We start from the raw sequence: 102478 nt of genomic DNA on the forward strand, positions 1-102478 counted from the left end.
CAGGAAATTGCGTGGCTCAATTTTGATTTGGTGAGAAAGGCGGGTTCTGCCATTGGGATGTGGTTCGAGGGTGACGACACTCATGAACCACTTGAAAGGCCCCGAGTCGAATTCGCGAAGAATGCCCATTCGTTGTCCTTCGATCCATTCGAACGGGTGCTCCTCCCATGAAACCTTGACGCCACTGAGCGAGAAGGAACCGAACTTTCGCAGTCCGAGTTTGGGGTCCTTCTCGGTTCGGTAGTCGACTGCCGGCAATCCGATGGCTTCATTAAGACGCTCGGTGTTTGATACGAGCGGCCACAAAGAGGGGGCGTCACTTTCAAGTTGCCAGGACGCGGTCTTCTCCCAAAGCTTCTTTTCAGTGTGGTCAGCGGGTAGACGAGGGTGAGCTTGCACGTCGGCGGGATCGCCTCGCAGCAATCGCTGGAGGTCCGTCAGCAGTTGGGATGCATCGCCGTAACGCTGAGTCGGGTCCTTTGCCAATGCTCGTTGAACAATTCGGTTGGCTGATTCGCTGATCGTCGCGTTGCGTTTCTGAACGGATGGAATCGGATCGAAGCAGTGCATTGCGGCAAGCTTCATGAATTCATCGGCTTGATAGGGAACGCTCCCGGTCAGCAGCTCGAACAAGGTGATGCCGATCGAGTAAACGTCGGTGGTGGGATCCAATTCGTCAGACGACTTGCACTGTTCGGGTGACATGTACTTGGGCGTGCCAAGGACCGAACCCGCCTGAGTCACTTCCATGGATTGGGATTGATGGACGTGTCTCGCAATCCCAAAGTCCGTCAATTTGAGAGTGAAGTCACTGAATGGGCGTTGTACCAGGGTGACATCGCTTGGTTGCGATGTCACCTCTGGCCTTCGCTTCAGCAGGATGTTCTCTGGTTTGATGTCACGATGGATGACTTCTTGCGAGTGAGCGTCCACCAAGGCTCGCGACAAATCCGCTGCGATTTGAAGGGCTTCTGATTCAGTCAATCCGGGCCGCTCCTCGAGCCATGTCTTCAGGTCGATTCCATCGACGAACTCCATCGCAAAGTAGTGCAGGCCGGCGTCCTCACCCACATCGATGAACTGAGTGATGTGGTCATTTTGGACGTTGCCGAGCAAACGGGCTTCTTTGCGAAACCGCCGGATCGCATGCGCAACGTCCTTTCCGGCGTTTCGCAGGACTTTGATCGCGATTGTTTCATTGTTGGAAAGATCAATGGCTCGGTACACCGAACCCATGCCACCTTCGCCAATCAACTCTTGAATTTGAAAGCGTCCCAATTGCTGGGGAACCTCCGTGACTCGAATGCCGCCAGCAGCATCCTTGGTCCACCGACTGGTGCTGCCTGTTCCGATGGGCATGAATGGGGCTTGGATCACCCCGGTGGTGTCGACCGACGCATCGTTCTCTACCTCGATTGCGAAGGGGGCAAAGACGGACTTCCATTGGCCGAGCGAAGGCGCAGGTTGGTCGTCCGACTTGTGTAGCCACTGCTTGAGGATGGCTCGTTGTCGACCGCGGAGATACTTGGAAACTTCACCCGGGAGTTCGGTGTCGGAGATATCATCCAGCAACCACGCCAACAAATCTCGCAGGCCGTTCAGATCACCTTCGATGGAGTGATCTGTGTTTCGATCTTCATCCGTGCAATCGGTCGCAGTGAAATCGATGTGGATGGATGCGTCGGATTTTTCGTTGGCAACGGACACCAGAATCGTGGAAGCATGAAATCCACCTTGATACAAACCGACGCGATGGGCCTCGGCGCAAGCGTCCACCAGTTGGGTCGAGATGCGAAGTCTCGCCAGAAGTCCTAGTTCACTCGCTCGGTTGGAAAGCCGATCCTTGATCGGGTCCAGTCCATCAGGGATGGTGAGCTTGAGTTCCAAGACGCCGTTGTCAGCGTGCGACGGAATCACCGACCGAATGCACGGGTGATTGACCAGTGGGAACAGGCTGGACTGCAGCGTGATCTGTTGGACGCGTTCGGGGCTGGCTTGGTTAAGAATGCGCCATTCGAATCCACCATCATCGACGAGGATCTCCCCATCTGCCCCAGCGGAAATCATCCGAAGCGGGGTGGAAGCGATCTGGACGTCGAGAGTGGCATCGCTAAGCATGAGTCACATCGCAAAAGGAATGTGACGCCCGATGGATGAGTGGACCGCGCACGCGAGAGTCCGGGGTTTCCGAGTATCACCAACAAATGTGGCTCGGCATGGGCGGCGTGGTGTCAAAATCGGATCAAACGATTGTCGAACACGGCAAGGACCGGTTGCCTGAGGCAAGAACGGATGGTTATGCCGGTAAAATCGGATCGCCTTACCGTACCAAGTCAACCGAGAAGCTGGTCGGTGCCGCAACCGGTAGCAGCGGAGCGAATTGGGCTCGTTGAGATGTTTTCGCGTTGCCGAACGGGTACCAAACCAGTCCCAGAAAGGCGTCCACGGTTCCTGTGTCGGCAGGAGTTGTCAGGTTGGTTTCGCCGTGCATTGCCAAGGAATCGTTCAGTGGTGCCAAGAAGTCAGCGACGAAAACAACCGCATCGTCATGAGCAGGTGCAGCTCGAAAGGCGGCGCTGGCTTCGCCGTAATCGTCCACCAGTCCCAGCCAGATGGTGCCCTGGACCCCGGTTTCAAAGAGACGTCGTCGGAAGATTGATCCTTGATTGGTCGTTCTCGAAGTGACTGGATTCCCAATGAAAGTCGCTTCGTCATCAAACACGCGCGAACGTCCTGTGAATCCGATTTGGTGGATTGAGCGGAGGACGTTGCCATGCGACTCGTGCAATCTCATTAGGTTGCCAAGGTCTTCAACCAAGTGACTTTGATCCGGATGACATCGAGGTTCCCGCGATCAGACGTGCACCAGTGAGGGCTGCGAAATCGTCCAAGTATCGATTGGGCATCTCCGAACGGCATCTCGGGAACACACGGGGCGGTTAATACTGCTCCGATGCCGAGACCAGTCCGGTCGCATCTCGGACTCCGCTCAATAGCGGAAAACGGCGGCCAGCGGGTGAGTGGAAGAATTGTCCTGCAGCCGACGGACCGTTCCGCCTGACTTCAGGGTATGACGAACGGCAGTGTTGAGCAGATCGTTCCCTTCCTCATCGAGAGTGACCTGGTGGCTGGTTGCATCGCATCGTCCAAGGATTGGTTGGTCTTGTCCGAGCAGCAAGGTGTCCACTCGGCCCTCCGTGGCAGCCAGCACCACCTCCTTCAAGTCATCGGAACCTTGGTCGTCCGCCATCGCCGAGCCCAATCGATTCACAATCACGTCGTCGTTGTGTTGATTGTGCTCTTTCGCAAAAGCGGTGATGCGTGCGTCCAGTTGGGAGTCCGTCAATCCATCTGGACTGACATGAATGCACTGGGCCAGTTCAAGCGATTCGGTTGCTGCATCAAAGTGGCCAGCCACCTCTTCCGTTGCGATCACAACGAGTTGTTGGTCGGTGTTGTAGAGACGTTTCGAGACGTGCTCACCGACACGAGAGAGGTACGCACGGCGATCCGCCTTGATTTTGTCTTCCCCGTTGCCATGCCCGTGGTACATCACGGTTTCGGAACCGCCACCTCCGAAGGATTCGTGCGACGAATACTGAAGTTGCTTTTCAGGGTCGCGAGCGGTCACCAACTCGTCCATCGTCAGCGGGAAGATTTCGTCTTCGATCTCCATCGTCGTGTGACCATTGGAACGGAACAAACGAGCACGCTCCCAGGAGAGAGCCAGTGTCATCAGGTTTGTTTCGCCGCATGCGACGCTGGCGATCGGGCGCACGTTGAACTCCGGGCCGATCGAGACGGACTCCCCGGGGTCATGGCTCAACAAGACTCGCTCTTCGAAATTCTCGCTGACGTAGATCGCCAACCCAGCGGCTTGATGTTGCCAGAACGTTGAGCTGCGAGAAAGATTTGCCAGTTCTTCCAGTTTGGGAAGCAGCGGGCTGTTCTGCTTTCGCGCTTCATCGGATGCCTGTCGGACCAAGTTTTTGAACCGAATGGAGTTCTGGTTGGTGTCGCGACCTGACTGGTAGGTGCCCATCAAAATGGAAACGCATTCCCCCTGTTCGTGCTCCAAGAGTTCAATCAGTTGCGGTTTGGTTGGAAAAGCGATCACAGTCGACGTCCTTTCTTTCTGGCAGTGAAGTGGTTCAATCGTCTAGCGAAGCAAGCCGCAAATTCAATGCCGGCTGACGAGCTCGAGAGCGACTGCCCAGCGAGCGACCAGCCATCACGTTCCCTTCGCCTTGCATTTTCCGCTGATGGCAAGTTGGATTGCAGTTCCCGAGTCTCTTTCTTCCCGCGGATTTGGTCCCAGCCGATCAATCTGGCATGCCGGAACCAGTGTGCATGTGCTGTGAACAGGCAACATGGATGATTCGCGGTCGTTTGGTGGATTGGAGCGAGTGGTTGGGCTGGCCGATGGGCACCGTCCGTGTCGACGAAGTCGCGTGTTTGGGGCGTTGAGTGACAACTGCGGTTTCCTGGCACGATTCCTGCATATCCGTCACTCGCTCGTTTTGAGCTTCCTCCCCAAACCACTGACCGTTTGGCTTACGATGCAATGGAGCCCAACAGGCACTTTGTTATCTCAGCTGCCGCAGTGGGCGAACGAAGGGTGAAGCCAAACTCGAGTCTCGTCTCCCCGCTCGATCTAGCCAAACAAAGGACTTTTCCATGTCTCGTTCACGCAAATTGCAACCTCATGCTGATGGCAGCCTGCTGAAAAATGCTCGTGGCCTTGTCGTTTCATCTTCGCCAACGCAATCATCGCGAAGTTGGCGGCGATCCACTCTGGCGGCGTTCCTGGTGGCAGGCATGGCAACCGCTGGGCTCGATAACGTTTCCGCGCAAGATTCGCGTGCCGTCGAGCGAGTCGATACGCAACGGAACCTCTCGGGGCTCGAAAAGAGCGAGACCAATCGTATCAGCGACTGGGGATTGGCCGGCGTGATTTGGAGTGACGCGAGCTTGGTTCGCAAGCTTGCCTCCGAATCCGTTCAACGCACGAAGGACCCGCAACAGGTTGCTGAGTTTGAGCAATTGGTGCGGCAGTCGACCGAGGTGATTCAGTCCTTGGAATCGTTTGGCTGGAAATTGCGTGGGCAACAGGCTGAGCAATCGGGCAATCCTGTGACGGAATCGTCGCAAGTCAATTCCGAACGCCATCAAGCGGGATCGCAACAGCAATCCCCCGAGCGTCACTCGGAGGAGCCGTTGCCGGATCCAAAGGAAGTCGGGGAACAGCTCGCCGAAGAGTTGCGACGGACACGTCCACCCAAGGCGTCAGCGACCGAAAGTGTCGATCGATCAGAAGACCAACAAACCGTTCAATCCAATGGATTGGAACGATTCGATACCGAGACTCCCGCCGGCGTGGATGATCCCGGCAGCGATGATGAATGGACTGCCGCCCGTCCCCCGATCGATGTCGATAATTACCGGGTGGATGACTACGTCGATGAGACGCCTGCGGAAGAGGCCAACATGGCCGATGCCGTGGAAGACGGAGTGGAGGGTGCCATTGCTTCGGCTGCGGGCCGACTCGGCACCGGACGCGACTTGGGTGCCCGAATCAGTGAACGTGAAATCCAAACGCTTTCGGCAACGCTGCCCTATTCCGATGACTCCATCTATGACGCGGACGATTACGACCCAGACCGAGACTACCGGGTCGACAATCCATTGGCTGCTAACCCAGACGCCGAAACCGGTGCGGACCTGGGGGATCGCGACGATGACATCAGTCGACGTGCCGATCCGAAGGTGATCGACGGGGAAGACGAAATGATCGCTGAGTTGGCAAATCCAGAACTGCAGCGGAAGACACCCGCAATGCAGCGTCGTTCGAACTACCAAAGGTTCACCACAGAAGAAACCGTTCAGGAACGTGACGCCCAATGGGTGCAGTTCCAGTTGGATTCAAATGAGTTGGTGCTGACGCGTCACACCACCTTGGGAAATCTGCAGCAGAGAACCAGGGATGCGGTCATGAAGCTGAAGTCCAACGCGAGTGTCGCATGGGACACCACCGAGAACGAGCAACTCAAATCCGTTCTCAAAGTCATCAGCAAGTTCTGATCGAGTTCGGAGTGATCCACCTGGATTGTCCTCCTCCTCAACCGAATTCTTGGCGAATCCGGCTACGGGTGGGGGCGGAGGCAATTCCAGCCGCGCATAAAAAAAGCCCAGCTGAAACAGCTGGGCTTTTTTTGAAGCGACGCGGACGGGAATCGAACCCGCAACCTCCGGATCGACAGTCCGGGGCTCTAACCAATTGAGCTACCGCGCCTCGCAGAGGGAGATCAAAGCGTTCAAAAAACGACTTTCAATCTTCTTCCAAGGCTCACAGTGAAAGGAAGAAACTCTCATCTCCGCTGTGATGGGGTGGAGTATATCTATGCTCGGTTTGCTTGCAAGGCCGGTCTGAGGGGTCGCCGAAAATTTTGTTCGGTACCCTCTCTTCGGTGTCGTTTTGTGCCGGTTTTAGCGATCGAGCCTTGCGGGAATCTCGCATCTGAGGGTTTCTGCTTCGCAGTCCAGGGAACTGTCCGACGACTCAAGCTCCTCGAACTAGGTTTGGTAACACGTCTCCCGTGAAACACATGCAATCGAGAGTTCCGCCATGGACGCTTTCCTGCTCGCCTTTTCAATCGTCGATTACTTCTGGGACTGTTGGTGGGAGTTCAAACTTTACTTCCTTCACCTGACAAAATTCCAGTGGATGCTGCTTTCCACCGCATCCGTTTTGAGTGGATTCCTCTGCTTACGCGGTGACAAATTCCGAATTTAAACGGATTGTCTCATCCAACGATCGACTTCGAAAAGCGACCACCCATTTGAATCAGCGAAGCCGCCGACCTGTTCGACGAGCTTCGTTTTTTCGTAGACTCAGAGCATTGCTCGGGAAACAAGTGTTGCGTGCCATTGGTGCACCGCACCCGAGGGGCCTTCCTGGCAAAGGTGCCAGGGGCTGACTTCCCGAATGCTCCCTACGCGAGTAATTCGCGAACGACGCGAGCTTCTTCCACGCCCGTCAAACGCTGGTCCAGCCCTTGGAACGGGTAGGTGAATCGTTCGTGATCGATTCCCATCTGATTCAGAATCGTGGCGTTCAGATCGCGGATGTGAACTCCGTCGCGAACAATGTTGTAGCTGAACTCGTCCGTCTCACCGTGCACCACGCCTTGCTTGATTCCGGCGCCGGCCATCCAGATCGAGAAACACTTCGGGTGGTGGTCTCGGCCATAGTTGGTTTTGGTCAACGCACCTTGGCAATAAATGGTGCGGCCAAATTCGCCGCCCCAGACCACCAATGTGTCATCGAGCAGTCCGCGTTGTTTCAGGTCGGTGAGCAGGCCCGCGGAAGGTTGGTCGGTGTCGCGGCATTGGTTGGGCAGATCCTTCGGCAAGGCCCCGTGTTGGTCCCAGCCGCGATGGAAAATTTGAGTGAAGCGAACACCCCGCTCGGCCATCCGGCGTGCCATCAAGCAACAGTTCGCAAAGGTGCCGGGGTTGGTGACGTCGGGACCGTAGAGATCGAGCACGTGTTGCGGTTCATCGCTCAAGTCGGTGAGTTCAGGAACGCTGGTTTGCATCTTGAACGCCATTTCGTACTGTGCGATCCGGGCTTCGGTTTCAGGATCATGCCAGCGGTCGAGCGTGTTGCGATTGAGTTCTTCCAGTGTGTCGAGCATCCGACGTCTGACACCGGGATCGATGCCGGCGGGGTTGGAAAGATAGAGCACGGGATCACCTGCACTTCGCAGTGCGACGCCTTGGTACTTGCTGGGCAGGTACCCGCTTCCCCAGAGGCGGTTGTAAAGCGCTTGGGCTTGTTTGCGCCCGGTCCATGACGCGGTCATCACCAGGAACGCAGGCAGGTCTTCGTTTTCGGTCCCCAGCCCGTAGCTCAGCCACGATCCCAAGGACGCTTTGCCGGGCAACTGATTGCCGGTGCAGATGTAAGTGATCGCGGGATCGTGATTGATCGCCTCGGTGTACATCGATTTGACCAGGGCGATCTCGTCGACCTTCTTGGCCATGTGCGGGATCAGTTCGCTGGCCATCGTGCCGTTGGCACCGTGCGGGCTGAATTGATAAATGCTCGGTGCGATCGGAAAGCGGGACTGGCCGCTCGTCATCGTCGTCAAGCGTTGTCCCTGCCGAATGGATTCGGGCAAGTCTTTGTCAAACCAATCGGCCATCTGTGGTTTGTGATCCCACATGTCCATTTGGCTGGGGGCACCCGACATGAACAAGTAGATGGCTCGTTTGGCGGCCGGTTCGTGGTGTGGCAATCCAGGTTGCCCGGGGACGCCGGTGCCTGAGGGGCCGGCGGGAGGAGCGTCCAGCGAAACTGGTTGGCTGTCGACGGCGCGAGCCATCCCTGGCATCGAGGCCAGGGCGGCGGCACCGAGTCCCGCCGCGGCGCTTGAAAACAACGACCGGCGGGTCAGGTGTTGCATGCGTTGCTGCAGGACGGACGACATCAATGGTGATTGCGTCAGCGAGTTCCAGTCTTCGCAGGGAAATTCAGAGCGACTCATTTGCAAACCACCTCGTCCAGGTTCAAAAGGGTGTTCATCACGACGGTCCATGCGGCCAATTCAGGATCGGGGGCTCCGACCAACAGCCGGGCTTCCTCGAGTTGGACCGAATAGTGTTCGGTTAAATCTGCCAACAAGCGTTCGAGCGACCGCAGTTCGTTGGTTTCGATCGGCCGGAGGGTCACGCGTTGGAAAGCCGACTGGAGTCGCTTGCGTGAGATCGCTTCCCAGTCCGATGGATCGGGAGTCGGCGAGGCGGTGATCTCGTCCGCCATGGCTCGAGCTGCCTCTACCGCTTGCGTTTCATTGAGCAACAGCAAGGCTTGCATGGGCGTGTTGGTTCGTTCGCGACGCGCGGTGCAGGATTCGCGACTGGGGGCGTCGAAGGTCGACATCACGGCCGGGGCGCTGGTCCGTTTCCAAAACGTGTAGACGCTCCGGCGAACCGTTTTTTCGCCTTCGTCGGGCACAAAGTTGGCTGTGTCACTGTCTGTGTAACCCACCGCTTCCCAAAGCCCAGCGGGCTGAGGTGGTTTGACGCTCGGTCCACCTCGCGTGGTGACCAGCAACCCGGAAACAGAAAGCATTTGATCGCGGAGCGTTTCCGCATCCAGTCGAAATCTCGGGCCACGTGCGAAGTAGCGATTGCTGGGGTCCACCGCCAGCATTTGGCTGGTCGCTGTCGCGTCACGGCGATAAGTCTCGGTCATCACCAATCGCTTCATCATCTCCTTCACGTCCCATCCGCTCTCGCGAAAATCGATTGCCAATTCATCTAGCAATTCAGGGTGCGAAGGCAGGTGCCCTTGGCTACCGAAGTCTTCACTGCTTTTGACCAAACCATGCCCAAACAGTTGTTGCCAAAATCGATTGACGGCAACGCGTGCGGTCAGCGGATGGTCCTTGCGAAGCAACCACTGGGATAGTCCCAAACGGTCGTTGGGAGCACCTTCGGGGAATTCAGGCAGGAAGCCAGGCACAGCTCGCTCCACCTTTTCACCGGGAGAATCATACAGCCCACGTTCCAAGATGAACGCGTCACGCGGGGTGGCCGTTTCTTTCCAAACCAACGTCGTGGGGATTTGGCCTTTGATCTTGTCTTGCATCGCCCGCATGCCGTCACGCATGTCATTGAGCGCGATCCAGCGGGGGTGATCACAAACCACTTCGCGGTAGAACGCTCGCGCGGCTCGCCAATCCAAACTCGGCGACTCTTCGTTGTCAGTTGGGGCGGGCAGAGCGGCCAATCGTTCCGTCAACGGTTCGGCAAACTGCACGCTGGGCGAGTCGATTGCAAACGTCAATGTCGCAGGCCCGCTGCGGTTGACGTGTCGGATGAACAAGTGATTGTCACCCTTTTTCAACGCCAGGGTGTGACGGTTGCTCAGAGGTTGGAACTCGTTGTCTTTGCGTTTGCCGAGTTTTTGTTTGGCGATTTCTTTGCCGTTGAGGAACAGGACGCTGCCCTCGTCCGTGCCCAGCATCAACTCAACCGATTGATCCGATGGCGAACGGATGAGTTGATGAACCACCGACACGCTCGGTGAGTCATCCAGGGTGGGCAATTCGTTGGGAAGAATCGAAACGATGTCCGCACGAGGTTGCCATTGGTGTTCGCTGTCTTCGAGCGTGATTGCTTGGGTGGGATCCAATTTGTTTTGGTCCTCGCCTGCGAAAGTTTCGTTCAGGCCCTTGCCAACGTTCTCGATGGGAAGCGGGCCGATCAAATGCGATTCACCCAAGACGATTCGCTGGTCCGCTGGCACTTGATTCGCGGAAGAATGCAGTGAGAGAGCAACCTTGCGAAGCATGTGAGAAACGTGCACGGACTCGTAGTGCAGCGAAACTCGGATTTGGCCGCTCTCGTTTTCTGAGACGGGGACTTCGGTAGCGGGGATCACGAACCAAGCCGTCCGGTCGCCCGTCGCTTCGTGACCGCCGACAGCCCAACCGGTGGTGGCATCGATCTTTCCGTCGATCGCTTTGTCCACTGTGAAACTGTCGCTGTCTTGCGCTCGCGTGGCGGTTGCCGATCGGATTGGGATTTCGACCCAGTCCGATTGATCGTCGGGGCGAGTTTCAATTTTGATCTCGCTGAGCACTGCGTTTTGGTTGGACGCCGTGCCGACGCGTGGATGTTCTTCATCGGTGATCGCGTGCAATTGCAGCATTTGCCATGTGCCCGCTGGCAGAGGCGAGACAAGTTGCATCACTTCTTTGGCCGGCGGCGTGCCGTCCCATTCGACGGTGCCATCCTCGTTCTGTTTGAATTTGCCACTGTTCTTCGTGGTGACTTCCACGGGCATCAGATTCGCGTGAACCGATTCTTCGGTCGAAGCCAGCGATTGTTGCCATTGAAGTTGAGCGGCATCCACTTCCAGGAGTGGACCTGCCATTTCTCGATCCAGGTCGGCGATGTCGGATGCGATTTGCGACAGTTCAGCCGATTGTTCTTCGGAGGGAACACGGATCACAGGGGCATGATCTTTCTTGTTGCCGTCCATCGCTCGCCCGTCCAGCGAATTGAAGAATGCCGACAGCGCGAAGTAATCTTTTTGGGAGATCGGGTCGAATTTGTGGTCGTGACAGACGGAGCATCCAGTGGTCAATCCAAGGAAAATCGTGCCGAACGAATCGGTGCGATCGATGACGTTGCGAGCGAAGACTTCGTCGTAGATGGAACCACCTTCGTTGGTCGTCACATTCAGCCGATTGAAACCGCTGGCGATCTTGTTGCTCAGTGATTCCGCTTCGTCGGTTTCGGGCAACAAATCGCCCGCGAGTTGCCGTGTGATGAATTGATCAAACGACAGGTTTTGATTGAAGGCATCGATCACCCAGTCGCGATACGGCCACATTTCGCGGTAGTTGTCCAGGTGCAAGCCGTGGGTGTCGCCATAACGGACCAGGTCCAACCAAAACCGAGCCATGTGTTCGCCGTAGTCAGGCGAAGCGAGCAGTTCCTCGATGTAATTTTCGTAGGCTTCCGGGGATGGATCAGCGACAAAAGCCTCGACTCGTTCCAGGGTCGGAGGCAATCCGGTCAGGTCGAGCGAAGCGCGGCGGGCAAGGGTTCTGCGATCGGCGGTTCCTGCCGAGGACAGTCCCATGGATTGCAGTTCGACATCGATCCATTGGTCAATTCGATCTCTGCCAGCTGCTTCGTCGTCTTGGTCGATGTTCGAGGGCAGTTCGTGACGGCGAGGTGGCGTGAACGCCCAGTGCGAGGCGTAAACGGCTCCTTCGGAAACCCATTGCTTGAGCAGTTTGATTTGCTCGGGCGACAACGGTTTGTGGAAATCCGTTGGCGGCATGATCATGTCGGAATCGTCGGTTGAGACCCGCTCGATCAGCAAGCTTTCCTGCCAGTCATCTTGATCGATGATATCCGCGATTCCTTCGGCCGAATCCAATCGCACCCCGGCTTTTCGGTCGTGCTCGTCCGGTCCATGGCAGGCGAAGCAATTGTCCGAGAGAATTGGACGAATGTCGCGGCCGAAATCGATCTTGGCGGGTTGGGTTGGTTCGTCGGCCAACACGGAGCTTGCGAGGAACAGCGTGGCAGCGATCCATCCAAAGGTGCGACAGGACGCGAAGACGTTCCAGATCATCGAGGAACCCAGGCAGGAGGAAGGTTGGGTGGGCGGGATGATCTATCTTACTACCAACGCCACCATGCTCCAAACCAATAGACTTGGAGCATGATGGAATGGTTTTCGTGATGATTCACCTCGACGAGTCGGGCAGCACGCAAGGAAACGCCCTCGTGGACCTCCAAGGGCTTCATTCGAAGCGGTCCCGAGTCCGTGTGTATCTCGGACCACCCATTCGACCGATCGTGAAAATTCTTTCCGGATCTGGCAATCCATTCGTTCCTGTCACGGAATCTGCGACGTAGAAAGAAACGATGCGACCGACAACCAAGTTGGCACCTCCCCGCCCGGGCCCCAATTGCATGGAGGTCAACATTTCACATTCCATCGCGGCGACAACATCGGCCACACGAGGCACATCGACTTTGACTGAAGGTGCCTTTTGCAAACCGGTCAAGACGAATTCGTCTTCATCGGGCCGCACGTCCGCCGCCGTTTCTTTCATGGATTCCGCAAATTCCTCCGTGACCACGTTCACCACGAACTGGCCGTTCGCGCGAACATTGGCGAGCGTGTCCTTGGCGGTTCCGTCCAACCGATTGACCGGACAGAACATCACCGTCGGCGGGTTGGCACCCACACCGCCAAAGAAACTGTACGGAGCAAGGTTCGCGACACCGTCCGGTGAAAGAGTCGAAACCCAGGCAATCGGCCGAGGTGTGATCAGCGCGACCATGGATTCATAGACCGAGCTGATCGATACGTCATTGGGGTCGATGATCATGTGTCGCTCAATTGTTGGGTCAGAAGCGACTGCAGTTCCGGTGTGGCCGACACGCAGAACTTGGGGTTCCAATCATCAAATTCCGCGCCGCCATAGCCTTCCAAGACGGCACCTGATTCACGAGCGATGACGGTTCCGGCAGCGGAATCCCAGGCCGCGACGTTGGTGGCCCAGTACCCATCGAGTCGTCCATCAGCGACGTAGCACATGTTGAGGGCGCACGAACCCAAGCGTCGCAACGAACGACACTTTTCGAGCACCTTCACGAACCGAGTGACCTCGGGGGAATCCGCGGTCACGCCCGCTCGAAAGCTGCAGGCAACCAGGCTTTCGTCCATCGCCGTGCATCCGCTGGCGGACATTTTTTGCCCGTTGCAATGGGCGCCTTGTCCATCGATTGCGGTGAACATTTCATCTCGCGTGGGATCGTAGATGACACCCAGTCGCATTTTGCCAGCGGCGTACAGTCCGATGGAAACCGCAAAGCTCTGCAGTCGATGAACGAAGTTGATCGTTCCATCCAGCGGGTCCACGACCCAGCACGGGGGAGCGTCTGGATCCCCAGCACGGACGTTGGCGGGCGGATCGTTTTCACCCTCTTCTTCGCCAACAAATGCGTATTCCGGGTAGGCCTGGGTCAGCATTTCGCGGATCGCTTTTTGCGATGCGAGGTCAGCGTCGGTGACAAGGTCTTTGGGAGCTTTCTCGCTCACGACGCGATCGATGCGTCGTGACATCAATTCAGCGGCTCCGGCGCGCGCCGCGTCAACGGCCAGCCTCAAATGGGCATTGTCCATGAAGTCTGTCTTGGGGTTGGTTGGAGGCGGTCCGAAAGGTCGGAAGCCGTCAGTCGTTTTCCAACCGGCGAAGCTCTTCCAACCACAAACGAATGTCATTGTCGTATTCTGTCGACATATTGCCAATGATGAGCTGGCGATGGAATGCCGCTGCACCCTGTTCCACGTGTTCTGCTGCTTCAGCGCTAATGAATCGCAGGGTTGGATCGGGGGCAATCAGTCCGCGTAAAAAATTCATCAACAACGCGTTCCGCAGAACTTCCTCGGGCAGAATCCGTTCCAGATTCATTGGCAGTTCGCGTTTGGCTTGCAGCAATTCGCCCAGGTTCTTGGTGTTGTTGAAAGGGTTGAACCCCGACAACAGTTCCACCAACACGTAGCCGACGCTGGCCAAGTCGCTGCGGGGCGTTGCATCGAGGTTGTCGAGCACTTCCGGAGCAGCATACAACGGCGTGCATTCGCGATCCTTGGGTGGGTTGCGATAATCGATTGACGATCCCATGTCGATCAGTTTCGCGTGCCCACTGCGTTTCAGCATGATGTTGGCGGGTTTGACATCCCCGTGAACGATGCCGTCGCGGTGCAGCGCCGCCAAAGCAGCCAAGCATTCGCGAACGATGGCGACGGCGACGCCGGGTTTGAAACGAGATTGCTCGGGGCCTTCGGTGATGATCACATCGTTGATGTATTTCCACCGCTTGGGCGTGATGTGATCACGCAGCAATTCCAGGCACTTCGGCATGACCAGTTGCCGGAGATCGTATCCGTCGACCCATTCCATCAGCATCACGCGGATGCGATCGCGTTCAAAAAAGTTCTGAACGTCGAGCAGATTGTCGTGCTGGATCAGAGCGATCCGAGCGGCGATCGAGGCGATTCGTTGCATCGCTTCGTCGTACGACCGAGCATCCGGGAATCGCTCGGGCGAGAAGATCTTCATGGCAACGGGAACGGTGAATCCGTCGGTGCCTCGGTGCTCGGTCAAGTAGACCTCGCCTTGTCCGCCACGGCCCAACATCCGGCGAAGGTTGTAGTGGCCGGTCCAGTTCATCTTACGACGACGCGTCAGTTCATCGTAACGCGATACCAATTTAGGATCGCATTGGCTGGATTGCTCTCCGAGATAAGTGATCGTCGGAACAGGTTCGTAGCGTGTGGTTGCAGGCATACCATTCTTAACCGTCGCGGCGGCTTCCATGTCACCAAACGTAAACCAGCAACTGACAGGTGGGTTGCTGGGACGCTTTACATTAAGCGTCAAAGTCTATCTTGACTCAGGATTGCAGTTTCGTCGAACGCTAAAAAATAACAGGGGGGGTGAATGTACCGATCATGGTGATCGTAGGGTCTACTTTCCCAACAGAATCATGGCTGCACCCACTAGGATGCCCGCCACACAAAATGCTTTTCGACGAAGATTCACCTCACCCAATCGTGATGCGCCCAATACTAACGCGACAACGACGCTGCATCTCCGCAGCGTCGAAATGACAGAAACCAAGGCTTCGGGGTTCGCCATCGCGGTGAAATAGACCATGTCCGCCGCCAATAGCAGAGGGCTGATGCACCAAACCGCCGTTCGGAACTCGAATTGAGACGCAGCCCGTGTGTGGATGGTTCCCTTTGAGAAAGGGGCCCCGGGGGAGTGTTTTGTCTCCTCCTTTTCAGAATTTTTTAGGGAATTCAATTCCGCCGAGAGATTGCCGGCATTTGAGCCCACCGGGGCGGTCGGAGAAATTTCTTCTGAGGGTGTTGCCTTCCCACGCTGGAAGATCCACCAATGCAGAGCCAGGGGTGTCATCACAGGAAGCATGTAAATCGTGAACCAGGCCTGAACCGTCGCGGGACTGTAACGGCCTCCTTGAAGCAGGTATTTGTCGTAAATCGAGCTGAAGGAGCCCAGCAGCGTGGCCAACAACATGCAGCCGACCCAGCGATTGGTCGCAAAGCCGATGCCTTCGGATTTGCCCAGCGTGGAGAACAGCCAAAACGAAGCGATCACGATTGCGATGCCGGTCCACTGCAGGTGGGTCGGCCGTTCGCCCAGAACACCAATTGCGATGGCAATCGTCCACACCGGACTGGTCGACCGGATCGGCGCGGCAATGGACAGCGGCAAATGTTTGAGCGCGAACAATGCCAGAGTCCACGAGGCTCCGACCAACACGCTTTTGGCCAGGAGTTTGCCATGGTCGGTCCAGGTCAGAGGCTGAACTTTGAGAAACTCAATTGGAAAGGCGTCGCCCGCAAATTGTTGGACGATCAACAACGGGCCCCAAATGGACGTGGCGACACAGGCGCTGGCGAACAGAACCATCGGCACAGCGTTGTCGCGGGCCGCCAGCTTTTTTGCCAGGTCATAGACCCCGAGCAAAGCAGCGGACACCAAGGACATCAGCATCCATTCCATGGGTGGATGTTTGCCTAGCGGGTTTGTTGGCCGGCGTAGCGAATGCCTCGCACGATCGCATCTCGAACATCGGACGTGCTGGCTCGCCGAGCCACTTCCATGTTGACACTCCATTCTGGACGCAAGCGGCGATCGAACACGGTCATGCCACGCGTCAGGTCGCCGTTGACTTCCACGTCGCCAGCCATCTCATCCCACTGGAACATCTCGGGTTCGATGACGGAGATCAACGTGGTGGCGTCTTGCAATGGAATGACTTCGCGACCCAGTTTTTGGTGCGAGACACGGAATTTGTAGGGCAAGATTTTGTGGAGCAAGGCTCCTGCACGCGTGCTGATGGGCGGCAGCTTTTCGAGCAAGTCCACCCCAAAGGTGACCGCGTCGGTCACATCCAATGGAACCAAACTCTTGGTCGTCGCCGAAGCCAGGACTTGTTTGGCGCTGGAGGGATCAAAGAAGAAGTTCATCTCGGACACCGCGGTCGCGTTGCCGCAATGCGAGACCGCTCCCCCGCTGATGATGACCTTGTCGATCAAGGGCAGGACGGCCGGGTCCATTCTGCAAAGACGTGCCAGGTTGGTCAGCGGTCCCAGGCAGACGATCGTGATTTCGTCCGGATGCCGGCGAATCAAGTCGGCCATCAACTTGTCACTGGAATGATCGTTTTGACGAGTTGCGGAAGGAAAGTTGAAACCCCCTAAACCATCTGGCCCGTTCAGATGACTGTCGTCCTGCATCGGTGGATCACTGGGCGCGATCGCTGTTCCCAGTTGCGGGTACCGGGCAGGGTCCAACAGGGTGACGATTCCCATTGCATTGATGTTCGCCTGAGCGGCGTCGACAGTTCCCGCGGTCGGTGTGATCGCGACAACGTCGAGTCGAGGATCAAACAGAGCCATCGTCAAAGCAATGGCGTCGTCGATTCCGGGGTCGCAGTCGATGATGATCTTTCTAGCCATAACAATCAGTCTAGGATCTTCCAGGTGGCCGGGCGAGACCCTGGTCGGATTCTCTCTGCAAATCGCGTCGGAGCGGAGTGGGAATGGGTACGATGAGGCAACGTGGGAAAAATCTTTTCCACTGCCGAGTCTCACTCACCAGATTGGTACCGGAGTTCTCACGTGTTTCCGGCGGAGACGCGCCCAATCAATCGTGAAGAAATCCAGCGTCGTGTGCAAAGGCTCAGGGAGTGACGCCGGTTTCTCTGGAATCAGGCTGGCTCGCTTCGAATCGTGGCGGCAGACTACACTTGGGCATTCCCTCCCAAGTCGCGTTGCGAAAGCACGCTTTGATGCTCTTGTTTTGCCAGGCTGATGACTGATTTTTCGACTGATCCTTCGCTCACCTTTACGGATGCCATTGACCACGCTCGCGGTGGCAATGATTTGTCGGCGGAGCAAACCGGTGCCTTGATCGATGCGATGCTGCAAGGTGCGGCAAACGAAGATGCGGTCGGCCAACTTTTGCTGGCGCTGCGTGACAAGGGCGAGGCGGTCAGCGAACTGGTCGGGGCGGCCCGAGCGATGCGGAAGCACATGACTCGAATTGATCATGACCACGACGTGTTGCTGGACACGTGTGGCACCGGCGGCAGCGGATCGGGGACCTTCAATATTTCCACTGCGGTTGCGATCTTGGCTTCCGCATGTGGAGTCGCGGTGGCCAAACATGGCAATCGCCGCGCGACCAGCAAGACGGGCTCGGCGGATGTGCTGGAATGCTTGGGTGTCAAAATTGAATCCGAACCCGATCAGGTATCGCGCCGCCTCAACGATGTCGGCATCTGTTTTTGTTTCGCGGCCAAGTTGCACCCGGCGATGCGGCACGTGGTGTCGGTTCGTCGCCAGCTTGCTGTGCCGACACTGTTCAACTTGCTCGGACCGCTTTGCAATCCCGCTGGTGCGACGCATCAATTGCTCGGAACCGCGGCTCCTGAGACTCAAGCCAAGATTGCAGCGGCGCTCGCGGAACTGGACACGCAGCGGAGCTATGTCTTGCACGCCGAAGATGGGCAAGACGAAGTGTCGCTCGACGGTGCAACCTCGTGCATCGAAGTGGCCTCCGGCACTCAGCAGAACCACACTTGGACGCCGGCTGATTTTGGTTTGACCCCCGTGCATCAAAACGCTCTGGCCGCTGCCGACCCGTCGGAATCAGCCGAGATCATTCGCAGCCTCTTCACTGGCAGTCCCGGGCCGCAACGCGACACGGTGCTGGCAGGTTGTGCCGCGGCTCTGTGTCTCGTTGGGCGAGCCTCGTCTCTCGCGGAAGGCGTGCAATTGGCAGCGGACGCGATCGATTCCGGTGCGGCCCAAGACAAGCTGCGCCAACTCGCTGAGTGAAACGGCGGTTGGCTCGCTGGGCCAATGCTATTCCGGATAGCCGTCTTCGCGAATCGTTTGAAGCAGTGATTTCATTCGCTCGACCACTTCGGGATGTTCACCGGCGACGTTGTCACGTTGGCCGATGTCGACCGACAAGTCGTACAGTTCATGCGGTTGCTTGTCGTCCGCGGGGATCTGGCGGCGAGATTCCCAGCCCTTGTTTCGCCCACTGACGTAGCCGCTTTTGGCATCGATCAACAACCACTTGCCGTCTCGCAACGCGTATTCATCAACGCGAGTGTTTTGCACCAGCGATTGACGATGAGTTTGCCGGGAGTCTTTCAAGAGCGGCATCAAACTGCGTGAGTCTTTGGCTTGTCCATCTGGGATTGAATGACCGAGCATTTCCGCCATGGTCGCGAACACGTCGACCTGTGATACCAATGCGTCGCAAGTTGCTCCCGTGGCGGTGAGGCCTGGCCAATGAACGACAAATGGGACGTGGTGGCCGCCTTCGTAGAGATCGCGTTTCAATCCACGGAAAGGGTGCGACGACCAGTGGTCGAATTTTTCGTCGCGAACGTAAGCGTATTTCTCGGGCCCGTTGTCGGCCGAGAAAATCACGATCGTGTTCTCGCTTTGGCCCGATTCTTTCAACGCACGAAGCAGTTTGCCGCAGGCATCATCGGTTTCGCAGACGTAGTCGCCGTAGGGGCCCGCGCCGGATCGTCCATCGAACTCGTCGTTGGGGATGATCGGAGCGTGGGGCGCTGGGAACGCAAAGTACAGAAAGAATGGTTGGTCGGTTGCACTCTGTGAGCGGATGAACTGCACACCACGTTCGGTGGTGGACGGGATGTTTTGATACGGATCCCAGTCCGATGTCATGGGACCGGGACGGCATTCCCAGTTGCCTTCTTTGATCGGTTTCCACTTCGAGGTGTCCATGATCGTGTCGGGAGCTTTCACGACCTTGTCGTCTTCGATCCAGCAGTACGGAGGGAAGTTGATCACGGTGTCGCCGAAGTACGAATCGAATCCGTGAGCCAGGGGGCCGTCCGGAATTGATTGGGACCAATCAAACGCTTCGGGGCCCCAGCCCTTTTTTCGGCCGTTGCCAAACGGTTTGGCGTCGGGTTTTTTGATCGCGTCCCAGTCCCATCCCAGGTGCCACTTTCCAATCGCAGCGGTTTGGTAACCGTGTTGTTGAAACATCTCGGCCAGCGTCAGTTGTTCGGGTTCAAAAACGGATTGGCCAAACGCATTGACGATGCCATGGAAGTCACGCCAGTGATGGCGGCCGGTCAGCAACGCGTATCGGCTGGGCGTGCAGATTCCCGAGGACGAATGACCGTCGGTGAAACGCATGCCCTGGCGAGCCAATTGATCCAGATGAGGCGTGGGTATTTTTGAGTCGGCGTTCTGCACATTCAGGTCGCCGTAACCGAGGTCGTCGGCATACAGAATCAGGACGTTCGGATGCGGTTTTGTCTCCGCCAGCGACAAGGAAACACCCAGGACCGAGCCCAGGAAAACGAGAAACAGGCGGGCCAATGGGAATCGCAAAGTGGACTGGAGACGCATGGAAGTTATCGCCGCAAAAGTGCAGTTTTGTTGTGAAAAGCTGCTACTCTATCTGGGCCGACCACAGCTGTGGTCTTCACCCACCAAGAAAACTCCCTCCTGTTTGAAACATCATGATTGCAAGTTGGTTCCGAAAGGTTTGGTTCCGCCTCGTTTCGCCAGCGTTTTGCCTGAGCGTTTTTGCCGCTTTATTCGTTGGAAGCCAGGCCTTCGCTGCTGAAAATGCCCCGGATGCTTCCGCGAAAGCCACGGTTGCGTCCGGAAATGCCTCGGATTCCCCGATGAACGTGGTCGTTCTGTACGCCGATGATTGGCGTCACGACACGCTGGGGGTCGCTGGCAATCCGGTGGTGCAGACGCCGACGCTGGATGCGTTGGCGGGTGAGGGAATGCGATTCACTCAGAACTGTGTGACGACGTCGATCTGTGGAGTCAGTCGAGCTTGTTTGTTCACCGGGCAATGGATGTCGTCGCATGGTTGCGATGGCTTCAAACCTTTCGAAACACCTTGGCAACAAACCTATCCTGGTGTCTTGCGAGACAGCGGGTACTACGTCGGGCACGTTGGCAAATGGCACAACGGAAAATTCCCTGGTGAGAAATTCGATTTTGGCCGTTCTTATTACGGCAGGCACTGGTTCAAGATGCCCGATGGATCAAAGGTTCATGTCACGCAGCGAAATGAAAACGATGCCCTGGAGTTCCTCGGCAATCGCCCCAAGGATCAGCCCTTTTGTTTGACCGTCGCCTTCTTTGCGACGCACGCCGAGGATGGACATCCGCAGCAGTTCTTGCCGCAACCTGAAAGCATGCAGCTCTATCAGGACGTTGAGATTCCTGTGCCGGCCAATGCGACGGACGAGTCCTTTCATCGCTTGCCGAAATTCGTCGCCAATGAAGGCAACGAGGGACGCAATCGCTATCACTGGCGTTTCGACACGCCGGAGAAGTATCAGATCATGATGAAGAACTACTACCGACTGGCGACGGAAGTCGACTCGACCTGTGGCCGGATTTTGAAGGAGTTGGAAGAGCAGGGCGTGCTCGACAACACGTTGGTCATCTTCACCACCGACAACGGTTATTACCACGCGGAGCATGGGTTGGCGGACAAATGGTACCCCCACCAAGAAAGCATTCGCGTGCCGTTGATCATTCGCGACCCGCGGATGTCAGCGGACAAACATGGTTCGACCAATGATGATTTCACGTTGAGTGTTGATTTGGCTCCGACGATTCTGAATGCCGTTGGTGCGGACGTGCCCGATTCCATGCAGGGCCGCGATATGTCGGTTTTGTATGGTGCCAGCGACGCCGAGCAAGGCGATTGGCGTGACGAGTTCTTTTACGAGCACCCCACGATTCGCGACAAGAATTTCATTCCGACCTCGGAAGCCTTGGTGCAAAAAGACTGGAAGTATTTCTACTGGCCTGAATTCGATCGCGAGCAGTTGTTCCACATTGCGGAAGACCCGCATGAGGAAAATGATTTGGTCAACGATCCCGCTCATGCCGATCGGCTGGCGGCCATGCGGGCTCGGTTCCAAGAACTGAAACGCGAAGCGGCGTCCAAGTCGAACGGCTGACGCTGATTTCCGAACGAAGAAGTCCCAAAGAAAATCGATTCTGATTCGTTGTGCTGTTGGCGTTTCGCTGCTTGCCTCGGTTTAGAATCGAGGTCGGGTGTGTTGGCGCTCGCCGACGCGGTCCGGGCTTCTCTACGACTCTTCTGGAAATCAGTCATGTATGGCTTCTTTGGGAAGCGAGCCCTGTTGGGTTCGTGGATGTGTCTTGTTGCGTTTCCGCTGTCGGCTCAAGAGTTGAATGAGCGACCTCCCAAACGATCGGTCGAAAGACCGGCCGAGCAAGAGATTCCAAAGCTCGAATTGTCGCTTCGGTCGGTCACGCTGCATGCCGCCGGGAAAGGCTGGTTCGAATATCGCGGCACGATCACTGGACCAGGCGTCTTCCGTGTGGAGGTCGGCGAATTTGAACTGAACGAAGCGGTTCGGGTGTCGCGCATTCTGGACCCCTCGGCGGCGAGTGAGATTCGAATGGTGTCGCCGCCGGACCCGGTGCAACCCACCAAGACACTGCCGAATACACGGACGCTGGGTGATCTGTTGGTGTCGATGAAAGGCCAACGCATCGTCGCGACGGAGCATTCGGGCAAGAAGGTCGAAGGCACGCTGGTCGCAGTGGAGCAACGCACTGAGATCGTCGATGAGCAACGACTCGAGCGTGAAGTCATGACGGTGTTGACCGGAACGGGCCTGAGTTCGATGTGGGTGGATGACTTCGCTTCGATTGAAGCCTTGGACCAGGGCTTTCAGTCACGACTGCGGGAGGCGTTGGAGCAGGAGTCCCGCCCGGCGGAATTGGCCACCCATGCGGTCGAGTTTCGGTTCGGGGATGGCCCAGAACGAGAGGTCAGGGTTGGGCTGATGCGTTCGGTCCCGATGTGGAAAGTCAGCTACCGGATCGAAGGCGATCAGCTGATTCATCGCAGCATCGTTGAAAACACTTCGGGGATTGATTGGGAAGGCGTCGAGTTGAGCTTGATCGACGGCAGCCCTGTCCTGTTCACGATGGATTTACGCTCGGTCCTGCGAGCCAGATTGGAATCACTGCAACGCCCATCAAGACAAGTTGCAATGGCGCCACGGTTCAGCGAATCGTTGGGACGAGCCTATGACGACCTCGATTTCGCAGGACCAGGGATCCCCGAAGAGACGATCGGTATGGATGGTGGCATGGACATGATGGGAATGGACATGGGAGGTGACATGGGAGGTGACATGGGAGGTGACATGGGAGGTGGCATGGGAGGTGGCATGGGAGGTGGCATGGGAGGTGGCATGGGAGGTGGCATGGGAGGTGGCATGGGAGGTGGCATGGGAGGTGGCGCGTTTGGAGCAATGCCGGGTCGTGCCAGCGGCAACGCATCGGTGGATTTGTTCGCAAGCGACTCCGGTTACGGGGATTCGCTGAATCAGGTGTTGAACGATACCACGGACGCCCCCGCCGGCAGCACCTTGGAGTTGCAGTTTGAATCGGTTGGTTTGGAGAACGGCAAGACGGCTTTGTTGGACACGCTGATCGATCCGGTGTCGGTCAACGACGTGTCCGTTTATCGCCAGTCCTATCATCCAACGGCAACGCTGTTGTGCCTCGAGATCGTAAACAACACTCCCGCACTGCTACCGTCGGGCCCCGGCAGTGTTTTGGCTGGCGAGCAAATGCGATCGATCCTCGGCGAGTTTGTGCTTCCCGACTTGGCACCGTCTGTCAAACGATTGGTGGGTTATGCGATGGACGGTGGCGTTCGCGTCACGACGCATCCAGTCGAAACCACCTCCGAGCAGCAATCGATTCAGATTGACCCGAAGTTGCATCTGATCACGATCCAGAGCCGGCATCAACGCGAGACGCAGTACGACATTTTGAACCGTTCAGGAGATGATCGAACCGTGATCTTGGAGATCTCTTTGCCACCGGCACCGTACGAGTGGCAGGCGTTGGAAGACCAGGACATCGAGATTGAGAAAACGGACGCGTGGCACCGACTGAGAGTCAATCTGCCGGATGGTGCATCTCGCGAAATCGTGACCACGGAACAGCATACAGCGGACGACCCCAATCGCTGGGGTGAGATCTCCTTGGGCACCCTGGAACGGTGGGTCGCCGAAGCCAAGTGGGAGAAAGGGCAACTCGAAATGCTGCAACGCATTTTGGGAAATCGACGCGAACTCAACGACACCGACCGCACGTTGGAAGGGTTGCTGAATCTGCGAAAACACTTGGTGGCGGAATTGGAACGGGTGTCGAATCAGTTGACTCGCCAACGCGGCAGCAGTGCGTTCCCACGGGAAGTGATCCAGCGTTATCAAACGGAGTTGCTCAAACTTGAAAACCGGATGGCTCAGTGTGAGCAACGCATGCAAGAGCTTGCGAAGCAGCGGCGAGAGTTGGTCGATGAGCTTGGCATGGACCGCGACCTGCCATCCTCGCTGTCTGAATTAACGGGGTTGGTTGTCGACACCGAGTTAATCCCTGATGGCATGTCAAACGTGTTGCCATCCGAGTCGACCACGCCTGCCACGGGCGGGAGCGACGACCCATTTGGCAGGTAGGCAGGAACGATTGGGTTCATCCCGTGAGCCGTTGGGGCGTTCGCCCCGGTTGTGCGTGGGAACCTTGGCGAACGCCAAGCGGCTCACATACCCGATGACACCTGCCTGCTTAGCGGTGCTGCGCAAGTCGGCCGGTGAGGAACCGGAGGGCTCGCGCCCTTCCGCTACGTCACTTGTTGTTCACGCGGTTTTTCGAAGCACCCATTTGGGAGTGGAGCAAAACCGCCACCTGTTTCAGTTGTTGCTGAAGTGCATTTTGAGATTGCGTTCGCGGCCCAGCGGGTTGCTGCGGTAGCGACGGTAGCACGATTCGCACAAGTCGAACGTTTGCGTGACAACTTCGCCGGTTGAAATGGGAGCGTCGTGCAGTTCGATGGTCGCGTCCGCAAAGCACCCCGGGTCGCTTTCGTTGCGAGGCAACGCAGGATCGTGGTCGATCATTTCGACCAGTTCATCTTCTGCTTCATCTGCCTCGATCGCTTGGTGCAGAGCGTCCAAGTGATCCACGGCTTCGTCGTCGTTCCATTCCTCTTCCAACTTTTGTACCTCGATCGCAATGGTGTATCGAGAGCTTTGTGTGGGGTCAATTTCTTGTCGACATCGATCACATGTGTAGTGAATCATCTCGAAGTGACTCGCCAGAATAAATGAAAGGCAATTGCCAAAAGATAAGTGGCGGCAGACTCACATCGCATTCGCGATTGTTTCTCCGCCTGCTGTCCATGTTACTTCTCGGCGCAGGGTGCTCGCAAGCGTTTTCTTTTCGCGTCAGTCATGATCACGTGCGACGGGCTGCGAATCTCTCGCACCCTGCCCAGCGACGGGCGATCCAGTATCATCGTCGCTCGTGGGCACTGCGGTGTCATTTCATCCTGTTCAACCATTGAGATTCCTCTCCCCTTTTCTTCACGGACCCCATCATGAGCTTGCTCCGTTTCGACGCTTCCGGATCGATCAACGACGACTACGGGATCACACAGTCGCAAATCGATTCTTTGAAGGGCCAGATGGAAACCCTTCGCACTGAGATGGTCGAAACCGATCAAAAGCAATACGAATCGGGCGACATCCCCGCTGACAAGCAGCCACTGGATGCACGCTTCTTTTGGTTGCCGGAAGAAATGTTGGAGGCCTACTCGAAAGAACGCGAAGCCTCGGAGCTGGGACGGATTTTCAAGGTCGCCAACGGGCTGCATGATCAAATTGACGCAGCCGTGGTTTTGGGCATTGGCGGGTCCTACATGGGCGCTCGCGCGATGATGGAAGCCTGTTGCGATCCGTATCACAACGAAATGAGCCGCGCCGCTCGAGGCAGCAAACCTCGGATGTATTTCGAGGGCAACAACGTCGACAACGACGCTTCGGACTCGCTGCTGCAACGCGTGCAAGCAGGCGGTTACGGGGACAGCGACGCCGAAAAACGGCATGCGATCATTGTGATCAGCAAGAGTGGTGGAACGATGGAAACCGCCGTCGCGTTCCGTCAGTTCCTGGCCAATTTGGAATCGGAACTGGGGGCTGAGTCCGAGGAATGGTTGTCGCGTTTGGTCGTTCCGGTGACCGGCGAAAGCGGCAAACTGCACGATTTGGCAACCGCCATTGGTTGCGATGAAATCTTCACCGTGCCCGATGGAGTCGGCGGCCGCTTCAGCGTCCTGTCGCCCGTTGGATTGGTCCCTGCTGCGTTCCTCGGTTTGGACTGCATGAAGTTGCTCGAAGGTGCTGTGGCAATGAACGAGCACTTCAAGACCGCGGACTATGCTGACAACGTGGTGATGCAATACGTGGCCGTGAACCACCTGCTGTCACAACACCGCGACAAATCGATTCGCGTGATGAGCGTTTGGAGCAAGGCGCTGGAGTCGGTGGGAATGTGGTACGACCAGTTGCTGGCCGAATCCAATGGCAAAGATGGCAAGGGGGTCACGCCGCTGACAACACTGAACACGCGCGATTTGCACAGCCGTCACCAGCAGCACCAACAAGGTCGCAACGACAAAGTCTTCAACAATGTGATCGTGGAATCGCAGCGGACGGATTCGTTGGCCGTCGGTCACTCGGAACGCAATCAAGACACGCTGAACGACATCGCTGAAAAAACGTTGCCAGAAATCATGGCGGCGGCGATCAAGGGAACCAACGATGCATTGCACGCTGATGGGCGTCCCACGACCGACATCATCTTGCCTCAGATCGACACGCACGTGCTGGGGCAGTTGTTCCAAATGCTGATGATCGCAACTGTGATCGAAGGTCGCTTGCTGGGCATCAATCCCTACGGGCAACCCGGTGTGGAACAGTACAAGACCAACATGAACAAGAACCTTGGTCGCTGAGTTCCCGAGGAGGTGAACCGTAGTGGACGAGGCAACGAGTCCTTCCCCACGCAAGGGACTCATTGCTTCGTCCACTACGTTGTCTCGTCCCCTACAGGGTGGATTCCAGGCCGGTGATGCCGGCCGCGGTGCTGGATCCAAAGGTGTCGATCTCGACGCCCATGCGTTGAGCGAGGTCGACGTACAGGTTGCACAGCGGCGTGTTGTCGGCCGCGTCATGGGCCACGTACTCACCGTGTCGGTAACCGCCGCCGGCGAGCAAGATGGGAAGGTTTCGCCAGTCGTGGGCGCTGGCGTTGCCCAGGTTGGATCCAAACATCACGGCGGTGTGATCGAGCAGCGGTTGACCGTTTTCTTGGATGGATTTCAGTTGGTCGAGGAACTCACCAAAGGCCTCCCATTCCGCCGCTTCGATTCGCTTCAATTCGGCGATCTTCTCGGGATCTTTTCCATGATGCGACAACCCGTGCCAGTCACTTTGGACCCCCGGGATTTGAGGGACCGAATTCAGACCGGCCAATTGGAAGGTGATGGTTCGAGTGGAATCGGTCTGCAGTGCCAGTGCAATCGTCCGGTACATCAATTTCTGCCGCTCAATCGCGAGGGCTTTGTCGTTGATGTCGGACAGTGGTTGTTCGTCGACAGCCGGTTTGGGACGCCGGACCCAGCCCTCGGACTGCTGCAGGCGTGATTCTAGGTCACGGACGGAGAGCAAGTATTCGTCCAGTTTCTGTTGGTCGCGAATTCCGAGTTCGCGTTTGAGCGAATCGGCCCGTGCGCCGACCGTGTCGAGCACGCTGCGTCCACGACGAAGGCGATCGAGGTCCGACTCGACTTCGTGCGGTTTGCCATCGACGAACATCGCTGCAAAAAGTTTGGCAGGCGAATGCTGAGCGGGAATCTCGACGCCGCTGGATGTCCACGACAGCGATTGGCCACCTGTCGTCAGTGCCAAAAACGGAAAGCGTGTCTTCAGCCCAATTTGATTCGCAATCAGTTGATCGAGCGAGATCGTGTTGCGGAAACCTGCCAATCCAGGACGCCGTGCCGCTGTCAACCAAGTCAGTTCTGAAGCGTGCCCGTTGTTGCCATTTTGTTCGGGGTGAGAGAGTCCGGAGAACAGGCTGAAGTCTTCCCGGTGCTGCTGGACCTTTTCCAAGTACGGCGTGGTTGCATAGTCCCGGCCGGTGGAATCAGGAAACAAGTGCCCGCCGTGAAAACCCAAGGAGGCGCAGATGGCGACGAACCGTTTGGGCGTCGATTCCACACCCGAGGCTGGATCATTGCCCAAGACTCGTTGGCCGAGCGAGGGTCCCATCGCTTCCAGAAACGGCAATGCCAACGCAGCACCACCCGCGGATCGCAGCAAGCGTCGTCGAGACATCGGCCGAGACGGAATCAACATGGTGTTTTCTTGGGGAATGACGTGGGCGGCGTTGGGATTGGCGAGAATGCGATGGTCACTTGGTTCGAAAGATTTCGCTGGCGACGACCAAGGCCAACAGGGTGCGAAGGCGATGTCCCCGCTGAGCAGATTGACGTGTCAGGGATTCAATCTCGGCGCGATCCGAGAACCCCATTTCGCGACCGGTCGCAAACGTCAACCACTTGGTGATCAATGATCTCGCGAGCTGATCGGGATCTTTCAGCAGGCATTCTCGAAACGCTTCAAAACCGTCGAAGGACTCACCCGAAGGAAGCGCTCCGCTGGAATCAACCGGCAGCCCCAACCGATATTGTACCCGTCGGTTGTTGATGTGCAGGTCGACTCGTTCGCCTTCGCCGAGGCTGCGGTAACGTTCTCGCCAGCCGCCAATGGGATTGAAACTCTCGAGTGCGAACCCGGGCGGGTCAATCAACGCGTGGCAGGCGCGACAAGAGTCTTCGTTGCGGTGTTGATCGAGAAGCTGACGAAGTGTTGCGGCCCCACGAATATCGGGTTCGACACCGGAAATGCCTGGCGGAGGCGGGGCGGGGTGCACGCCGAGCAAGCGTTCGGTCACCCACACGCCGCGAACGACTGGCGAGGTGTTGGTGCCGTTGGCGGTCACCTTCAGCACGCTGGCTTGGCTGAGCAATCCGCCGCGGACGGAATCCTCTGGCAGTGGCACACGGCGGATCTCGGCATGGTCGACTCCTGCGATTCCGTAGTGATCGGCCAGACGCTGGTTCAGCATGGCGAAATCGGACTTCACCAAATTCGTCACCGGCAAATTTTCGCGAATCAAGGTCGCAAAGAATCGACGCGTTTCTTCCAGCGTGCTATCACGCAGGTACGTGTCGTACTCGGGGAACAGTTGTTGATCGGGGCTGGTTTGGTCAATGTCTCGCAGGTTCAGCCAAGCGTCGGTGAAGTCGACCACGAATCGTTCGAACCGGGGATCGTCGACCAATCGCTTCGCGTGCTGCAGCAATGATTCCGTCGAGCGGGTCAGTTCGTGCTGTTCCGCGGCTCGCAACAAGTCTGCGTCCGGTGTGGTGCGATGGAAAAGATATGACAACCGAGTCGCAAGTGCATGGTCGTCCAGTTCGCCGGCGGGTTCACGCAAGTACAGGAAGTCTGGCGAGCAAAGGATTGCCGCGACGGCAGTTCGCAAGGCTTCTTCGGTGGACGCGTCGCGTTCCTGCTCCACATGGAACAGATCGATGTACGGCAGCAACTCCTGGTCGGTGACCGGACGCCTCATGGCGGTTGAGGCAACTCGTTGCAACGTGCCTCGCAAGGACTCGGCGATGTTGTCGCTGGTCAGTTCGAACTCGGGTTTGTACCACGACTTTTCTCGCTTCGATGGCGGGTTGGGCATGATCTCGTTGCGTTGCCAGCCGTCGAAGATCAAACGATGCCCACGCGAAGGAAATTCCTCGTGCAGGGGACCTTCGACACGCACCTTCGCGATCGCCAGACCAGGCCCGGTGTACCCGTCCACGCCTTCATTGCGAATGTGGTAATCGCGAACCACCAAGCCATACGGAATGATGTTCAGCATGTAGCGATATTCCAGATGCGCGGTCAATTCGATGGTGGTCATCTCGCCGTTTGGACCGAGCGGCGGCATGTCGAAGTAACCCAGCGTCGGCCGTTCGCTCCCGCGTGCGAAGCTTTTTGCACCAACATAAAACGGAATCTTCTCGTCCGTTTGGTGAGCGTACCCGGTGATCGAAATTCGGTAGCGTCCGGATTCTGGGATACTGGTGGTGCGAAGCATGCCATCGGGATAGCCGAAGTCTTGGTAGAACACGACCGAACCATCGTCGAGTTGTTTCCACACCTTGCCCAGATGTGTTTCGGCTTCGCGTGTTTCGGCGTAGTGGGTGTCGATGGTGTGCGTTTCAGGCGATTCGGCTGTCTTCGCAATCGCGGTGTCCAGCACCAGGTCAGCGGCATCGAGGTAGCGTTCCAGGTGGACCATCGAGATCCCCAGTGTTTCTCCCACGTTGTCGAATTCATGGCTGCGTCCGTCGGCGGGCAGCAGTGATTCGAGTTCGAGGGCGGTGCCGAACAAATCGTTGAGCGTGTTCTCGTATTCGCGGCGATTGAGTCGTCGTAGGACCGTGCCTTTTTCGGCGGCGTGATATTGCGTCAGCGGCGCAGCCAACGCGGTTGTGAAATCGGAGCGGTCGGACGCGTTGAGTGTGGTGGCATCTGGCGGCGGCATTTCGCCCGATTGGACGCGATCGTGAATGCGGACCCAGGCGGACAAATCAGCCGCTCCCGTGATTGTTTGACCGAGTGTGTCCAGGTCGAGACCACCTTCGGATGCTCCGTCGGCGTGGCAGTCCCAACAATGAGCTTGCAAGAACGTCTGGATTCTGGGGGCGGAAACCGGAGTGGGGTCAGCAGCATCGGATTTCGTCGATCGCCCGGTCGAGATCGCAACCACCACCGCCGCCAACACAGCAATCGGCCGCACCCACGACGCCGAGGACGACCATCGAGAGGGGCAGTCAGTTGGGGCCGAACGGGTCGCAGGTGGCTTGCTCATGTCAGGATTTTAGTCCATCGACTTCTTGGGCGTGCGAGTCACGGTCATTCGTCCCGCCGCGGAGCGGTTGAGACAGGCGACTTGGCCGCTGCGGCGAGCGGAGTTGGGAGTCCGTTTGCGAAAAATTTGGTAACACAATTTGGCAAAATTCGCTTGGGAGGGTAGCTTGTCCCCCTGAGAGAGATTCCTGGCGGGGTTCCCGGACCGATGTTTCCAGGCAAAACGATTTGAATTCCAAGTGGGTGCCCGCGGCAATGGGCGTGGCTTGCTTTCCGGTGCCCTCCTGACGAGGCAGTTGATATGTGTTTGCAACCGTTCCCAACCGCTTGTTTGGCCGTTCTTTCAGCGTTGATGACGCTGGGCTGGTCTTCGGTGGGGCAATCTCAAGGAACCGTGACGTGGCACAGCACGGCGGGATCGAGCGTGAATGCCGAGTTGCTCCGAATCGATGATTCGAAGCTCTATCTGCAGATGGAAGGCAATCGATCGCCGGTGGAGGTTCCTCTGGACAGCCTCACCGCTGAGTCGCGATTGCAGGCGATGCAGATTTGGTACAACGAACGTGATGCGAAGCAGTTTCAGATGATTCGCCAACATCTGCCCGGCATGTATGAACGTCCGGGGGCCGTCAGTCGACTGTTGCTGGAAATTCACAAGGCGATCCCCGAAAGCCCCTACGCAGGAATTTGGGCGGGCGTTGGTCTTTCCGAGGGTGAGAACAACTTGGAGCTCTCCAAGCGGTTGTTGTTGCAAGCGATCAAACGCATCGAAGCTCAACAAGAAGTCATGGCGGGGCGCCACTCAATGACCTTGGCATCGGCTCGGAACAACTTGGGTGTGGTGGCGCTCAAGCAGCAAGAAGCCAATCCAGCGGCATCGTCGTTCATCGCGGGGGTCCAATCCTCCAACGTGGTGTCGGCGGTGCTGGAACACAACATGCAATTGCTGGCTCAAACTGATTCTCAGCGGTCAGGTTTGATCGAGTTGGCACCGCGACTTCGCAGCGAATTGCTGGTCACGTTGGCGTCCGCTGACGTCAGCACGTCCAAACCGAATCTGAAGGAAAGTCTGTATTACACACTGGATTTTGATCTTCCGATTGAGGCTGGCGCAGGAAACCGCAAGATCGAGGGACTGGACAGTCCCAGCGTGTTCATGGAGTTGGTGGCAATCGGGACGGGCTTTGTCGTGTCTCCCGGGATGGTGCTGACATCCACCGACGTGATCACCAACACAGAATCCGATGGCCCCAAGATGCTGACCGTGGGTTCGTATCAACACGGCATCTTCAAGACACTGACCTGCAAGAATTGCTTGATGACCGCCCCGAAGATTTCGGCGCGGAATGGGATCGTGATCCGCACCAACACGACCGTCGGATCGGTCACGCGGTTTCGGATCACACCTCATCGCGCCGGTTCATCGGATGCCGAGTTGGCTGCGCTGCACGTTCCGGGTTTGGACCTGACGCCGCTTTGCATCGCCGATGACACGCCCGGTGTGGCCTCTGAGTTGAAACTCTACGGCTATGACCCGGGGCAAAATCTAGTCAAAGAAGGTGTGCAGGAATTTCTGGGGAGCGTGTCGACCGAACCGAATCGTCAGGGTGTCCAAAACGTTTCCAACGAAACCACGGGCGGTAACCGAGGCGGACCATTGATGGGCGACGACAAAGCCGTCCACGGGATTGTCTTTGCCATGTCAAAGAACGAATTGGAAACCGGTGGGCGAGCCTTTGGTGCGCGGATGATTCGGTCCTGGTTCAATCGCAATGTGCGGACGACCTCGTTGACCAGTGTCGAGGATCTGCCGTTGGAGAAACGATTCGATCCAAAAGCGTCTGTGGTGCCGGTGTTTGTCTGGGGCGTGAAGTCAGGAAATGGATTGTTCAGCGACGTCGCTGATGGCACTGGGCCGAGCGAATCACTGATGATCGAAAACACCTGGTGCGTGGCTTGCATGGGCACTGCCTACCAAGATTGTCCGAACTGTGTGAACGGAGCCCAGAGCTATCGCAAGCGGGAGGTCGTCTCCTCATCCCGGATCTCCGGCGACGTGTACGCCCCCGTTGTCAAAAAGAAACGCTGCCCAACCTGCAAAGGGGCTGGCAAATTGCGATGCCCGCACTGTGACCATGGACGCCTCGACACGCGACGTCGTTGAGCGTTCGGGCCGATGGCTGAAACGGGACGACGTTTGAAATGGATGACCGTCGAAGTGGTCAGGCGTTGATGCGAACGTCCACCCAGTCCATGCCGGCTCGTTGAGCCGCTTCGAAACCCAGTGGGCTGTCTTCAAAGACGAGGCAGCGTTTGGGATCGATGCCCATTCGTTCCGCAGCACACAAGAACACATCAGGTTCCGGTTTGTGCAGTTCCGTGTCTTCACTGCCGACCAACACGGGGAACCAATCTGCGACGCCGATGGTTCGCAGTTGATCCGCGACGATGTCTCGCATGCCGCCGCTGGCCACGGACATGGCGATGCGGTGGAGGTGGCGTTCGGCGATTTCGATGACGTGGGCGAGACGCTCGACTTCGGGGATGCGAGCGATGAAAGCTGCTTCCTTTTCCTCGGTCGCCAAGTCGACGTCGATCGTCACCCCTTGTTCCGAGCTCAGCACCTCGATGATCTTTTCGCTGGGCATCCCCCCCATGGCGTAGAACCGTGGTTCAGGAAATTCGATCCCGTGACGCGTCATCGTTTCGTGCCACGCCAGGTAGTGCAGCGGCATCGAATTGGTGAGCGTTCCGTCGCAGTCGAAGATCAAGCCTTCGTAGCGACCCGCCAAATCATGGGCGATCACGGACTCCAGCGGCAATTGGCCGGAATCATCGGGGCGAAGGAGCGAGGCAGTGTCAGTTTCAGATGGAGGCATTAAGTCGACATGGGTTTGGTGTCAGCCATGGAATCCGATTTGGACATGGCGTTGGCCCGGGCCATTTCGATGGAACGATCGAGGGCTGGGAACATTTTGCCTGCATCTTCGTGGAAGACCCGCCCAATCAGCAAGTCCGTCACATTGCCGCGGTATTCGGGATGTTCTTTCATGAATCGACCGATGCTGAAATCTTTGTTGTAAAAAGCGTGCACGAGTTCGCGAATCCTTGACGCACCTTCTTTGAAATCCTCGGTCCAGTTTCCAAGTTGCTCGGCGGACAGGTCGTCTTTTTTCAAACCGTCCACGATTGCGTCACCGGCCCGCACGCCCATTTCCAGTGCGAAATACACTCCGGAAGAGTAGACCGGGTCGATGAAACCCAGTGCGTCACCGATCAGCACCCAGCCGGGGCCGGCGTGGCGGCGGGTCATGTAGCTGAATTCTTTGGCCGTGGTGATCTTGGCCACGCGAGTGGCATTGGCCAGTCGTGGCTGCAGGCCGGGGCACAGGGCCAGTTCTTCCTCGAAAACTTGTTCGGGCGTCCCACGGCCCTTGAGCAGGAAGTCGTTGTCACCGACGCATCCGACACTGGTGACTCCCCGGGATTGTGGGATGAACCAGAACCATGAGTCTCGCGACTTTGTGTACAGAATGATGGTGGCGCCGTCGTTGTCGCCTTCTCCCCGCACCGCATCGCGGTAATACGTCCAGATCGCAGCCTTCTTCAGATCCGGATTGATCTCTCGAAGCCCCAGTTTTCCGGCCATGAACGACTGTTGGCCCGTCGCATCGACGACGACTTGGCAGCGAATCGTGCGTTCGGTGCCATCGGCGGTTCGGACGACCACGGCACGGGCCACCGGTTGATCGGGGCTTTCGCCGGGTTCGGTGTGGACGTCGACCAATCGGGTCTGGTCGAGGCAGTCGGCACCCAGTTCGGAGGCTCGGTCAAACAGCATTTTGTCAAATTCGCTGCGTTCGACTTGCCAGGTTGTGCTGCACTCCCGTTCATCATGTTCGCGAAAAAAGAAGGGGGCAGATTCTTTGCCCGTGTGAGTGACAAATTGGACGCTTTTCTTCGTCTGCCATCCCGATCGTTTGACTTGATCGATCAAACCGAGTCGTTCCAGTGGCCAGTAGCACTCTGGCATCAGCGATTCGCCGACGTGGAACCGGGGCACCGGATCTCGTTCGATCAACAGGGTGCTGGCACCGGATTCAGCGACAATCGAAGCAGCAGTACAGCCGGCGGGGCCTCCACCAATCACCACGCAATCGTAGGAATCCTTCATGTTTGGCAAACTCATCTGCAAAGGGAAAGTTGGATCGGAAAAAGGCGAGCAGGCGGTGTCTGGTGTAGCGGAAAGGTCGCTTAGCAGACAACGTGGTTGTTTTTCGCCAATGTCAGGTGGCGTTGAACACCTCGAATACGCCATCATAGCGGGGTAGCAACTCGATCTTGAGATGCCGTGCGGACTGACATCCAAACTGAGAAACTCAGTGAATTTGGCCCCCTCTCATGGATGGCCCGGAGCGTCTGTGTGGGGTCACCCTTGGCCGATCAGCCCCGTTGGTGCATCATTGCGGCAATGACTGATTGCCTCCCCGCACCGAATGACTGTTCATGGAGCGTCCAAGAGTGCGGTCAAGAGAGAACGAGATTGTTCTGCGACGGCATCATTGCAACAGGTTGAATTTGGTGGACCTCCAACAGTATTTCAAAAACGAAACGCCTCCTCGCGACCATTTTGTCTCGGTTTTGCGGCACTGGGTGCAGGTGCGCCCGAATGCGCCCGCCTTCACGTTCACCGACGGGGAAGGCTCGGACCAGACGCTGTCCTACGCTGAATTGTGGGAAGAGGTCCGCGGACTGGCTGGGTACCTGCAAGGTCGTTGTGGCATCCGTGCGGGTGACCGGGTGTTGCTGCTTTACCCGCCGGGGCTGGATTTCGTCATCGGATTGTTCGCGACCCACGCGGCCGGTGCGATTGCCGTTCCGGCGTATCCGCCGCGTCGAAACCGCAAGGCTTCTCGGATTCGTTCGATTGTCGTCGACGCTGATGCGCGTTGGGCTCTGTCCACTCGGTCGGTGGTGGATCAGTTGTCGGGCAACGAACTGCACGAAGACTTGGTTGGCGTGCAGTTGCTGGGAACCGACGTCCCCAGCAAACGTGACGCAACCCATTGGCGGTGCCCCAAACTTCGCAACGAAGCGCTGGGTGTGTTGCAATACACATCCGGTTCGACGGGATCGCCCAAGGGGGTGATGCTGACGCAGGCCAATCTGATCGCCAACAGCGAGTTGATTCTGCACGGTTTCGAACCGCAATCGACGATCATTGGTGCGTCTTGGTTACCGACTTACCACGACATGGGATTGGTCGGCGGCGTGTTGATGCCGATGTTTGTCGGACGCCACAACATTTTGATGAGCCCGATGGCGTTCCTGCAGCGACCGAGTCGCTGGCTGCAAACGATCTCGCGGCATCAGGTCACGATCAGCGGCGGCCCCAACTTTGCTTATCAGTTGTGTGTCGACAAAATTCGCGACGAAGAACTCGAAGGCATCGACCTGTCGTCTTGGGAAATCGCCTTCAATGGGGCTGAGCCGGTTCGTTCCTCGACGCTGGATGCATTCACACAACGTTTTGGAAAATACGGATTCCGGCACAGTTCCCACCTGCCGTGTTACGGCATGGCGGAAACGACGTTGATCGTCACTGGTGGTCCGATTGCCCCGCGTCCCATTCTGCAGCAATTTGACGGGCCTGCACTCGATGAAAAGGCGGTTCGTCCCGCCGTGGAGGTGTCCCCAGCCAAGGATGAGCAACCTGGCACCGACGCGGAGACGGTGATCGGATCGTCGAAACGGGCAACGCGAGAACTGGTTGGTTGCGGCCGAGTCTTGCCCAGCGAGCGTGTGCTGATTGTGGACCCTGACACGCGGCAAACGCTGCCGCCCGATGCGATCGGCGAGATCTGGGTTCAGAGTCCTTCGGTCGGTCGTGGTTATTGGCAGCGTCGCGAGCAATCGACCAAAACTTTTGCCGCCATGACTTCGGAAGGTGAAGGCCCGTTCCTGCGAACGGGCGACCTTGGATTCTTGTACGGCGGGCAGTTGTATGTGTCCGGCCGCCTGAAAGACATGATCATCGTCCGTGGCGTCAATCGTTATCCACAGGACATCGAAGCGACCGTGGAACACGCCAGCGACGTCGTGCAGGCGGGGTCCGTCGCCGCGTTCGCGATGAACGCGGACAGTGACGAAACGGAGACGGGACGCGAAAAGCTGATCATTGTGGCCGAAACGGTTCGCAAGCGAGACTTGGATTGGGACGACCATTTGCAGTCGATCCGCCGAGCGGTGACCGAAGATCACGATCTACCGCCTGACGCGATTTATTTGGTTCGAAACAGTTCGGTGCCCAAAACCAGCAGCGGGAAAATCCAACGTCACGCCTGCTTGCATGCGGTTCGCGACAAAGAATTGAAGGTCATCGCCCAGTGGATTCGGGGCGAAGAGTCTTCGCTTCAGAACGCCGGTTTGGCTGGCGAAACCATGATGAAGGCCGCTGCCGCATCGGACGCAGGCGGTTTGGATTCGGTCGCTGATCCCGTGGTTGCGGAAGCGATTGTGTCGCACGTCCGAGCGATCGCTGGTGAACGGGCAGGATCGATTCATCCCGACACCAACATCGTCCTGGACTTGGGGCTCGATAGTTTGGAACGACTCGAGATTGCCAGGAACTTGGAACGCACTTTCGGGGGCCGGTTCCCCGAACAGGTGCTGGACGAAATCGAAACGATCGGCCAAATCGCGACGGCGGTGGAACGTTACTTGCCCGCCGGTGCACTCGGACGCGCCGAGCAGTTTTTGGCGGGGCGAGGCGACACGCAGCGAGATGGTGACGATGACCTCGTCAACACAAATGCCAACGGCGAAGCCAGCACGGACGGCGAAGGTCCGCTCGCTCGTGTCATGCAAACGCCTCAGGTCGAACCGGAAGACGACGTCACGCAGTTTGCTGAGTACCGTCGTTTGAAATCGACGATGCGGCAAATGCAATTGACGGGTGTGCCCAACCCGTACTTCACCGTTCATGACTGCGTGGTCGGCGACAAAACGATTGTCGATGGCAAAACGTTGATCAGTTTTGCCAGTTACAACTACTTGGGCCTGAGCGGTCATCCCGAGGTTTCCAAAGCCGCCTCGGATGCGATCGCAAAGTATGGGACCAGCGTCTCAGCCAGTCGTTTGGTCAGCGGTGAGAAACCGATTCACGGCGAACTCGAACGCAAAATTGCGAAATGGGTCGGGGTCGACAGTTCGATCACGATGGTCGGCGGTCACTCCACCAACGAAACCACGATCGGGCACCTGGTTGGTCCCGGCGATTTGATTCTGCACGATGCACTTTCGCACAACAGCATCGTGCAAGGCGCATTGTTGTCGGGTGCCAAACGACGTCCGTTCCCGCACAACGATTACGAAGCGCTCGACAAAATGCTGACCGCTTTGCGTGGTCAGTACCGTCGAACGCTGATCATCATCGAAGGCGTCTACAGCATGGACGGCGATTTCGCCGATGTGCCGAAGTTCGTCGAGGTGAAAAAGCGTCACCGGGCAATGCTGATGGTCGATGAAGCTCACAGCTTCGGAACCATGGGCGAGACCGGTCATGGGATCGCGGAGCACTTCGATTTCGACGCTCGCGATGTCGACATCTGGATGGGCACACTCAGTAAATCAGCCTCCTCGTGCGGTGGATACATCGCGGGCAGTGAAGCGTTGGTGGAATTGCTGCGTTACACGGCCCCTGGGTTTGTGTTCAGCGTTGGCATGCCTCCTGGGCAAGTTGCCGCCGCGATTGCTTCCTTGGAAGTGCTGGAACGCGAGCCCCAGCGAGTTCATCGGCTGCGTCAAAATAGCGAACTGTTCTTGAATCTATGCCGTGAGGCAGGCTTGGACACCGGCGACAGTGGCGGGACCCCGGTGGTTCCTGTGATCACGGGGAACAGCCTCGTCGCACTGCGATTGAGCAATCGATTGAAGAAGGATGGGATCAACGTTCAGCCGATCTTGTACCCGGCGGTGGATGAGTCCGCGGCACGTCTGCGGTTCTTCATCACCAGCGAACACAGCGAAGAGCAAATTCGCTTCACGGTCGAACGCACTGCTCACCACTACAACGATCTGAGCGACTCGCCTGCGGCACCGCTACGCGGCACGGGGTGAACGTCCCGGCATCGTTGACGTCGCCACAACCAGCCCGGAAGGACCGATAATGTGCTCCGCCCGGATTTCCCCCGGCGACGAATGGACCATTCGTGTTTAGACTGGGCGGAATGAACAAACGACTCACGCGAATCAGCAAGTACCTGACCTTCATTCTGCGGCACGAACCGCAATCCATCGGTTTGACGTTGGACGCAGACGGTTTCGCGCCCGTCGAAGAACTGGTCTCAAAAGCCAACGAGTCCGGGAAATCGATCACCGTCGAACAAGTGCACCAGGTTGTCGCGGGGCACGAACCCCCGATGTTTGCGCTGAGTGATGACGGTCAACGCATCCGAGTTCTTTGAACGCCACCGAGTTTGCAACAGGAGCGATGCGATGGCGTGGCAGGAAATTGAGATTCCGGATTCGATCAAAAAACTCCCGTATCATGATTCAGCGGAGCACTTGATCGACTCCGCCAACGACGCCATCGAAGCGTTCATGTTGGCAGACGAAACCGTGATTGAAAACTTCGTCACTTGCGATTTTCATTTGCTCGATCAAGCGATGACTTGGATCGATCAAAATCACCTGTTGGCGGGCAATCGTTTTTGCGAACTCGGTGCCGGGTTCGCCGTTGGCGCGATGCTGGCGTCCTTGCGAGGGATGGAAGCCGTCGGGATCGAGATCGAACCCCGATTGGTGGCGGAGGCTCAGAAGGTCGCTGATTCGCTTCGCAACGACGCTCAGATCCATTGCGGTAGCTTTGTGCCACGCGGTGTCGATGAGTTGTCCGAGATCGCTCGCGAGGTACGCAACGTCGACACCGAAGAGGGTGACATCTACGACGAGATCGGATTGGAGATCGAAGACTTTGACCTCTTTTTCGCGTTCCCGTGGCCCGGCGAAAACGAGTTCTTCGAAACCGTCGTCGACGCTCGCGGATCGGTCGGCGCGTTGCTGTTGACCTATCGCGGTCGCGAGGGAATGCACCTGCTTCGCAAGGTTTAGGTGAGAGGGCGTTTGGGGAGCGTGGGGATTGAAAAAGTCAAATTGACAATTGTAAAGATGAAATTGGTTTGGTGATTGAGTTCGCGAATCAAAAGCTTCGATATCAGAACCCTTCGCCACTCGATATTGTGTTGTTAGGCGGGCAGTGCGTTTCGAAGGCGGTGTCAATTCACCGCGCTACCGAAATCGATTGTTCAGCTCAGAAGTTTACAATTTACAATTGTCAATTTAGCTTGTTCAATGAGTCGTCCCTGGATCGCCACAGTGAGACTTACGTCGAATAACCGGGCCTAACAGCCGTCGGCTGACACCGACGATCAATACACATCGCGGACGTATCGTTTCTCGGACGTCATGGTTTTCAAGTAGGCCTTGCCTTCGTCTTCTGACATGCCGCCTTCTTGAGTGATGATCTGCAGCAAGGCTCGGTCGACATCGGCGGCCATCCGGGTGGCGTCGCCGCAAACGTAAAAGTGGGCACCACGGTTCAACCATGCCCAAAGTTCCGCCGCGTTCTCTCGCATTTTGTCTTGGACATAAACCTTCGTGTCGCCGTCGCGGCTGAATGCGGTGTCCAGTCGTGAGAGCACGCCCGAGTGCACGTGCTCGGTCAGTTCGGATTCATACAGGAAGTCGTACGCTTCGTGTTGATCACCAAAGAACAACCAGTTGTCACCGGAAGCTTTGCGAGCGGCCCGTTCTTGGATGAAGGCCACAAAGGGAGCGATCCCGGTTCCGGGGCCAACCATGATCATGGGGGTGGCATCTTTTTCCGGAACGGTGAAACCACCGTGGTTGGGCTGCACGAAGACTCGCATGCTTTCGCCGCAGTTGACTCGGTCGGCCAACATGGTGCTGGCGACACCTTTTCGCACACGCCCTTCGCGTTCGTAGACGACCTTGCCAACCGTCAGATGAACTTGATCACCGACCGCCTTCATGCTGCTGGCGATGGAATACAGGCGAGGGTTCAGAGGATCGAGGCATTCCAGGAATTCCGTCGCGGTGATGGTTGATTCCCCGGCGACCTCCAAGACGTCCAGGACATCAAAACCGTCGGGAACCCCTTCGGCGAGCAAGTGGTTGAGAGTTGCTTGAGCGTCTGCGTTGGGGGTGCGTCCGACCAGTAGTTCCAGCAGTTCGTCGGTTGGATCTTTCAAGCAGCAATCCTCGTGCAGTGCTTCCAGCAGAGTTTTCGTGTTGCCTTGTGGCGTCGCCACTTTGACGTGCGAGTCCGTTGCCAAACGATCCACAATTTGCATGCACAAGTCACTGCAGTTGGTTGGGTAGACTCCCAGGGCGTCTCCGACTTCGTACTTGATTCCTGACCCGACCAAGTCAATTGCGACGTGCCGGGTGTCTTTTGCGGAGCCTTCTTGGTTGAGTGGTCGGGACTCGATCAAGTTGGCGGAATAAGGATTCTTGCGAGACCATGCGGCGGCTCCGTTGGCGGCGGCACCATTCAGCTCGGAGCCATTCGAACCGTTGCCATTGCTGGATGGTTGGACGCTGTCACCCGCTTCCGCCAAGAGCTTTTTGATCATCTGTTTCGTTTCTTTGCCGCCAGGACTGCAGAGAGAAACATTTTTTTCGTCGCCCGACGCGATCGCTTCGCTGTACGTTTGGCAGAGGTAACCGCAGGAACCGCAATTCAGCTGAGCCATTGCAGCCATCAGCTTTCGGTCCAGTGGTTTGCCATCGGCGAGTTCCATTCGGTCGACAATGGGCAGTGAGTCATCATGCCAGGGGAAGTCTTCTTCCTCTTCGACATTCGTGTCAGCGGAGGGCAGTCCGGCAGCCATCGCGGTGGCTGCGTTCCCATCAACGGACTCTGTGATCCCGGTCCAGCCCGCCAAGAAACCGTTTAGCCAGGCTCGTTGTTGTTCGTTGAAGGGGGCGGTCTCTGGGATGAAGCTGGTCATCGGGATCAATCCTGGGAATGAATCGAAAGGTGGTTGGAAGCTGGATGAGGTCGGTGCCGTGTTAGCGAAAAACGGTTTTCGCGTGGCGTGAATTCACGAATTAGCAGACGACGGACGATTCGGTGGGCAGTTCCACCAAGCCCTTCAGTTCTTCATCACTCAGCCGGGTTGCGAATTGATTGAAGGACTCGTTGGCGTCGAGTCGGTGTTGTTGGTAGCTCGACAGAATGCCGGTGACCAAGGCGGGGACATTTGTGAATGGGATCGACGAATAGATTTCGCGAGCGATGCCTTGGCGTGATCCCCAACCCCCACCGAGGCAGACGTGATAGCCATCGACCATGTCCTCGCCGACTTCGACTTGGCAGGCGATCAGTCCGATGTCGCCGATGTAGTGCTGAGCACAGCTGTGGTGACAGCCGGTCAAGTGAATGTTGATGGGTTGGTCCAGTGTCAACATGCTTTCCACGTGTTCGGCGATCTCCATCGCGTTGGCCTTGGTCGGTGCTCCCGCGAATTTGCAGCCCGCGCTACCGGTGCAGGCGACCAATCCGGCGCGAATCGAGTTGGCTTCGTAGTCGAGTCCACACTCGCGAATTCCGGCTTGGACGGCTGGTAAATCATCGTCGGCGATGTTGGTCAGGATCAGGTTTTGCCAGACGGTCAGACGAATGTCGCCGTTGGAATAGCGGAGTGACAAATCCGCGAGAGCACGAGCTTGGTCGGTTGTCATGCGGCCAACGGGAAAGACGACCCCAATGGAATTCAAACCGGGTTGTTTCTGAGGGAACACACCGACATGAGCACTGCGATCCTCGATGTCTTGGACGGTCAACCGATTCACGTCGACCTTGGTCAACGTCTGGCCCATTTGTGCCTCGACCTCCGCGATGAATTTCTCAAATCCCATCTCGTCGAGCACGTACTTCAGGCGAGCTTTTTTGCGGTCGGTCCGGTCACCCGTGCGAATGAAGACTCGAACGATCGCGGCAGCGACGGCAACACATTCACTTTCACGAAGCAACACGCCGGTGTAGCGAGCAAAGTCTTTGTGACCGGTGATGCCACCCAGACAAAGCTGGAAATAGACGCCCGCGGGCAAGTCATCCGACGCGTTTTCATCGAGCACGCGAACGGCTTTGAAGCCGATGTCGTTGGTGTCTTCCAGGGACGCGATTCGTCCACCGCCTTCGAAAGCGATGTTGAATTTTCGAGGCAACCCGTACATCTCACGATGGTTGAGGATGTAGTGGTGCATGCGTTTGGCGAGCGGCAGAGTCTCGATCAGTTCATCGGCATCCAAGCCGGACATGGCGCTGCTGGTGCAGTTGCGAATGTTGTCGCCGCCGCTGCCCAGCGGCACGATGTTCAGTTCACGAGTCCCGAACAGAATGTTCATGGCTTGATCGGCGGGGATCTCCCGCAACTGCACGTTGCCGCGTGTGGTCAGGTCCAGGTACGGACCCGCCGATTGGTCCGCCAGATCGGCCAGTCCCCGCAATTGCCAGGCTTGGATTTGACCGCCGGGAAGTCGCAACCGGCACATGAAGCTGTCTTGCGCCGGGGCGACAAAGAACAGCCCGTGGAACTTTTGCAGGAACACATCGGTGCCCTTGGGGAACTCACCCGCCTCACAGCGAGCTTGCATTTCGTCCCAGAGATCCAGTGGGTTTTTCTCGCGTTTGGCTTGTTCCTCTTTCGACAGCTTTTTGCCGGATGCAAGGACCGCCGATTGAGCTTCGAAAGCAAATCGGTCGGGACCCGAGGGCATTGCCTCGCCATCAACCGTCGTTGGTTTTCCGCCGATCGCCAGTGTCGTGCCTTTTCCGCCGGAGCCTGAGACAACGGGCAGTCCTTGGACGGCGCGAGCCACATCGGCACCGAAGGTGAAGCCAGCGAGGTATTGCTGTTGTTCGTCCGAAAACGGTTTGGAGTCCTGTTGATCAGTCATGGTCGCTCGTCAAAACGGGATCGATTCGGACCGCACAATCCTTGTAGCTGGGTTGGCCACTGTGTGGGTCAAAGTGAGAAAGGGTGAGCCGGTTGGTGCACTCGTAATGCATCGGCATGAAGGCTTGTCCAGGCTGGACCGAGTGGGTCAAGCACGCGGTCACATCGGCATGGCCGCGTCGAGATCGAACACGAACGAGATCGCCGTGTTCGACGTCCAGTTCCGCCGCGTCGCGGGGGTGCATCTCGACGTACGGTTGGTTGGGATACAGCGACCGAAGCAGTGGGCTTTGCCGTGTTCGGGTTTGCGTGTGCCACTGACTGACCGTGCCTCGACCGGTGAGCAACACGACGGGGTAATGGGCGTCGGCCGGCTCAGGCATCGGTGTGATTTCATCGACAATCAGGCGAGCTCGGTTGTCGTCGTGGAAGAACTGGCCATCGGCAAACAGGCGGCGCTGCTGTTCCGGTTCAAAACCGCCGCTGGCGTGATCGGCTGACCATGGCCACTGAATGCCGCCGCAACGATCGAGTTGTTCGTATCCCTGGATGCCTGAAATGTCACAGGGTTGATCTCGACTGGCTCGCTGCATGATCTGAAACACCGCTTCCGGCGAAGACCAGTCGGCGAACATCTCGCCAAGTCCCCAGCGGTGTGCGATCCCTCGAAAGATCTGAAAGTCGGCGAGGGCTTGACCGGGAGCGTGGCGAACTTTTTTGAGCAATCCGTAGCGACGTTCACTGTTAATGAACGTGCCTTCTTTTTCTCCCCAACCCGCCGACGGCAAAATCAAATCCGCATGGGAGCAAGTCTCGGTCGTTTCGTACATGTCTTGGACGACCAGGAAGTCCAGTTTCGCAAACAGTTCGCGAACGTCCTCTTGGTCGATCCAACTGTGCGCTGGATTGGTGGCGACGACCCACAGGCCTTTGATTTCGCCGTTGCGGATTCCTTCGATGATGCGGTCGTATTTCCAACTGGATGTTGTTGGAATCTGTTCGACGGGGATCTGGAGTGCTTCGGCGACCTTGTTGCGATCGGCTTCGTCAGAGAAGGAATGGTGTCCGAACAGGTTGGTTGTGTTGCTCCACAATCGCGATCCCATCGCGTTGCATTGCCCAGTGATGCTGTTGGCACCCGTTCCTGGGCGTCCGATGTTTCCGGTGATCAGAGCGATGTTGATGATCGCTTGGGCGGTCCGCGTCCCTTGGTAGCTTTGGTTGACCCCCATGGTCCACCAAAGTGAAACGGCGCGGCCACGTCCGATCGCTTCCACCGCATGTGACACGTCTTCCACGGCCAGACCCGCTTGTTCGCAAACGGTTGCCAGATCGAATTGGGCGACGTGTTGTTGAAGTGCTTCGAACCCCTGGGTGTGGTTTTGGACAAAGTCATGATCGACAAAGTCTCTCGCGATCAACTCGTTCGTGATCGCGTACAGCAGAGCCAAGTCATTTTTAGGCCGCACTTGCAAGTGCTGAGTGGCGGCAGCAGCCGTTTCGGTCCGACGCGGGTCAATGACGATGATTTCGGGATTGTTGGGATTGCGAAGCACTCGTTCCCACATGATTGGATGGCCAATGCAGGGGTTGGCTCCGATGAAAACCAAACAATCGCTTTGTTCGAAATCGTCGTAGGTGTAAGGCGGGGCATCAAACCCGAAGGACTCTTTGTAAGCCGTGACCGCGGTGGCCATGCACTGACGCGTGTTCCCATCGCAGTGACGCATGCCCATGCCAAAGCGTGCCAGGGCACCGAGGAAGGCCATTTCTTCGCTGGCAATTTGTCCGGTGGACAAAAAGGCGACGGATTCGGTCCCGTGTTCGGCTTGGACCTTTTTCATGCGATCGCAAAAGGTGGTGAACGCATCGTCCCACGGGATCGATGACAGTTTGCCATTTGGGTCACGAAGCAACGGTTGCGTGGCACGCTCGGGAGAATCCAAGACACGCAGGGCTTCCCAACCTTTGGGGCAAGCCATTCCCAGATTGACCGGGTAGGTTGTTTCGGGAGTCAGGCCGACGGCCTCCCCGTCTTTCAAATGCAATCGCAACCCGCAGCCGGTGGCGCAGTAGCCACAGGTGGCGGTCGTGGTCGTGTCCGCGGTCATCGAGTCATGCGTCATCCCCAAGCCGTGATCGCCTGGGCGCAAGATCAACTCGCGAGTCATCGGGCCCGTCCGCCGTTGCAACAGCGTGGGGAGTTGGAGACCTTTTGAGTTGCCTCGCGGGAGGTCTTTGGCTGAGATGCTCATCGGAGGGTCCCCGGCATGCGATCGGTAACAACACTTGAAAAGTAAATCAATCGTTCGATGAACTCGCCGGTGACGAGCAGCAACGTGGCGGCCAGTGTGCAGGCCACAACCAATGTCATGGAGCCCGCGAGTGACAAGGCGGCTGAAAGGACCAGCAGCGTCACACTGGTCCAACCCAGCGCGAGTCGTCCCAGACTCCACTTGGCCAGGTGATGGCGGACCAGTCGTTGGCTCCGTCGATCCCAAGGATCGTCGGTGTTGCCCGGCTGGCGGCGGAGCAAGATGCTTTGTTCCCAAGCCAGCTTCACGCTCAGCCCCAACGTCGTCAGGCCGAGCAAGAGAGTGACGGAGGTTCGTTGTTGCGTGGTCGCGGCGATCACCAACGCGCTGGTGGACATGCCTCCGATCGCTGCGGTACCCAGGAACCGGATCATCGTGCGATCAAAACGCCAAAGGATGCGTTTCGTGGCGATGTAGATCATGCCGCTGCTCAACAAACCGGCGATGCCAAAGACAATGGCTCCCAGCAACATCGTGCCGGGGACCCAGGCGGGAATGGAAACCCAGGTCGGCAGGTATTGAGCGACCGCAGGCAACCACATCGTGACGACGGCCAAGGTCAGGATCCCCACGAATTTGCCCAGCAACACGGCTTCGCGGCTGAGCCACGATGTTCGGAGTCCCAGGAAGATGCGCCAGGATCGCAGCGGTTGTCCGAGGTGCAGTGGAGCCAAGTTCATCCCCACCATGGAGATCACCAAGGCAACTGTGGCTGTCCAGCGAGTCGTCTCCGTTGGCATGGCGGAACCGGCCAACCATCCGATCGCCGCCAGCACGCGTTCGGTCAACAGCATGCCCACGCCGACTTGAGTGGCAATCAACAGGGCAGCCAGCGGCCAGTGATCTTCAGCGGGGCGATCAATCCCATGGTCTTGGGCGTGGCCCTGCCATCGTTTGCTTGGGTCTTTGCTGCGGAACACGGTGGTGGGACGTGTGATCGATGAAAGGGGGGCGCCGCTGATCAAGCGATCTTCAGGGTTTGTACCTGGAATCTGTTGATCAACGACTCGAATCGCGATCGCTTCGTTCGGGCAGGATTGCACGCACGCGGGAGCTTCGCCGGTCGCGAGCCTTTGCTGGCACATGTCACACTTGCGAACGATGCCCAGACGTTTGCTGTACTTGGGGACTTCGTAGGGACACATCATCGTGCAGTACTTGCACCCAATGCATTGATCGTCGAGGTGTCGAACGATTCCTGTTTCGGGGTCTTTGTCGTAGGCCTTGACTGGGCAACCGTTGAGGCAACCTGGGTCCTCGCAGTGGTGACAGGCCGTGGTGATGTGTTGCACACCAATCGCGGCCGGGATCGTCGCTGTTTCAGTGGCGGAGTCGTCATCGGTTTCACCGATGACCAGCGTGCCAACCCGACGCCAACTTTCGGTTTCGTCCAAACCGTTCATCGTGTGACAGGCCACCACGCAGGCCTTGCAGCCGCTGCAGGTGTCAAGGTTGACGTCAAAGGCGAGTTGTTGTCCTGGACCCGGTGGGCTGGCGGGCATCAGCTTGGAATAGTAACGAGCCTGAGCGGGCTGACCCGCCGGTGGGGCCACCATCTGTTCTTCGGCAAGGCCGGATTCATGTGCCGCCGCGAAGTCCTCCACGGCGGTCAACGTTTGCTGTTCGTTCAGCAGCATGCTGACCAAATCAAACGAGTCGCCTTGTCCGTCCAGGGGCAATCCCGTCGTGGGCACGGCGCCGACGGGTGGAGCGAAGTTCGATTCGGTGGGGAGAAGACTGGACATAAGAATCAGAACATCAAAACGGTGATGGAGCTGAGGTCGGAGCCCTCAAAAAATGGGATGGCGAGTCCAGCGGTTGGGCATGGCAACGCGCGATCAGCAGGACGAGTGAGCAGCAACGCTTCCATGTCCTCGAGCAACACAACCCGTTGATGCTCGGCCACCAATCCGAGGATTCCGGTCATCAATGGAATTCGTGTGGCAGGCGGGAGTCGAAAGGCTTGTTCGACTTCCCCATACGCTTGGCTGGTCAATTCACATTCGTTGCCGTCGACGTTCCAAACTTCGATCGCACGAGCCATCGGGGAGCGTTTGGATTGAATCAGGACGGCGGTGGAAAGGTATTGGTCGGCGAAGACGGGCAGCCCAACTGCCGAGTTGAGCAAATCCGCGGACGCGCCCGCCGCCCGCAGGAAACCCATGTGGTTGGCGAGGTCGTCTTGCGCGAGTGCTCGGCTCTGTTCCCAAACGACGCCGGGAAGTCCGTTGCCCTTTTCAAAACGCACAAAGGAACTGACGTTTTGGAATCGCTCGAGTTTGCCGTAGTAGCCTTCTCGCAGTGCGACTTCATCGTATTTACCGACGGGACGCCAGACTTCGAACACGCCGACTGGATCGGGAAGGGACTCCGTCGGCAATTTCGCGAACAAGACAACGACGGACTGAATGACGCCTCCGCAATGAACGGGAATCGCCATCGCTGCGGCTGCCTCCGAGGGTAACAACGATGGTTCTTGCACCACCACCGCGTCAGCCTCTTCAAGGCATCGCTTTGCGATCGGCAACGCATTGGCATCGCAATCGGAAGAAAAGTCGCCCGGGGCAATGACATCGCAGACATGAACGCCTTGCAGATAGCACGGATCGGAAACGGCAAGCGGTGGCAATGAGTGACGCAAAGTGATGGTGGCGTTGGATGGTTCTGAGATCGAGATTGAAGTCATGTTGGCAACCCTTTAGGTGGCATCGGCGGTTGCGAGTTCTGCTGCTTGGGCCGTCGCACGTTTCTCCGCGTCCGCTTTGAGCTTCTTGTGGTCCTGGTCTTCCAGGAACTGAATCATCTTGCCGCGAAAGTCGTAGTACTCGGGATGATCGAGCACATCGGCGCGAACCCGAGGGCGGTCGAACGGCAAGCTGAAGATCGCACCAACTTTGGCCCGAGGGCCGTTGGTCATCATCACCACGCGATCGCTCATGAAGAGCGCTTCGTCGACATCGTGGGTGACCATCACCGTGGTGACTTTGTCGCGGATCAAGATCTCGAGAAGGATCTCTTGGAGTTCCATCCGCGTGAGCGAATCCAGCATGCCAAACGGCTCATCGAGCAGCAGCATTTTGGGACGCAGTGCAAACGCTCTGGCAATCCCAACACGTTGCTGCATGCCTTGGCTGAGGTCCTTGGCTCGCTTGTGAAGGTTGCTGCCCAGCCCGACCAGGTTGAGATAGTACGATGCCAAGTCACGACGGTCCTTTTTGCTGGCTTGCAGATAGACCTGGTTCACCCCGAGCATCACGTTTTCGAGAGCTGTCATCCAGGGCATCAAACATGGCGACTGGAACACGACGCCGCGATCGGGACCCGGGCCGTCGATTTCGCGTCCGTCAATGGCAACGCCACCGCTGGTGATGGGGTTGAGTCCGGCGACCATGGTGAGCACGGTGCTCTTGCCACAACCAGAGTGGCCAAGCAGCGAGACGTACTCTCCTTTTTCAAGGTTGAGATCAAATTCCTCGACAATCACGACGGGCCCATTGTGGGTGTCGTAAGTTTTGCCGAGACGGAACATTTCAACGTAGCCACGCATGTTCGGTGCACTGTGTTGGAAGGTGGAAGGTGTTGGGGATTCACGCGTCTGAAAGACGGGCTGTCAAAACGCGAGGCAGGTTTGCCATCGCGTTCGAAATGGGGACGCCTATTGAGGACCTGTGTTGAAGACCGCCCGCGAGGGACGCGACAAATCAGAGGGCTCAATGTCAGGCAAGTGGAAGGCTTGGGTCGGGTTGGCCGCCAACTCATCGCGACGGGCCTTTTGACGTACTGCGACCAAGTAGTTCGTGACGGCGTTCCGCAATCCTTTGAACTCATCGTTGTCGTTGAGTTCGGTTTTGTTCCGAGGTCGATCGATGCCCACGGTGAACACGGGACCAAGCGAAGCGTTCGGGCCAGGGTTCAACGGCACGATTCGGTCGGCGACCATGATCGCTTCGTCCACATCGTTGGTGATCATCACGCACGTCTGTTTTTCCTCGCCCCAGATCTTCAGGATCTCGTCACCGAGTTGACCGCGTGTCAGTGCGTCCAATGCGGAGAGCGGTTCGTCGAGCAGCAGAACTTTCGGTTTCAATGCCAAGGTCCTTGCCAGACTGGTTCGTTGGCGCATCCCGCCGGACAACTCGTGAGGCCTTCGATGCGCCGCGTGGCTGAGTCCCACCATGTCGATGAATTTTTCGACGTGTTCGCGTCGTTGTTCTCGCGACCATCCTTTGAAAACGGCGTTGACCGACAAGGCGATGTTCCCTCGGACAGTCAGCCATGGCAGCAGCGAATAATTCTGGAACACCATGCCGCGGTCGGGGGATGGGCCCTTGATCGGCTCGTCATCCATCGTGATCGTGCCTTGGTCAGGAGCGATCAATCCGGCCAACAACTGCGTGAACGTCGTTTTGCCACTGCCGCTGAAGCCCACCACTGCCAAAAACTCGCCTTCGCGAATGTTGAGGTTGATGTTCTGCAGGACTTCGTTTCGTGTCACACCACTGCCGTACCCCTTGCAAACGCCACGCATTTGCACGATTGGCTTGGGAGCGGACGAGACGACTCGTCGGTTGGACTTGGGCGTCGTTTCGAGAACTGTGCTCATGGTTGCACCGCTGGATGAGGAAGGAAGAGAAGCCGTGACATCCACGATCAAACGGGGGAAGGGTTGCCGAAGCTGACCAGGTTGCGGAAGAAGATCATGATGCGATCCAAGACCAATCCGATCATTCCGATCACGATCACACTGAAGGCGATTCGTGCGTAGGTCAGCTCACTGCCGTTTTGGAATTCATCCCAGACGAACTTTCCGAGGCCAGGGTTTTGAGCGAGCATGTCGGCGGCAATCAAAACCATCCAACCCACCCCCAAGCTGATTCGCATGCCAGCGAACATCAGTGGCAAACTGGCGGGCAAGATGATCTTGGTCAGACGTTGCCACCATGAAAGACGAAGCACGTCAGCGACATTGATGAAATCCTTGTCGACACTGGCAACGCCAAGCGTGGTGTTCACCAACGTGGGCCACAGCGAGCACAGGCAGACGGTTGACGCTGAGATCAGAAACGCTTTGTTGAAAAACGTTTCGCCGCTGGAGTAACCAGCGTAGTACCACATGATGACGATGAACGCCAAAGGCAACCAAGCCAGTGGGCTGACCGGTTTGAAGATTTGAATGAACGGGGTCACCGCCGCATTGAACCAAGGACTCATCCCGCAAAGAACGCCGACCGGCACGGCAACGATCGTGGCCAAGAAAAAACCGAAGAAGACGGTTTTGACACTGGTCCAGATCTGGTCGATGAAAGTCGGGGCGCTAGATGGGGTGAAGTTGGCTGCGGCGAGGGCGCGTTTCTTCAACGCGGTTGATTTGTCTTCGAGCAATGTTTGCGTCTCACCCGATGCGGTGGCTGCTGCAGCGGTGTATGCGTTGGCTTCGGCAACGAGCTGAACGGCTTCGGTCAACTTCTCTTGCTTGGCAGTTTTGTCAGCGGCACGTTGGTCGTAGTGCATCGCGATCAGTTGTTTGCCCGCCGACCAAGTCGCTTGGGGGCTGGGAAGTTTGGCGCTGTCGGTCACCACCGTGGAGGCAGCCCCCGCCCACAACATCAAGAACACGCAAACTGCAGCGATGGGTAGCAGAATGAACTTTGCGATCCCGATGCACTGTTCGCGTTTGTCCTCACCTGCTGCCAAGCGAACAAACGGTTCGAGAATTGGAAGTCCGGCCACATCGCAAAAACGGAGAAGATTGCCACGCCAGTTCATCAGGGGATACGTCCAGAAAAGGTGGGAGATAGAAGACAAGAAGGAACAGGATCCAGGGGCAAACGACCCCGGTGGTCGCGGCTATTTCTTGGCCAGGGACTCGTCGTCCTTGTTGCCAATGTCGAAACTGTTGATGTAGCCAATCGGGTCTTTGGCGTCGTACTGGTTGCCATCGATGAATTCGGTGGTGACCGCGCGGTAGCCGTCGTAGTCAGGAGCCGGGATCTCGTTCGGATCCAGCTTGCCCTCGCTGATCAACAAATCAGCGGCTTGGCGGTAGATTTCGGGGCGGTAGACCTGTTTGGCCACCTCGGCATACCAGCTGGCCGGTTTCGATTCGGTGATTTGTCCCCAGCGTCGCATTTGAGTCAGGAACCAAATCGCGTCGCTGTAGTGCGGGTAGCTGGCTTCGTGTTTGAAGAACACGTTGAAGTCGGGCATTTCGCGAACGTCGGTGGATTGAAAGACGAACGTGCCCATCATCGAGTTGCTGATCACTTCCTTTTCCGCGCCGACGTAATCCTTGCGGCTGAGGATGTCGACGGCTTCTTCTCGGTTGATCAGTTTGCCTGTGGCGTCGGTGGCATCCAGCCATTTGCCGGCTCGAATCAATGCCTTGATCACAGCCAGGTGAGTTTGTGGATGTTCCTCCGCCCAGGATTCCGCGACGCCGAACACCTTTTCCGGGTTGTTCTTCCAGATGTCGTAGTTGGTGATGACGGGAACCCCGATGCCAGTCACAACCGCCTTTTGATTCCAAGGTTCGCCTACGCAGTAGCCTTTGACGATGTCCGCTTCGAGATTCTGTGGCATTTGCGGTGGCGGAACCGTCGACAATTTGACTTGCGCGTCGGTGAAGCCTTTGATGTCCGATTCGGTGTACATGCCAGGATGGATCCCCGACGCGGCCAACCAATAGCGGATCTCGTAGTTGTGTGTGCTGACGGGGAACACCATTCCCATTGGGAACGGTTCACCGGCATCCTGCAGGTACTCGTCAACGATTGGCTTCAGGCTGGCTGCACTGATGGGGTGCTTGGGGGTTGGGCTGTTGAGAGCCGGATCGTTCTCCTGCATCTGGGCCCAGACTTCGTTGCTGACCGTGATCCCGTTGCCGTTGTAATCCAGGCTGTAGGCGGTCACGATCGGCGACTTGGTTCCAACACCGATCGTGGCACCGATGGGCTGGCCGGCCAGCATGTGAGCTCCGTCGAGTTGCCCGTTGATGACGTTGTCGAGCAGGATCTTCCAGTTTGACTGGGTTTCGAGCGTCACGTTCAGGCCTTCATCATCGAAGTAGCCCATCTCCTTCGCGATCACCAAGGGGGCACAATCGGTCAGTTTGATGAACCCGAAGGTCAGGTCCGACTTCTCCAAATCCAGCATCTCAGCGGTGGCTGAAGGATCGACACTGACTTCAATTTTGCTGATGTCGACCTTGGATGCGGCGGCTTCGAGATCGGCCAGTGTGACCGTGGAATCACTGCAACCGGTCATCAGTCCAGTCAGTGCAAGGCAGCCGAACAACAGGAACGGATTGACCCTGACGGCAGCGATGGCTCGCATCGATCCGGTGGCGCGTTGGGGGCGGGGAGCCTGTTGTTCCTGAGTTTGTCCGCTTCGAGTGGACGAGGACGAATCCGATGAAATGAACGGGGTGCTTTCCGATTCAAGGCAAAAGCCGGAAGGGCAAAAAGGCATGAGGAAAACTATCCGTCGAGAAGAGAGCTGATAACGGTGTGCAATAAAGTGGCGTCGGTGATGCAGGTTTTACGGTTCGCAACCGTCATGCCACGGACAGGGGTGAGAAATGCGTCTGCGTTAGCACGGGTGCAGGAGGCGCCTGTGGGTGTGTTTAGAGGTTCCGGGATTTCCTTTCGTGGGCTGCGTCACGCATTGGAAATCTTGTTGATGGTTGGGGATGCCAAAATGTTGAGCACCCCAACGGGTGGTGTGCCTCTTGATTGGGCAGTCGATGTGGGGGTGCTGTCGACACCTGCCTGAGAGTCGCATGACAACTCGGAGAATGTCGATTATTGAACCCTTTGAAAGCATCAGGATTCGGTCGTCCTCGACGAGGCGTCGGCAGCGCTGGTCGGACGCTCGACATCTGGGAGTTTGAGCGTTGCGCCGATTGAGCATGTCCGACGAGGGTGCATCTTGAGCCACCCGGGCTTTGTGGATGCAGCGTCACTTTGAATGCGCCGATAGCCAAAAAGGATCGTTCTGCAGGCCCGGATGTTGGTTCCGAATCATCTCTGAATTCATTGCCGTTCCTTTTTCTCCAGGCGGAAGAATCGAGGACGATCCAGTGCACGATCCGGATGATCCGAACTTTCAATCAACTCCATGATGGAGATACAACTCAATGTCCCAACGCCACTGGAAACGCCGTCTTGTGGGTGCGATCGCGATCGCGTTCTCAACCGCGGCCCTTACGACTCCCCTTCATGCGCAAGACACTTCCGGTCTCGAGCAGGTGGAAGTCCTGGTCTTTCAACAGGGTTCGGGGGCGCTCACGGATCCCGGTCCGTCCCCAACCGCTCCGAACGAATCGCCCGCAGCTTCTTCGATTGTGGAATCGCAGTCGTCGATCGCGGAACCGGTTTTGGACTCGTCTGCCTACTCGGACGCTGACCTTTCCTACTCAGCGCCCTGCACTTGCTGTGCAAATGGATGCTGCACGAAGAAAAAGAAAGAAGCTGCGATGGCGAAAATGAAAGGTGCCTACCAAGGCGTCTTCTACGCCAACGACTTCAGCTACCTGGACGATCCTTGCTACGACGGTCCTTCTTTCTTTGGCGATTCACTGAAAGGATTGTTGGACGGAACGTTGGACGTGGGTGGGGAAGCACGGGTTCGCTACCACAGCGAAAACAACCACCGCGGCTTGGGGATCACCGGCAACGACGACAACTTTTGGCTGACTCGCTATCGCATGTTCGCCAACTGGCATCTTTCCGAGAACGTCCGGTTCTACGGGGAGTACTTGTACGCTGATTCCGGTGGCGAGACCTTCGCCAGCCGTCCAATCGAAGAGAACCGCGGGGAAGCCCAGAACCTGTTCCTCGAAGCTCAGCTGACGGACAACTTGTCGGTCCGCGGGGGACGTCAAGAGTTGTTGATGGGAGCTCAGCGATTGATCTCACCATTGGATTGGGCCAACACCCGTCGCACGTTTGACGGTGTGCGTGCGACCTACGCCAATCAAGATGGTTCTTTGGAGGCGTTCTACACGAATCCTGTCCGACGGACCGCCGCCTACGATGATCGTTGGGACGCTACCAACACTGACGTGGATTTCTTTGGCGTCTACATGACACGGAAAGACACTTGGTTGGGGCAGTGGGAAAACTACTACCTTGGTTTCAACGATGACGCGGGCGATTTTGACTACCACACAATTGGCAGTCGCATCGTGGGCAAGACGGGTTCCAATTGGCTGTACGAGTACGAAGGCGGCACGCAGTTCGGGACCAACAGTGATGGAACGGACCACAGCGCCGGTTTCTTCACCGGAGGTCTGGGGCGTCAGGTCGCGATGACGAGCGATTGGAAGCCAACGTTCTGGATGTGGTACGACTACGCTTCGGGCGGTGACGACGATCTTCGCGGTGGCGATGGTTTCGATCACATGTTCCCACTGGCTCACAAGTACTTGGGATTCATGGACTTGTTTGGTCGTCGTAACATCCACGACATCAACGCTCAGTTCATCACGCCCTTCTTTGGTGAGAAGGTCAAGTTGATTCTGTGGTATCACTACTTCATGTTGGACGAGAAAACCACGCCGTTCAACGTGGTGATGAACCCGTCGAATCCAGGGAACGCAGCGGGCGATCGTGAACTCGGACACGAGATTGATGTGTTGTTCCAAGTCGCATTGAACCCACGCAACAGCGCCTTGATCGGGTACTCACACTTCAATTCAGGCAAGTACTACAGCACGACGGCCGGGGTTCAAAACTTGGACGCCGACTTCTTCTACTTCCAGTATCAGACGCGATTCTAAGCCGCGTCTCTCAAAGCCGAACTACGACTTGATCGCTCGATGTGTCTCACATCGAGCGATTTTTTTTGCCTGTGCGGTTCTCTCGGTTGCGACACGAGCATGGGCTCGATGACCTTTCAAACCGACGTGACGGTGCGGTTCAGGAAGATTTTTGCAACCCGCATCAGCCGTTAACGAGAACGTCACACTGGATTGGTACCCTTCGCTCGAATTCAAGTTCAAAGCGATGGTCGTTCAGCATTGGATTGCACTCCCGGGGTCAAGGATGAATTTCTTTTGACCAGGAGGCGGCCGTTTCCATTCCTTCCAAGCCAAGGAAGTTGGTATGCAGCGGCCCGCCCCCACGCCGGTTCGGACCCTCTTGGTGAGCGACGTGCACCTGGGATCGAAGCACTCGCGAGCCGAAGAGTTCCTCGCGTTCCTGCGTGAGTTTCAACCCGACTCACTCTACTTGGTTGGTGACTTCATCGACGGGTGGAAGATCAACACGGGTTGGCATTGGTCGAATGCATGCGATGAAATCATTGCCCATCTGATCCGACTCGCACAACAGGGAACTGCGATTCGCTACGTCGCTGGCAATCACGATGCCTTTCTGCGAAACCCAGCGTTTCGAGCGGGTTGTTTGGCCACCTTGCCCCGGTTTGAAGTCGCAAATGAATTTGTGTTGGAAACGAGTGCTGGATGGAAGTTCTTGATCACGCACGGCGACCTCTTTGACTGTGTTGAACTCAACGCTCAGTGGTTGTCCAAGGGGTCGACCGCTTTGTACGACGTTTGTTTGAGTTTGAACCGTTGGTATCACAAAATTTGGCAGCACCGAGATTGCAATCCTCACGGTCAGTGTGCGGTTTTAAAGGACCGCGTCAAACGTTGGATTCGCTTTGTGAGTGGCTTCGAAAACAAACTTCTGCACCACGCCAAAGAACAGGATTGCGACGGAGTGATCTGCGGACACATCCACACGCCCGACATCGTGACCGGCGATTCGATGTGGTACTGCAACACCGGTGACTGGATCGAGAACTGCACCGGGTTGGTGGAGCGTCACGATGGTCAATTGCATTTGGTCCGCCGCTATGACGAAGACCTGTTTCTTCGCCTTCCCTCTCAACGCGGGCCCCTTCGCCAAGAAATCCCAGTGAAAAAGGCAACCAGCCTGGACGAACGAGAACTCGTTGCGGCGAGCGCCGGAACGGCATCCCGTGTTTACGCGGCGTGATGCGTGACACACAACCAAACTCCAACTCTGATTGAAAGACAACTTCGCATGGTCGCAAATTGGCTTGGCAACAAGTGTTTCAAGGTCGTTCACCAAAAGAACCTTGTCTACAACACGTGCTGGGAGGACCCTCGCATTGATCGTCAAGCACTTTCGCTGGGGGCCGATGATTCGGTGCTGGTGATCACGTCCGCCGGTTGCAATGCTTTGGACTATGCGTTGCAGTCACCCCGTTCGGTGCACGCGGTGGATATGAACCCACTTCAGAACGCATTGCTGGAACTGAAGTGTGCCGCCATTCGCACACTGAACTACGATGACTTCTTTGATGTCTTTGGACGCGGATTTCATGCCGATTGGCAGTCGCTCTATCACAATCACATTCGCAGTTCGCTGACCGCGGAAGCACGTGGGATTTGGGACCGACGTCTGGACTTCTTTGATGGAACCTCTCGCCGGAAAAGCTTTTACTTTCGCGGCACCTCGGGATTGTTCGCTTGGTTGGTCAATGGCTATTTGAAGCGTCCGGCGGGATTGAAAGAAGCGATCGGCGAATTGCTGCAGGCGGAATCCGTCGATCGTCAACGCGAGGTCTATCAACAGCGGGATATCAACGGGTTGCTGTGGAGCAAACCACTTCGCTGGGCTCTGCGACGTGACACCACGCTTGCAATGCTGGGTGTGCCACGCAGCCAACGCAACCAATTGGACCGATGTTATCCTGGCGGGATTGGTGGCTTTATCCAGGACCGAATCGAAGCCGTTTTCAAAACGTTGCCGCTGCGTGACAACTACTTTTGGCGGGTTTACTTGACGGGCAGTTACACACCCGATTGTTGCCCGGAATACCTCAAGGAACAAAACTTCGAACGACTGAAGGGCGGTTTGGTGGATCGCGTTCACACGCACACCAACACGGTCGAGGGGTTCTTGACCGGGCACGATCAACCGATTTCTCGCTTTGTGTTGCTCGATCACATGGATTGGCTGTACGACCGTCATCCCGAATTGTTGGTGTCGGAGTGGCAAAGCATTCTGAACCGCGCCACGTCCGACGCGCGAGTGCTATGGCGGAGCGCCGCACTGGCGGTCGATTTCGTCAACCCTTTGATGTTGCAACATGAAGGCAGCGCCGTTCAGTTGGGTGATCTGCTTCACTATCACGACGAGTTGGCGACCTCGTTGCATGCTCGGGACCGTGTTCACACCTATGGCAGTTTCTACATTGCCGATCTGTTTGGTCGACTGTCCGATGACACAGCAGTCACAACGGAAGCAGTCGGGGCAACTGGAGTGGCTGCATGAGTGAGATCACACAAACGAAGTCGCGTTTCGATGATCTCAAGGTGCTTTGGCATCTGTTGTTTCGTCCCGTTCGCGGCGCAACACACGGTGAACGACTGGAGAGTTTCTATGAAGGCCAAGCATCTCACTACGATTCGTTTCGCGCCCGACTCTTGCACGGACGATCGGAATTGATGTCTTGGGTGGACTTCCCCGCCGAGGGCGTGTGGGTCGATTTCGGTGCCGGGACGGGACACAATCTGTTTTCCGCCGAAGAACAGTCCAAGTCTCTGTCGAAAATCCACTTGGTGGACCTGTCGCCATCACTGCTGAAGGTCGCGGCCGAACGAGTGGAGGAACGCGGGCTGAACAACGTGACGCTGCATCACGCTGACGCAACCAAATTCGAGCTGCCGGAAAACAGCGTGGACGTCGTCACGTTTTCGTATTCGCTGACGATGATTCCGGACTGGTTCGAGTCGATCTTGATCGCCCGGCGGATTCTCAAACCCGGTGGTCGGATTGCGGTGACCGACTTTCACGTTTCGCGAAAGCATGCTGCTTCGACGAGTCGCCAACATGGTTGGTTGCGGCGGACGTTTTGGTCGCTCTGGTTTGCGTCGGACAATGTTTCCTTGTCCAGCGACCATCTGGCCATGTTGAACCGGCAATTTGAAATGGAACGTTGCGACGAGCGACTGGGAAGCGTTCCCTACATGCCGCTGCTGAAGGCACCGTATTACTTGTTCCTCGGCCGGAAGCCGGCCGAATGAGGAGCGACTTGGTTAGCGTCTGCTCACCAGGCCTTGGACCAGCTGGCGATGACCGAGTAATCGGTTTCCAATTGGATCCCATCCAGGTCTTGAGCGATGGTGGGGACGAACTCGAAGTTGAAGTAGTGACCGCGAGCCATCACCTGGGTGCCGATGCCGAGGTTGTACCAGTAACCGCCACGGAACTCCTCCACGTTGGTGGAGATCACCAGATTGTCGGCCGTGGGATCGGATCCGTCGTAATCCGTTCGCCAGAGGTGTTCGCCGCGGAGGGAAACGGACCAATTGTCGGTCAACAGAACGCTGGTCCAGGAATTCAAACGGAACTCGTCGCTGACGCTGTACCCGCGATAGTTGCGGCCGATCGGCAAATCGGTTTGGAACTGGACACCACCGCTCCACCAATCGCGAAAGTACTTCCACGTCACGCCGGGACGAGCGTTGAAGGTACCGCTGCCGAGCCGCATGGGGTAAGGCAGTGGTTGCGACATCATGCCGTTGGTCGGTGCGGTTGATTCGCGATAGATGTCACCGGTCGGAACCGAGCATCCGAGGTTGAAGAGCAGGTCTTGGGAGTCGGTGCTGTAGAGCCGCAGCAAGGCACCGAGGGAGGTGTCGCCGAAGCCACTGTTGTGAGTCGTGAATTCGCCACCGCGACCTGCCGGGTTTCCGTCCCCGCGAATGTGATCCATGGTCAGCGCGGGCATCATCAACATCGTGTACAGCGTGATGTCATCCGACGCCCCGTACATGATGTGGGCCATGTGCATTTCCATGGTCATCTGAGTCGGTGTGGCCCCGCCGTTGGTTTGGATACCATCGACCACAATGCCACCGGGAGGTCCCGCCGGCCCGATCGCATCTTGGTCGCTGATGGTGGTTTCACCGATGCGATTGTCTTCCATGGACATGACCATGTACTTGTACTCGACCATCCACTCGCCCTTGTCGTGCAAGTGATCGCCCATGATGCCGGCCGGGGCATGCTTGTCGGCCAGAGATTTCCGGCTGGGGTGATCGGCGTGAACCACGGTCGAATACAGCGCGAGAAAAACAGTTGTCGCTGTGAAACACAATCGCATATCGAGCATCCTGGAAGTGTTGGGGATACTCGGATCAATCGGGATAATCGGGACTCGCCCACTGTTCAATTTTCTCCGCACCCAGAACCTGCAATGCCCGCAAGGTTTGACATCGCCACGAAAGGCCAGTGGCAACGGTCAAGGAATCATCTCACCGTTGGTTGTCGAGCATCCTGCCGTGTGAGTGTTTGTTGCAATTCATGTTGCAATTTGGCGGCAAGATCGGATCGCTGAGCGGATAGGTCCTTCTGTTCACCGATGTCGCTCGCAAGATCGTAAAGCTCAACGCGATTGTCTTCGGCGAATTGCAGCAGCTTGTACTGGCCGCGACGGATGGCGGACTGAGGGCGAGTCCGGCTGGTCGCAAAGTCATCGATGCCGATGTTGTCGGGGGCTTTGGCAAACCCTTTCTCCGGATGGTAATACGGGAAGTGCCAAATCAACGAGCGTTCTTGCTCGGCTGATTGAGGATTGGCATTCATCCAGCCAGCGACGCTTTCACCGTCACACTTCGGTAGATCGCCGCCTGCCCAATCAACCATTGTGGGCAGCAAGTCGACCCCGATGACCGGACGTTCGATTTCTGTTTCTGCTTGGACGACGCCGGGCCAACGAACGATCATCGGCACGCGGATGCCACCCTCGTACAAGTTCCATTTGGAGCCACGTAGCGGCGCGTTGGCGGTGTACTCCGGATGCCCCCCGTTGTCGGAATAGAAAACCACAATGGTCCGATCGGCTTCGCCGGATGCCTCGAGTGAATCGAGGATCTGCCCGACATGGTGATCAAACGTCTCCACGAAGGCAGCGTACTCGATTCGGTTCTTGCGCTTCTTCGAATTCGAAGGCACCCGAGCGTCGTACTTCTTTCGCAGCCATTGGCAAGGCGTGCGGACGGGTGTGTGGACGTAGAACGAGGACGCCATTGCGAAGTACGGGCGATCGTGTTTCTTTCGAAGGAAGGCACCGACTCGGTCGACCATCGAATCGGAGGCAAAGCTGCCTACCTCGGTGATCGTTTCGACGGGCGAGCGTTTCCAGTTGTATGGGTGCGCCCCGTAGTCTTCCTCCGCCACCTCGAAGCCTTGCTTCTTGGGCCCGTGCGTGGGACTCCAACCGAGGTAGCGCTCATGGTGCGAACTGACATGCCACTTGCCGAAGAACGCCGTTTGGTAACCTTCGTCGTTCAAACACTCGGCGATCGTTCGCTCTTCAAGCGGCAGGTTCAACGTCAGCGGAGGTGCTGACAACGGCGTCGGGAAGTCGATCTTCTGTTGGCCCGCAGCGTCCTTGGTGACGAACTCAAAGTGCAAACGTGCAGGCGTCTTGCCGGTCAAGATTGATGCGCGGGATGCGGAGCAGATCGGGGCGGACGCGTAGGCTTCTGTGAAGCGGGCACCTTCGGACGCCAGTTCGTCCAGGTGCGGCGTGTCGTGCCAGGGATGCCCGTAGCAACCCAGGTCGGACCAAGCCAGATCGTCGGCCAAAATGAACAGGATGTTTGGCTGGTCGGGAGTTTCCGCTGCGGCGAATGAAGGTGCCAAGAAGACGCAGCAGAAAAGGGCTGCAGCAGCCCTCATGAAAAAGGTTGGCTTTGGCATTTTGGTTGAATGAGTGAGTGGGGAAGATGCGTCCAAACGCGGTGGGAATTCGAATTGCGGTGGGAATGCAGGGGGGCTGAACTGAGTGTGAACACTTGTGGAGCGACGGCGGGTGGGGATGGATGTTTTTCACGTTCTTCGTCGCTGGAGTCGCTAGCATCTTGGGTACCTGCACCCGTGTCAAATACACTGTGTCTTGCCCCGCCTTCATGCCTTCCGAATCCCGCCCGCCCTGCCTGAATGATGCCAGTGTCGATTTTCGCTGTGATTCCTCGTCTCGTTTGCTTGTTGCTAGTCATCTTGGTGGGAGGTGCCTCGGTTGCCGCGGAAGCGACCCGGCCCAACCTCATTGTGATTTTGGCGGACGACATGGGATACGGTGACATGGGTTGCATGGGCAGCCAAACTCTGCAAACTCCGAACCTGGATCGGCTCGCTGAGTCCGGGGTGTTGTGTTCGCAAGCTTACGTGGCCAGCGCCGTGTGTTCGCCCTCGCGAGCGGGCCTGTTGACCGGTCGTGACCCACGACGGTTTGGCTATGAAGGCAATTTGAATGCCTCCGATGCAAACTATGCGACTCGGCCGGAGTTGCTGGGGTTGCCTGCCAGCGAAAAAACGCTCGGTGATCACCTCGGGGCGTCCGGTTACGCGACCGCATTGATCGGGAAGTGGCACTTGGGGATGGGGGAAATGCATCATCCCAATCGCCGCGGCTTCGACCATTTCTGTGGCATGCTCACCGGCGGTCATCACTACTTCCCAGCGACGATGAATCACGTCATCGAACGGAACGGTCAGCGGGTGGAGGATTTTTCCAGCGAGTACCTGACGGACTTCTTCACCGATGAAGGGTTGCGATTCATTGACCAGCAGGAAGCAGCGGAGCCGGACCAGCCTTGGTTCGTTTTCTTCTCCTACAACGCACCTCACACACCGATGCACGCCACGGAAGCGGACTTGGCACGCTTTGCGAACATCAAGAATCAAAAACGCCGAACCTACGCCGCGATGATGTTCGCCCTCGACCGCGGTGTGGGGCGAATTCGCAAGCACTTGGAAGCAACCGGGCAGTGGGAGAACACGTTGCTGGTTTTCCTTTCCGACAACGGTGGCGCAACCACCAACGCCAGTTGGAATGGGCCGCTTCGTGGTGTGAAAGGATCGATGCGAGAAGGCGGCATTCGCGTTCCGATGATCTGGACTTGGCCGGCCAAGTTTCCTGCCGGCACACGCTATGACGGCGTGATCAGTTCATTGGATTTGCTGCCGACGTTTTGTTCCGCTGCGGGGGCTCAGCCGCTGGCGTTGTCCGCTCCCATGTCGCACGAGGACGCGTCGAATCGAAAACGAATGAATCGCTTGGCCGGAACGCATGACGGCATCGACATGACCGCACATTTGGTTGACGGCAGCGAACCGCCCAAGCGTCGTTTGTACTGGCGACTGCAGGGGCAAACCGCGATTTTGGATGGCACCGACAAATTGCTGCGTCCCTCGCATCGACCCGCCGAGTTGTTTGAGGTTGCCACCGACGTCTCGGAAAGCAACGACTTGTCGACCCAAGAACCAACCCGTTTCCGCGAACTGTTTCGCGAATTGGGGGCCTGGGAATCGATGTTGACGACGGTTCCGTTGTGGGGATCATCGCCCTTTTGGTCGGGGCAATCCGCCAAACACTATGACACATGGGAACCTCGCCCAGAACCAGAATCCACTTCTTTGAATCGCAACCCATGACAATCGGAACCCGATTCCGATTCAGCACGCACCGTTGATCGAATTTCGTTCGTGAATGCCGTGCCTTGCACCTTCCCCGATGCCCCGCCTTTGATGGAGATTTACATGAGTTTGACACCAAGACAGAACCTTGCTGTGGCAGTGATGCTGTTGTTACTGGTCGGTTGGTCGATGCCCGCAAGCGCTGTGGATCCGGAACCCGTGGACTTGGTGGTCTATGGCGGAACGTCCGCTGGAATCGCTGCCGCGGTGCAAGCACACCGAATGGGCAAATCGGTGATCGTGATTGAACCAAGCCAACGCGTCGGTGGACTCACAACGGGTGGTCTGGGGCAAACCGACATTGGCAACAAAGCCGCCATCGGTGGGATCGCTCGCGAATTTTACGAAGACATTGCGGCCCACTACGAGGATCCCTCCGCTTGGAATTGGCAGCGTGAGGAGGAGTACCGAGGCGGTGGCCAATCCAGAACCGCAGCGGGTGAATCCGCGATGTGGACGTTTGAACCCAGTGTCGCGTTGGCGGTCTATCAAGATTGGATTGAGCGAGACGGCCTCCGGGTCGACTACGGCAAACGGTTGGATCGGTCCTCGGTGATGACGACCCGCAGTTTGCCGGCCCGGATCATTGCGATTCGGATGGAGTCGGGTGAAACCTACCGGGCGCGGATGTTCATTGACGCGACCTACGAAGGCGATCTGTTGGCCGCCGCCGGGGTGAGCTACACGATTGGCCGGGAAGCCAACGAGCAATACGGCGAAACGCTCAACGGTGTGCAGACCAAGATGGGGATTTACCACCAACTGCGAAAAGGCATTGATCCCTACGTCGTTCCCGGAGACCCGAGCAGCGGATTGCTCCCGCACATCGATCCCAATGGGCCCGGAGAAGAAGGTGCCGCAGATCATCGCGTGCAAGCGTACTGTTTTCGGATGTGCTTGACCGATCATCCGCAGAATCGCATCCCGTTTCACAAGCCCGATGGTTATCAACCGCTTTGGTACGAGCTGTTGCTTCGCAACTACGAGGCCGGCGAAAACACGGCTCCGTGGATCAATTCTGGCATGCCCAATCGCAAGACGGACACCAACAACCGATTGGGATTCTCGACGGACTTCATCGGCCAGAATTACGACTACCCCGAAGCCAGCTACGAAGAACGCGAAAAAATTGTTGCCGAGCATCGACTGTATCAACAAGGGTTGATGTGGACTCTGGCCAATCACCCCCGCATGCCCGAAAACGTGCGCAAACAAGTCGCTCGGTGGGGGATGTGCAAGGACGAGTTTCAAGAGGGCAATGGCTGGCAAAAGCAACTCTACATTCGCGAGGCCCGGCGAATGGTCGGCGAGTACGTGATGACGCAGAAAAATTGCCAAGGTCTGCCGATCGAAGACCCGATCGGATTGGCGGCCTACACGATGGATTCGCACCATCAACAACGCTACGTCGATGAAAGCGGTCACGTGCGGAATGAAGGAGACGTGCAGGTCGGCGGTTTCCCACCGTACGGCATCAGCTACCGATCGTTGGTTCCCAAGCAACGCGAGGTCTCCAACTTGTTGGTGCCGGTTTGTTTGTCCGCTTCGCACATTGCGTTCGGATCAATCCGGATGGAGCCCGTGTTCATGGTGCTCGGTCAAACTTCCGCAACCGCAGCCGCCATGGCGATCGACGACCAAGTCGCGGTTCAGAAGGTTGACTACGAACGATTGGCAAAGCGTTTGGTGGAAGACAAACAAGTTCTGGCTTACGTCGGTCCCAAGCCCAAGCCGGGAATCGATCCGAAGTCCCTCGACGGGATTGTTGTCGACAACTCACAAGCGAAAACGGCAGGCAGTTGGATCCCCAGCAGTTCGACTGGCAATCGAGTTGGGATCGACTACTTGCACGACAGTGACGCCAGCAAGGGCGATTGCGTCGTGATCTATCGGGCTCCGTTGAAACAACCGGGACGCTACCTGGTGAACTTGCTGTGGCCGGTGCATTCCAACCGAGCCAGCAACACGTTGGTGAAGATCACAGACGCCGCCGGTCAGCAACACGAGGTTCGCGTGAACCAACGCGATGCGAAGTCTGGCGGGCGAGCCAAGCTGGGTGAATTCGAGTTCGGCGCGAATGCGATCGTGGAAATCCGCAATGACGATTCCGATGGTTATGTCATCGCTGACGCGGTGCAGTTCGTTCCGCTGGGAAACGCCGGCGATTGAGGCAACAGCATCCCACGCATTTCGATGCACCGGTCTCGGTTCAGGCACCGTCGCTGAGGTCGAGGTGATTGCCGTAGCGGCGGAGCACTTGGGATTTGAGATCTTCCAGGCCTTCCGATTCCATTTCGGGGTCTTGGTCGATCCAGTCCTGCGCCATCTCGCGAGCGACTTGCAGAATCTCGACATCGCGGTGCAAGTCCGCGATTCTCAATCGAGCGTCGCCGCTTTGACGTTGGCCCAACACGTCTCCGGGGCCCCGCAAGCGAAAGTCCGCTTCAGCCAATTCGAACCCATCGAGTGTTTGCTCAAAGACTTTCAATCGTTCGTCTTCTTGCGGTGGTTTGTCACCATCGACAAACACGCAAACGTGCCCCGCATGAGTGCCGCGACTGACCCGCCCGCGAAGCTGGTGCAACTGAGCCAGCCCAAATCGATTGCCACCCAAGATCGCCATCACGGTTGCATTGGGAACATCGATCCCAACTTCGATCACGGTGGTGCTGACCAACACATCCAGCTCACCTTCTGCGAACAGCTCCATCACACGTTGCTTTTCATCCGAGGGCATGCGGCCATGCAGCAACCCGACGCGCAAACCTTTCAGCGGGCCCGTGCGAAGTTGTTCATAGGTTGAGTGCACCGACGTGATGTCTTCCGCAGGCGGTTCCGTCGCATCGATGACTTCCGACAACTCTTCGTCCGCCGATTCGACTTCTGGTCCCACTCGCGGGGCCACCACAAAGGCTTGCCGTCCTTCTGCCACGCGTTCTCTGACGAATGACCACCAGCGCTCACGCCAGCTGTCACCGGCCAAGTACGTGTGCACAGCACCACGACCGGCCGGTTTCTCTCGCAGCGTGCTCAGGTCCACATCGCCAAACTGCGTCATCGCGACGCTGCGTGGGATCGGCGTGGCAGACATCACCAGATAGTGCGGGTCAACGCCGCCATCGCGAAGCGTCACGCGTTGTTTGACACCAAATTTGTGCTGTTCATCGATCACGCACAGCCCCAGTCGATGGAACTCGACACCATACAGCAAGGCTTGCGTGCCGATCACGATGTCCAATTCACCGGTCCGGATTTTCTCGACCGTGTCACGTCGCTCGGCCGCACCGAGTGATCCGCACAGCAAACCGATCCGCACGCGACTGTCCGCCAGCATCCGCTGAAGCGTCGCGTGGTGCTGCCTCGCCAGCACTTCCGTCGGGGCCATCAAGGTGGCTTGGTGTTCTCCCGCGACGGCGACCAGCATCGCGAAAATGGCGACGACGGTTTTGCCGCTGCCGACGTCGCCTTGCAGCAATCGGTTCATCGGAAACTGGCGTGCCATGTCGGCTGCGATCACGTCCATCACCCGGCGTTGATCGCCGGTCAGTTCAAACGGGAATCGCCGCAAAATTCGATTGCGAACCGTGGCAGAACACTCCAATGAGGGTGCTCGCAGTTCGCTGGTCAGCGACCGGCGTCGCATCGCCAGTGCCAACTGCATCACCAGCAACTCTTGGAACACCAACCGAGTTTGGGCCGCAGACAGGTCCGCTTCGCTTTCCGGCAAGTGGATGCCTCGCAAGGCCTCCGAAATACCAGGCAGCACGTCGGGCAATTCCATCCCCGCTGCGTTCAATCGTTTGGCAGCATCGGATCGCAACCGTTCAGGCAACACCTCGGTCAATTGAGCGGACAGTTCCTGGACCAGCGGACGAGCCAAACGCCGCAGGTCGGATTGCTTGACGCCTTCAGTCAGCGGGTAATTGGGCAGGATCAATCCGCCCGGCGCATCCTCGTCTGGCAGCTCGCCTTCCTGGACGACTTCGTATTGAGGATGCGTGAACTCCCACCGCAGTCCCGCCAACTTGGGCGTGCCACTGATTCGCACTTTCGTTTCAAAGGTCAATTGTTCGGCGCGAAACGGTTGATTGAAGAACACGATTCGAACCGCGCCCGAATCATTTTCGACAATCGCGGCGAAGATCGATTTGCCGGGCGTGCGAGAAACCAACTCGGCGTCGGTGATCGTCCCGATGAAGGTCGCCGGTTGGCCCTCCGACAAATCCGCCACTTGGGTCGGCGGAGGTGGGAAGGCGTGATTCCGTGGAAACAGAAACAGGATGTCGCGAGCGATTCGCAGTCCCAACTTGCGAAGCTTGGTTGCTCGCGCGGGGCCCACGCCTGGCAAATACTGAATCGGTGTGGTCAGCGTGAGCGTGGATTCGCTGCTGCTTGGCTCGCTCACGAAATTCAATCACCGAGGCGTGTAGTGAAACTGTTTGCTTTTCGAAAAGAACTCGACCGGGTTGTCATGCACGACCTTGCGAATCAAGGCTTCGTCCATTCCGCGACGTCGCATCGTGTAAATCAAATCGGGCACGGCGGTCGGTTTGCTGATGCCCCAATCGCCAGCCGAGTTGGCCAACAATCGCTCACCCGCATGGCGTTCAATCATATCGGCAGCGCGATCAGGCGTGCACTTGGTGACCGGATAAAGCGTCATCCCGGCCCAGAAACCTCGATCGAGCACTTCGCTGACGGTGTGTTCTTCGACGTGGTCGACCAACACTCGATCTGGATTGATGCGTGAATCGTCACAGAGCATGTCCAAGATCATCCGCGTGCCTTGGTACTTGTCTTCCAAGTGCGGCGTGTGGATCAAGATCGGCTGGTCGTACTTGATCGCCAACTCCATGTGTTCGAGGAACACCGTCGCTTCGTTCTTGGTGTTCTTGTTCAGTCCGATCTCGCCGATCCCCAGCACACCGGGGCGATCGAGGAACTCGGGAATCATCGAGATGACTTCGCGAGACAGCGAAACGTTCTCGGCTTCTTTGGCGTTGATGCACAGCCAACAGTAATGCTGGATGCCAAACTGAGCCGCACGTTTGGGTTCCACCGCGGTCAATTGTTCAAAGTAATCGCGAAAACCGTCGACCGTGCCACGGTCAAAGCCAGCCCAAAAGGCCGGTTCGCTGACGGCAACGCATCCCATCCGAGCGAGCGTTTCATAGTCGTCCGTCACGCGGCTGACCATGTGAATGTGCGGGTCGATGAAGTCCATGTTGCTGGTCAGTGGGTCGGAGTGTTTTTAGGAGGGCAAGGGAGCGATGTCAGTCAGTGGCCGTTGGGCTCACTTCGAGCTCGGCGTTCCCACACCGAGGTTGGTCTTCCAATCAGGGTCGTACTGGCGGGAGAACCAATGCTGAACCTTGGCGGCTCGGTCGGGATCCTCAGCGAGCAACATTTCCATCGCATGCGTGAGCTGATCGCGACGCGGTGAAGGATCCTTGCCTCCCGGAGCACGGTCCAGTCGGTCCAGCACCGCCGCCAGTTCCAAAACTTTGGCTCGAACTTCCAGGTACGAGGCATCCAGAATTTCGTCAGCGGTCCGTTGGCTCATGGCGCAGGTTTGTCGAGGGAGAAACGGTTTGAGAACGGGTTGTTACCCGTTCGCGGCAACAACCCCGCATTTCAGTTCAGGGTGTCCATTCAATTGTACCCGACAACTCATGGATTGGTTCCCAGCGTGGAAGCCTTTTTCCGGCAAGCCTGGCTGCAATACCGGACCTGCTCCCAATCGCGAGCCCATTTTTTTCGCCAGGCGAACTCCCTCCGGCAGACCGGGCAGGTCTTCGTCGGCAGGTTCCGTTTGGCATCACGATGGGCGGACACATCACTCGCTCACGCATTCCAAGACATCGCAGCCAACCCATGGCCGCAATGTCTTGGGCACATTGATCGTCCCGTCGGCACGTTGATGATTTTCCAGAATGGCGATCATCGCGCGTCCGGTCGCAATGGCGGTGCCATTGAGAGTGTGGACAAAGTCCGTCCCTTTCTGGCCGGTTGTTTTCGATCGAACATTCAAACGACGAGCCTGATAATCGGTGCAGTTGCTGGTACTGGTCACTTCCCCCCAATCACCTGATTCGCCACGTCCGGGCATCCAAGCTTCCAAGTCATACTTGCGATACGCGGGGCCGCCCAAGTCACCGGTTGCGGTGTCGATCACTCGGTAGGGCACCTCCAACGCGTCAAAGATTTCGCATTCCAGTTCACGCATCTCTTCGTGCATCGCCGTGCTCTGATCGGGCGATGTGAACGCGAACATTTCGACTTTGGTGAATTGGTGAACGCGGTACAGTCCCTTGCTGGCTCGTCCGGCCGCACCGGCTTCGGTTCGAAAGCAATGACTCAAGCCGCAATACCGAAGCGGCAATTCTTCGCTGGCGAGAACTTGTCCGCTGAGCATCCCGCCCAAGGGGATTTCCGCCGTCGCGACCAAATTCAGTTCCGTGTTTTCGATGCTGTAGATCTGCGTTTCCGGGCCACGCGGGTTGAACCCGGTTCCTTGCAGAACACTGGTCAGCGCCAGGTCGGGCGTTGAAACGGGGGTGAAGCCTTTGCCGGCCAAGTGCGAAATCGCGAATTGTTGCAGGGCCAAATCCAAACGCACGGCCGCATTTCGCAAGAAGTAAAACCCCGAACCAGCAACACGGGCGCCGCCTTCGAAGTCGAATAAGTCGTGTTTTTCGCCCAGCTGCAAATGGTCCAGCGGTTGAAAATCCAACTTCGGCACCGGCGTTTTGCCACGGCCGATTTCGTTCGCATCGTGCTCGCCACCCTCGGGCACGTCAGGGTGAGTCATGTTCGGCAGGATGGTTTGCAGCTCGAGGATCTCGGCTTCCAAGCGATCTTGCTGGGCACCGGCGGCATCCTTTTGCTCGCGAAGGCTGCGACCTTTGGAAATCAACTCCTGACGCTCGTCATTGTCTTTGGCAGATTTGATCTGCTTGCTGACTTCGTTGGCCTGCCGATTGAGTTCCTCGGCTTGCTTCAGCGCTTCCATCCGCTCGGCTTCGAGACGGCAGATCGCGTCGACGTCGACGGAAACGCCTCGCTTGGCGGAATTTTCAGCGACAAGCTGGGCGTTTTGCAGGATGAATTTGCGATCGAGCATCGTGGTCAGTGGGGTGCGGGAAAATGGACAACTCTATTTCCCCACAACTTAGCGAAAGAACCCCGATCGTCGCAGCCCAGGAAATTGTCGAGTTCAGGGGGCTGAGTGCCACGACCGAAATTGTCGTGGATTGCTCTGCCGATCCCATGTTGACCAGCGAAGCAGGCCGAGACGTGAGATCAGCGAAGCGATCCACGTCCATCAGCTCATCGATTCGTGGCGGTCACGACGTAGATCTGCTGGGTCGGGGCGACGACCAACACGTACGTGTTCTTCGCGTTGTGGATTCGCAGTGCCACTTGGCTGGGCGAGGCAATCGGTTGGCCGTCGTAGCGAACCGGTGCAAATTCGACCGTGTGATCCCCCGCCGGCAATTCGGCTCGCAGAACCTGAATCTCTCGCGGCAGCAAACCCCAGCACCGGGTGTCGGCGGTTTCTGTCGCCGTCCAAGCGGTCGAGGTCGCGAACTGGAACATGGTTCCGGCCGGTCCGGTCAAACCAAGGTTTTTGCGAGCGGAGGCGACCGCCAGTTCCTTGCCTCCCTGCCGAATGATGCCGCGAGCGATGGTCCACGGCATTTCCGCATCGACCTGTTGCTGCACCATCCCGGCCACATCCGTCAACGGTTGAGTTGCACCGTGCAGTTCATACAGAGGCAACGTGTCCGGCCCCGTCGGGATGTAGCTGGCCACTGTCACCGAAGCAACATCGCTGGGCGGAATCACAACACGGGGGACTTTGACCGAGGTGATCTTGGGCAATGTGGCGACGTCGTCTTCCTTGTTGTCTTGGTTCAGCATCAATGCGTTGGCGACGGTCATCGCCGCGGTCGTTGCCGGGGCGTCAACCGCCTCCAACACCGGGCCGCGCCCGACCAACGCAAACACATACAACGCACCGTGTCCTGGTTGGCTGTGCATGCCTTCGGTCGCGCGTTTCAAGTCATCGGCAGCCGGCAGAAAACTTGGACGAATCGCACTGACCAATCGGTAGTTGCGACGAGCGTCATCAAGATCATGCAGGTTCTCTTCCCGCAACACACCTCGCAGATACGGCGCCAACGCCAACTCTTGGTGCGGATTCGCGGTCAGCGTGTCCGCGACGGCCTCACCGAACACACTGCTGCGTCGTTCGTCATGTTCCTGTTGCAATTTCGTTTGCAACATCGCGGCTTGATTGATGTAACTTTCCGCGTCATCGCCATCGCGAACCAGAGAACACATCGCCAACATCGTGCGGATCATGACCTGCTCGTAGCCCGCCGGACGGAACTTCCGAGCGGTGTCGTCGGTCACCATCGCCGCCGCTTCGTGCAGCGGAGCGACCTTCAATGACGAGTCAAACTCATCCCGTAGTTCACGCAGCGTTTTCTCGGCGGACGTTGCATCGCCGACCGCCAGATCGACCATCGCCAAATCCAACTTGGCCGGCGTGGCAAATCGCCCGCGTCCCTGGGCGACCTTTGACAACGCTTCCCGAGCGGTGTCTGGATCGCCAGCGGCGAACGCATTGCGAGCCGTGTCGATGTGCGCGAGTTTTGTAGCGCAACCCGCCAGCGTTGTCGGCAACAACGCAGCGAACAACAGGAACGCTCGAAAGTCGTTCGCTGAGATCATCCGTCGGCTTGATCGAATAAGCCAAAGTTCCACCACTTGCCCGCTCGCGTGTTGTGATAGCCCTTGCGGATCTTGGACGACTCTTTGATGTAGTCCCCCGATTGCAAATTGACCATTTCCAACGTCAGCAAGTAATCCCGTTGAGTCGACTTGTTGCGATCGGTCGTTCCCGACGTGATGGTCGCGTACAGCAGGTAGTCGACCGGAGCTCCCTGCCGTCCCAAAGCTGCGGCGAACGCGCTTCGGTTCTGTGGCAGGAACAACGAATCGGGACGCAGACGAGTCTCCACCAACGCCGCATCGACCATTCGGCGGCTGATGCTTCGGAACGAGCTTCCGGAGTTGATTTGCGAATCGATGCGTTCGTAGAGCTGGTCCTTGAAGTCGACCAATTCCTCGGCGCTTTTATTTTCGATTCCAATGAAACAAACTTTGGCCGGCCCCTGCACCAATGGACCGGCGTTTGGAACCGCGACCTGAGATCCGATGATGGTCTCACCCGTGGCGGGATCCACCATCGTTTCCATGGCCCCAGACGAGTGGCTGGCCATCTGGGCCGGGGTTCCATTGGCGGCAAATTGTCCCGGGAAGACGACCGCTTCGTTGGGTGGTGGGCAACGTCCCAAGATCTTCGCAACGGCTTCATCGACCAGCGGATTCCAGGTCGCGGCCCCTGCTTCGTGGCTGCCAACCATGTCTTTCTCGTCGCTGGCGAGCAAATGTCCGTACCGCCGCGAGGCACATCCCGTGGTTCCCGCCCCCACAATGGCCACTCCCGCGGTCATCCGCAGCATGGCTGCCGCTAAAATTTTCCGCCGCGAAAGAAGTTCACCTGCAGAAGTTCGCAAATTGGGATCCAAAGAGTTTTCTGCCGATTCGTCTTGAAAAATGCGATTCATCGCGGTTGTTCACCCGGTATTGAGTGGGCCGAATCAACGTCATTGACCGGAAAACCTGATTCAGAAAGTGTTCTGTCAGCGAATTTCCGAAAACAATTCCGGCTTGTCGGCTTGTGAATGCTGTGCCAGTTAGCAAAATGATCGACCCCACGTCGACCCGATCCTCGATGGAATCCTTGAAACCCCCACGGTTCACCAAACCGTTGCGGACTGCGAGAATCCCCCAGTTTCTCAAACTTCCATCCCCCACACCCGCATTCACAATCTGTTCATGCCTGCCACCCTGACCGCCCCCGTTGCTGATCCTGTTGCTCCCGTGAATTTGGGACTCGACGCAACCGATCCGCTTCTCCTGCCCGGCACCCTTTTGCCTGGCACCTCGGTGAATCCAGGTTTGGCACCCGCTTCGGGGAAGAACCCGACGATCGCGATTCCAAGCGTCAGCCCCACCATGGCGGAAGAAGAAGACGATTCCGATGACCAGGATGATAGCGCGGACGCTGATGACGCCCCCGGCGTCGGCGATGACCTCGACGACATCGATGACGACGTTGATGAATTTGACGACATCGATGAAGACGATTTCGACGATGATTTTGATGACGACTTCGAAGAAGAGCTTGAGGACGACTACGAAATCGAAATCGACGACGAGATCAGTGCCGAGTTCGGCCTGAACACCGCTGGAGATGACAGCGAAGAGGGACTGGACGACGACTTGGACGACTTCGAAGACTTTGAGTCAGTCGATTGAAAATCGTCTTCTTAACCGCCGGTGCCGCAGGGATGTACTGTGGCAGTTGCATGCATGACAACGCGATCGCCAAAGCGATGCGTGCTGGCGGAGACGACGTTCTTCTTCAACCGGTCTACACGCCGATCCGGACCGACGAAGCCACCATCGCGTCCCAACAAGTTTTCTTTGGTGGCATCCATGTCTATCTGTTGCAGCAAATGCCTTGGCTGCGGTGGTTGCCGCGTTGGACTCGGTCATGGATGGATCACCCCGGCCTGATCCGCATGCTGACTCGCAGAGCAGTCAAAACGGACCCCGCTAAACTGGGCGCCCTGACGCTGTCGATGCTGCGAGGCGAACATGGAAGGCAGTTCGAAGAAGTCAGTCGGTTGGTGGATTGGTTGGTCAAAGACATCCAGCCCGACGCGATCATCTTCAGCAACCTGTTGATCGGAGGTGCGATCCCAACAATCCGCCGGCGGTTGCCTGACACGCGTTTGGTCGTGACTCTGCAAGGCGACGACATCTTCCTGGATCACTTGCCCCATGACGCGCGAGCCCAAGCCATCGTGTTGTGCTCGGAACTGGCCGAACAGGTCGACGTGTTTGTTTCGCACAGCGAGTTCTATCGCGACAAAATGGGAGCGTTGCTGGGCATCCCGCCCGAGCGTTTTGACGTGCACCCGCTGTCGATTGACCTGGCACCGTTTGACCGCCCTGAATCAAGTGACCGCCTCGCCGAGGCACCCAGCAAACTGGAAGACGAATTCCGCATCGGATACCTGGCACGCCTAGCACCGGAAAAAGGTCTGCACCACCTGGTCGATGCCTTCCTTCGAATCGGCGCGATGCCCGAGCACGCCAACGTCACGTTGCACGCGGCCGGATGGCTGGGGGAACACAACCGTGCCTACCTCGAGGAATTGCAATCTCGCGTCGCCGCGGCTGGCCTGTCAGATCGATTTGTGGTGCACGACAGCCCCGATCAACCAACGAAAATCAATCTGCTGCGGCAAATGGATGTGCTCAGCGTCCCGGCACCTTACGAAGATCCCAAGGGATTGTTTTTGTTGGAAGCGATGGCCTGCGGTGTTCCCGTCGTCCAGCCCGATCATGGTGCGTTCACGGAAGTGGTTCGTTCGACGGGCGGCGGTTTGTTGTTCCATCCCGAAGACACGGACGCGTTGGTCAGCGATTTGATCGGACTGAAGAACGATCCCGACCGACGAACGGGGTTGGGCGAAACCGGACGCCAATCCGTCCACCAGCGTCATCACATCGAAGCCGCCGCGGATCGGATGCGGCGCACCTGCCAGCGAGGTTAGTCCGGACTCGCTGAAGCTGCTGCAGCAGAACCTGGCTCACGGTGGTCCCCACCGTGAGCACCACCTCAGCCGATCGATCGAATTTCGGTGAGGGCGAATGCGCGAGAAAGTCCATGCCGAAAGCAGTGCTCGTCTCGGTGGGGGACCACCGGGCGACCGGTTTGGGAGTGGTGATCTCGGCGAGGGCCGCGCCGATTTACAGCTTGCGAGTACCGAACTGCAAGATGGTACTCGGCTTCGCTTTCCCATCTCGGGTTGATCTACAATGGCGGCGTTGCCACCCCACCTCGTCCCACCCCGATGGCGCCTCCATGAATTCGCGTTTTGCTTTGTTGTTTGCCTCGATCGTTAGCCTCTATTCCTCGGCGGCTGGCCAAACGATCCAGCCCACCGGTCCGATCCAACAAGTCCACACCGGTTTCCAGTTCACCGAAGGTCCCGCCGCGTCGGACGACGGGACGCTGTATTTCACGGACATCCCCAACACCGCCATTCATCGTCTTTCCAAGACCGGCGAACTGTCACTGCTAACCGATCAATCCAATCACGCCAACGGTTTGTGGCCGCTGTCGAGCACCCAGTTGTTGGCCTGCGAAATGGACGGTGCCGTGGTGATGCACGATCTGTCTGGCGACTCTCCCCACCGCATCGTGCTGGCGGATTCCTTTGCTGGCAAACGCTTCAACGCCTGCAACGACTTGGTCGTCGACCACCACGGCGGACTTTATTTCACCGACCCGCAGTACCGGGCTCCGGAACCTTGGCCGCAAACCGAACGCTGTGTTTACTACGTCGCGAATTTTGAGACCGATCCGCAGGTCACTCGTTTGACCGGCGACATCAACGCCCCCAACGGGATTGGATTGTCGCCCGACGGCAAAACGCTTTACGTGATCCCATCGATGCAAGCCGAGATGCTGGCCTACGACGTTCTGGGACCTGGCAAAATTGGTTCCTCGCGAGTTCTCTGCACCGTGAAGCAGGTCGAGGGCGAAACCGCTCGCGGTGGTGACGGGATGGCCATCGACGTGGAGGGAAACCTTTACCTCACGACTCATTTGGGAATCCAGATTTTCTCGCCCAAGGGTGAAGCACGTGGGATCGTTGCGTTTCCTGAGATCCCTGCGAACGTGACGTTTGGCGGTCCGGAATTCAAAACCATGTACGTCACCGCGAGAAAATCGCTGTACTCGGTCGAAATGCCGATCGAGGGATTCCGCGAGTTTCCCGCAAATTGATTTTGCAGGATCTGCGATGTTTCGCTACAGTTTCACGCGAGCGTAGGACCAGGATTGGCCTGCGCGGCCGAAAATTGCCGTTTCAAGGAGGAAACGATGTCCGGAGAATCATTTCGATTCGTTCATGCCAGCGACTTTCACCTGGAAACCCCGCTGGGTGACCTCGACCATCTGCCGCCGCAATTGCGGGCAGCGATGGCGACTGCTCCTCGAGACGCCGCCGCGGCAGTCTTCGAAGCCGCACTGGCCGAAAACATTGATTTTTTAGTCCTGTCTGGCGACTTGCTGCATCCCGTCGCGGCTGGTCCGCACGGCATGTCGTTGTTGCTGGATGGATTTGAAAAGCTGCATGCCGCCAACACAGCGGTCTACTGGGCCGCCGGAATCGCGGACGATCCCAAGCAATGGCCCGAAGCGGTTCCGTTGCCGCCCAATGTGACCCTGTTCCCACGGGATCGCGCCGTCGCGATCCCGCATCAGCGCGCCGGGCGAACGGTTTGTTCGATCATCGGACGCAGCAGCGAAGGCCGATCCACCTTGCATGTCGCGGGATTCCAAACCGAAACCACCGACGAATTCACGGTCGGAATCGGGCATGGGATCGCTGACGCAAGTGCCCTGTCCGGGGCCCGCATGGACTACTGGGCTCTCGGTGGACCACACAACCACACCGAAATCGAAGGCGGTGCTCCCGCCGGAGCTGTCGCCCCTGGATCACCTCAAGGTCGCAACAGCGACGAATCCGGACCTCACGGCTACGTTGTCGTCGATGTCGACGCCGAGCACACCGCTCGCATCCGCCGTGTCGAAACGGATCGATTCCGTTACCTGAACGTCGCGATTGACTCCGACGAAATTCGTTCCGCCGGCAGCCTTCGGAATCTGTTGGGACAAAAGATTGGCACGCTGACCAACGAACACGGTGGGCGTCACCTTTTGATCTCTTGGGAAGTCACGCTGGACAACGCTGAAGTGTTGCCCTCCGTCGGCGACCCCACCGAATTGCTTCGCAATTTGCGCCGCGACCATGGCACCACCAACCCGGCGGCCTGGACCACTCGGTTGACCGTGCGTCCGCCGCACAACTACCCGAAATCTTGGCAAGACGAAGACACCATCCTCGGTGACTTCTTGCGAGCCAGCAAGAAATTTGCCGGTGCTCGCGTTCGCAGCACCACTGCCGATGATTCCGCCGGACCCTCGTCACCCGGCGACCGGTTGGATTTGATGCCATTCACGGAAGAACACACGGACCTGTCCAGCACCGCGTCGTCCTTGTTGGGGGACGTGCCCGCCGACCAACGCGAATCAATTCTTGCGGACGCCACTTTGATGGGCGTCGAATTGCTTCGCGGTGGCAAACCCTCTTGGGGACGGAAATCATGAAGATCAAAGACATCCAAATCGACGGTTTTGGCGTCTGGACCGGTTTGTCGGTCGACTCCTTGCCCGAAGGCATGACGCTGTTCTACGGCCCAAACGAAGCCGGCAAGACGACGCTCATGCAGTTTCTGCGAGCGATGCTGTATGGCTTCACCGAAGAACGCCGGCAGAAATACTTGCCACCCATCCACGGCGGGACTCCCGGCGGTGCGATTCGAGTCACTGGCCCTGGGGGCGGCTACGAAGTCCGCCGACACAGTCAACTGACGGACTCCGATGTGACCGGCCGACTGACCGTCATGGGCTCGGACGGGTTGGCCCAAGGACAACATCGCCTGGGCATGTTGTTGGGGCAAATCGACGAACCCATTTTCACCAATGTGTTCGCAATCGGCATTCGCGAATTGCAAGAATTGTCGACGCTGGATGACACCTCCGCGGCCGACGAACTTTACAAACTCAGCAGCGGATTGGATCGAGTCTCGTTGGTCGATGTGCTGCGCAGTCTTCGCGCCGGACGCAGCGAAGCAGTCGGCAAACGCGAATCGGAATCCGACGACAACGAAGCCGCGATCGGCAAACTCGCATCGATGATGTCGCGCCGTGAAAAGCTGCGTGACGAGATTCAGCGATTGAGTGGCAGCACCCGCCGCTGGAGTGAGCTGGCGACTCAGCGCCGCACGCAAAGCCAAGAGATCGAAACGCTTCGCGGCCGCATGATCGCCTGGGAACGCGAAGCCCGCTGCGTCGAAATCGCGACCAGCGTCTACGAAAAATGGCAAGAACGCGATCAAATTCGTGGCGAAATCGATGCCATTGAAGGCGAAGCCGCCCTCCCCGACGAAGCCCCGGGGCAGCTTGTTCAAATCGAAGCGATGCTCGAGGAGCGTCGCACCAAGCTCGAAGAGATCAAAACCAAACGCCGTGGATTGCGAGACAAATCCGAGCAGCTTCCGATCAACAAGCGATTGTTCGACTTGCAGGGTCGCATCGAGGCGGCGTCGCAACAGGCCACTTGGATCGAAGCCCTGGAAGAACAGATCGATCGGCTCGACAACCAAGTCGAAAAGGCTCGCAACCAAGTCGACGCGGATGCGGATCGACTGGGCATCGAAGAAGACGAACGTTTGCGACTGGGGGAAGGTGACGACGGCGATCTGCCTGACTTGTCGCGTTCGACTCTGTCCGCGTTGTCAGCGCCAGCCAAGCACGTCAAAGAACAATTGTTCTTGCTCAAACAAGCTCGCGACGAAGGCAAAACACACAAGGTCCGCAAAGAGAAACTGCACGACCAACTGCAGGAAGTCTTGCAGCGCGCCCACGCGACGGATTTGCAACAAGCGATCCGCCGCGAAAACGACAACATCGCCACGCTTCGCCAACGAATTCAGCTTGGCCAGCATCTGGAAAAGCTGAAACGTCACCACAAAGACCTCGAACGCGAATCGGTGGAACTGACCACCGATGAAGCCGTGCCGATTGATCGGCTGTGGTTGCTGTCGTTGCCATTCATCGCCGGCGGCATGTTGCTGCTGTACGGCATGTTCAACGTGTTTCAAATCACGACGTTTGTCGCTGAGCCCAATCCGACCCAGGGCATGCTGTGCATCATGTTCGGTGCGATGGCCCTGTTGGTTTACTACCTTTCACGCGAGAAAGGTCAACGCAATACCGCCCGTGACTTGGACGACTGCGAACGTCAAATCGATTCCGTTCGACGTCAACTTCGTGAGATCGAAACGGAACGCGAAGACTTGGATTCATCGCTGTCGGTCAGCAATGAGTCGCTGGAAGCTCGCTTGCGAGAATCCGAAGTCTTGCTTGGGGAACTCGACGAATCGATGCCGCTCTACCACGCTCACGAAGCGGCTCACCAGTCCTACCAAGCCGCTTACAAACGCGCTCAGAAGGCGGCCGAAGGTCTGAAGACCGCTCGTCGCGAATGGACGGCGACATTGGATCGCTTGGGGTTGTCAACGACGTTGTCCCCCAAAAGTGTTCGCGTTCTGGGAGATGGCTACGAAGCCTTGCAAACCAGCATGCGCCGGTTGATCGAACTGAAAGAGGAACGCAACCAACGTCAACGCGAACGTCAATCGCTCGCAAAGCGAATTGAAACGCTTTATCTCGAAGCGATCGATGCCACCCAGCACGCGTTGACCGCAATGGCGGATGGCGAATCCGAATCGGCTGATCCGTCGAAGGAATACGATTCCGAGTACACGGACAATTACGAATCGAACGAGTACGAAGACGTCGAAGAGGACGACTACAGTGAATCCTACGCTCGTTCTCAGCGAAAGAATCCCAAGAAGAGTCGCAACGAAAAACGGAATCGAAATCGTGATCGCCGTGACGACAACCGGTCCAGCGAGACGGAGTCGAATCGCAATAAACGTCCGGTGACGATGCGATCCAACCCCTTGGATCAACTCAATCACTTGCACGAAGAAGTCGCTCGCCAGCAACACTGGGTCAAGCAGCGTCGTCAGCTCAAGGAGCACGACCTGCAGCTGAAAAAGCAACAACTCGGGCATTCACGTGCCATCGAACGGGCCGAACAACAGCGTCGCGCTTTGTGGGCCAAGTGCGGTGTGGCGACACCGGAGCAATTCTATGAGATCGTCGACCGGAAATCGTTGTTGGTCGAATACAACTCGCAATTCAAATCGATCGACCAACAGGTCCGCTCGATGGTTGGCAACAGCGTCGAATACGACGATGTCGCTCGTGAAATCGAGGGTGCCAAGTCAACCGATTTGGAACGACGCTGGGATGCTTTGACCGCTCGGATGACCGAGACGGAAGCCCGTATCGCGACACTGCAAACCGCGCAGGGCGAGTTGGCCCAGTCGATGAAACAACTTGGCGACGATGATCGGTTGATGACCGCACGCTTGGAATTGGGTTGCATCGAACGCCAACTCGATCAACTCGCACGTCGTTGGCAAACTCTGTCGATGGCCAGTTGCCTGCTGGAGGATGTCTGCGGCACGGTCGAAAATGAACGCCAACCGGAAACCCTTCGCGAAGCTTCGTCGTTCCTGAACCAACTGACCGACGGCAAATACGTTCGCATCTGGACGCCGCTGGGGTCCAATCAACTGAAGATTGATGATGCCGAAGGCAACTCATTGCCGTTGGAAGTCCTCAGTCGTGGAACCGGGGAAGCGGTCTTCATCGCTCTGCGATTGTCTCTCGCGGCTGCCTACGCTCGCCGTGGCGTGATGTTGCCATTGGTGCTGGATGATGTGCTCGTCAACTTTGACGGGGCACGCGCCGAACACGCCGCTCGCACTCTGAAGACGTTCGCTGAACTGGGGCATCAAGTCATGATGTTCACCTGTCACGACCACATCGTTGATATCTTCCACCAAATCGGAGTGGAGGTGCGGCAGATGCCCGCCCAGGGAACTCCCGGACGAGCCCAAATCTTGCCACCGCCAGTGGAAGAGGCCTACGAGGAAGAGTACGAATACGAAGAAGAGTACGTCGAAGAAGAACCGGAAATGGAAATGGAAGAAGTGGCTCCGGAACCAGAACCCGAGCCAACTCCCGAGCCACTTCCGATCGTCGTGGAGGCCCCCAAACCGGAACCCGTCGTCGTTGTGGCGCCCCCAGTGGTCAAACCTGCCCCCAAGCCGATCGAATTGGTGGTGGAAGACCGGCGTCCAGTCAAACCCAAGTCCAAGTTCCACTACAAGTTCCAAGATGTGGCCCGGCAAAATCGACGCGTGCGTCGTCCTGAGCTGATCATCCAGCGTCCCGAACGGCGACCGGAACCTGAGCCTGAAATCGAACGCGAAGTGGTCGAGGAAGTCAGCTCACCGGATGCCATCGGTTGGGCGTGGTTCCAACGCGAACCCGCCGACGGTCACATTGATGCGGAGGAAGCTGCTGCGGAAGCCGCTCGGAATCAGTGGCTGGACGCAGAGGACCGCGAAATGCAAGCGGTTGTCAGCGAAGCGGAAGCGATCGGCAGTTTGGTTCACGATGAAGCGACCCGGTCCAGCTCGGACGGATCGTCGGACAGTTCGTCTTCCTGGTGGACCGGCGAACGCACCAAGTCCTGAAGCTATCCCGAATCAGTTTCCCGATGATGGCAAAGCACGGCGGTGCCGGAATCGCACCAACCGAGGTGCGGGCACTGCCGAATCAGGCTGGACGGGCTTCTGTGAATCGTCCACCGACCACGAAGGCTTCTCGCGAAGGGCTGTTGCGGTGCAACAGCCTCATTCCGATTTCGTAGCACTTGGATTGATGACGACGCGCTCGGACCACACGCAGCTGCAGCCAAAACGTGGGCAAGATCAATCGCACCTCTTCCTGCGGAAACAACTCGAAAGGCGTGACGATTCCGCACGCATTCTTTGAGAAGTCTCGCGTGAAGACCCCGATGGGATGAAACGCACGAGGCAAACTCGGCAGCGCTTTTTCGAAGTACATCACCCCGCACGTTCGCACGATGCGGCGTTGAGCCTGTCTTTGATCGCAGTAATTCACCGCGGCCACGCCGGACTCATGAAAGAAGTCTGACCAAGCCTCTGGGAGATCGATTTCCCAATCGGTCGCCCGGACTACTTCGGCATAGTGCTTTGGATAATCGAAATCCAACATTCCACCATCTCCGGGTCAAGGGCCTTGCCGCTTTCGCGACGAATCAGGTTACACGCGTCTTCGCGTGACATCGGTGTTCGATAGGGACGCTGACTGGTCACCGCTTCGTAGATATCGACGACCGCACACAAACGCCCCCAGGGGTGAATTTCGTCGCCGGCACTGCCGACGGGATAGCCACCGCCATCGAGTCGTTCATGGTGCTGGTACACCATCATCAGTTGACCAAACGTCAAATCATCGCGAAGAGCCAATTGCCGGAAGCCATCCCCGGGGTGCTTCTTGATGATTGCAAACTCGTCTTCGTCCAAGCGTCCTGGTTTTGTCAGAATCTGATCGGGGATCTCGAGCTTTCCAAGGTCATGCAACAACCCGCCCGCGACCACCAATTCGACCTCACGCTGGTTCATGCCCAGTTCATCCGCCAACATTCCGGCGTACAACGCGACGTTGGCACTGTGTGTGAAGGTGGCGTAGTCGTGATGCAATACGCGAAATAGGTCGCCTGCGGCAAAGTCATCGCGTGAAACCAATTTGGCTGCCAATCCACCTAGCTCGCTGGCGGCACTGACCGTGGTGTCTTCGTTGTTACCGGCAAAGCTGCATTTCAGCACATCCAGCACGACCTCGTTGAGCGCCGCGGAACGCTGCGAATTGGTGACCGATTCATCACCACCACCCGCCGCCATGTCGCGGAGGTATTCTTGGTAGCTGGAACGTCCCTCCCTTTCAATGAACAGCTTGGTCACCCCTCGTGACTTCAATTTGTTCAGATCCTGGGACTTCATCGGGTAGTTCGCACCTCGATAAAGCTTCGCTTCCTCGGTGGATCCCACCCGGCAATACAGATCCGCACCAATCACCGAAGACGGTGACAGCGTGGACACACTGATTGCGATGAGATCCGAGACGAGCATTGGGTTGCTGCGTTATCCGTACGTTTGGGGGGCTTTGCTCTGGTACGAACCAGAACCATTCAAACGTACAGTGAGGATCGTGGCGAGCTGCAGTTCTGCACGGATTCTTTCCCCTTTCACCAATCTGAAAAGGGCACATCCCGCACAATTGGAACGAGCGTTCCAGCCCCTGCGAAAAATTTGCACTCGTTGCCGATCGCATCACATTCGTTCAGACTGCTGACATTGCGGCATTGGTGCCGAAAACACACGATTCTCGATGACAGAAAAGGTTGGCATGCCAGACTTTTATCAACACGACATGATCACGACGATCCACGATCTTCGTTCGGCCAAGCTGGACCACTTGGAGTCGATGCTTCGCGAATCGACTGAAAATCATGCGATCGGCCTCGTGTTGCCCGTCACCGCATCGGATATGCGAGCCGAACCTTTCGATGTGATCGTTCGAGAATTGGCCCAAGCCGATTACATCGCCTCCATCGTCGTCAGCCTGGGGGTCGCTCCGAATCAAAGTGATTTCGACGAAACCTGTGCCAAAATCGCCCCTCTGGGCGACCGTGCCAAAGTCCTTTGGACGGACGGCCCCGACGTTCAAGGTCTCTACAACGAACTGATTGACTCCGGCATCGATGTCTCCGTTCCTGGCAAAGGCCGCAGTGTCTGGACCGCGTTTGGGTTCCTGTTGGATGATCCAGACATTGAAACGTTTGTGCTGCATGACTGCGACATCGTCGATTACGACCGTCAACTGCTCTCGCGACTGTGCCTGCCGATGGTGCACCCGGGGCTCGATTTTGAGTTCTGCAAGGCCTACTACGCGCGGGTCACAGATCGAATGCACGGCCGCGTGGTGCGGCTGTTGGTGGCTCCTTTGCTGCGAGCCTTGATGCAATGTTTTCCCGAGAATCAATTTGTGCGATTCCTGGGGAACTTCCGGTACCCGCTCTCGGGCGAATTCTCCCTGACCCGCAACTTGGCCCGTACCAACCGAGTGGCCAGCGATTGGGGATTGGAAGTGGGGACCCTCGCGGACGTCTACCGCAACACATCTCACAAACGTGTTTGCCAAGTCGACCTGGCTCGCCTCTATGAGCACAAGCACCAAACGCTTGCGGTTGATCAGCCCTCCAGCGGCTTGATCAAAATGGCGCTCGACATTCTGACCACGATCTACCGAACCTTGGCTAGCCAGGGCATCGTGTTTGGTGAGTCAACGTTTGTGACCCTGCGAGCCTCGTTCCTGCGGATCGCTCAAGACTGCATTCGCCAGTACGCCGCTGACGCGCGAGTCAACTCGCTGGCCTACGATCGTCACTCTGAAGAAATGGCCATCGAAGCGTTCGCCCAATGTGTCACGCAAGCCGGTGAGATCTTCGCGGAGGATCCCAGTGGCAACCCATCGATCCCCAACTGGACTCGCGTCCGGGCGGCGTTCCCCGACTTCACTTCGCGCTTACGCGACACGGTGAAGTGACGGGACAGTGAAGTGACGGGGCTTCACGGGATGCCGATTCGGCCCCGTGATCCGTCACTCTTCGGTGGTCATTGCGATCGCGTCCAGAGCCAACAGGCGATAGCGCACCCGATCGCTTGGCGAAAGCGTTGGCAGGTGAGCACGCCGGCGACTGTCCAACAGGATCTCGTACAATCCTGCGGCGGACCGCGGCCGTGGCATGGAACGAATCAGACCCGCCCGCAGCGATTCATCCGCCCAGCGGGTTTGGCCAATCAGCTGCAGATCCAAACCACGTCGTTTCGTCCAGTCGCGATGCACAGCCCCATGGATGAGGCTGGCTTCAATCGCGATGTCGAGTGAATCGATCCCGCCGCGAACGCCGAATTGGTCGGGCAAATTGGCGTCAAACTCTTTCTGTGATTCGGTGCGTTGATCGATTTCTTCTTCGATCACTTCGGGGGTCTCAATCATCGGTGCGGGCGAATAGATCAACAACGGAACATCACGCCCCACTCGCATTCGCCGAACCACATCGATCATCTCAATCGCCGATGCGTCTCGCGGCTGTTCTTTCGAAACGACCAGCCGGACGTCATCGCCGAGCGACAACATTCGCTCCAGGGAAGCGACTGACGAAACAAGTTTGGGTTGGAATCCCGCCCCCGCCATGATTCGTTGCCAAGAGGAAATGATCTCGGGGCGATTCTCCAAAATGATCGCGACGCCTTGCTCCCCGAGCGTCGCCATTTGCAGCCAACGATCCTGAACGCGTGACATCCCAGCGAATGTCAGCTTGGGGTCAGCCTTCAGCAACCGCGCGATCGTGGCAGCGGCTTCATAGCGTACCGTGGCACTGGGGTGATCCACTGTTTCGATCAACACACTCGGGTCGGCACCTCGCCGCAGCAAACCCGCCGCCAAACCACGGCTGAGTTCTCCGTCAATCAATCGCAACACACCAACCGCCGCCGGATCGTTGTCGGTTTCAACGCTGTTCTCCAGCACTGGCAACGCCCACGCGGCCAAAACCTCTTCGGCGGCCGTTTTTCCGAAGAAGCTTTGGATGAATTCATCGCGATTCTTGGCGTCTCCCCAATCAGGGTCGTTTGCGACTCGGTATGCCAACTGGGCGGTCAGTTGTTGGACCACGCTGCTGGAATCTTCGTCACCGACTCGGCTCAGTCGCGCTGCCGCATCGGCTGCGTTTCGAAATGCCACCACCCAGGTCGCCGCTTGTGTTGGAACCACACCGTCGCGTTTGGCATTGATCGCCCAAACCGAGACATCACCAAAATCATGTTGGCTGCCAATGGATTCGTTCATCGCATCGTGCAGCGCCAACCGCATGACTCGCAGGGCAGGCTCTCGCGTCTCCGGATCCGTCTTCGACGCCGCTTCCAGTCGTCGTGCGAGTAGATCGACTTGGACTTCTTGCAAGCCCGACATCGCCAGTGCATCGAACGCCTTCGAGCGAGCCGAATCGGTTCCATACAATGCAACGCGGCGAAGGCCAGCGATGCCGGCGTCACGATCGATCTTCAACAACACTCGCAAGTCTTCCCGTCGCTGATTCAAATCCGTGGTTCGAACGACGTCGCCAATCAATGCCGCGGACGCGTACTCGCCAGCTCGGAACAAGGTGCGATAGGCCGAGAGTTTTTCGTCGTCACTGGCCGAGGTCAACTTCTTGATCGCCGCCTGCAACCTGCTCGGGTCGCGAAGCGTTTTGGCACGAGCTTCAAAGATCCCGTCGAGAGCCGTCTTGGCTTCGTCGGAAACTTCCGTCGCGGACGATATGCGAAGACGCTGGTCGGAGCCGATTTGGGAAGCGATTCGCGCGGCGCGATCGTCCGCGGGGGCGTTGTTGGCGAGCGGCCTCAACAGTTCATCCACTGCCGACCAAGCCCGAATGCGTGCCAATGCGTCCAGGCTGCGACCGAGTGCTTCCGGTCCGCCGGTGGCTTTCAACTTCAATTGCACCACCACCGGATCGGGTGGCAATCGAACCGATTCGCTCTCCTCCACGGTCTCTTGAGCGACAACGCTGAGCGATCCCAAGCTGACAAAGATCCAGCCAGCGGCAAAAATGGCGACGAGGAAGCGATCGAAAAAACGGTCAGCCATTCGGGAAATCCGAGGGTTGGCGAAGATGACGAATGAGAAGCGTCCCCATTCTAATCCGTCGCACCACGGATTCACCTTTCTTCAGACCAGCTTTCTGCATGATCAGAAACACGTTCGCAACTGGGACTCAGCGTCCAATCAGAAGTCCGATTGTTCGGATTGACGCAGTTCTTCCAGCCGGGCATGGGCCTCGTCCGCCCAGGGACTGCCCGGCGAAAGCTGCAGGAATCGCCGCCAATGATGCTCTGCTTCCACGCTGCGGTGCAGGTCTTCGAGGATCCGGGCCAAGTTGTAGTGCACGTCGGGGTAGTCATCGTGCAGTGCCAACGCACCGCGATAGGCCGCGACCGCCAACTCGGGCTGGCCGGTTTCTGCCAAAACCCCCGCCAAACTCGAGCGGGCTTCGACAAAATCGGGGTCGACCTCCAACGCCGCGTAGTAGCGTTCTCGCGCGGCGATGGTTTCCCCGATTCGGTACAGCAACTCGCCAATCTGGAAATGGATGTCCGACCGAGCTCCATCCCGAGCCAACACGGCGTGGTAGCAATCGATCGCGAATTCAAGTTCTCCGGAATCTTCCGCCTGGTACGCTGACAGCAACAAGTCATCCTCGTCGTCCACCAGATCTTCGGCGGGCGGGAACTGCATCGAATCATGTCCGGTTGCGGTCTCGGTTCCGTTGGTGCTCAGCCCGGCGGTAGGCGACGACGTTCGAGCCGATATCGGATCCGATGACCTGATACCAAATTCATCGGCGATCGATTGACCCGGGCGCGAAAACGGCAGGATGGAAGTGTCCATCGGGACTTCCGCTGCTGACTCATCGGCACCCTCCAACGCGTCGAAATCGAATCGCAATTGACCTCCTGGTTCGATCAGTCCTTCGCCCTGACGAAGCAAAACGTGTTTGCCTTCGACCAAGATGGACAACTGATCCAAGGGACGCCGCAAGTTGGGAACGACTTCCACCCACTGCATGATTCGCCGTTCAATGGCCTCGGGACTGGCCCCCGATGCAACCCACGCCGCCAACCGTCGCGCTGTGGCGACTTCTTGAAAATCAAAGTACGGCAGCTTGTGCAGCGTCCGCACGGGACGAATCAGTCCGCGGCGATGCCAGCGGCGAATGACTCGCACGGAAACGCCCAATAAATGAGCCAGCATGGCTGGCGTGTGAAGTTGGCGGATGGATTGCTCCGCATCCACCAATCCGAGTTGTTGCCACAAATCGGTCTCGTGCAAGATCTCGACATCCGCGTCGTCCCCTCGCCGCTCTGTCGCTCGTTCGATCAGCTCGGCTTCGGCCAGGGGGGATTCTTCGGCTCCAATCACGATGCAGTCCACCGACGACGCCTCGCTTTCGACCACCACCGCGCCATACGAACGCAGCAAGTTCGTGGCTTCGCGACGGTTCATTCCTCCCAATCGCCCGACGATCACCATTCGTCGACCGGACAACGCATCGCTGGGCAACGGTTCGAGGTCGAAGCTTTCTGCGTCATCCTCTTCGCCGTCGTCGTCATCCCGATCAATTTCATCTCGACCGATGTCATTCAATCGATTGCTGTCGAAAGGGATGGCGTCCGTGTCGGAGTGGGCAGCCTCCAACTCGCCATCCAGCGTGTTGGCCAGGTCGTCGTTCTGCGATTCGATGTCGTCGTTGGAAGGCATGATGCCGACAAGATATCCGATCAGCATCTGCCGACCACTCCGGATCCCCGTCGCTGGACAGATTGTCGCCTGACTGTCCCGCGAAAGTGTCTGGGATCTGGACTCGTGGCAATGGTGGGGCAGGATCGCTTGTTCGTGGGCTAACGAATGCACCGGTTGCCTCGTTCTTTCCGGTTCTGCGAGGAGATTGAAAACAGGGCGACTTTGCTGGCCAGGGAACCGATACGGACGAAGGGTGTTCTTTTCACGACACGCCATCTCCTCCCAACTCCTTCGCAGGTTCTTTCGTCATGCTTGTCACTCGCTTGGGCAAAATCACGGTGCTCGCCGTCGCCGCGGGAGGCCCCTACGTCGCTTCGGAAACCGATTGGGGACGCAGTGCCGCGGGTTCCGTCACCAATGTCTTTCGGGGGGAAGGAATTTCTGGCACGGGTTGGGGATCTGGTGAAGCACCGATTGGCGGCGTCACCCACTCCCCCGATTCGGACCGCTACCCGGTTCACTCGCACCACCAAGTCGAAACGCTTCGTGGGGTCTCATCCCAGCGTTACCGCTACGAACCTGAAATCGCCAAGAAGCTCGGTGCGATCCCCGCCACAGACGAAACACCGTCGCTGGCGGGAAACAACGTCGCCGACTTGCGAGAGGTTTTGCGTTTCGACTTGACGACCCAAGCGGTACTGAATCGGTTTTCGCGAGTCTCGACCGTGCTAGCGGATCTGCAACTCGAGGGGCTGCGAGTGCCGATCGTCACCGGTACCCAAACCACCGATTTGGCTGGCACGCTGACGTACTACTTTGATCGTTCCGGTTCGGTCCAACGGATTTCGTTGCATGGCTTCACGGGAGACCCTTCGCGTTTGGTGACGACGATCCAATCGCACTATGGACTCGCCCGGGAACCCACCCTGGAAGCCGGAGTGTTCACCAAACGTTGGAACGGTGCCCCTGTTCACTTCCTGCGTTTAACTCACGCCCCGGTGGTCTTCAGCGACGCTGTGCACCAAAAGTACACGGTGTTCTTGGAACTGAACCAACCCAACCTGGCGTATGGGATCAGTGACGAAGCCAAACGAATCGTGGTCACTGACCAGTGGACGGGGCGTTGGTAACAGCGGTGTCGCCCATCAATGTCTGCAGCCCCGCGTCCATGTTGAGGCGGGGCTGATAGCCGAGCCGTTCTTTGGCGGCGGTGATGTCAAACGAGTGATCTTTCGCGAGCTGCGAAGCGACAAAGCGAGTCATTGGTGGTTCGCTGGTTCGTCCTGTCCATCGATACACGGTTTCCAACATTGCACCGATCCGGTACGCGGCCGCGAAGGAGATCGACTTGGTCGGCGGATCGACACCATGAACCCGACACAATTTCGCGATCCAGTCCCAGCAATTGACAGGCTCGTCCTGCGTGACAAAGTACGCTCGCCCTGCCGCCACTTCAGGCCGCTCTCGCAAGGCATCGATCGCGTCCAGGTGAGCCGCGGCGGCGTTGATCACGTGAACCGTGTCAATCACATTGCTGCCGTCGCCAATGATTCGCAACCGTCCGCTGCGAGCACGCTGTAAAACACGAGGGATCAAGTGCGGGTCATTGGGTCCCCAGATCAAATGCGGGCGCAGCGCAACCGTTCGCATCCCACCCAGCTGATCCGCCGCCAAAATTTCCTGTTCGGCAATCGACTTGGTGTGCGGGTAATGGCACATCCAGGACGTCGGATACGGTTCCGATTCATCGACGTCACGCTGATCTCTGCCATCAAACGTGACGCTGGGACTGCTCGTGTAGATTAGCTGCGAAACGCGAGCTTCCAGGCAGGCTCGCAATAAATTTCGTGACGCCACGACGTTGTTGTCAAAGTAGTGCTGCCAGGTTCCCCAGACCCCAGCGACGGCCGCGGTGTGAATCACCACGTCGGCGTCTGCGATCACCCGGTCCAAGTAACCGTTGTCCAGTAAATCGCCGCGGTGGTGCGTCATCCCCGCGCGAACCAAATCAGGGGTTTCGCGACGCGACAGCCCGACAACTTCCCAGTCACGTCGCAACAACTGGCGAACAATTTCTCCGCCCAAAAATCCACTGCAGCCAGTGACGATCACCCGCATCAGGCAGGCTCCAATGCAGGCGATGAATCGGAGGTCGAGCCGTCGTCGGATTCGGGCGTGTTCCCATCCTGCGTGTCTGCCGCACTTGGATCGACCGCGGGATCCTGGCTGGCAGGAAATTTGACGAACACCCGGATCAAGATCACCACCGCGATTGCCAACAATGCCGACCCGAACACAAACGGAGCACCAGGGAACTCAAACGGTGCGTTCTCTGATGTGAAGTAACCCAGCAAACCGCTGGTGAACAACAGCGGTGCCGGGATGTTGGTCAAACTGATCAGGGACGTCAGCGCGCCTTGCACCTTGCCTTGTTCTTCGGGATTGACTCGACCCGCCACCAAACTTTGAATCGCGGGTCCCGCCAACCCTGCCAATGAACCAAACACGACGATGCACGGGATCATCCATCCCTGCGATGCCAATCCGTATCCTAAGAACGCGATGCACGAAACACAGGTTCCCATCACTGCCGTCCGCCGTTCCCCCAAGCGTTTGATCATGGGACGTACCAAGCCGCCTTGGACGATCGCCGCCATCAAACCGACCAACGCCAACGTCAAGCCGTTGGTGACCTCGTTCCATCCGAAACGATACCCCATCGACAACACCCAAACGTTTTCCAAGCCACGCTGAGCCAACGAGGAAAACATGAATGCGACGGCCAGTCCGGCGATCATCGGGTAATTCCGAAGTCGCGAGATCGTTCCGAGCGGGTTCATTGCGGCGAGTGAAATCGAGCCTCGTTTTTCAGGTGGCAACGACTCGGGCAAGACAAAGTACCCGTACAACCAATTGACCAACGACAATCCCGCTGCCACGAAGAACGGCAATCGAATGTGCACGCCGCCCAGCACGCCACCCAGTGCGGGCCCAATGATGAACCCCAGCCCAAACATCATGCCGACCAACCCAAAGTTGCGAGCCCGGGTTTCTTGCGTTGAAACGTCAGCGATGTAAGCATTCGCGGTCGAGAAGCTGGCCCCCATCACCCCGGCGACAATTCGCCCGACAAACAACCATCCCACCGAAGGTGCCAACCCGGTCACGATGAAGTCGACGCCCAAGCCAAACAGAGACGCCAAAATCACCGGACGCCGTCCGAATCGATCGGAAAGAGCGCCCAACACAGGAGCAAAGAAGAATTGCATCAGCGAATACGTCGCGCCAATCACGCCGACGTAAAAACTGGCTCGTGATGTGTCGCCGCCCACAAACTGTTTGATCAATTCGGGCAACACGGGAATGATGATTCCGATTGCCAAAATGTCGATCAACAATGTCAACAGGATGAATGCCATCGCCGCCGGACGTCGCTGGTGCGGAGGCGTGATCAAGGCATTCTGGGGGGCAAGAGTGAGGCGGGGACGTCAGAGAAGTGGCCCACACCTTACGATCCACTCCGCTTGGCGTCGAGATGGGCGATCTCGCCTGTTCCGACACTCCCCCAAGCCGGTTCGACGCTCAAAAGCAAGCCGACAGGCGGACTCAAAAAGCCCGTCATTCCGATCCCTCGGCAAGCCGCGCCCGGCTTTCGACGGGCCAACTGGCGGTTTAAACTGGTCGGTTGATCCATCGTTGGCGTGTTGAACACACGCTCAACACAAGAGCTTCTCAGTGGTGATCTGTACTCACCGCACTTCTTGTGTTGCCAAACGGATTTTGCTCCTTCTAAGGTTCTCTCGGATGCCCCAAGGCTTCTACACCCAGTGCGTCGTTGTTTTGCTGCGCGAACGCGTGTCGATGCGTAAAATTGCTGCCGCAATCGATGAATACGAACCGTCGGATCCCTTGCCCGCCACGGCGGACTGGGCGATCGCGGGACCGTCATTGATCATGGACATGGACGAAGAAACGCCCGGTCATCTGGCGATCGACCTCGTCGACCAACCCTGGCCAGACGACATGCAAATCGATGATCCTGATTCCCACGTTCGCCAAGCGTGGTCCAACGGTTCGTTTGGACCCAATACCTTTCCGGGGTCACTGCAGCGTGCCCTCGAGCAACTGTGGGTCTGGGACGAGGGCAAAGAAGAGGTCCCCCAGCACACTGCGTTTCTGCGAATCCGCAGCAGTTACATCCTCAAAACCGACGAAGACGACGCGCCGCTGACGCCCGAAGCGTACGAACCGTTTGATGAACTCGCGCTGATCACCGAAGTCGCCGCGGCACTGACCGAGCTGCCTCAGGCCATCGCCTACTTCAACCCTGCCGGCGAAACGATCCGCAGCCTGGAAGGAATGAACCAGGTCATCCAAGAATCGGAGGACAACGACTTTCCACCCTTGGATTTGTGGGCCAACGTTCGGCTCTACAGCCTGGACGATGGATTCGCGGCCATGGACACGGTTGGCAACAACCAACTGGATCTGCCGGACATCGAAGCCTTGTTCCTCGCTGAAGCCTACGACTTCAATGACATCGACGAACTGCTTCGCCTGATCACTTGTCACCTGATCGAAAGCGAAGAACCGTTCGAAGACGGGGACACGGTCCAAGGCCCCAACGGCGTCACCTGGGTGATGCATCAATGTCCCGACAGTATTTCTGATCCACCGCGTTCGGTGCTGCGATTCCTACCGCAAGACGGCCACGAATTGCCGGCACAGTATCAACCCGCTGCGGAATGACACGGGCAGGTGATCACTCGCCAATGCAGTACAAGTACTCTTGGCGTTGGTCACCTTCTTGCACACCGACTCGCAAGTAAATGCGTCCGCCACTGATGGCCGGGGTGGCCATCACGGAATCCCCGAGTTTGTTCTCTGCAATCAACTCGAACGATTCGCTGTCGGCTGCGAAGATGAAGCAGGTGCCTTCTTCATTGACGGCATAGATGCGTTCGTTGACCAGCACCGGTGACGATGTGAAATCACCGCCCAAGCGTGATTTCCACTTCGTCTCGCCCGTTTCGCAATCAACGCACATCGCAACCCCGGCGTCCAGCGTCATGAACAAGTTCCCGTCTTGGTGCAACATCGAAGGCACGTAAACCCGGGTGCCAACTTCCCAAGCGATCTCGCCCGATCCATCCGCCACCACGGCGGAAATGTGACTCTGCGGGTAACCACCCGATGTGAAGACGTGCTTGCCATCGGTCACGGTGGTCGTGACGCACTCGGTGGTCGCCCCCTCGATCTCCCAGTTCACTGTTCCGGTTTTCGGATCCAAACTGGTGACCAAATCGCACCCCGTCAGAACCAACTGATCTTTCCCGGCCACGGACAAAACCACAGGGGAAGGGTAGTTCGGTTCTTTCGGACGCTGATGACGCCAAACCACGTTTCCGGTGACGCGGTCCATCGCCACCACTTGCCCACCTGCTTTGTTGTCCGCCGACGCGATCACAAGGTCGTCATAAACCGTGGGCGAAGAACCGTATCCCTGGTGAATCTGGTACCGACAAAGCTTTTGCTGCCACAGCAGTTCGCCGTCCAAGCTCACCGCCGACGTGTAGACGGCTTTGTTCGAGTAGAAATTGACAAACACACGTTCCCCGTCCGTCGCGGGAGTGCAGGATGCCCAGGAAGCTCTGGTGTTGGGTTCGCGTTGGTCGACGGTGTCGAATTCACCTTCATGCACCACGGCTTCCCAAACCAGTTCCCCTGAATCGCGGTTCAGGCACACCAGCAATTGCGAGTTTCGAGCCTTGTCGGCGACTTGCAGGTAAACCCGATCGCCCAGCAGAATCGGTGAACCATGACCACGATCGGGAAGCGGGGTCTTCCAGATGATGTTCCGTGTGCCATCGTCCGAATCACTCCACTGTGTCGGAGGATCTTGATCGCCGACGGCGTGTCCCTGACGACCGGCACCGCGCCACCAGGGCCAGTCAGTTTCTGAAAACGTTGGTGTCTCAGCCCAACTGAATTCACACGACATCAGGAAACAGGCGATTCCCGCCAAAAGCATCTTTTTCATTCCATCACCGTCCCGTTTCACTGTGTTGACAATCATCGCGAAAGAACCAGCCCAATTCGCAAGTGAGTGAATCGAAACACTCTCCTGCTGGCGCAGCGAGCCAGTATATCAACCCACCACTTTGCCTGGGGCAACGCCGGGCTGCGAAACGTTTGATGTTGTGGAGCGTATCGATTTGCGCAAGTTCTGTTCCACGACTTCGCCCCAACGGGGGCGGCTCTATAACAGCCCAGGGCAACGCCTGGGCTGATGGAAATGTTGGCAGGGTGGTAAGTGTGCGAACCGAATGCAACTCATTGAAAAAGTTAAATTGACAATTGAAAAATGCAAATTGATGCGATTTCATCCACGCATTCCGGCATTTTACAATTGTCAATTTGCACTTTAACTTTTTCAATAACGACAAACGCCGTATCAATACAATTCGTCGGAAACCGCCCAAACCGCCTGGTTGATTTCATTTTTATCAGTCCAGGCGTTGCCCTGGGCTGTCATAGGGTTGCCCCGTTGGGGCGAAGTCGTGGGCGAGATTGGGAATCCGCTGGACGCCTCGCTCCTGGTGAAGCATCGGCTGGGTGCCATGCAAGACATGGCCTACATTGGTGCCGGGAAGCATACCTCGCCGGTGCGCCGGGAATGCGCATGCGTCCGAATCCTGGCGAATCCGGCGACGAATGGCGGCGGATCGCGGCGCAGCCAACTAGGTCAGGATTTCTTCGACGACTCGGCTTTGTTTGACTCCGGTGAGGCGTTGGTTGAGGCCTTTGAAGGGGTAGACCATCGTCTCGTGATGGAAGCCGAGCAGGTGCAGCATCGTGGCATGGAAATCTCGCAGGTGCACGGACTCGGTCGCTGCGGTGTAGCCGACCGCATCGGTCTCGCCATAGGTGAACCCAGGTTTGACGCCACCACCAGCCATCCACATCGTGAACGCCTCGGGGCTGTGATCGCGACCGTGGAATGCCATCGTGGTTCCGCCTCGGTTCTCTCGCATCGGCGTGCGTCCGAACTCGCCGCCCCAGACAACCAGCGTGTCTTCCAGCATCCCACGCTGTTTCAAATCAGCCAGCAACGCCGCGATGGGCTTGTCCGTTTGCTTGCACTTGTCCGGCAAGCCGTGCTCGAGCGACTCGCTGCGGTTGGACCCGTGCGTGTCCCAGCCCCAATCGAACAACTGCACAAAGCGGACGCCTTCTTCGACCAAACGCCGCGCGAGCAAGCAGTTGTTGGCAAACGATTCTTTGCCAGGTTCGGCGCCGTAGCTCTCGAGGGTCTCGGCGGTTTCTTGCGACAGGTCCATCGCTTCGGGAGCAGCCACCTGCATCCGATAGGCCATCTCGTACTGAGCGATCCGGGTGACCGTTTCCGGGTCGCCGTACTGCTGCAGCGACTCTTGATTGAGTGCCGCCAGAGCATCCAACACCTGGCGTCGTTCTTGCCGCGAAACGCCTTCGGGGTTGGCGACATTCAGAACCGGATCGCCTTTGGACCGGCACTGCACGCCTTGATAGACCGATGGCAAAAAACCGGATCCCCAAAGAGCCTTGCCCACCCGAGGCAAACGACCGCCCGACAACAGCACGATGAATCCGGGCAGGTCTTCGTTCTCACTGCCCAAACCATACGTGACCCAGGAACCAATCGACGGCGATCCCATCGGTGCCGCGCCGGTGTGCACCATCAACTGAGCCGGGCCGTGATTGAATTGGTCCGTCTTGACCGTTTTCAAAAAACACAGGTCGTCAACTTGCTTGGCCAGGTGCGGCATCAACTCCGAGACCCACGCCCCGGACTCGCCGTGTTGCTGGAAATCATACTGGGGCCCTAGCATCCGTGGCGTGCCGTTGATGAAGGCAAAGCGTTTGCCTTCCAAGAACGACTGCGGGCATTCCATGCCATCGAGTGCTTTCAGGTCCGGTTTGTAGTCAAACAACTCCAACTGGCTGGGGGCACCGACCATGTGCAGGTAGATCACTCGCTTGACCTTGGCTGGTTGAGGCGGCACGAGTGGACTGAGCGGGTTGGTGGCGTCGTGCTGGGGATCAAAACCATGTTGCAGCGACGGATTGGCATGCGCAGCATTTCGGCCCGCTTGCTGAGTCGCCAAGTAAATGGCGCCGAGGCCAGCGGCTGAATCGGTCAAAAATTGCCGACGACTGGTTTGCAACAACGACTGACGAAAGAGTTCTTGAGAGATTGTTTCGCGATGCATCTTATTTGCTCATGATTTCGTCGAGGTTCAACAACGCAGACGCGACCGCTTCGTAGGCGTCTTGCTCTTGTTCGGACGGTTGCTTGGCTTGCTCGTACAGAGTCACCAAGATCTTCTGTTCCGCGGCCGTCGGCGACCGGGAAGTCACCAACTGAAAACCTTTCGTCAAACGTTCTTCCAAAGTTCCATCCATGGCTTCGACTTTCTTGGCCAACGCTTGCATGCACTCCACGAAGGTGACATCGTTGAGTGTTGTCAGGGCTTGCAGCGGCGTGTTGGATCGAAGCCGGCGAGGTGTGCAGAACTCACGCGAAGGAGCGTCGAACGCAGCGAACATCGGATAGGGAATGCTGCGTTTGGTGTAGGTGTAAATCGAACGACGGTAGCGATCCGGGTTGCCGACGTCGGGCGTGTTCCATTTGTCGCCGCCTTGAAATGGTTTCCAAACGCCATCAGGAATCGGCGGATGAACGGGAGCCCCATGCACTTCTGGCGAAAGCAATCCGGACACAAACAAGGCTTGATCACGAACCATTTCGGCGGGCATGCGGAAACGAGGCCCGCGAGACAACCATCGGTTCTGTGGATCGACCAAGTCTGATTTCGGATCGATGACGGCGTCTTGCCGGTAGGTGCTCGACAACACAATCGATCGAATCAATTGCTTCCAGCTCCAGTCGTATTCGGTTTGGAACTTGATCGCCAAGTGGTCCAGCAACTCTGGATGCGTTGGACGCTCGCCGCTGGAACCAAAGTCTTCCTCGGTCGGCACCAATCCCATTCCGAACAACCGAGCCCAGACGCGGTTGACGGTCACGCGAGCGGTCAGCGGGTTGCTCGGATCCACCAACCACTTGGCCAGATCCATTCGGTTGAAGGGTCCATCGCCGGCAATGGGTGGCATGGAATCCGGCACATTCGGCTGGACGACTTGATCCTTTGTCAGGAACAAACCGCGAATGAACACGTGGCTGGGACGAGCCAAATGCTCGGGGCGTTCCATCATGATTGGAATGCGGACCGAAGCGATCTTCCGTCGTTCGCCGGAAATCCGTGACAGTTCGGCTCGCTCATCTGACAAGTCTTTGTCGGTCCACGCCAGCAAAGCCTTCTCGTCCGAGCACACATCAACGCTGCCGCGACGGACGACCAAGGGAAAGGCCCCCAACGCTTGTTGTCGACAACTCATGTCGAGTTTGAGCTTCGCACCTCCAGGGACTTCGATTGGTTCCTTCAACAAGAACACGGCCACACGAGGATGGTGAATACGAGTGAAGGCAGCGAACCCGTCGCTGTTCTTTGGATCCATGCTGGACCGAGGATGCTTCAGCGGCTCGGGCTCATCCGCGACGACGTGCGAGAACTCAACCTGGATCTCTTCGTCATCGTCCCCGACCAAGACCGCATTCAAATGCGACAGCACAAATCCCCACTCGGAATCTGCCAGTGCGGTTTTAGGATTGCGAGGCAGCAGCGTCAAACGGATGGCGGTGAGCTTGTCGGCTGATTCGGGCATCTCGCACTCCAGCGAAATAGTCGTGCCGTTGGACAGCGTGTCGATCGTGTAGAACTCCGTCCGCCCGTTGCGTTCTTCGACGTCGACCTTGGTTTGCTTGGTGGCCGAGGCGGTCATGGAGTCGATGTGCTTCCAGTCCAACTCGTTCTCGCTGACCGCTTCGAATTCCTGGTGCCAGATCGATTGCTTGAGCGAACGAATTTGACGATCGAGATCAGAGGCACGTTCTTCGTCTTCCTTGGCCAGCGGCACGGACAACAACGGTTCTTCACCACTCAAGTCACAATCGACCGAGTTGTTGAAGAACGCCATGAACTCGTAGAACTCATCGTGCTCGATCGGGTCATACGGGTGACTGTGACACTGGACGCAGCCAAACGTGATGCCTTGCCAGGTTTGCCAGACGGTGCTGACGCGATCCATCACCGCGTTGATGCGGAACTCTTCGTCGTCCGTGCCACCTTCTTCGTTGGTCTGAGTCAAACGACTGGCGGTGGTGGCCAAGCGATCGCTGATCGAAGGATCAGGCAACAAGTCACCCGCAATTTGCTTGATCGTGAACTCGTCAAACGGGATGTCGTTGTTGAACGCATCGATCACCCAGTCGCGATACTTCCACGCGTTGCGGCGTCCATCCAATCCCAAGCCGCGGCTATCGGCGTAGCGAATTTGATCCAGCCACACCGAGGCCCAGCGTTCGCCATAGCCGGATGACTGCAACAGCTCATCCACCTTCTCAGAGTAGGCCGCGTCACCACGTGCTGTCGCAGCGTCTTGGAAGCGTTCGACTTCCTCCAGCGTCGGTGGCACACCGGTCAGGTCCAACGTGACTCGCCTGAGCCATTGTTGAGGAGGGGCATCCGCGGCGGGTTGAATCCCTTTCTCTTCGAGCGATTTGCGAACGAATCGATCGATGGTTTGGCGGCAGGCGTCCGGGTCGGCGACCTCGGGAACCTTTGGTGCCACCGGCGGTTCGTAGCCCCAGGATTGTTTCCACTGGGCCCCTTCCTCGATCCAGGTTTTCAGCAGGGCAATCTTTTCTTCGGACAGTGGTGCCCCATGTTCGGGTGGCGGCATGACCTCCGATTCGTCCTCCGACAGAATCCGATCGATCATGTAGGAACCATCGACGTCGCCAGGTTCAATCACTGCCAGCGCGCTATCGCGATGAATGAATGACAGATCGCCCGCCTGCTTGACCCCGCCATGGCAGGCCACGCAGTGTTCGTTCAAGATCGGCTGAATGTCGACGGCAAAGTCGACCGCGTGCGAAGTCGCCCCGCCTCCCACTGCCAACGCGAGTATCGTCGTGACAAGGCGACCAATCTGAGAGCGTAGCGTCATGAATGAATGATCAAGAAGTGTGTGCCGACGAGCAAGACATGGTCGCGTCACCTAGGAAGCAAGCGGGATGGCCGGACGAGAGGAGCGAGATCGAAACGACTCACGCTCCATCAACCGATCGTCCCCTCGCTACACAACGGAACGCTCCGCCAAGAAACCGTCTCGCATAAACAGGGAAGATGCTTCCCCACAATAAGCGGACTCTGCCCATCCAGCAAATCGGTCAACCACGCCAAAGCCAGCAAAACGACGGTGAAAACGCAAAACGCCCGTCATATCGAAAGATACAACGGGCGTCCACGTTTTGAAGAAACGCAAAGTTGAGCAAGAAGGAAGACCGCCAGTCAAAACTCTTGATCAATCACCTCTCTTGCACCACGGGTCCCAAGCGACCCCCACAATCCGTAGGGGCTGGCCGATCCCGGTGGGTTGCTACTTTCCTCCGAAGCGTTGCGATGCCAGACGGTTTCCGCCCGGCTGTTCCCAGCTTCGATCGAGTCGGTGATGAACTTCACCGCCCCATCGGCCATCAACACGTGCACGCCACCTTGGTGTCGACTGCTGGCGGTCGTGATGCCTTCCGTGCCGTGGTTTCCCCCCAAACAAACTTCGCTGTTGGGCGGAAGGATGCACAGGAATTGAGAATAGAGCGGGCGAAAATCAGCCCAGCGTCCGCCACGTGTCGTGGCCCCACCACTGGTCGTCGTGCCAGCCAACCAGAACCCCGGACGAGCAGGATCGATCAGAGCATTGTCTTCGCAAGTCTTGGGATTGCCCATGATGCCGTTGCCCCACTGGCCACCGTGACCGCCGTTGTTCAGCGCGGCTGCCGAACGGATGTCTCGGTCGCCCAAGTCCGTGACGATTTCGCCGCACATGATCGTGTTGGAAGTCCCATCGAGAATGTCTCGGAACATCGTGTTGCCGCGGGGAACAAAGACGCCGCGCAAGTTCGCCCGGCATTGGCGGACCAAATAGGTTTCATCCTGGTATCGCCATCGGCCTTGCCCGCCAGCGAAATGCGAAGCACCGATCTGAGTTCGGCTGGTCGCATCGCCAACGCAGGCCGCGTAGTTGCTGCGTCCAACCGTCGGCAGTCCCCGACCGGGATCGCTGGGGCAACGGTACGTCGGCACATCCGTTCGCCAAGGTTCGTAGCGGACCGCGTAGGGTGCCGGCCCCATGGCGGGCCAAGTTCGATCCGCTTCGTCAGTGAGTGGATTGGAGATGTGTTCCCACATCCCTTGCTGCTCAATGAACGGGAGGATACCGACCGAATAGCTCAACATGTGCCGGCTGAATCCAACGGGAGGAGCGGGTGCAATCCCGTGATCATCCCCCAACGACCAAGAATCATTGCTTTCGTTGGTGGCCCCAGTGCCGTGCATGGGCAATTGGCTGAAGGCCGCGTGATAGTTGTGAACCCCCAAGCCAATTTGCTTGAAATTGTTGCCGCAACTCATTCGACGAGCCGCTTCGCGAGCGGCTTGCACCGCCGGCAACAGCAGCCCGACCAACACACCGATGATGGCGATCACCACCAACAACTCAACCAAAGTGAAACCGCTGTGCTGACGATTCCTGTGGCCACTCCACAGACGTGGAAGCCGGCTTCCGCTTCTTTGAATGAACATTTCACCGAACTCGTAAAAAGGAGAAAAGAATGAGCGCTGGCGACAATGAAGGCGGACAGCGTGAGATCCCGGTGAGGATTTGCAGGTTGGAACGGCCCCCTGCAGTGGATGCAGACCGCCCGGATCAAGGAGCCAGTTTCTCGGCTTCCTCGGCGGCCTCCGCTTCGGCGTTTTCCATCGCTGCGTCGTAGGCCGCGAACGCGTCCTCATCTTCACTGATCACCGTGGGTTTCGCTTCGCAGCCAACCCACATGCCAACCAGCAACAACGCCAACCAAGACTTGCCGAACAACGAAGCGACTTTCATCGTCCCTACCAATCACAACCGAGAGAACGGAGACGCAGGCACACAACGGGGCGTTCCGCCTCGCTGCGTGCCAACAACGCGCCTGAGAACAACATAGCCACTGATGGTGGGGGATCCTCGCAGCGAAGTCAAACTCGATCGGAACGACTCTTTTCATGTCATCAAAAGTGGCGCAGCATTCGCTTGGGGTCCGTCAAACCCCGCAGGTCAACCATTGACTCGCTGTCTTACCCACGAACGCGTCAAGATAGGTAGCAATCGAAAACTTCGCGGGCGTGAACATCCACTCAAGAAAATCGCCTAAAAAATTTTCTTTGGAGGACTTTTGGGCGAAACCTTTTCAGCCAACGCGTGAACCAGGAGGTTCCCGAGCGTTTTCGGACCCATCGCTGCAAGGGACATCCATTTCTTCAGTAGGCCGGATCAAGCATGAGGCTGGGCGTTGCCCTGGGCTGACATAGGGCTGCCCCGTTGGGGCGAAGTCGCAGTCGGCCAAGACCCTCCATCACAACCCGACGCGTGAGCGAGGGACGCCCCCAACTCCCACGACGGCCCCATCCGGGGCGACCGTTTGTTTTCCGGCACCGGTCTCTCGGGGCTTCCACCCCGAGCTAAGCACGACGGCCCCATCCGGGGCGAAACCCAGACGCCAGCCACCATTTATTTTCGAACATCCCTTGGGGCAAAGTCGCAGAATAAGCTTGGCATCCGCAATCAGAGCGTCAATGGTGACGGTTTGTTGACTCAGTTCTCAACGACGTTTCAGCGCATGCAGGATGGGCACTCTTGCCTTTTTATACCTCACATCTTTTGGGAGCCGCTTGCGTTGGGAAACCAGGCGTTGTGAAGCCAAACATCCCTTGTCCAAGAACTATTGGTGTTCGAGATGTGGGGTTCAAAAAGGCACTCTTGCCCGTCAGAGTCGGCCAAGACCCCCCATCACAACCCGACGCGTGAGCGAGGGACGCCCCCAACTCCCACGACGGCCCCATCCGGGGCGACCGTTTGTTTTCCGGCATCGGTCTC

General features: G+C 57.5%; 70 protein-coding genes and 1 tRNA gene (1 of these 71 cut by a window edge). 25 read left to right on the forward strand and 46 right to left on the reverse strand.

What is annotated here, in order from left to right; all coding sequences use genetic code 11:
- The 3 genes from RISK_RS15370 to RISK_RS15380 all read right to left on the reverse strand — a co-directional run.
- Positions 1–2118, reverse strand: partial view of a protein kinase domain-containing protein gene (locus RISK_RS15370; protein WP_047815185.1) — the 5' portion only. The gene continues 1467 nt to the left of window position 1, outside the view; only the first 2118 of its 3585 coding nucleotides appear in the window; the start codon lies at positions 2116–2118; its stop codon lies beyond the left edge, outside the window.
- A gap of 202 nt (positions 2119–2320) precedes the next feature.
- Positions 2321–2722, reverse strand: a complete 402-nt coding sequence (locus RISK_RS15375) for a hypothetical protein (protein ID WP_150122593.1) — start codon at positions 2720–2722, stop codon at positions 2321–2323.
- Positions 2723–2989: 267 nt separating this feature from the next.
- Positions 2990–4117 carry a baeRF3 domain-containing protein gene (locus RISK_RS15380; RefSeq protein WP_047815187.1) on the reverse strand — a complete coding sequence of 376 codons (1128 nt, stop codon included), beginning with the start codon at positions 4115–4117 and terminating at the stop codon, positions 2990–2992.
- A gap of 215 nt (positions 4118–4332) precedes the next feature.
- On the opposite strand from RISK_RS15380, the gene RISK_RS33395 reads away from it, so the two are divergent.
- Positions 4333–4467 carry a hypothetical protein gene (locus RISK_RS33395; protein ID WP_261340226.1) on the forward strand — a complete coding sequence of 45 codons (135 nt, stop codon included), beginning with the start codon at positions 4333–4335 and terminating at the stop codon, positions 4465–4467.
- A gap of 351 nt (positions 4468–4818) precedes the next feature.
- Entirely contained in the window at positions 4819–6081 is a 1263-nt protein-coding gene (locus RISK_RS15390; RefSeq protein WP_047815267.1) for a hypothetical protein, read from the forward strand.
- Between the two features lie 137 nt (positions 6082–6218).
- On the opposite strand, the gene RISK_RS15395 is transcribed toward RISK_RS15390, so the two are convergent.
- A tRNA-Asp gene (locus tag RISK_RS15395) sits at positions 6219–6292 on the reverse strand.
- Positions 6293–6625: 333 nt separating this feature from the next.
- On the opposite strand from RISK_RS15395, the gene RISK_RS32640 reads away from it, so the two are divergent.
- Positions 6626–6793, forward strand: a complete 168-nt coding sequence (locus tag RISK_RS32640; protein ID WP_173442681.1) for a hypothetical protein — start codon at positions 6626–6628, stop codon at positions 6791–6793.
- A gap of 199 nt (positions 6794–6992) precedes the next feature.
- On the opposite strand, the gene RISK_RS15400 is transcribed toward RISK_RS32640, so the two are convergent.
- The 7 genes from RISK_RS15400 to RISK_RS15430 all read right to left on the reverse strand — a co-directional run bounded on the left by RISK_RS15400 (position 6993) and on the right by RISK_RS15430 (position 17092).
- The gene (locus RISK_RS15400; RefSeq protein WP_047815189.1) at positions 6993–8549 is read right to left on the reverse strand and encodes a DUF1501 domain-containing protein; all 1557 of its coding nucleotides are present in this window, start codon (positions 8547–8549) and stop codon (positions 6993–6995) included.
- Positions 8546–12160, reverse strand: a complete 3615-nt coding sequence (locus RISK_RS15405; RefSeq protein ID WP_047815190.1) for a PSD1 and planctomycete cytochrome C domain-containing protein — start codon at positions 12158–12160, stop codon at positions 8546–8548. Before RISK_RS15405 ends, RISK_RS15400 begins: the two co-directional genes overlap by 4 nt.
- Positions 12161–12332: 172 nt before the next feature.
- On the reverse strand, positions 12333–12926 hold the full coding sequence (locus tag RISK_RS15410) for a flavin reductase family protein (RefSeq protein WP_047815191.1): 594 nt from the start codon (positions 12924–12926) through the stop codon (positions 12333–12335).
- The gene (locus RISK_RS15415; RefSeq protein ID WP_047815192.1) at positions 12923–13723 is read right to left on the reverse strand and encodes an inositol monophosphatase family protein; all 801 of its coding nucleotides are present in this window, start codon (positions 13721–13723) and stop codon (positions 12923–12925) included. Before RISK_RS15415 ends, RISK_RS15410 begins: the two co-directional genes overlap by 4 nt.
- 49 nt (positions 13724–13772) lie before the next feature.
- Entirely contained in the window at positions 13773–14891 is a 1119-nt protein-coding gene (locus tag RISK_RS15420) for a serine/threonine-protein kinase (RefSeq protein ID WP_047815268.1), read from the reverse strand.
- Between the two features lie 180 nt (positions 14892–15071).
- Positions 15072–16133: an EamA family transporter gene (locus tag RISK_RS15425; RefSeq protein ID WP_047815193.1), complete on the reverse strand. Its 1062-nt coding sequence runs from the start codon at positions 16131–16133 to the stop codon at positions 15072–15074.
- A 14-nt stretch (positions 16134–16147) separates the two neighbouring features.
- Positions 16148–17092: a nucleoside hydrolase gene (locus RISK_RS15430; protein ID WP_047815194.1), complete on the reverse strand. Its 945-nt coding sequence runs from the start codon at positions 17090–17092 to the stop codon at positions 16148–16150.
- A gap of 354 nt (positions 17093–17446) precedes the next feature.
- Between RISK_RS15430 and trpD the strand changes: the two genes are divergently transcribed.
- Positions 17447–18475: an anthranilate phosphoribosyltransferase gene (trpD, locus tag RISK_RS15435; protein ID WP_047815195.1), complete on the forward strand. Its 1029-nt coding sequence runs from the start codon at positions 17447–17449 to the stop codon at positions 18473–18475.
- A gap of 27 nt (positions 18476–18502) precedes the next feature.
- Here the strand turns inward: trpD and RISK_RS15440 are convergent, their stop codons facing one another.
- The gene (locus RISK_RS15440; RefSeq protein WP_047815196.1) at positions 18503–20041 is read right to left on the reverse strand and encodes a sulfatase family protein; all 1539 of its coding nucleotides are present in this window, start codon (positions 20039–20041) and stop codon (positions 18503–18505) included.
- 113 nt (positions 20042–20154) lie between these two features.
- Here RISK_RS15440 and RISK_RS15445 point away from each other — a divergent pair, with 113 nt between their 5' ends.
- Together RISK_RS15445 and RISK_RS15450 are read left to right on the forward strand one after the other, a co-directional pair.
- Entirely contained in the window at positions 20155–21627 is a 1473-nt protein-coding gene (locus tag RISK_RS15445; protein ID WP_047815197.1) for a sulfatase family protein, read from the forward strand.
- A gap of 156 nt (positions 21628–21783) precedes the next feature.
- Positions 21784–24174, forward strand: coding sequence for a hypothetical protein (locus RISK_RS15450; protein WP_047815269.1), 2391 nt, complete (start codon positions 21784–21786; stop codon positions 24172–24174).
- Between the two features lie 234 nt (positions 24175–24408).
- On the opposite strand, the gene RISK_RS15455 is transcribed toward RISK_RS15450, so the two are convergent.
- Positions 24409–24798, reverse strand: coding sequence for a hypothetical protein (locus RISK_RS15455; protein ID WP_236696347.1), 390 nt, complete (start codon positions 24796–24798; stop codon positions 24409–24411).
- A gap of 296 nt (positions 24799–25094) precedes the next feature.
- Between RISK_RS15455 and RISK_RS15460 the strand changes: the two genes are divergently transcribed.
- On the forward strand, positions 25095–26510 hold the full coding sequence (locus tag RISK_RS15460) for a glucose-6-phosphate isomerase (RefSeq protein ID WP_047815198.1): 1416 nt from the start codon (positions 25095–25097) through the stop codon (positions 26508–26510).
- 91 nt (positions 26511–26601) lie between these two features.
- On the opposite strand, the gene RISK_RS15465 is transcribed toward RISK_RS15460, so the two are convergent.
- Positions 26602–27915, reverse strand: coding sequence for a DUF1552 domain-containing protein (locus RISK_RS15465; RefSeq protein WP_047815199.1), 1314 nt, complete (start codon positions 27913–27915; stop codon positions 26602–26604).
- A gap of 55 nt (positions 27916–27970) precedes the next feature.
- Positions 27971–30493 (reverse strand): DUF1592 domain-containing protein, encoded by a 2523-nt coding sequence (locus tag RISK_RS15470; protein WP_102017598.1) that lies wholly within the window; start codon positions 30491–30493, stop codon positions 27971–27973.
- Positions 30494–30793: 300 nt separating this feature from the next.
- Between RISK_RS15470 and RISK_RS15475 the strand changes: the two genes are divergently transcribed.
- Positions 30794–32656 (forward strand): peptidase, encoded by a 1863-nt coding sequence (locus tag RISK_RS15475; protein WP_236696348.1) that lies wholly within the window; start codon positions 30794–30796, stop codon positions 32654–32656.
- Positions 32657–32714: 58 nt separating this feature from the next.
- Here the strand turns inward: RISK_RS15475 and RISK_RS15480 are convergent, their stop codons facing one another.
- Together RISK_RS15480 and RISK_RS15485 are read right to left on the reverse strand one after the other, a co-directional pair.
- Positions 32715–33371: an HAD family hydrolase gene (locus tag RISK_RS15480; protein ID WP_047815201.1), complete on the reverse strand. Its 657-nt coding sequence runs from the start codon at positions 33369–33371 to the stop codon at positions 32715–32717.
- Positions 33371–34681 carry an NAD(P)/FAD-dependent oxidoreductase gene (locus RISK_RS15485; RefSeq protein ID WP_047815202.1) on the reverse strand — a complete coding sequence of 437 codons (1311 nt, stop codon included), beginning with the start codon at positions 34679–34681 and terminating at the stop codon, positions 33371–33373. The genes RISK_RS15480 and RISK_RS15485 overlap by 1 nt, the downstream gene beginning before the upstream one ends.
- A 392-nt stretch (positions 34682–35073) precedes the next feature.
- Here RISK_RS15485 and RISK_RS15490 point away from each other — a divergent pair, with 392 nt between their 5' ends.
- The 3 genes from RISK_RS15490 to RISK_RS32645 all read left to right on the forward strand — a co-directional run bounded on the left by RISK_RS15490 (position 35074) and on the right by RISK_RS32645 (position 39603).
- Positions 35074–38610 (forward strand): aminotransferase class I/II-fold pyridoxal phosphate-dependent enzyme, encoded by a 3537-nt coding sequence (locus tag RISK_RS15490; protein WP_047815272.1) that lies wholly within the window; start codon positions 35074–35076, stop codon positions 38608–38610.
- Between the two features lie 110 nt (positions 38611–38720).
- Positions 38721–38957, forward strand: coding sequence for an RNA 2'-phosphotransferase (locus RISK_RS15495; protein ID WP_047815203.1), 237 nt, complete (start codon positions 38721–38723; stop codon positions 38955–38957).
- Complete coding sequence (locus RISK_RS32645; protein WP_047815204.1) at positions 38929–39603, forward strand: class I SAM-dependent methyltransferase; 675 nt, start codon at positions 38929–38931, stop codon at positions 39601–39603. Before RISK_RS15495 ends, RISK_RS32645 begins: the two co-directional genes overlap by 29 nt.
- 317 nt (positions 39604–39920) lie before the next feature.
- Here RISK_RS32645 and RISK_RS15505 read toward each other — a convergent pair whose 3' ends face one another.
- The 9 genes from RISK_RS15505 to RISK_RS15545 form a co-directional block, all read right to left on the reverse strand.
- Complete coding sequence (locus RISK_RS15505) at positions 39921–41525, reverse strand: sulfite reductase subunit alpha (protein WP_047815205.1); 1605 nt, start codon at positions 41523–41525, stop codon at positions 39921–39923.
- A 100-nt stretch (positions 41526–41625) separates the two neighbouring features.
- The gene (locus RISK_RS15510) at positions 41626–43476 is read right to left on the reverse strand and encodes a NirA family protein (RefSeq protein WP_047815206.1); all 1851 of its coding nucleotides are present in this window, start codon (positions 43474–43476) and stop codon (positions 41626–41628) included.
- Positions 43469–45730 carry a molybdopterin oxidoreductase family protein gene (locus RISK_RS15515; protein ID WP_047815207.1) on the reverse strand — a complete coding sequence of 754 codons (2262 nt, stop codon included), beginning with the start codon at positions 45728–45730 and terminating at the stop codon, positions 43469–43471. The genes RISK_RS15510 and RISK_RS15515 overlap by 8 nt, the downstream gene beginning before the upstream one ends.
- A complete protein-coding gene (locus RISK_RS15520) occupies positions 45727–47535 on the reverse strand; it encodes a DmsC/YnfH family molybdoenzyme membrane anchor subunit (RefSeq protein ID WP_047815208.1) in 1809 nt (602 codons plus the stop codon). The genes RISK_RS15515 and RISK_RS15520 overlap by 4 nt, the downstream gene beginning before the upstream one ends.
- 5 nt (positions 47536–47540) lie before the next feature.
- Complete coding sequence (locus tag RISK_RS15525) at positions 47541–48476, reverse strand: hypothetical protein (RefSeq protein ID WP_047815209.1); 936 nt, start codon at positions 48474–48476, stop codon at positions 47541–47543.
- A 12-nt stretch (positions 48477–48488) separates the two neighbouring features.
- Positions 48489–49337, reverse strand: coding sequence for an ABC transporter ATP-binding protein (locus RISK_RS15530; RefSeq protein WP_047815210.1), 849 nt, complete (start codon positions 49335–49337; stop codon positions 48489–48491).
- A gap of 108 nt (positions 49338–49445) precedes the next feature.
- The gene (locus RISK_RS15535; RefSeq protein ID WP_047815273.1) at positions 49446–50393 is read right to left on the reverse strand and encodes an ABC transporter ATP-binding protein; all 948 of its coding nucleotides are present in this window, start codon (positions 50391–50393) and stop codon (positions 49446–49448) included.
- Positions 50394–50440: 47 nt separating this feature from the next.
- Positions 50441–51556 carry an ABC transporter permease gene (locus RISK_RS15540; RefSeq protein ID WP_047815211.1) on the reverse strand — a complete coding sequence of 372 codons (1116 nt, stop codon included), beginning with the start codon at positions 51554–51556 and terminating at the stop codon, positions 50441–50443.
- Positions 51557–51637: 81 nt separating this feature from the next.
- The gene (locus tag RISK_RS15545; protein WP_390173941.1) at positions 51638–53122 is read right to left on the reverse strand and encodes a CmpA/NrtA family ABC transporter substrate-binding protein; all 1485 of its coding nucleotides are present in this window, start codon (positions 53120–53122) and stop codon (positions 51638–51640) included.
- Positions 53123–53924: 802 nt separating this feature from the next.
- Here RISK_RS15545 and RISK_RS15550 point away from each other — a divergent pair.
- The 4 genes from RISK_RS15550 (at position 53925) to RISK_RS15570 (ending at position 58847) form a co-directional block, all read left to right on the forward strand.
- Positions 53925–55568, forward strand: coding sequence for an alginate export family protein (locus RISK_RS15550; RefSeq protein ID WP_047815213.1), 1644 nt, complete (start codon positions 53925–53927; stop codon positions 55566–55568).
- 325 nt (positions 55569–55893) lie between these two features.
- On the forward strand, positions 55894–56790 hold the full coding sequence (locus RISK_RS15560) for a UDP-2,3-diacylglucosamine diphosphatase (protein ID WP_047815215.1): 897 nt from the start codon (positions 55894–55896) through the stop codon (positions 56788–56790).
- Between the two features lie 48 nt (positions 56791–56838).
- Positions 56839–58095: a DUF3419 family protein gene (locus tag RISK_RS15565; protein WP_047815216.1), complete on the forward strand. Its 1257-nt coding sequence runs from the start codon at positions 56839–56841 to the stop codon at positions 58093–58095.
- The gene (locus RISK_RS15570; protein ID WP_047815217.1) at positions 58092–58847 is read left to right on the forward strand and encodes a class I SAM-dependent methyltransferase; all 756 of its coding nucleotides are present in this window, start codon (positions 58092–58094) and stop codon (positions 58845–58847) included. The genes RISK_RS15565 and RISK_RS15570 overlap by 4 nt, the downstream gene beginning before the upstream one ends.
- A 23-nt stretch (positions 58848–58870) precedes the next feature.
- On the opposite strand, the gene RISK_RS15575 is transcribed toward RISK_RS15570, so the two are convergent.
- Both RISK_RS15575 and RISK_RS15580 read right to left on the reverse strand, forming a co-directional pair.
- Entirely contained in the window at positions 58871–59938 is a 1068-nt protein-coding gene (locus RISK_RS15575) for a transporter (RefSeq protein WP_047815218.1), read from the reverse strand.
- Positions 59939–60075: 137 nt separating this feature from the next.
- Positions 60076–61473: a sulfatase gene (locus RISK_RS15580; RefSeq protein WP_236696353.1), complete on the reverse strand. Its 1398-nt coding sequence runs from the start codon at positions 61471–61473 to the stop codon at positions 60076–60078.
- Positions 61474–61794: 321 nt separating this feature from the next.
- On the opposite strand from RISK_RS15580, the gene RISK_RS15585 reads away from it, so the two are divergent.
- Positions 61795–63267, forward strand: coding sequence for a sulfatase-like hydrolase/transferase (locus RISK_RS15585; protein WP_236696354.1), 1473 nt, complete (start codon positions 61795–61797; stop codon positions 63265–63267).
- A 105-nt stretch (positions 63268–63372) separates the two neighbouring features.
- Complete coding sequence (locus RISK_RS15590) at positions 63373–65478, forward strand: FAD-dependent oxidoreductase (protein ID WP_047815275.1); 2106 nt, start codon at positions 63373–63375, stop codon at positions 65476–65478.
- A gap of 40 nt (positions 65479–65518) precedes the next feature.
- Here the strand turns inward: RISK_RS15590 and recG are convergent, their stop codons facing one another.
- The 7 genes from recG to RISK_RS15620 form a co-directional block, all read right to left on the reverse strand.
- A complete protein-coding gene (recG, locus tag RISK_RS15595; protein ID WP_047815276.1) occupies positions 65519–67714 on the reverse strand; it encodes an ATP-dependent DNA helicase RecG in 2196 nt (731 codons plus the stop codon).
- A gap of 9 nt (positions 67715–67723) precedes the next feature.
- Positions 67724–68533: a TatD family hydrolase gene (locus RISK_RS15600; RefSeq protein ID WP_047815220.1), complete on the reverse strand. Its 810-nt coding sequence runs from the start codon at positions 68531–68533 to the stop codon at positions 67724–67726.
- Positions 68534–68602: 69 nt separating this feature from the next.
- Entirely contained in the window at positions 68603–68872 is a 270-nt protein-coding gene (locus RISK_RS15605; protein ID WP_047815221.1) for a hypothetical protein, read from the reverse strand.
- A gap of 107 nt (positions 68873–68979) precedes the next feature.
- Positions 68980–69144, reverse strand: a complete 165-nt coding sequence (locus tag RISK_RS33595) for a DUF2256 domain-containing protein (protein ID WP_083434998.1) — start codon at positions 69142–69144, stop codon at positions 68980–68982.
- A 1-nt stretch (position 69145) separates the two neighbouring features.
- Entirely contained in the window at positions 69146–70432 is a 1287-nt protein-coding gene (serS, locus tag RISK_RS15610) for a serine--tRNA ligase (protein ID WP_047815222.1), read from the reverse strand.
- 206 nt (positions 70433–70638) lie between these two features.
- On the reverse strand, positions 70639–72048 hold the full coding sequence (locus RISK_RS15615) for a COG3014 family protein (protein ID WP_047815223.1): 1410 nt from the start codon (positions 72046–72048) through the stop codon (positions 70639–70641).
- Positions 72045–72947, reverse strand: coding sequence for a hypothetical protein (locus RISK_RS15620; RefSeq protein ID WP_047815224.1), 903 nt, complete (start codon positions 72945–72947; stop codon positions 72045–72047). Before RISK_RS15620 ends, RISK_RS15615 begins: the two co-directional genes overlap by 4 nt.
- A gap of 271 nt (positions 72948–73218) precedes the next feature.
- On the opposite strand from RISK_RS15620, the gene RISK_RS15625 reads away from it, so the two are divergent.
- The 5 genes from RISK_RS15625 (at position 73219) to RISK_RS15645 (ending at position 81702) form a co-directional block, all read left to right on the forward strand.
- Positions 73219–73701 carry a hypothetical protein gene (locus RISK_RS15625; RefSeq protein ID WP_047815225.1) on the forward strand — a complete coding sequence of 161 codons (483 nt, stop codon included), beginning with the start codon at positions 73219–73221 and terminating at the stop codon, positions 73699–73701.
- A complete protein-coding gene (locus RISK_RS15630; RefSeq protein WP_047815226.1) occupies positions 73698–75008 on the forward strand; it encodes a glycosyltransferase family 4 protein in 1311 nt (436 codons plus the stop codon). Before RISK_RS15625 ends, RISK_RS15630 begins: the two co-directional genes overlap by 4 nt.
- 311 nt (positions 75009–75319) lie before the next feature.
- The gene (locus tag RISK_RS15635) at positions 75320–76246 is read left to right on the forward strand and encodes an SMP-30/gluconolactonase/LRE family protein (RefSeq protein ID WP_047815227.1); all 927 of its coding nucleotides are present in this window, start codon (positions 75320–75322) and stop codon (positions 76244–76246) included.
- Positions 76247–76300: 54 nt separating this feature from the next.
- Positions 76301–77632, forward strand: coding sequence for a metallophosphoesterase family protein (locus RISK_RS15640; RefSeq protein ID WP_173442683.1), 1332 nt, complete (start codon positions 76301–76303; stop codon positions 77630–77632).
- Complete coding sequence (locus RISK_RS15645; protein WP_047815228.1) at positions 77629–81702, forward strand: ATP-binding protein; 4074 nt, start codon at positions 77629–77631, stop codon at positions 81700–81702. Before RISK_RS15640 ends, RISK_RS15645 begins: the two co-directional genes overlap by 4 nt.
- A gap of 82 nt (positions 81703–81784) precedes the next feature.
- Here the strand turns inward: RISK_RS15645 and RISK_RS15650 are convergent, their stop codons facing one another.
- Positions 81785–82246 (reverse strand): PilZ domain-containing protein, encoded by a 462-nt coding sequence (locus RISK_RS15650; RefSeq protein WP_236696355.1) that lies wholly within the window; start codon positions 82244–82246, stop codon positions 81785–81787.
- Entirely contained in the window at positions 82207–83163 is a 957-nt protein-coding gene (locus RISK_RS15655) for an HD-GYP domain-containing protein (RefSeq protein ID WP_047815230.1), read from the reverse strand. Before RISK_RS15655 ends, RISK_RS15650 begins: the two co-directional genes overlap by 40 nt.
- Positions 83164–83440: 277 nt before the next feature.
- On the opposite strand from RISK_RS15655, the gene RISK_RS15660 reads away from it, so the two are divergent.
- A complete protein-coding gene (locus tag RISK_RS15660; RefSeq protein ID WP_173442686.1) occupies positions 83441–84640 on the forward strand; it encodes a glycosyl transferase in 1200 nt (399 codons plus the stop codon).
- A gap of 54 nt (positions 84641–84694) precedes the next feature.
- On the opposite strand, the gene RISK_RS15665 is transcribed toward RISK_RS15660, so the two are convergent.
- Positions 84695–86746, reverse strand: coding sequence for a hypothetical protein (locus RISK_RS15665; RefSeq protein WP_236696356.1), 2052 nt, complete (start codon positions 86744–86746; stop codon positions 84695–84697).
- 138 nt (positions 86747–86884) lie between these two features.
- The gene (locus RISK_RS15670) at positions 86885–88444 is read right to left on the reverse strand and encodes a MerR family transcriptional regulator (protein WP_047815232.1); all 1560 of its coding nucleotides are present in this window, start codon (positions 88442–88444) and stop codon (positions 86885–86887) included.
- Positions 88445–88707: 263 nt separating this feature from the next.
- Between RISK_RS15670 and RISK_RS15675 the strand changes: the two genes are divergently transcribed.
- The gene (locus tag RISK_RS15675) at positions 88708–89529 is read left to right on the forward strand and encodes a DUF6690 family protein (protein WP_047815233.1); all 822 of its coding nucleotides are present in this window, start codon (positions 88708–88710) and stop codon (positions 89527–89529) included.
- Here RISK_RS15675 and RISK_RS15680 read toward each other — a convergent pair.
- The gene (locus RISK_RS15680; protein ID WP_047815234.1) at positions 89501–90517 is read right to left on the reverse strand and encodes an NAD-dependent epimerase/dehydratase family protein; all 1017 of its coding nucleotides are present in this window, start codon (positions 90515–90517) and stop codon (positions 89501–89503) included. The genes RISK_RS15675 and RISK_RS15680 overlap by 29 nt on opposite strands.
- Positions 90517–91854: a TCR/Tet family MFS transporter gene (locus RISK_RS15685; RefSeq protein ID WP_047815235.1), complete on the reverse strand. Its 1338-nt coding sequence runs from the start codon at positions 91852–91854 to the stop codon at positions 90517–90519. Before RISK_RS15685 ends, RISK_RS15680 begins: the two co-directional genes overlap by 1 nt.
- Positions 91855–92260: 406 nt before the next feature.
- On the opposite strand from RISK_RS15685, the gene RISK_RS15690 reads away from it, so the two are divergent.
- Positions 92261–93148, forward strand: a complete 888-nt coding sequence (locus RISK_RS15690; RefSeq protein ID WP_053061195.1) for a DUF4261 domain-containing protein — start codon at positions 92261–92263, stop codon at positions 93146–93148.
- A gap of 13 nt (positions 93149–93161) precedes the next feature.
- Here RISK_RS15690 and RISK_RS15695 read toward each other — a convergent pair whose 3' ends face one another.
- From RISK_RS15695 to RISK_RS15715, 5 genes are all read right to left on the reverse strand, one after another.
- Positions 93162–94460: an outer membrane protein assembly factor BamB family protein gene (locus tag RISK_RS15695; protein ID WP_047815279.1), complete on the reverse strand. Its 1299-nt coding sequence runs from the start codon at positions 94458–94460 to the stop codon at positions 93162–93164.
- A gap of 679 nt (positions 94461–95139) precedes the next feature.
- A complete protein-coding gene (locus tag RISK_RS15700) occupies positions 95140–96651 on the reverse strand; it encodes a DUF1501 domain-containing protein (protein ID WP_047815237.1) in 1512 nt (503 codons plus the stop codon).
- Between the two features lies 1 nt (position 96652).
- Positions 96653–99511, reverse strand: a complete 2859-nt coding sequence (locus RISK_RS15705) for a PSD1 and planctomycete cytochrome C domain-containing protein (RefSeq protein ID WP_047815238.1) — start codon at positions 99509–99511, stop codon at positions 96653–96655.
- 344 nt (positions 99512–99855) lie between these two features.
- Positions 99856–101145 (reverse strand): DUF1559 domain-containing protein, encoded by a 1290-nt coding sequence (locus RISK_RS15710; protein ID WP_047815239.1) that lies wholly within the window; start codon positions 101143–101145, stop codon positions 99856–99858.
- Positions 101146–101269: 124 nt separating this feature from the next.
- Positions 101270–101452 (reverse strand): hypothetical protein, encoded by a 183-nt coding sequence (locus RISK_RS15715; protein WP_047815240.1) that lies wholly within the window; start codon positions 101450–101452, stop codon positions 101270–101272.
- Positions 101453–102478 lie beyond the last annotated feature (1026 nt).

It is taken from the genome of Rhodopirellula islandica (assembly GCF_001027925.1).
GTDB lineage: Bacteria > Planctomycetota > Planctomycetia > Pirellulales > Pirellulaceae > Rhodopirellula > Rhodopirellula islandica.

Coding starts and splice junctions, on each gene's coding strand:
- RISK_RS15510 (WP_047815206.1), bottom strand. CDS start 43,476: ATGACTGATCAACAGGACTCCAAACCGTTTTCGGACGAACAACAGCAA.
- RISK_RS33395 (WP_261340226.1), top strand. CDS start 4,333: ATGCCGGAACCAGTGTGCATGTGCTGTGAACAGGCAACATGGATGATT.
- RISK_RS15460 (WP_047815198.1), top strand. CDS start 25,095: ATGAGCTTGCTCCGTTTCGACGCTTCCGGATCGATCAACGACGACTAC.
- serS (WP_047815222.1), bottom strand. CDS start 70,432: ATGCTCGATCGCAAATTCATCCTGCAAAACGCCCAGCTTGTCGCTGAA.
- RISK_RS15710 (WP_047815239.1), bottom strand. CDS start 101,145: ATGTTCATTCAAAGAAGCGGAAGCCGGCTTCCACGTCTGTGGAGTGGC.
- RISK_RS15505 (WP_047815205.1), bottom strand. CDS start 41,525: ATGACCAGCTTCATCCCAGAGACCGCCCCCTTCAACGAACAACAACGA.
- RISK_RS15705 (WP_047815238.1), bottom strand. CDS start 99,511: ATGACGCTACGCTCTCAGATTGGTCGCCTTGTCACGACGATACTCGCG.
- RISK_RS15690 (WP_053061195.1), top strand. CDS start 92,261: ATGCGTAAAATTGCTGCCGCAATCGATGAATACGAACCGTCGGATCCC.
- RISK_RS15420 (WP_047815268.1), bottom strand. CDS start 14,891: ATGCCTGCAACCACACGCTACGAACCTGTTCCGACGATCACTTATCTC.
- RISK_RS15440 (WP_047815196.1), bottom strand. CDS start 20,041: ATGCGTCTCCAGTCCACTTTGCGATTCCCATTGGCCCGCCTGTTTCTC.
- RISK_RS15590 (WP_047815275.1), top strand. CDS start 63,373: ATGAGTTTGACACCAAGACAGAACCTTGCTGTGGCAGTGATGCTGTTG.
- RISK_RS15520 (WP_047815208.1), bottom strand. CDS start 47,535: ATGTCCAGTCTTCTCCCCACCGAATCGAACTTCGCTCCACCCGTCGGC.
- RISK_RS15715 (WP_047815240.1), bottom strand. CDS start 101,452: ATGAAAGTCGCTTCGTTGTTCGGCAAGTCTTGGTTGGCGTTGTTGCTG.
- RISK_RS15605 (WP_047815221.1), bottom strand. CDS start 68,872: ATGAGCCAACGGACCGCTGACGAAATTCTGGATGCCTCGTACCTGGAA.
- RISK_RS15615 (WP_047815223.1), bottom strand. CDS start 72,048: ATGATCTCAGCGAACGACTTTCGAGCGTTCCTGTTGTTCGCTGCGTTG.
- RISK_RS15700 (WP_047815237.1), bottom strand. CDS start 96,651: ATGCATCGCGAAACAATCTCTCAAGAACTCTTTCGTCAGTCGTTGTTG.
- RISK_RS15410 (WP_047815191.1), bottom strand. CDS start 12,926: ATGATCATCGACCCCAATGACGTATCGATCAGCTCGGTCTATGAATCC.
- RISK_RS15400 (WP_047815189.1), bottom strand. CDS start 8,549: ATGAGTCGCTCTGAATTTCCCTGCGAAGACTGGAACTCGCTGACGCAA.
- RISK_RS15550 (WP_047815213.1), top strand. CDS start 53,925: ATGTCCCAACGCCACTGGAAACGCCGTCTTGTGGGTGCGATCGCGATC.
- RISK_RS15470 (WP_102017598.1), bottom strand. CDS start 30,493: ATGAGCAAGCCACCTGCGACCCGTTCGGCCCCAACTGACTGCCCCTCT.
- RISK_RS15675 (WP_047815233.1), top strand. CDS start 88,708: ATGCTTGTCACTCGCTTGGGCAAAATCACGGTGCTCGCCGTCGCCGCG.
- RISK_RS15645 (WP_047815228.1), top strand. CDS start 77,629: ATGAAGATCAAAGACATCCAAATCGACGGTTTTGGCGTCTGGACCGGT.
- RISK_RS15620 (WP_047815224.1), bottom strand. CDS start 72,947: ATGAATCGCATTTTTCAAGACGAATCGGCAGAAAACTCTTTGGATCCC.
- RISK_RS15425 (WP_047815193.1), bottom strand. CDS start 16,133: ATGGAATGGATGCTGATGTCCTTGGTGTCCGCTGCTTTGCTCGGGGTC.
- RISK_RS15540 (WP_047815211.1), bottom strand. CDS start 51,556: ATGAACTGGCGTGGCAATCTTCTCCGTTTTTGCGATGTGGCCGGACTT.
- RISK_RS15415 (WP_047815192.1), bottom strand. CDS start 13,723: ATGGACAATGCCCATTTGAGGCTGGCCGTTGACGCGGCGCGCGCCGGA.
- RISK_RS15660 (WP_173442686.1), top strand. CDS start 83,441: ATGCCAGACTTTTATCAACACGACATGATCACGACGATCCACGATCTT.
- RISK_RS15560 (WP_047815215.1), top strand. CDS start 55,894: ATGCAGCGGCCCGCCCCCACGCCGGTTCGGACCCTCTTGGTGAGCGAC.
- RISK_RS15650 (WP_236696355.1), bottom strand. CDS start 82,246: ATGTTGGATTTCGATTATCCAAAGCACTATGCCGAAGTAGTCCGGGCG.
- RISK_RS15655 (WP_047815230.1), bottom strand. CDS start 83,163: ATGCTCGTCTCGGATCTCATCGCAATCAGTGTGTCCACGCTGTCACCG.
- RISK_RS15465 (WP_047815199.1), bottom strand. CDS start 27,915: ATGTTGATTCCGTCTCGGCCGATGTCTCGACGACGCTTGCTGCGATCC.
- RISK_RS15475 (WP_236696348.1), top strand. CDS start 30,794: ATGTGTTTGCAACCGTTCCCAACCGCTTGTTTGGCCGTTCTTTCAGCG.
- RISK_RS15600 (WP_047815220.1), bottom strand. CDS start 68,533: ATGGACTTCATCGACCCGCACATTCACATGGTCAGCCGCGTGACGGAC.
- RISK_RS15665 (WP_236696356.1), bottom strand. CDS start 86,746: ATGGCTGACCGTTTTTTCGATCGCTTCCTCGTCGCCATTTTTGCCGCT.
- RISK_RS15565 (WP_047815216.1), top strand. CDS start 56,839: ATGGTCGCAAATTGGCTTGGCAACAAGTGTTTCAAGGTCGTTCACCAA.
- RISK_RS15390 (WP_047815267.1), top strand. CDS start 4,819: ATGGCAACCGCTGGGCTCGATAACGTTTCCGCGCAAGATTCGCGTGCC.
- RISK_RS15545 (WP_390173941.1), bottom strand. CDS start 53,122: ATGCGAGCCATCGCTGCCGTCAGGGTCAATCCGTTCCTGTTGTTCGGC.
- RISK_RS15445 (WP_047815197.1), top strand. CDS start 20,155: ATGATTGCAAGTTGGTTCCGAAAGGTTTGGTTCCGCCTCGTTTCGCCA.
- RISK_RS15480 (WP_047815201.1), bottom strand. CDS start 33,371: ATGCCTCCATCTGAAACTGACACTGCCTCGCTCCTTCGCCCCGATGAT.
- trpD (WP_047815195.1), top strand. CDS start 17,447: ATGACTGATTTTTCGACTGATCCTTCGCTCACCTTTACGGATGCCATT.
- RISK_RS32640 (WP_173442681.1), top strand. CDS start 6,626: ATGGACGCTTTCCTGCTCGCCTTTTCAATCGTCGATTACTTCTGGGAC.
- RISK_RS32645 (WP_047815204.1), top strand. CDS start 38,929: ATGACGGTCAACGCATCCGAGTTCTTTGAACGCCACCGAGTTTGCAAC.
- RISK_RS15450 (WP_047815269.1), top strand. CDS start 21,784: ATGTATGGCTTCTTTGGGAAGCGAGCCCTGTTGGGTTCGTGGATGTGT.
- RISK_RS15625 (WP_047815225.1), top strand. CDS start 73,219: ATGCCTGCCACCCTGACCGCCCCCGTTGCTGATCCTGTTGCTCCCGTG.
- RISK_RS15515 (WP_047815207.1), bottom strand. CDS start 45,730: ATGAGCATCTCAGCCAAAGACCTCCCGCGAGGCAACTCAAAAGGTCTC.
- RISK_RS15535 (WP_047815273.1), bottom strand. CDS start 50,393: ATGAGCACAGTTCTCGAAACGACGCCCAAGTCCAACCGACGAGTCGTC.
- RISK_RS15575 (WP_047815218.1), bottom strand. CDS start 59,938: ATGCTCGATATGCGATTGTGTTTCACAGCGACAACTGTTTTTCTCGCG.
- RISK_RS15405 (WP_047815190.1), bottom strand. CDS start 12,160: ATGATCTGGAACGTCTTCGCGTCCTGTCGCACCTTTGGATGGATCGCT.
- RISK_RS15495 (WP_047815203.1), top strand. CDS start 38,721: ATGAACAAACGACTCACGCGAATCAGCAAGTACCTGACCTTCATTCTG.
- RISK_RS15570 (WP_047815217.1), top strand. CDS start 58,092: ATGAGTGAGATCACACAAACGAAGTCGCGTTTCGATGATCTCAAGGTG.
- RISK_RS15485 (WP_047815202.1), bottom strand. CDS start 34,681: ATGAGTTTGCCAAACATGAAGGATTCCTACGATTGCGTGGTGATTGGT.
- RISK_RS15670 (WP_047815232.1), bottom strand. CDS start 88,444: ATGCTGATCGGATATCTTGTCGGCATCATGCCTTCCAACGACGACATC.
- RISK_RS15680 (WP_047815234.1), bottom strand. CDS start 90,517: ATGCGGGTGATCGTCACTGGCTGCAGTGGATTTTTGGGCGGAGAAATT.
- RISK_RS15530 (WP_047815210.1), bottom strand. CDS start 49,337: ATGCGTGGCTACGTTGAAATGTTCCGTCTCGGCAAAACTTACGACACC.
- RISK_RS15455 (WP_236696347.1), bottom strand. CDS start 24,798: ATGATTCACTACACATGTGATCGATGTCGACAAGAAATTGACCCCACA.
- RISK_RS15525 (WP_047815209.1), bottom strand. CDS start 48,476: ATGACTTCAATCTCGATCTCAGAACCATCCAACGCCACCATCACTTTG.
- RISK_RS15635 (WP_047815227.1), top strand. CDS start 75,320: ATGAATTCGCGTTTTGCTTTGTTGTTTGCCTCGATCGTTAGCCTCTAT.
- RISK_RS15430 (WP_047815194.1), bottom strand. CDS start 17,092: ATGGCTAGAAAGATCATCATCGACTGCGACCCCGGAATCGACGACGCC.